The organism is Ensifer sp. 1H6 (assembly GCF_001976035.1).
GTDB lineage: Bacteria > Pseudomonadota > Alphaproteobacteria > Rhizobiales > Rhizobiaceae > Ensifer > Ensifer canadensis.
In genome coordinates, this window is sequence record NZ_MOAI01000004.1 from 169069 (window position 1) to 284411 (window position 115343).

Annotated in this window: 84 protein-coding genes, 1 tRNA gene and 12 pseudogenes (1 of these 97 running past the window's edge); 57 read left to right on the top strand and 40 right to left on the bottom strand. The window is 62.5% G+C overall.

What is annotated here, in order from left to right; translation table 11 throughout:
* Positions 1-117 precede the first annotated feature (117 nt).
* The 4 genes from ykgO to BKP54_RS06800 all read left to right on the top strand — a co-directional run bounded on the left by ykgO (position 118) and on the right by BKP54_RS06800 (position 2512).
* Positions 118-243 carry a type B 50S ribosomal protein L36 gene (gene ykgO, locus BKP54_RS06785; protein WP_025424787.1) on the top strand — a complete coding sequence of 42 codons (126 nt, stop codon included), beginning with the start codon at positions 118-120 and terminating at the stop codon, positions 241-243.
* Between the two features lie 81 nt (positions 244-324).
* Positions 325-939, top strand: coding sequence for a hypothetical protein (locus BKP54_RS06790; RefSeq protein ID WP_025424788.1), 615 nt, complete (start codon positions 325-327; stop codon positions 937-939).
* A 32-nt stretch (positions 940-971) separates the two neighbouring features.
* A complete protein-coding gene (locus BKP54_RS06795; RefSeq protein ID WP_025424789.1) occupies positions 972-1490 on the top strand; it encodes a hypothetical protein in 519 nt (172 codons plus the stop codon).
* Positions 1491-1507: 17 nt separating this feature from the next.
* Positions 1508-2512: an alpha/beta hydrolase gene (locus tag BKP54_RS06800; protein WP_025424790.1), complete on the top strand. Its 1005-nt coding sequence runs from the start codon at positions 1508-1510 to the stop codon at positions 2510-2512.
* A 14-nt stretch (positions 2513-2526) separates the two neighbouring features.
* Here the strand turns inward: BKP54_RS06800 and BKP54_RS06805 are convergent, their stop codons facing one another.
* The 3 genes and pseudogenes from BKP54_RS06805 to BKP54_RS06815 all read right to left on the bottom strand — a co-directional run.
* The gene (locus tag BKP54_RS06805) at positions 2527-3084 is read right to left on the bottom strand and encodes a substrate binding domain-containing protein (RefSeq protein WP_057226578.1); all 558 of its coding nucleotides are present in this window, start codon (positions 3082-3084) and stop codon (positions 2527-2529) included.
* A 244-nt stretch (positions 3085-3328) separates the two neighbouring features.
* Positions 3329-4768 carry a pyruvate kinase gene (pyk, locus tag BKP54_RS06810; protein ID WP_025424792.1) on the bottom strand — a complete coding sequence of 480 codons (1440 nt, stop codon included), beginning with the start codon at positions 4766-4768 and terminating at the stop codon, positions 3329-3331.
* Positions 4768-5139 (bottom strand): annotated as a pseudogene (locus BKP54_RS06815) (DUF1036 domain-containing protein); the annotation flags it as partial. The pseudogene BKP54_RS06815 and the gene pyk, both read right to left, overlap by 1 nt.
* A 297-nt stretch (positions 5140-5436) precedes the next feature.
* On the opposite strand from BKP54_RS06815, the gene BKP54_RS06820 reads away from it, so the two are divergent.
* The 3 genes from BKP54_RS06820 to BKP54_RS06830 all read left to right on the top strand — a co-directional run bounded on the left by BKP54_RS06820 (position 5437) and on the right by BKP54_RS06830 (position 6947).
* Positions 5437-6231 (top strand): N-formylglutamate amidohydrolase, encoded by a 795-nt coding sequence (locus tag BKP54_RS06820; protein ID WP_025424794.1) that lies wholly within the window; start codon positions 5437-5439, stop codon positions 6229-6231.
* A gap of 19 nt (positions 6232-6250) precedes the next feature.
* Positions 6251-6556 carry a DUF1244 domain-containing protein gene (locus tag BKP54_RS06825; RefSeq protein WP_025424795.1) on the top strand — a complete coding sequence of 102 codons (306 nt, stop codon included), beginning with the start codon at positions 6251-6253 and terminating at the stop codon, positions 6554-6556.
* A 124-nt stretch (positions 6557-6680) separates the two neighbouring features.
* A complete protein-coding gene (locus tag BKP54_RS06830) occupies positions 6681-6947 on the top strand; it encodes a DUF2312 domain-containing protein (protein WP_025424796.1) in 267 nt (88 codons plus the stop codon).
* Between the two features lie 80 nt (positions 6948-7027).
* Here the strand turns inward: BKP54_RS06830 and BKP54_RS06835 are convergent, their stop codons facing one another.
* Together BKP54_RS06835 and BKP54_RS06840 are read right to left on the bottom strand one after the other, a co-directional pair.
* On the bottom strand, positions 7028-8914 hold the full coding sequence (locus BKP54_RS06835; protein ID WP_057221576.1) for a DUF882 domain-containing protein: 1887 nt from the start codon (positions 8912-8914) through the stop codon (positions 7028-7030).
* 180 nt (positions 8915-9094) lie between these two features.
* Positions 9095-10635: pseudogene (locus tag BKP54_RS06840) on the bottom strand (sigma-54 dependent transcriptional regulator).
* Positions 10636-10823: 188 nt separating this feature from the next.
* On the opposite strand from BKP54_RS06840, the gene BKP54_RS06845 reads away from it, so the two are divergent.
* The 3 genes and pseudogenes from BKP54_RS06845 to BKP54_RS06855 all read left to right on the top strand — a co-directional run bounded on the left by BKP54_RS06845 (position 10824) and on the right by BKP54_RS06855 (position 14526).
* A complete protein-coding gene (locus BKP54_RS06845) occupies positions 10824-12683 on the top strand; it encodes a M3 family oligoendopeptidase (protein ID WP_057221577.1) in 1860 nt (619 codons plus the stop codon).
* Positions 12684-12743: 60 nt separating this feature from the next.
* Positions 12744-13903: pseudogene (locus BKP54_RS06850) on the top strand (aminodeoxychorismate synthase component I).
* Positions 13900-14526 (top strand): aminotransferase class IV family protein, encoded by a 627-nt coding sequence (locus BKP54_RS06855; protein ID WP_057221578.1) that lies wholly within the window; start codon positions 13900-13902, stop codon positions 14524-14526. The pseudogene BKP54_RS06850 and the gene BKP54_RS06855 overlap by 4 nt, the downstream one beginning before the upstream one ends.
* Here the strand turns inward: BKP54_RS06855 and BKP54_RS06860 are convergent.
* Entirely contained in the window at positions 14491-15441 is a 951-nt protein-coding gene (locus BKP54_RS06860; protein ID WP_025424802.1) for a GGDEF domain-containing protein, read from the bottom strand. The genes BKP54_RS06855 and BKP54_RS06860 overlap by 36 nt on opposite strands.
* A 162-nt stretch (positions 15442-15603) precedes the next feature.
* Between BKP54_RS06860 and BKP54_RS06865 the strand changes: the two are divergent.
* From BKP54_RS06865 to BKP54_RS06900, 8 genes and pseudogenes are all read left to right on the top strand, one after another.
* A pseudogene (locus BKP54_RS06865) lies at positions 15604-16230 on the top strand (DUF3445 domain-containing protein); the annotation flags it as partial.
* Positions 16231-16623: 393 nt separating this feature from the next.
* Positions 16624-18074 (top strand): annotated as a pseudogene (locus tag BKP54_RS06870) (homospermidine synthase).
* A gap of 171 nt (positions 18075-18245) precedes the next feature.
* Positions 18246-18614, top strand: a complete 369-nt coding sequence (gene omp10 / locus BKP54_RS06875) for an outer membrane lipoprotein Omp10 (RefSeq protein ID WP_025424805.1) — start codon at positions 18246-18248, stop codon at positions 18612-18614.
* A gap of 333 nt (positions 18615-18947) precedes the next feature.
* Positions 18948-20794, top strand: a pseudogene (locus tag BKP54_RS06880) (5'-nucleotidase C-terminal domain-containing protein).
* A gap of 115 nt (positions 20795-20909) precedes the next feature.
* Positions 20910-21947, top strand: coding sequence for a ferrochelatase (gene hemH / locus BKP54_RS06885; RefSeq protein WP_025424807.1), 1038 nt, complete (start codon positions 20910-20912; stop codon positions 21945-21947).
* A 101-nt stretch (positions 21948-22048) separates the two neighbouring features.
* Positions 22049-23047 carry an SPFH domain-containing protein gene (locus BKP54_RS06890; RefSeq protein WP_025424808.1) on the top strand — a complete coding sequence of 333 codons (999 nt, stop codon included), beginning with the start codon at positions 22049-22051 and terminating at the stop codon, positions 23045-23047.
* A 3-nt stretch (positions 23048-23050) separates the two neighbouring features.
* Positions 23051-23509: an NfeD family protein gene (locus BKP54_RS06895; protein WP_025424809.1), complete on the top strand. Its 459-nt coding sequence runs from the start codon at positions 23051-23053 to the stop codon at positions 23507-23509.
* A gap of 152 nt (positions 23510-23661) precedes the next feature.
* Positions 23662-25107: an outer membrane beta-barrel protein gene (locus BKP54_RS06900; protein WP_025424810.1), complete on the top strand. Its 1446-nt coding sequence runs from the start codon at positions 23662-23664 to the stop codon at positions 25105-25107.
* Between the two features lie 114 nt (positions 25108-25221).
* Here the strand turns inward: BKP54_RS06900 and galU are convergent, their stop codons facing one another.
* The gene (gene galU, locus BKP54_RS06905; RefSeq protein WP_025424811.1) at positions 25222-26109 is read right to left on the bottom strand and encodes a UTP--glucose-1-phosphate uridylyltransferase GalU; all 888 of its coding nucleotides are present in this window, start codon (positions 26107-26109) and stop codon (positions 25222-25224) included.
* Positions 26110-26503: 394 nt separating this feature from the next.
* On the opposite strand from galU, the gene BKP54_RS06910 reads away from it, so the two are divergent.
* Together BKP54_RS06910 and BKP54_RS06915 are read left to right on the top strand one after the other, a co-directional pair.
* Positions 26504-27724: a lytic murein transglycosylase gene (locus tag BKP54_RS06910; RefSeq protein ID WP_025424812.1), complete on the top strand. Its 1221-nt coding sequence runs from the start codon at positions 26504-26506 to the stop codon at positions 27722-27724.
* 101 nt (positions 27725-27825) lie between these two features.
* The gene (locus BKP54_RS06915) at positions 27826-29046 is read left to right on the top strand and encodes a DUF459 domain-containing protein (protein WP_234907903.1); all 1221 of its coding nucleotides are present in this window, start codon (positions 27826-27828) and stop codon (positions 29044-29046) included.
* Between the two features lie 216 nt (positions 29047-29262).
* Here the strand turns inward: BKP54_RS06915 and BKP54_RS06920 are convergent, their stop codons facing one another.
* Positions 29263-30720 (bottom strand): glutamate synthase subunit beta, encoded by a 1458-nt coding sequence (locus BKP54_RS06920; RefSeq protein ID WP_025424814.1) that lies wholly within the window; start codon positions 30718-30720, stop codon positions 29263-29265.
* A gap of 104 nt (positions 30721-30824) precedes the next feature.
* Positions 30825-35620, bottom strand: a pseudogene (gltB, locus tag BKP54_RS06925) (glutamate synthase large subunit).
* Between the two features lie 484 nt (positions 35621-36104).
* Between gltB and BKP54_RS06930 the strand changes: the two are divergent.
* Positions 36105-37151 carry a low specificity L-threonine aldolase gene (locus BKP54_RS06930; protein WP_057205649.1) on the top strand — a complete coding sequence of 349 codons (1047 nt, stop codon included), beginning with the start codon at positions 36105-36107 and terminating at the stop codon, positions 37149-37151.
* A gap of 100 nt (positions 37152-37251) precedes the next feature.
* Here the strand turns inward: BKP54_RS06930 and BKP54_RS06935 are convergent, their stop codons facing one another.
* A complete protein-coding gene (locus tag BKP54_RS06935; RefSeq protein WP_025424817.1) occupies positions 37252-38109 on the bottom strand; it encodes a LysR substrate-binding domain-containing protein in 858 nt (285 codons plus the stop codon).
* 95 nt (positions 38110-38204) lie between these two features.
* Between BKP54_RS06935 and BKP54_RS06940 the strand changes: the two genes are divergently transcribed.
* Positions 38205-39194, top strand: coding sequence for a bile acid:sodium symporter family protein (locus BKP54_RS06940; RefSeq protein WP_025424818.1), 990 nt, complete (start codon positions 38205-38207; stop codon positions 39192-39194).
* 151 nt (positions 39195-39345) lie between these two features.
* On the opposite strand, the gene BKP54_RS06945 is transcribed toward BKP54_RS06940, so the two are convergent.
* Positions 39346-39807, bottom strand: coding sequence for an Hsp20 family protein (locus BKP54_RS06945; protein ID WP_025424819.1), 462 nt, complete (start codon positions 39805-39807; stop codon positions 39346-39348).
* 394 nt (positions 39808-40201) lie between these two features.
* Between BKP54_RS06945 and BKP54_RS06950 the strand changes: the two genes are divergently transcribed.
* Positions 40202-41167: an alpha/beta hydrolase gene (locus BKP54_RS06950; protein WP_025424820.1), complete on the top strand. Its 966-nt coding sequence runs from the start codon at positions 40202-40204 to the stop codon at positions 41165-41167.
* Between the two features lie 24 nt (positions 41168-41191).
* Here BKP54_RS06950 and hisN read toward each other — a convergent pair whose 3' ends face one another.
* Together hisN and BKP54_RS06960 are read right to left on the bottom strand one after the other, a co-directional pair.
* Complete coding sequence (gene hisN, locus BKP54_RS06955) at positions 41192-41965, bottom strand: histidinol-phosphatase (RefSeq protein ID WP_025424821.1); 774 nt, start codon at positions 41963-41965, stop codon at positions 41192-41194.
* Between the two features lie 419 nt (positions 41966-42384).
* Complete coding sequence (locus BKP54_RS06960) at positions 42385-43266, bottom strand: N-formylglutamate amidohydrolase (protein ID WP_025424822.1); 882 nt, start codon at positions 43264-43266, stop codon at positions 42385-42387.
* A 195-nt stretch (positions 43267-43461) separates the two neighbouring features.
* On the opposite strand from BKP54_RS06960, the gene cpdR1 reads away from it, so the two are divergent.
* The 4 genes from cpdR1 (at position 43462) to BKP54_RS06980 (ending at position 46477) form a co-directional block, all read left to right on the top strand.
* Positions 43462-43824, top strand: a complete 363-nt coding sequence (gene cpdR1 / locus BKP54_RS06965; protein WP_025424823.1) for a response regulator CpdR1 — start codon at positions 43462-43464, stop codon at positions 43822-43824.
* Between the two features lie 272 nt (positions 43825-44096).
* Positions 44097-44171, top strand: a tRNA-Val gene (locus BKP54_RS06970).
* Positions 44172-44883: 712 nt separating this feature from the next.
* Entirely contained in the window at positions 44884-45369 is a 486-nt protein-coding gene (locus tag BKP54_RS06975) for a hypothetical protein (protein ID WP_128090379.1), read from the top strand.
* Positions 45370-45784: 415 nt separating this feature from the next.
* On the top strand, positions 45785-46477 hold the full coding sequence (locus BKP54_RS06980) for an alpha/beta hydrolase (RefSeq protein WP_025424825.1): 693 nt from the start codon (positions 45785-45787) through the stop codon (positions 46475-46477).
* A 121-nt stretch (positions 46478-46598) separates the two neighbouring features.
* Here BKP54_RS06980 and BKP54_RS06985 read toward each other — a convergent pair whose 3' ends face one another.
* The 6 genes from BKP54_RS06985 to BKP54_RS07015 all read right to left on the bottom strand — a co-directional run bounded on the left by BKP54_RS06985 (position 46599) and on the right by BKP54_RS07015 (position 53068).
* Positions 46599-47276, bottom strand: coding sequence for a peroxiredoxin-like family protein (locus BKP54_RS06985; protein WP_025424826.1), 678 nt, complete (start codon positions 47274-47276; stop codon positions 46599-46601).
* Between the two features lie 299 nt (positions 47277-47575).
* Positions 47576-50854, bottom strand: coding sequence for an adenylate/guanylate cyclase domain-containing protein (locus tag BKP54_RS06995; RefSeq protein WP_025424827.1), 3279 nt, complete (start codon positions 50852-50854; stop codon positions 47576-47578).
* Positions 50855-51087: 233 nt separating this feature from the next.
* Entirely contained in the window at positions 51088-51363 is a 276-nt protein-coding gene (locus BKP54_RS07000; RefSeq protein WP_025424828.1) for a hypothetical protein, read from the bottom strand.
* Between the two features lie 36 nt (positions 51364-51399).
* Entirely contained in the window at positions 51400-51582 is a 183-nt protein-coding gene (locus tag BKP54_RS07005; protein ID WP_025424829.1) for a hypothetical protein, read from the bottom strand.
* Positions 51583-51611: 29 nt separating this feature from the next.
* On the bottom strand, positions 51612-52550 hold the full coding sequence (dapA, locus tag BKP54_RS07010) for a 4-hydroxy-tetrahydrodipicolinate synthase (RefSeq protein WP_025424830.1): 939 nt from the start codon (positions 52548-52550) through the stop codon (positions 51612-51614).
* Positions 52551-52561: 11 nt separating this feature from the next.
* Positions 52562-53068, bottom strand: a complete 507-nt coding sequence (locus tag BKP54_RS07015; protein ID WP_025424831.1) for a hypothetical protein — start codon at positions 53066-53068, stop codon at positions 52562-52564.
* A 301-nt stretch (positions 53069-53369) separates the two neighbouring features.
* Here BKP54_RS07015 and ilvD point away from each other — a divergent pair.
* Positions 53370-55207, top strand: a pseudogene (gene ilvD / locus BKP54_RS07020) (dihydroxy-acid dehydratase).
* A gap of 162 nt (positions 55208-55369) precedes the next feature.
* The gene (locus BKP54_RS07025; protein ID WP_025424833.1) at positions 55370-55798 is read left to right on the top strand and encodes a lipocalin-like domain-containing protein; all 429 of its coding nucleotides are present in this window, start codon (positions 55370-55372) and stop codon (positions 55796-55798) included.
* A 59-nt stretch (positions 55799-55857) separates the two neighbouring features.
* Here BKP54_RS07025 and BKP54_RS07030 read toward each other — a convergent pair whose 3' ends face one another.
* Positions 55858-56262, bottom strand: a complete 405-nt coding sequence (locus tag BKP54_RS07030; RefSeq protein WP_025424834.1) for a GFA family protein — start codon at positions 56260-56262, stop codon at positions 55858-55860.
* Positions 56263-56641: 379 nt separating this feature from the next.
* Here BKP54_RS07030 and BKP54_RS07035 point away from each other — a divergent pair, with 379 nt between their 5' ends.
* Positions 56642-57103, top strand: a complete 462-nt coding sequence (locus tag BKP54_RS07035) for a MarR family winged helix-turn-helix transcriptional regulator (protein ID WP_025424835.1) — start codon at positions 56642-56644, stop codon at positions 57101-57103.
* 12 nt (positions 57104-57115) lie between these two features.
* On the opposite strand, the gene BKP54_RS07040 is transcribed toward BKP54_RS07035, so the two are convergent.
* Positions 57116-57562 carry a MarR family transcriptional regulator gene (locus tag BKP54_RS07040; RefSeq protein WP_025424836.1) on the bottom strand — a complete coding sequence of 149 codons (447 nt, stop codon included), beginning with the start codon at positions 57560-57562 and terminating at the stop codon, positions 57116-57118.
* A gap of 61 nt (positions 57563-57623) precedes the next feature.
* Between BKP54_RS07040 and BKP54_RS07045 the strand changes: the two genes are divergently transcribed.
* The 4 genes and pseudogenes from BKP54_RS07045 (at position 57624) to BKP54_RS07060 (ending at position 61842) form a co-directional block, all read left to right on the top strand.
* The gene (locus BKP54_RS07045) at positions 57624-58352 is read left to right on the top strand and encodes a thioredoxin family protein (protein WP_025424837.1); all 729 of its coding nucleotides are present in this window, start codon (positions 57624-57626) and stop codon (positions 58350-58352) included.
* Positions 58353-58475: 123 nt separating this feature from the next.
* A pseudogene (locus tag BKP54_RS07050) lies at positions 58476-58936 on the top strand (DUF1579 domain-containing protein).
* 79 nt (positions 58937-59015) lie between these two features.
* Positions 59016-59786 (top strand): VOC family protein, encoded by a 771-nt coding sequence (locus BKP54_RS07055; RefSeq protein WP_025424838.1) that lies wholly within the window; start codon positions 59016-59018, stop codon positions 59784-59786.
* A gap of 295 nt (positions 59787-60081) precedes the next feature.
* Complete coding sequence (locus BKP54_RS07060) at positions 60082-61842, top strand: GGDEF domain-containing protein (protein WP_025424839.1); 1761 nt, start codon at positions 60082-60084, stop codon at positions 61840-61842.
* A 28-nt stretch (positions 61843-61870) separates the two neighbouring features.
* Here the strand turns inward: BKP54_RS07060 and BKP54_RS07065 are convergent, their stop codons facing one another.
* On the bottom strand, positions 61871-62779 hold the full coding sequence (locus tag BKP54_RS07065; protein WP_025424840.1) for a LysR family transcriptional regulator: 909 nt from the start codon (positions 62777-62779) through the stop codon (positions 61871-61873).
* A gap of 110 nt (positions 62780-62889) precedes the next feature.
* On the opposite strand from BKP54_RS07065, the gene BKP54_RS07070 reads away from it, so the two are divergent.
* The 12 genes and pseudogenes from BKP54_RS07070 (at position 62890) to BKP54_RS07125 (ending at position 84391) form a co-directional block, all read left to right on the top strand.
* Positions 62890-63924, top strand: coding sequence for an aldo/keto reductase (locus BKP54_RS07070; protein ID WP_025424841.1), 1035 nt, complete (start codon positions 62890-62892; stop codon positions 63922-63924).
* Positions 63925-64056: 132 nt separating this feature from the next.
* Positions 64057-67383, top strand: coding sequence for a transglutaminase family protein (locus BKP54_RS07075; RefSeq protein WP_025424842.1), 3327 nt, complete (start codon positions 64057-64059; stop codon positions 67381-67383).
* Positions 67384-69791: pseudogene (locus BKP54_RS07080) on the top strand (circularly permuted type 2 ATP-grasp protein).
* Between the two features lie 16 nt (positions 69792-69807).
* Positions 69808-70686 (top strand): transglutaminase family protein, encoded by an 879-nt coding sequence (locus BKP54_RS07085; protein ID WP_025424844.1) that lies wholly within the window; start codon positions 69808-69810, stop codon positions 70684-70686.
* A gap of 176 nt (positions 70687-70862) precedes the next feature.
* Positions 70863-72116: a TadE/TadG family type IV pilus assembly protein gene (locus BKP54_RS07090; protein WP_081788819.1), complete on the top strand. Its 1254-nt coding sequence runs from the start codon at positions 70863-70865 to the stop codon at positions 72114-72116.
* A 227-nt stretch (positions 72117-72343) separates the two neighbouring features.
* Positions 72344-74806 carry a glycogen/starch/alpha-glucan phosphorylase gene (locus BKP54_RS07095; RefSeq protein WP_025424846.1) on the top strand — a complete coding sequence of 821 codons (2463 nt, stop codon included), beginning with the start codon at positions 72344-72346 and terminating at the stop codon, positions 74804-74806.
* A complete protein-coding gene (gene glgB / locus BKP54_RS07100) occupies positions 74803-77013 on the top strand; it encodes a 1,4-alpha-glucan branching protein GlgB (protein ID WP_025424847.1) in 2211 nt (736 codons plus the stop codon). Before BKP54_RS07095 ends, glgB begins: the two co-directional genes overlap by 4 nt.
* Before the next feature lie 432 nt (positions 77014-77445).
* Positions 77446-78708 carry a glucose-1-phosphate adenylyltransferase gene (gene glgC, locus BKP54_RS07105; RefSeq protein ID WP_025424848.1) on the top strand — a complete coding sequence of 421 codons (1263 nt, stop codon included), beginning with the start codon at positions 77446-77448 and terminating at the stop codon, positions 78706-78708.
* An 11-nt stretch (positions 78709-78719) separates the two neighbouring features.
* The gene (gene glgA, locus BKP54_RS07110) at positions 78720-80162 is read left to right on the top strand and encodes a glycogen synthase GlgA (RefSeq protein ID WP_025424849.1); all 1443 of its coding nucleotides are present in this window, start codon (positions 78720-78722) and stop codon (positions 80160-80162) included.
* A 6-nt stretch (positions 80163-80168) separates the two neighbouring features.
* Positions 80169-81797 carry an alpha-D-glucose phosphate-specific phosphoglucomutase gene (locus tag BKP54_RS07115; RefSeq protein WP_025424850.1) on the top strand — a complete coding sequence of 543 codons (1629 nt, stop codon included), beginning with the start codon at positions 80169-80171 and terminating at the stop codon, positions 81795-81797.
* Between the two features lie 65 nt (positions 81798-81862).
* Positions 81863-83827: a glycogen debranching protein GlgX gene (gene glgX / locus BKP54_RS07120; RefSeq protein ID WP_025424851.1), complete on the top strand. Its 1965-nt coding sequence runs from the start codon at positions 81863-81865 to the stop codon at positions 83825-83827.
* A gap of 75 nt (positions 83828-83902) precedes the next feature.
* Complete coding sequence (locus BKP54_RS07125; RefSeq protein WP_025424852.1) at positions 83903-84391, top strand: MaoC family dehydratase; 489 nt, start codon at positions 83903-83905, stop codon at positions 84389-84391.
* A 46-nt stretch (positions 84392-84437) separates the two neighbouring features.
* Here BKP54_RS07125 and BKP54_RS07130 read toward each other — a convergent pair whose 3' ends face one another.
* The 5 genes from BKP54_RS07130 to BKP54_RS07150 form a co-directional block, all read right to left on the bottom strand.
* A complete protein-coding gene (locus tag BKP54_RS07130) occupies positions 84438-85589 on the bottom strand; it encodes a zinc-dependent alcohol dehydrogenase family protein (RefSeq protein ID WP_051509185.1) in 1152 nt (383 codons plus the stop codon).
* A gap of 200 nt (positions 85590-85789) precedes the next feature.
* Entirely contained in the window at positions 85790-86341 is a 552-nt protein-coding gene (locus tag BKP54_RS07135; protein WP_025424854.1) for a sarcosine oxidase subunit gamma, read from the bottom strand.
* Positions 86334-89327 (bottom strand): sarcosine oxidase subunit alpha, encoded by a 2994-nt coding sequence (locus BKP54_RS07140; RefSeq protein ID WP_025424855.1) that lies wholly within the window; start codon positions 89325-89327, stop codon positions 86334-86336. Before BKP54_RS07140 ends, BKP54_RS07135 begins: the two co-directional genes overlap by 8 nt.
* The gene (locus BKP54_RS07145; RefSeq protein WP_025424856.1) at positions 89324-89644 is read right to left on the bottom strand and encodes a sarcosine oxidase subunit delta; all 321 of its coding nucleotides are present in this window, start codon (positions 89642-89644) and stop codon (positions 89324-89326) included. The genes BKP54_RS07140 and BKP54_RS07145 overlap by 4 nt, the downstream gene beginning before the upstream one ends.
* Before the next feature lie 17 nt (positions 89645-89661).
* Complete coding sequence (locus tag BKP54_RS07150) at positions 89662-90915, bottom strand: sarcosine oxidase subunit beta family protein (RefSeq protein ID WP_025424857.1); 1254 nt, start codon at positions 90913-90915, stop codon at positions 89662-89664.
* 337 nt (positions 90916-91252) lie between these two features.
* Here BKP54_RS07150 and rpsU point away from each other — a divergent pair, with 337 nt between their 5' ends.
* The 3 genes from rpsU to BKP54_RS07165 all read left to right on the top strand — a co-directional run bounded on the left by rpsU (position 91253) and on the right by BKP54_RS07165 (position 93348).
* Positions 91253-91465 (top strand): 30S ribosomal protein S21, encoded by a 213-nt coding sequence (rpsU, locus tag BKP54_RS07155; protein ID WP_025424858.1) that lies wholly within the window; start codon positions 91253-91255, stop codon positions 91463-91465.
* A gap of 263 nt (positions 91466-91728) precedes the next feature.
* Complete coding sequence (locus BKP54_RS07160; protein ID WP_038575705.1) at positions 91729-92613, top strand: tetratricopeptide repeat protein; 885 nt, start codon at positions 91729-91731, stop codon at positions 92611-92613.
* A 258-nt stretch (positions 92614-92871) separates the two neighbouring features.
* Complete coding sequence (locus tag BKP54_RS07165) at positions 92872-93348, top strand: DUF992 domain-containing protein (protein ID WP_025424859.1); 477 nt, start codon at positions 92872-92874, stop codon at positions 93346-93348.
* 153 nt (positions 93349-93501) lie between these two features.
* Here BKP54_RS07165 and BKP54_RS07170 read toward each other — a convergent pair whose 3' ends face one another.
* The 6 genes and pseudogenes from BKP54_RS07170 to BKP54_RS07195 form a co-directional block, all read right to left on the bottom strand.
* Positions 93502-94902 carry an NAD(P)(+) transhydrogenase (Re/Si-specific) subunit beta gene (locus BKP54_RS07170; RefSeq protein ID WP_025424860.1) on the bottom strand — a complete coding sequence of 467 codons (1401 nt, stop codon included), beginning with the start codon at positions 94900-94902 and terminating at the stop codon, positions 93502-93504.
* Positions 94892-95332 carry an NAD(P) transhydrogenase subunit alpha gene (locus tag BKP54_RS07175; RefSeq protein ID WP_084814322.1) on the bottom strand — a complete coding sequence of 147 codons (441 nt, stop codon included), beginning with the start codon at positions 95330-95332 and terminating at the stop codon, positions 94892-94894. Before BKP54_RS07175 ends, BKP54_RS07170 begins: the two co-directional genes overlap by 11 nt.
* A pseudogene (locus BKP54_RS07180) lies at positions 95332-96479 on the bottom strand (Re/Si-specific NAD(P)(+) transhydrogenase subunit alpha). The gene BKP54_RS07175 and the pseudogene BKP54_RS07180 overlap by 1 nt, the downstream one beginning before the upstream one ends.
* Before the next feature lie 341 nt (positions 96480-96820).
* A complete protein-coding gene (locus tag BKP54_RS07185) occupies positions 96821-97045 on the bottom strand; it encodes an aa3-type cytochrome c oxidase subunit IV (protein WP_025424863.1) in 225 nt (74 codons plus the stop codon).
* A gap of 189 nt (positions 97046-97234) precedes the next feature.
* Complete coding sequence (locus BKP54_RS07190) at positions 97235-97957, bottom strand: hypothetical protein (protein ID WP_234907904.1); 723 nt, start codon at positions 97955-97957, stop codon at positions 97235-97237.
* A 172-nt stretch (positions 97958-98129) separates the two neighbouring features.
* Positions 98130-100547: an EAL domain-containing protein gene (locus tag BKP54_RS07195; protein WP_128090380.1), complete on the bottom strand. Its 2418-nt coding sequence runs from the start codon at positions 100545-100547 to the stop codon at positions 98130-98132.
* A 419-nt stretch (positions 100548-100966) separates the two neighbouring features.
* On the opposite strand from BKP54_RS07195, the gene BKP54_RS07200 reads away from it, so the two are divergent.
* Complete coding sequence (locus BKP54_RS07200) at positions 100967-101725, top strand: gamma-glutamyl-gamma-aminobutyrate hydrolase family protein (protein WP_025424867.1); 759 nt, start codon at positions 100967-100969, stop codon at positions 101723-101725.
* Positions 101726-101823: 98 nt separating this feature from the next.
* Here the strand turns inward: BKP54_RS07200 and BKP54_RS07205 are convergent, their stop codons facing one another.
* From BKP54_RS07205 to BKP54_RS07215, 3 genes are all read right to left on the bottom strand, one after another.
* Positions 101824-102792, bottom strand: coding sequence for a 2-hydroxyacid dehydrogenase (locus BKP54_RS07205; RefSeq protein WP_025424868.1), 969 nt, complete (start codon positions 102790-102792; stop codon positions 101824-101826).
* Between the two features lie 130 nt (positions 102793-102922).
* Positions 102923-103945, bottom strand: coding sequence for a LacI family DNA-binding transcriptional regulator (locus BKP54_RS07210; protein ID WP_025424869.1), 1023 nt, complete (start codon positions 103943-103945; stop codon positions 102923-102925).
* A gap of 93 nt (positions 103946-104038) precedes the next feature.
* Positions 104039-104536 carry a MarR family transcriptional regulator gene (locus BKP54_RS07215; RefSeq protein WP_025424870.1) on the bottom strand — a complete coding sequence of 166 codons (498 nt, stop codon included), beginning with the start codon at positions 104534-104536 and terminating at the stop codon, positions 104039-104041.
* Positions 104537-104649: 113 nt separating this feature from the next.
* On the opposite strand from BKP54_RS07215, the gene BKP54_RS07220 reads away from it, so the two are divergent.
* From BKP54_RS07220 to BKP54_RS07230, 3 genes are all read left to right on the top strand, one after another.
* On the top strand, positions 104650-105441 hold the full coding sequence (locus BKP54_RS07220; protein WP_025424871.1) for a creatininase family protein: 792 nt from the start codon (positions 104650-104652) through the stop codon (positions 105439-105441).
* A 100-nt stretch (positions 105442-105541) separates the two neighbouring features.
* Positions 105542-106939: a hypothetical protein gene (locus tag BKP54_RS07225; RefSeq protein ID WP_057207580.1), complete on the top strand. Its 1398-nt coding sequence runs from the start codon at positions 105542-105544 to the stop codon at positions 106937-106939.
* Between the two features lie 88 nt (positions 106940-107027).
* Positions 107028-107906 (top strand): glycosyltransferase, encoded by an 879-nt coding sequence (locus BKP54_RS07230; protein ID WP_025424873.1) that lies wholly within the window; start codon positions 107028-107030, stop codon positions 107904-107906.
* A 31-nt stretch (positions 107907-107937) separates the two neighbouring features.
* On the opposite strand, the gene BKP54_RS07235 is transcribed toward BKP54_RS07230, so the two are convergent.
* Complete coding sequence (locus BKP54_RS07235; protein ID WP_084814323.1) at positions 107938-109029, bottom strand: glycosyltransferase family 1 protein; 1092 nt, start codon at positions 109027-109029, stop codon at positions 107938-107940.
* Between the two features lie 198 nt (positions 109030-109227).
* Between BKP54_RS07235 and BKP54_RS07240 the strand changes: the two genes are divergently transcribed.
* Positions 109228-110316, top strand: coding sequence for a GTP-binding protein (locus BKP54_RS07240; protein ID WP_084814326.1), 1089 nt, complete (start codon positions 109228-109230; stop codon positions 110314-110316).
* A gap of 110 nt (positions 110317-110426) precedes the next feature.
* Positions 110427-111416 (top strand): WD40 repeat domain-containing protein, encoded by a 990-nt coding sequence (locus BKP54_RS07245; RefSeq protein ID WP_025424876.1) that lies wholly within the window; start codon positions 110427-110429, stop codon positions 111414-111416.
* 224 nt (positions 111417-111640) lie between these two features.
* Here the strand turns inward: BKP54_RS07245 and BKP54_RS07250 are convergent.
* The 3 genes and pseudogenes from BKP54_RS07250 to BKP54_RS07260 form a co-directional block, all read right to left on the bottom strand.
* Positions 111641-112827, bottom strand: a pseudogene (locus BKP54_RS07250) (metal transporter).
* Positions 112824-113957, bottom strand: a complete 1134-nt coding sequence (locus BKP54_RS07255; protein ID WP_025424878.1) for a multicopper oxidase domain-containing protein — start codon at positions 113955-113957, stop codon at positions 112824-112826. The pseudogene BKP54_RS07250 and the gene BKP54_RS07255 overlap by 4 nt, the downstream one beginning before the upstream one ends.
* Before the next feature lie 315 nt (positions 113958-114272).
* Positions 114273-114719 carry a glyoxalase superfamily protein gene (locus BKP54_RS07260; RefSeq protein ID WP_082523599.1) on the bottom strand — a complete coding sequence of 149 codons (447 nt, stop codon included), beginning with the start codon at positions 114717-114719 and terminating at the stop codon, positions 114273-114275.
* Between the two features lie 269 nt (positions 114720-114988).
* Here BKP54_RS07260 and BKP54_RS07265 point away from each other — a divergent pair, with 269 nt between their 5' ends.
* Together BKP54_RS07265 and BKP54_RS07270 are read left to right on the top strand one after the other, a co-directional pair.
* A complete protein-coding gene (locus BKP54_RS07265) occupies positions 114989-115198 on the top strand; it encodes a hypothetical protein (protein WP_038575712.1) in 210 nt (69 codons plus the stop codon).
* A 31-nt stretch (positions 115199-115229) separates the two neighbouring features.
* On the top strand, positions 115230-115343 hold the 5' portion of the coding sequence (locus tag BKP54_RS07270) for a LysE family translocator (RefSeq protein ID WP_025424881.1). 516 nt of this gene lie beyond the right edge of the window; 114 of the gene's 630 nt are visible here — the first part of the coding sequence; its start codon is at positions 115230-115232; its stop codon lies off the right edge, out of view.

Below are 115343 nucleotides of genomic sequence, written 5' to 3' on the forward strand. Positions count from 1 at the left end.
CAACAGGGGTGACACGGTATTTGCCATCCCACCTTATGGAGCGCGCTGAATGGCGCGCTTTTGATTGTTAGAAATACCGGGCGAATTTTGTTTCCCCGAAACCTGCGGATCAGGAAAATGAAGATCAAGAATTCGCTCAAGTCGCTGAAGACCCGCCATCGCGAAAACCGTCTGGTTCGTCGCAAGGGCCGTATCTACATCATCAATAAGCAGAACCCGCGCTTCAAGGCACGTCAGGGCTGAGGCCCAGACTGGTTTCTGTTTGGCGTCTCGCTTCGGCGATGTCCCAAAATTGATTTTGATCTTATTCCGTGGCGAGCTAACATGCTCGCCATGCGAGTTTTTGTACCCTTGATTCTGGCGTGTTCCGCCCTTCTCGCCGCCTCAGTTGGAGCCGGCACCCTGACTTTCGCCGCAGAGACGGCACCGGAAACCGAGGCCGCCAGCCTCACCACCCCAAAGCAACGCCTCGACGCCCTGTTCTCCGACCTCAAGAAGGAACGGGACGCCGACAAGGCGCGCGAACTCGCCAACCAGATCCGCCTGGAATGGCAGGATTCCGGCAGCGCGACGGTCAACCTGCTGATGCAGTGGGCCGACAAGTCCATCACCGACAATAAGCCGGCGGCAGCCCTCGATATCCTCGACCAGGTGATCACGCTGGCCCCGAGCTACGTCGAAGGCTGGAACCGCCGCGCGACCCTGCACTACACGATGGGTAACTATCGCAAGTCGATGTCGGACATCAATCATGTCCTGTCGCTCGAGCCTCGGCATTTCGGCGCGCTCGCCGGCATGGCCGCAATCCTCGGCTCCGCCGGCAAGGACGAGCTGGCGCTCAGGGCCTGGGAGCAGTTCCTGGCAATCTATCCAGCCGATCGCAAGGCACAGGAGCAACTGGGCGAGCTGACCGAAAAGCTCGCGGGCAGCAAGACGTAAACCGGACGGATGCCGAAGCCGCAGGCCCCGCGATGACGCCTCCCACGGAACTGGCCGCTATCCGCAACCTTGCCACGGCAGCGCACCTGTTCGTGGAGCCGATCTGGCTGGAATGGAATAGCGCCTGGAACGGCGATGCGCCGGTCACGCCCTCTCAATGGACATGCGGGCGCACAAGTCTGTTTCTGTCGCGTGCCCTGGCGGCTGAAGGTTTCGAGGCTTCATGGGCAAGCGGCACGCCCCGCCTGTCATCTTCCGGGCCGGAATTGGGCGATTTCGGCTTCCTCAGTGACGCCGGCTGGCAAAGCCACGCCTGGGTCGAGTGCGGCAACGTTATCGTCGATATTACGGCCGACCAGTTCGGCGCTCCTCCCGTGCACATCGTCGATCGCTACGATCGCCGCTATAGCAAGGGCGACCGCGACACGGCATTGCCGGAGTTCATTCGGGCCCGTCAGCGCGCGGTGGACGAAATCTGGCCACGATGGCGCTGCAATAGCAGAAAACCATCGACCCTTATCCCTGAGATGTTTGCGTACACTGCAGAGTAAGAGGAGCCGCCGAGACAATGGTTCTAGCCGCCCTGTTCATCGTTGCCCTCACCCTCGCAGGCATCGCCTACAGCCAGCGTAGCGCACGAAACATCAGCGCGCGGTTCCCGAATACGGGCGAGCTGATCGACATCGGCGGCTTCCGCATGAACAGCGTCCACCTGCCGGCGACTTCGGAGGCTGACCTGGTCCCGCTCGTCTTCATTCACGGTGCGAGCGGCAACCTGCTCGATCAGATGCATGCCTTTGCTCCGGCCTTCGAGGGCCGCGCGGAGATGCTTTTCGTCGACCGGCCGGGCCACGGCTACTCCGAGCGCGGCGGGCGGGCGAATGATCGCCCCGATGGCCAGGCGGATGCGATCGCAAAGCTGATGGACATGCGAGGCATGCCTCGGGCGATCATCGTCGGCCACTCCTTCGGCGGGGCGATCGCCGCGAGCTTTGCCCTTCGCCATCCGGAAAGGACGACAGGCCTTATCCTGCTGGCGCCCGCGACCCATCCCTGGCCGGGCGGCATCGACTGGTACTACCGGCTGACGGCACTGCCCTATGTCGGCTGGCTGTTTGCCCATACGCTGGCTGCGCCGATCGGCCTCCGGCGGATCGATAGTGGCACGCGGTCGGTCTTTTCGCCCAATCCGCGACCCGCCGACTACATCGACAAGACGGCGCCGCACCTCGTGCTGCGCCCCCTCGCCTTCCGCAACAACGCCGTCGATGTCGCCAATCTGCACGCCTACGTCACCGAGGTCGCCCCACGATATCAGGAGATCGCCGCACCCACGATCATCGTCAGCGGCGACAGCGACGACATCGTGCTGGCCGATATTCACTCGCGCAGCCTGGCGCGCGACATTGCCGGATCGGAACTGCTGTGGATCGGCAACCTCGGCCACAAGCCCGATTATGTCGTCACCGACGTGGTTGTCGCCGCAGTGGAGAAACTGGTGGGCAAACCCGGCGATCTCCGCGCAGCGGTGAAGCTCGCCGAAGAGAGGCTCACCGACGGCAAGGCGCATTGATAGGAGCGGAAGTTTTATCTCAACCGATCCGAGGCCTGAGCCGTCGACCTTCCCAGCGTCTCGACGAGATAATCGATGAACACGCGAACCTCGGGCGAAAGGTGACGTCGGCTGAGGTAGACGGCATAGAGGTTGAGCGCGCTCATATGCCAGCTTTCCAGCAAGGGGACCAACCGACCGGAGGCGATATCGTCTCCGACGATGAAGTCCGGCTGTACGATGACCCCGCCGCCGGCGAGTGCCAGCGCGCGCAGCAGATCGCCATTGGTGGCATGCACGACCGGATCAATCCGAACCTGCGTCTCGCGCCCCTCGACATCGGAAAACATCCAGCTATCCCCGAGCGAGAGATAGGAATAGCTAAACGTTTCATGGCCGCCGAGATCGGACGGTTGCTGCGGCGTGCCGCTGCGAGCGAGGTAATCTGGCGAAGCACAAACGATCATCCGCACCGGTGCGATTTCACGCGCGATAAGGCTGGCGCTGGGCGCGCGGGCAATGCGCAAGGCGACATCGACACCGGAATAGGCGAGATCGACGAGCATGTCGGTCAAATCGATGTCGAGACGCAAGCCGGACCAGCGCCTCGGCCTCTTGATATCGGCGAGTATCTGCCGGGCACGTTCGTAGAAGAGCTGTCCCGGCTCTGTGAACAGGTCACTGGACCAAGGAAGGCGTGATGGATGAGGAATACCTCTTTTGGGACAATCAGGGCTTCATGAAGCAGATCGGCCTGGCCCAATAGAAAGACAGAGGCCATGGGAGCAGGTTCACTGCTCCCATGGCCTCATGGCATTCTGAAACGAGCGGCGAGCCTCAGATACCGCTCAGGCCGTCCGAGCCGATATAGGCGATGCGCAGCATGTTGGTGGCGCCGGGCGTGCCGAGCGGCACACCGGCCGAGATGATGACGCGTTCGCCGGGCTTGCCGAAACCCTCATGAGCAACGATGCGGCAGGCACGGTTGACCATGTCGTCGAGATCGGTCGCATCCTCGGTGACGACGCAATGCAGGCCCCAGACGACCGAAAGCCGGCGAGCCGTCTGGACGATCGGCGACAGCGCGATGATCGGAACCTGCGGGCGCTCGCGCGCGGCGCGAAGGCCCGTTGTGCCGGACGAGGTGTAGCAGACGATTGCAGACAACCGCAGCGTCTCGGCGATCTGGTGGGCGGCCAGCGAAATCGCGTCGGCACCGGTCGCCTCGGGCGGCGTGCGCTGCGCGTAGATGATGCTGGAATAGTGCGGGTCGCGCTCGACGCTGCTGGCGATCGACGCCATGGTCGAGACGGCTTCCACCGGATACTCGCCGGAGGCGGATTCAGCCGACAGCATGATGGCGTCGGCGCCTTCGAAGACGGCAGTCGCAACGTCGGAGACTTCAGCGCGCGTCGGCACCGGCGCGGAGATCATCGATTCCAGCATCTGCGTGGCCACGACCACCGGTTTGCCGGCGCGGCGACAGGCGCGCGTCAGCTGCTTCTGCAGGCCAGGCACAGATTCGAGCGGCATTTCGACGCCAAGGTCGCCGCGTGCAACCATCAGCGCGTCGGAGAGCTCGATGATCTCGTCGATGCGCTCGAGCGCCTGCGGCTTCTCGATCTTGGACATCAGACCGACGCGGCCGCGGGCGATCTTGCGAACCTCGGCCAGGTCCTCGGGACGCTGGACGAAGGACAGCGCCACCCAGTCGAACTCTCCGGTTGCCAGAATCGCATCGAGGTCCGAGCGGTCCTTGTCGGTCAGGACGCCGACGGCCAGCAGCGTGTCGGGCAGGCTGACGCCCTTGCGGTCGGAAATCTTCGTGCCGGCAACAACCGTTGTGACGATGCTCTTGCCGTCGGTCTTTTCGGCGCGCAGGTGCAATTTGCCGTCATCGATCAGCAGGCGATGGCCAGGCTTGACCGCTTCGAGGATTTCCGGATGGGGCAGAAACACGCGGGTGCTGTCGCCAGGCTCGTCCTTGTTGTCGAGGGTAAAGGTCTGACCGACCTTGAGGTCGACCTTGCCTTCGGCAAACTTGCCGACGCGCAGCTTCGGACCCTGCAGGTCGCCGAGAATGCCGATCGGGCGGCCACAGCGCGCTTCGACCGCGCGGATGCGCTGCACCAGCGTGCGCATCACGTCGTGGCTTGCGTGGCTCATGTTGATACGGAACAGATCAGCCCCCGCCTCGTGCAGCTTCTGGATCATCTGCTCGTCGGCCGACGCCGGTCCGAGCGTGGCGAGGATTTTGACTTTTCTGTTCCGCTTCATCAATTCTGGCTTTCCTGCGTGCCGGGCGTATCGGAGAGCTGAACCATCCAGCTTCCCTGCCGCCCCGTGTCATATTCCTTGAATCCCATCCGCTGGAAGCCGCGGGCAAAGCAGTCCTGCACGCCCGAAACCTTGAATTCGTTTTCGGCGACGCACATGTTGACGTCGCCGGTCCAACGGCCACCCCGGGCCGCGTCTTCAGCGTAGAGATAATAGTATCGCGATTCGAGCTCGCCCTCGATCAGGGTCGCACATGTGGTCGCGGGAACCTGCCACCACCCCTCGGTTACCCAGCCTTCCTTGGCGCGGTAACCGATCGCCACGCCGACCAGATTTTGCGTGCCATTGCAGACGCGAAAATCGGCGCGAGCCTCACCGGCAAATAGAAATGAGCCTGAAATAGCCAGGGAAAACAGGAGGATCCCCCCCAATGTCGACAGCCCCGGCTTCGCTTTGGAAAATGGATATCTGGACACGGTTTCCGATGGAACTCCGTTTTGATTTGCGTGGCCTTTCTTGCGACGACCAGCCCGGAAAGTCAACGTAACTCTAATCGATTACATCGGGCTAATTAGGTGTCGATTGCGCAAAACAGTTGCGTTTTTCTTGTGAATGTCTCCGACGCGTGCAATCAAAAGCATACCCCCCCGAAAGCAGACTGGAACTGCATGCAGCACTATTCGCCCTATGAGATTATCGAAGCCAACCCCACAACCGGCCTCGTACTACTCGCCGACCACGCCATGAACCGCCTACCGGAAGAATATGGCAGCCTCGGCCTGCCGGCAGCCGCGTTTCAACGTCACATCGCCTATGACATCGGCGTCGAACATCTCGTCCGCCGGCTCTCGGCCGCACTCGACGCACCGGCAGTTCTAGGGTGCTTCTCGCGACTTTTGATCGACCCCAATCGCGGCGAGGACGATCCGACCCTGATCATGAAGATTTCCGACGGCGCGATCATTCCGGGAAACCACCCGATCAGCGAGGAGGAATGGGACAACCGGCTGAACCGTTTCCATCGGCCCTATCACCGCGCAGTCGCCGAGACACTGGAGCGCAGTGCCTTGGCCACGGGCAGCGCCCCGCTGGTCATCTCAATCCATTCCTTTACGCCCGCCTGGAAGGGTGCCGTCCGTCCGTGGCACGCGGCCGTGCTCTGGGACAACGACGCGCGCGCGGTGCTGCCGCTGATCGAAAAGCTCGAAGCATCGGGCGATATCGTCGTCGGCAACAACGAGCCCTATGACGGAGCGCTGCGCGGGGATACGATGTTCCGGCACTGCATGGCACCGGGCATTCCCCATGCCCTGATCGAGATCAGGCAGGATCTGATCGCAGACGAGGCGGGCATTGCCGCATGGGCCGATCGGCTCGCCCCGATCCTTGCCGATCTCAATACCCGGCCCGACCTGCATCGCTACGAACGGCACCCGTCGCGCACCGGCGCCTACGACATTTGAGACCAGGAAAGACAACATCATGACCGAGCTCACCCCGGACCAGCAGACCGCCTTCGAAGCCGCCGCCTTCCGGCGTCTGGTCGCGCACTTGCGCGAGCGCAGCGACGTGCAGAACATCGACCTGATGAACCTTGCCGGCTTCTGCCGCAACTGCCTGTCCAACTGGTATCGGGACGCAGCCAACGAGGCCGGCGTGACACTCGACAAGGAGCAATCCCGCGAGATCGTCTACGGCATGCCCTATGAGGAATGGCGGGCGCTGCATCAGAGGGAAGCCTCGAGCGAGCAGAAAGCCGCCTTCGAAACCAACCGCCCCAAGGAATAAACCTCTGCGCCGGGCCACCGCCACGGAAATGCCAGCGTTGTTGCGCAATGGCCCTTGACCTTGGCCGCCGTTCGCGGCACGTCACGGCACCCAAGAATTTCATTCCCCGCAAAAGGAGAAGACCATGTCAGATGCACACGGCGTCGCACGCGACCAACTCCGCGCTTTCATCGAACGGATCGAGCGCCTGGAAGAAGAAAAGAAGACCATCGCCGACGACATCAAGGACGTCTACGGCGAAGCCAAGTCCACCGGCTTCGATGCCAAGATCCTGCGGAAGGTCATCTCCATTCGCAAGCAGGACGCCGATGAGCGCATGGAACAGGAAGCGATCCTCGACACCTACCTGCAGGCGCTCGGCATGATCCCGGCCGCGGCTGAAGAAGAATAATTTCTCCTGCCATAGACAGCAAAAAGCCCGCCGGTATCACCGGCGGGCTTTTTTTGTGTTGAGTCTTATTTGCTCGAAACTCAGTTGGTGCTGAACTTCTTCACTTCCATGAAGTTGACGGCGTTGCCGCTGAAGCGGGCCGTATCGACCGTTGTTCCGGCCGTGCTGTTGAAGCCCGCAGCATAAACAGTCGTCGGGGCCGTGCGCAGCGTCTTGCTGACGAAGCGCGGTGCCTTCACGGGCTTGGAAAGCGTCGCGACGCGGCCGGCAGAAAGGGCCCATTCGGAGATGATCTTCTGCGTCAGCTTCGGCTCGGTGCGAACCGACGAACGGGTCGCGGCGTCGGCATCATGCTTCTTCGGACGACCACCTTTTGCCGGGGCTTCGGCCTGGGTGTCGAAGGCGCCATCAAAGGCATTGGCGCGGCCATTCGTCGAGGCCTGCGGCGCATAGGCGGCCATTTCGACCGGCTGGGCGACTGGCTCGCGCTCTGCCTGTGTCGGCGCGGCAAGCGCGACGCGTGTCGATGCCTGGGCCGTGGTATCACGCGGCGGCTCGGCCGAAGCCAGAACCGGGCGCTCTGCAAAGGCAGGCACGGCAACCTTGGCATCCGCGACAGCGGCAAGAGCCGCATCACCCGCCGGGCGCATGGCCGGCACCGGCACGAAGCCAAGTGCCTGCATGTCCGTTGCCAGCGGATCGACCGATGCCACAAGCGTCTCGCCGGCAGCAGCGTTCACGCCACCCCGATCGAGCATCTGCGGGACCGGCACCTTGACCGAGGTCAGATCGGCAAATTCGCTCGGCATTTCCGGCGTCTGCGGCAGGGCGGCAGCAAGCGCGTCCTGGGCCGCGTTCTTCTGCGGCGCGACCAGGGCCACGGCTACGCCGCCATTTTCAGGCGCATCCTTGAAGGCCGGACGAACGGCCGGAACCGGTGCATTGATGTTCTGATCGGCTGTGGTGGTCTCGGCTGTGGTGGTCTCGGCTGTGGTGGTCTCGGCTGCGACCGAACCGGCAACACCCGGAAGTGCTTCCTGGGCGGCAGGTGCCGACGCCGTCTGGACCTTTGCCGGAGTGGCTTCTTCATCGCCGGGGCCGGCCGCGATTGCCGAGGGTTCTTCATCCTCGTCGCCGCCACCGCCAAAGAGCATGGCGAACAGGTTACCGCGGCGCTTGCCGCCCTCGGCATCGCCCGCACCCTTGGCGCCACCACCGGCAACTTCGATCGCCGAGGCGCCGACGCGACGCTTGTAGTCGGCAACAGCCTGGTTATAGCCCGGCAGCGGCTTGCCGTCGGACGGAACGTGCATGGTCTTGCCGTCGGGGAAGAGACGGGCCAGTTCGTTGCGGGTCATGCGCGGCCAGGCGCGAACGCCGCCGACATCCATGTGAACGAACGGAGAGCCTGAGGTCGGGTAGTAGCCGACGCCACCGACCTGGAATTTCATGCCGATTTCGCGCACCGTCTTCAGCTTCACGTCGGGAATGTAGAAGTCCATCGCCTTGCCGAGCATGTGCTGGCTCTTCTTGGCAACGCCCTTGGAGCGCGAACGCAGCATGCCGTTGGTGGCCGGCGAACGATAGGCCGAAACGACGTGGATATAATCGCGCGAGCCACTCTTGGTGTAGACTTCCCACACGAGGTCGAGCAGGCGCGGATCCATCTTGGTCGGCTCGTTGCGACGCCAGTCGCGCAGGAACCGGTTGATCTGCTGCAGGCCCTTCGGGTCATAGCGGCCGTTGCGCTTGAAGGTGATCTGCGCCTTTTCCTGCGTGTGGATGAAATAGAGCTTCAGCGTACGCGTCTGGCCGGCGGCCTCGACGGGAGGTGCCATGCCAGGCGTAACCAGAGACACCGCAAGGGCGATGGATGTCAGAACCTGCGGCACCTTACGGGTCATCGCCGAGCAGAGTCTGCTAGCTAAGGAGCCGAGAGGCTTCTTAAAACTGAACAAATTTGGCATTCAATCCCCGTCCGACGGACAACCGTGCTTCGCTGTCTCAGATGACTGTCAAATAAGGTGACAGGATGGCATATATGCCACAGTCGTCACCGCCCCTTATAATATAGTGAACACTTCACTAACAAGGTCTAAACGGCGGTGACGGAATCGCACGGCTAGTGAGGCGTGAATGCGTCGATTTTATGCCGCCTCACGCAAGGGATTGTCGGGATCGATGCCGTAATCCTTGAGTTTGCGGTAGAGCGTCGACCGGCCGATACCGAGTTTGCGCGCCACCTGGCTCATCTGGCCCCGATAGAATTTCAGCGCAAAACGAATCAGTTCCTCCTCGACTTCGGCGAGTTTGCGCACGTCTCCGCCCTCATCGACGCTGGCAATTGCATTCTCCATACGGCCATCATGCGTGGCATCGGCCTCCATCGATTTCGCCGTGCTGGCAAAATCGGGATAGACGCTTACGGCCGGATCGGCAGCGGCGGTGCGCTCGGGGCCGGCATCGCCCCAGGAGAAACCGCTGCGGTCGGAAACGACGTAGCCGGGGATCTGCGTGGCGATCTGCGGGAAGTCCTTGACCGTCAGCTCGTTGCCGTCGGCCAGAACGACCGCACGGAAGATCGCGTTCTCCAGCTGGCGGATGTTGCCCGGCCAGTCATAGGCGGTGAGCAGCGCCATCGCACCGCTCGAAACGGTGAGCGGCGTGCTGAGCCTCTGCTCGGACGCAAACCGGTCGACGAACGAGCGCACCAGGACCGGGACGTCCTCCTTGCGCCGCGCAGCGCCGGAATGGTGATCGGGAAGACGTTGAGACGATAGTAGAGATCCTCGCGGAACCGGCCTTCGCGCACCTCGTTGATGAGGTCCTTGTTGGTGGCCGAGATCAGTCGCACGTTGACCCGGTGCGGATGGCGCGCGCCGATCGTCTCGATCTCGCCCTGCTGGACCGCACGCAGCAGCTTCACCTGCACTTCGAGCGGCAGGTCGCCGATCTCGTCGAGGAACAGGGTGCCGCCGTCGGCGTCGACGAACTTGCCGCTGTGCTTTTCGGTGGCACCGGTAAAGGCGCCCTTCTCGTGGCCGAAGAGAATGCTCTCGACCAGATTGTGCGGGATGGCGCCACAGTTGACGGTGATGAACGGCTTGCCCGAACGGTCGCTGGCCGACTGGATCGCCCGCGCCACCATTTCCTTGCCGACGCCGGATTCACCCTCGAGCACGATCGGAATGTTAGACTGCGCAGCCCGGCGAGCGAGATCGATCACCCGGATCATCGCCGGGCTGGCCGAAACGACGTCATCGAAACCGACGGCACCGCCGCGCGGGCGGCGCGAGGTTTTGACCTTGCCGTCGCGGCTCGCCATCTTCAGCGCGTTGCCGAGCGCCACCGACAGCCGCTCCGGAGAAACCGGCTTGACCAGGAAGTCGAAGGCACCGGCCTGCATCGCTTGCACGACGGTTTCGATACCGCCCTGCCCCGTCTGCACGATGACGGGCGTATCGACGCCCCGTTCCGCCAGCGCATCGAGAAAGCCGTGGCCGTTCATTTCGGGCATCAGCAGATCGAGAAGGATGACGTTGATGATGCCGCCCTTGCGCTCGAGCAGCTCCAGGCCACTGCGGCCATTGTCGGCGAGATGCGCGACATGACCGAGACGCTCGATCATGTTCGTCAGCAACCGGCGCTGCACCGGATCGTCATCGATGACAAGAATGTGTGATGTCACGGAAGCCTCCTGCTTTGGACACGCGGTACTTTTTGGCCAACGTCATGTGCCAAATCACGTCAGGCATCTGTGCCATAAAGGGCTGAACATCATCTTTTGAGAAATGCTTGCATTTTATCCATTGGCGGCGATAGCAATGGAACCCATATCGCTTGCCTCTTCCTGCCACGAACGAGAGAAATCCGACGATGACCTTCCGCACCTTCGCCCTCGAGAAAACCATCGTCCGTGCCGCCACCGGCCCCGCCCAAGGAGCTGTGGCCGAGCTCGGCGATCTGCCCTCCTGGCGGCTGGAGGATCTCTATCCGTCCGCAACCTCTGATGCATTCCGTTCCGACATGAAGAAGGCCGAGGCGGACTCGATTGCGTTTGAGGCCAAGTGGAAAGGCAAGCTTGCCACCGCTGCGACGAAAGCCGGCGACGAAGGCATCGGTGCTGCCGTGAAAGAATTCGAAGCGCTGGAAGACATCATGGGGCGCATCGCGTCCTTTGCCGGCCTGACCTATTTCTCCGACACCTCCAAGCCGGAAAACGGCAAGCTCTACGGCGACGTGCAGTCGAAGCTGACCGATATGTCGGCGCATCTCCTGTTCTTCTCGCTCGAACTCAACCGCATCGACGATGCGGTGATCGACGCAGCGCTTACCAACGACAGCCTGGCGGCGCACTACAAGCCCTGGCTACTCGACCTGCGCAAGGACAAGCCCTACCAGCTTGATGACAAGCTCGAGCAGCTGTTCCTCGAGAAATCGATGACCGGGCCAGCCGCCTTCAACCGCCTGTTCGACGAGACCATGACGTCGCTGACCTTCACCGTCGACGGCGAGACGATGCCGCTCGAAATGGCCCTGAACCTGCTGCAGGATCCCTCGACCGAGGTGCGCAAGAAGGCGGCGATGGCGCTTGCCGAAACCTTCAGGGCCAATATCCGCACCTTCACGCTGATCACCAATACGCTCGCCAAGGACAAGGAAATCTCGGATCGCTGGCGCGGTTTCGAGGATATCGCCGACAGCCGGCACCTCGCCAACCGCGTCGAGCGCGAGGTCGTCGATGCGCTCGCGGAAGCGGTGAAGTCAGCTTATCCGCGCCTTTCGCACCGCTACTATGCCATGAAGGCGAAGTGGCTCGGCATGGAACAGATGGAGTTCTGGGATCGCAACGCGCCGCTGCCGGAAACGCCGAATGCGCTGATCTCGTGGAACCAGGCGAAGGATACGGTGCTTTCGGCCTACCATGCCTTCGCCCCAGAGATGGCCGCAATTGCCCGCCGCTTCTTCGATGACCGCTGGATCGATGCGCCGGTGCGCCCCGGCAAGGCCCCCGGCGCCTTCGCCCACCCGACCGTTCCCTCCGCGCACCCCTACGTGCTCGTCAATTATATGGGCAAGCCGCGCGACGTAATGACGCTTGCCCACGAACTCGGTCACGGCGTGCACCAGGTGCTCGCCGGCGAGCAGGGCGCGCTGATGGCCTCGACGCCGCTGACCCTCGCCGAGACGGCATCGGTGTTCGGCGAAATGCTGACCTTCCGTGCGCTTCTCGACCAGACCAAGGACAAGCGCGAGCGCAAGGCCATGCTCGCCCAGAAGGTCGAGGACATGATCAATACGGTCGTGCGCCAGATCGCCTTCTACGAATTCGAGCGCAAGCTGCACACGGCCCGCAAGGAAGGCGAACTGACCGCCGAGGATATCGGCAATCTGTGGCTTTCGGTGCAGGCGGAAAGCCTCGGGCCGGCGATCCGGATTTCCGAGGGCTACGAGACCTACTGGGCCTATATCCCGCACTTCATCCACTCGCCGTTCTATGTCTATGCCTATGCTTTCGGCGATTGCCTGGTGAACTCGCTCTATGCCGTCTACCAGAACGCCGAAAAGGGCTTCCAGGCAAAGTATTTCGAGCTGCTGAAAGCCGGCGGCACCAAGCACCATTCGGAATTGCTCGCTCCCTTCGGCCTCGATGCCACCGATCCGTCGTTCTGGGCACAGGGTCTGTCGATGATCGAGGGGCTGATCGACGAACTCGAGGCGCTTGATAAGGCGTGATCCGGCGCGGGCCGAGCCCGCGCTCCAGAGACTTTCAAGGAAAAGTGCGAAGCGGCATCGATGAACGAAAACGCACCTTTTGTGCTTTTCCGGGACGACAGCGAAAATCGGACCACGGTTTTCACTGATCCGGAGCGCGTCGTCACGGCGCGGACCAAAGCCGAATTCCGCCGCGGCCTCGCCGAGCTTGAGCGTGCACATGCGGCCGGCAAATGGATTGCCGGCTTCATGGCATATGAGGCGGGCCATATCTTCGAAGAGAAGCTGAGCCCCTTTGCCGAGGAGGGGGGGCGCGAAACGCCGCTGATGTCCTTCGGCATCTTCGACGCACCGAGCGACGACCATCCGCTTGGCGAGCCGCAACGTCGGATGGAGAACGAGCCTTTCCTTGCCGAGCCGCGTGCCGCCTGGGATTTTCCCACCTATCGCGAGCGGTTCGACCGCCTGCATCAGCATCTGCGCCAGGGCGATTGTTATCAGGCGAACCTGACGATGCCGATCCGCGCCCGCTGGACGGGCGATCCGCGCGCCGCCTTCTGGTCACTGATCGAACGGCAACCGGTAAAATACGGCGCGCTCGTCGTGCTGGATGGTCCGATCCTCGTCTCGCGCTCGCCCGAGCTCTTCTTCCGGGTCGACGCTGACCGATGGATTGAGACGCATCCGATGAAGGGCACCGCAAAGCGCGGCGCGTCGGCTGAGGAGGACGCCGAGATCATTGCTGCCATGCGCACTGACGAGAAGACCCAGGCCGAAAACCGCATGATCGTCGACCTCTTGCGCAACGACATCTCGCGCATCACCGAGGTCGGAACGCTCGACGTCCCGAAACTGTTCGACATCGAGACCTATCCGACCGTTCACCAGATGGTCAGCCATGTCAGGGCCAAGCTGCGGCCGGATGTCGGCATCACCGATATTTTCGCCGCACTCTTTCCCTGCGGCTCGATCACCGGCGCGCCGAAGATGCGGGCGATGGAAATCCTGCACGATCTCGAAGACGGTCCGCGCGACGCCTATTGCGGCGCAATCGGCTTTATCGCGCCGAACGGCATCATGCGCTTCAGCGTGGCGATCCGCACCATCTCGCTGTTTGCCAATGGCGAGGCCGTCTTCAATGTCGCGGCGGCATCGTCTTTGATTCCGGCGCCCAGTCCGAATATGACGAATGCCTGCTCAAGGCGCGGTTTGCCATCGGCGATGCCGAGATCGCCCGATGACGGATTTTTCCCTGATCGAGACCCTGCGCTACGAACCCGATGTTGAATTCGTTCGCTTGAGGTTACATCTCGCCCGGTTGAAACGATCGGCACGAAGATTGGGATTTGCCGGCGCCGAGCGGGCGCAGGCGGAGCTGCAAGCCGCCGTCCAGGGTGCAACAGGCCCGCTACGGGTCCGCCTGACGCTTGACCGCAACGGCACCGTCGCCGTGACCACGGCAACTTTCACGCCCCTTGCAGAAGACACTGTCTGGCGCGTGCGTTTTGCTCAAACGCGGCTCTCTTCCGAAGACAAGCTGGTGCGGGTGAAGACCACCCGGCGCGACATCTACGAGACGGCACGCACTGAATACCCGGCAACCGAGGTCGACGAAGTTCTTCTCCTCAACGAAAAGGGCGAGGTCTGCGAGGGAACGATCACCTCAATCTTCCTCGACGATGGCAGCGGCACGCTGAAAACGCCGCCGATCGCCTGCGGGCTTCTGGCCGGCGTGCTCCGGACGGAACTCATCTGCCAGCGACGGGCGCGCGTCGCCCGCCTGTCGCTCGACGATCTGGCAAAAGCCGAGCTCTATGTCGGGAATTCGCTACGGGGCCTGATCCGGGCGAAGCTCTGGGTCTGAACCCGGCAAGGTGTACCGCTTTACCCGGTCGCGCCCGTCGCGCTTGGCGAGATAGAGCGCCTCGTCGGCGCGGGCATAAATGTCCTTGACGCCGTCGCCTTCCCGATACTCGGCCAGCCCCACCGAACAGGTGTAGTAGAACTCCGGGATACTCGCGAGCGGCCTGGCGCTGCGCACCTTGTCGAGCAAGCGGTCGAGGATCATGTTGCCTTCGCTGATCGTGGTGTCGGGCAGGATCAGCATGAACTCCTCGCCGCCGATGCGGCCGAAGCAATCGGAGCGGCGCACGAACTCCTGCATCTGGCGGGCGAAGTCGAGCAGAACCTCATCGCCCTGATGGTGGCCGTAGCGATCGTTGATCGCCTTGAAATAGTCGATGTCTATGATGGCGACGCAGCCCCACATATGCGGGTTCTGGGCGCAATTGGCGATGAATTCACCGAGCCGCCCCATGGTATAGCGCCGGTTGGGCACATTGGTGAGTTCATCGACCTGCGAGGCGCGCAGCGCGAAATCGCGATCCTGCCTTAGCGCGCGCTCCTCGACGCGAATGGTAGTGATGTCGACGGCGACGCACAGCATCCACCCCCTGGCATCGACCGTTTCCGTCATCCACAGCCAGCGGCCGTCATGCAGGTCGGTCTCCATCGCCCGAAACGGGATCTTGCCGCGCCGATTGATCGTTGAGGCTATCCAGGCATTGATGTCGCTGGTCGAGAGCACGGTTCCGCGACCGGCGGCATGGTTGCGCCGCATGATTTCCGCCCAGGTCGGCGCCTCGTCGGCCTCGATGAAATAGGCAGCGCGAAAGGCATCATTGGCAAATTGCAGCCGGTCGTGCTGATCGTAGAGCGCCATCAGCACGGGTGTTTGGGCCTGCAGGCCCATCAAGGTCTTTATATGGTCGCCGGTCACGTTCAGTCTGCGACGCCTCCAGGTCGGGGAAGGAAACAACAATCATGGCGCGTAGCGGATGATTGTATCAAAGCTATAGCACGAAGTCCTTGTGACAAGCTTCGGCCCATGCGAAACGAAAGGGAATATGGTTAAATCGCGAGAATGATCCGGTCATCCCGCATGAAACACACGCCCTACGACGGCTCCTCCAAGCCCTTTACGATCGGCCTCACGCAGCTCGATCCCGATCGCTGGATCGAGCCGGACGTCCAGCTGCAGCACTATCTCGACCAGAAAGCCCAGTTGCTCGCACAGTCCCGCGACGTGGTTTTTGCCGCCGACGACCGGACGCAGGACGCGCAGAGCGAACTGCTGCAGATCCTGTCCGACTATCTGCCGACACGGTATCCCGACATCTACTGTCGGCAGGACGAAACAATGATGGTCGGCGGGCGACGGGTGCCCTTGTCCGGCGACGACGCGCTTGTGCTAGCGGGCTCGCTCGTTCAGGACGACCTGGCGATCATGCAGCGCGACGACCGCGGCTGGCGCCTTGGCGCCGCCTACATCGCCTTCCCCTCGTCCTGGTCGCTCGCCGAAAAGTTCGGGCGCACCATGGACGAGATCCACGCCCCGGTCCCCGGCTTCGGAGACGGCACGCGCAACGCCGAACTCATCAGCCGCATGTTCGATAACCTGCCGCCTGGCCGCTTCGTCGAACGCTTCAACTGGGCCGTCAATGTCGACGGCTCCCTGCATCTGCCGAAGCCCAAATCGGAAGGGGTGTCGGCCGGCGCGATCGAGCTGACCGAAGAGCGCACCTTCATCCGCGTCGAGCGCCAGACGTTGCGCAAGTTGCCGCGAAGCGCGCGATCGTCTTCACAATCCGGATCTATTCCGATCCCCTGGCGCTGTTGCGACAGCGGGCGGATGCGGGAACTTTGGCCCTTTCCTTCATCGAGCAATTGCGCTCTCTCGACCTGCCGCAGGCGGCCTACAAGGGCCTCGTCAGCAAGCGGGACGCTCTCATTTCGGCCCTCATTTCCATCGCCGGTTAAACAATATCGCAGATCAGCGTTGACCCGGCGGCCCTTTATTGTGACAGCAAACTATGCTCTAGGCCTATCACACGGCGCGAGCCTCATTTTCAGACACTTTCAACACCGTCACTGGGAAAGTTTCCTCAGGAGTAAGACCAAAATGGCAGACACCACCTATCCGGTTTACGGCGAGATCACCGGCCCGATCGTCATGATCGGCTTCGGTTCGATCGGCCGCGGCACCTTGCCGTTGATCGAGCGCCACTTCAAATACGACAAGAACCGGTTGATCGTGGTCGAGCCGCGCGAGGATGCTGCCGACAACGAGATCTTCGAGCGTCATGGCGTCCGCCACGTTCGCGCCCATGTGACGAAGGACAACTATAAGGAGCTGCTGAAGCCGCTCCTGACCGAAGGCGAAGGCCAAGGCTTCTGCGTCAACCTGTCGGTCGATACCGGCTCGCTCGACCTGATCAAGATGTGCCGCAAGCTCGACGTTCTCTACATCGACACCGTCGTCGAACCGTGGCTCGGCTTCTACTTCGATGCCGAAATGGACAACGCCTCGCGCACCAACTATGCCCTGCGCGAAACCATGCGCAAGGAAAAGGAAAAGAACCCGGGCGGCACCACGGCCGTTTCGACCTGCGGCGCCAACCCGGGCATGGTCTCCTGGTTCGTCAAGCAGGGGCTCCTCAACCTCGCCAACGACCTTGGCGTGAAATACGACGAACCGCATCAGGACGACCGCGAAGGCTGGGCGAAGCTGATGAAGAAGGTCGGCGTCAAGGGCGTGCACATCGCCGAGCGCGACACCCAGCTGACCAAGAAGCCGAAGCCGCTCAACGTCTTCTGGAACACCTGGTCGGTCGAAGGCTTCATCTCCGAAGGTCTGCAGCCGGCTGAACTCGGCTGGGGCACCCACGAAAACTGGATGCCGAAGAACGCCAAGAAGCACAAGAAGGGCTGCAAGGCGGCCATCTATCTGGAGCAGCCGGGTGCCAACACCCGCGTGCGCACCTGGTGCCCGACGCCTGGCCCGCAATACGGCTTCCTCGTCACCCACAACGAGTCGATCTCGATCGCCGACTTCTTCACCGTCCGCGACAAGGACGGCGAAGTTACCTATCGCCCGACCTGCCACTACGCCTACCATCCGGCCAATGACGCCGTCCTTTCGCTGCACGAAATGTTCGGCAACGGCGGCAATTCGCAGCCAGTCCATCATGTTCTTGACGAGAAGGAACTCGTTGAAGGCGTCGACGAACTGGGCGTCCTGCTCTACGGCCATGACAAGAATGCCTACTGGTTCGGTTCGCGCCTGTCGCTGGAAGAGACCCGCCGCATCGCCCCCTACCAGAACGCCACCGGCATGCAGGTCACCTCTGCGGTGCTCGCGGGCATGGTCTGGGCGCTCGAAAACCCGAAGGCCGGCATCGTCGAAGCCGACGAGATGGACTACAAGCGCTGCCTCGAAGTGCAGCTGCCCTATCTCGCCCGGTCGAAGGACACTACACCGACTGGACCCCGCTCGACGGTCGCCCGGGCCTGTTCCCGGAAGACATCGACACCAAGGATCCCTGGCAGTTCAAGAACATCCTCGTTCGCTAAACCGCTGACATTGCGAAGCATCCGGCCCGGGGCATTTCTGCCCCGGGCTTTTTTTGTTCATATGGGAAAAGCCCGGCGCGCCGGCCCGACCACTCTTGCTTTCAACTCTTGATCGCGGCATGGTTCGGCGAAATGAAACGGACGCTCGGCACAAAGCGAGGGAAATCGCCAATGAAGCCATTCGCAATTCTGACCCTTCTCGCGACCGCCGCGACCCTGGCCTCCTGCCAGTCGTCGCCCCGGGAAGCCGGAGGGGCACCGCCCGCTCGCCAGGCAACGGGTGTCGAAGGCTCATGGACGGATCCGAACGGCATCGTTTCGACCTTTGCAGGCGGAACCTTCTCGACCCGCACCACCGACAGCAACCAGCTGCTGGCTTCCGGCAACTACGTGAAGCTCAGCCCGACACTCGTCGAGATCAACATGACCTCGCTGGTGCGCAACACCCAGTCCAAGGTCAATTGCGCGCTGGTCACACAGAGCCAGCTCAATTGCACCACCGATGCCGGCGCCCAGTTCTCGCTGGCGCGACGCGGCTGAGACAAGCTTCGAGCACGGATCAAAGCTCCCGCTAGGGGGCTTTTTTTGTGCATTCGTATGACTTAACCCTACTGCATGTTTCCCTAAATCGAAGCCGATTTAGGGGGAAAAACATGCAGCAATTCAAAGCGCTACAGCGACCTTTGCGCGCCTGAAAAGGCGCGCGGCGCTGTAGTTGCAGATCCGGCAACCGGAGGATGGTTTTAGTGCTTGAAGTCGCCCTGAAGTGATGAAAACATTCGCACCGGCAAAGCCACCCCGGCCGCGGGGACCGGACCCGCTTCGGCGGGTCTGAAAGCGGCCGGCAGACAACAGGCAAAACAGGAGAACATCATGATCAGACACATACGGACCGGCCTGATGACCGCGTCCATTCTTGCCCTCTCCTCGGGCGCAGCCTTCGCCGATTATGAACTGAACATCCTGCACATCAACGATCTCCACTCCCGTATCGAATCGATCAACAAGTTCGATTCGACCTGCTCGGCCGAAGAGGAAGGCAAGAACGAGTGCTTCGGTGGCGTCGCCCGCCTGAAGTCTCTGATCGACCAGAAACGCCAGGATCTGTCCGGCAAGAACGTCTTGCTGTTGAATGCCGGCGACAACTTCCAGGGTTCGCTGTTCTTCACCACCTACAAGGGTCTGGCCGAAGCCGAATTCCTCAACCTGATGAAGTTCGACGCGATGACGGTCGGCAACCATGAATTCGACGAGAGCGAAGATGGCCTTGTCGGCTTCCTCGATAAGATCGAGTTCCCCGTCGTCACCGCCAACGTATTGCCCAGTCACAAGTCGAAGATCGGTGACCGCATCAAGCCGTCGATCGTTCTCGAAGCCGGCGGCCAGAAGATCGGCATCGTCGCGCCGTCGCCAACGATACGCCCGAACTCTCCTCCCCCGGCCCGGACATCCTGATCGGTGACGACGTCGCCACCACGACTGCCGCGGTTGAAGAGCTGAAGAAGCAGGGCGTCGACAAGATCATCGCGCTCACCCATGTCGGCTACCCGCGTGACCTCGCCGCGATCGCAAAGATCCCCGATGTCGACGTCGTCGTCGGCGGCCACTCCCACAGCCTGCTGTCGAACACCGACGCAAAGGCCGAAGGCCCCTACCCGACGATGGTCGACAACCCCGGTGGCTACAAGGTTCCGGTCGTCCAGGCCGCCTCCTATAGCAAGTACCTCGGCGATCTCGTCGTCACCTTCGACGACAACGGCGTGGTGAAGGCTGCCAAGGGCGATCCGATCCTGGTCGATTCTTCCGTCAAGCCGGATCAGTCCGTTTTGACCCGCGTGGCCGAACTCGCCAAGCCGATCGAGGAGCTGCGCTCCAAGATCATCGGCAAGACCGAGGCCCCGATCGACGGTTCGCGTGACAATTGCCGGGCCAGGGAATGCGAAATGGGCAGCCTCGTTGCCGACGCCATGCTCGACCGCGTCAAGGGCCAGGGCGTGACGATCGCCATCACCAATGGCGGTGGCCTGCGCGCCTCCATCGATGCCGGCGACGTTTCGATGGGCGAAGCCATCACCGTGCTGCCGTTCCAGAACACGGTTGCGACCTTCCAGCTCAAGGGTGACGGCATCCGTGCCGCGCTTGAGAACGGCCTCAGCAAGCTTGAAGAACCCGGCGGCCGTTTCCCGCAGGTGGCCGGCATGAAATATTCCTTCGACAAGTCGAAGGAAGTGGGCAGCCGCGTCGTCTCGGTCGAGGTAAAGGAAGGCGAAGGCTTCGTGCCGCTCGATCCGGCAAAGACCTATTCGATCGTCACCAACAACTACATGCGCAATGGCGGCGACGGCTACGCAATCTTCAAGGACAAGGGTGAGAACGCCTACGACTACGGTCCGGGCCTCGAAACCGTTCTGGCCGACTATCTCGCCGCGCACCAGCCGTTCAAGCCCTACACGGATGGCCGCATCACCGAAGTCGCTGCAGCCGCCGGCGCCACGACTGCCGAACCGGCAACGGCAACGCAGCCTGCAGCCGACGCCGCCGCGAGCGCGACGGCCTCCGGTCCGCAGAAGCATGTCATCGCCAAGGGCGACACGCTTTGGGATCTCGCCAAGGCGTTCTACGGCGATGGTGCGCTCTGGGCAAAGATCTCCGCGGCCAACGGCAAGCCCGCTCCGCGCCACCTGCATGTCGGAACCGAACTGGAGATTCCGGCAAAGTAAGACAATTTGCCTCTCCTTCGAGAGCCGGCGCGGGCTTCCCCGCACCGGCTTTTCTTCTTAGAAGGACGTGACGAAAAGTGCATGCACCTGCTTATACGTGACCACGAGGACCGAGATGACCAACGCGCCCGCCGCGACCGCCCAAAGCGATCACCCGACCGTTAAATCCGGAAAGGTCGGCGTTCTGCTGGTCAATCTCGGCACGCCCGATGGCACCGACTACACCTCGATGCGCCGCTATCTCAAGGAGTTCCTCAGCGATCGCCGCGTCATCGAATGGTCGCGGTTGTTCTGGTATCCGATCCTCTACGGCATCGTGCTCAACACCCGCCCCGGCAAGGTCGGCAAGGCCTATGAAATGATCTGGAACAAGGATCTGAACGAAAGCTACCTGCGCACCTATACCCGCAACCAGGCGACCTTGATGGCGGAAGCCTTCGCCAATCAGCCGCACATCGTCGTCGATTGGGGCATGCGCTACGGCCAGCCGTCGATCGCCTCGCGCATGGAAGCCCTGCAGAAGGCCGGATGCGAACGCATCCTCTTGTTCCCGCTCTATCCGCAATACGCCGCGGCAACGACAGCCACCGTCAACGACAAGGCATTCGAAGCCCTGCTCAAGATGCGCTGGCAGCCGGCGCTGCGCACCGTTCCGCCCTATCATGACGATCCCGTCTATATCGACGCGCTGGCAACTTCGATCACGCGGCATCTGGCGACACTCGACTGGGAGCCGGAAGTGGTGCTCACCTCCTTCCACGGCATCCCGAAGAGTTACTTCGAAAAGGGCGATCCCTACTATTGCCAGTGCCAGAAGACCGCGCGTCTGCTGCGCGAAAAGCTCGGGTGGTCCAAGGACAAGCTGCAGGTAACCTTCCAGTCCCGCTTCGGGCCGGAAGAATGGCTGCAGCCCTATACCGACAAGACGGTCGAGAAGCTGGCGCAGGACGGCGTCAAGCGCATCGCCGTGATCAACCCAGGCTTCGTTTCCGACTGTCTGGAAACGCTCGAGGAGATCGCCGAGCAGGCGGCCGAGAGCTTCCATCACAATGGCGGCGAAAAGTTTGCACATATCCCCTGTCTCAACGACAGTGCCGAGGGCATGATGGTTCTCGAGCATGTCGTGCGCCGGGAGCTAAGCGGCTGGCTTTGAAGCCGAAATCTGCGACGACCGCTTGAAATAGACTGACCGATGCCCACGTCTGGGTTAGAGTGTCACTTCAAACTGGGGTTGTGATCATGGGGGACGTGTCTTTGGGCGGATTTGATATTGCGGTCATCGCATTGGTGGTCTTGGTGATCTTTGTGATCATCACCATGGTCAAGACGGTGCCGCAGGGCTATCGCTATACGGTGGAGCGCTTCGGCCGCTACACCAAGACGATGGAACCGGGTCTCAACATCATCATTCCGTTCATCGACCGGATCGGCGCCAGGATGAACGTGATGGAGCAGGTCCTCGACGTTCCGACCCAGGAAGTCATCACCAAGGACAACGCCAGCGTGTCGGCCGATGCCGTCGCGTTCTACCAGGTGCTCAACGCCGCCCAGGCTGCCTACCAGGTGTCCGATCTTCAAAACGCCATTCTCAACCTGACCATGACCAACATCCGCTCGGTCATGGGGTCGATGGACCTCGACGAACTTTTGTCGAACCGCGACACCATCAACGACAAGCTGTTGCGCGTGGTCGATGACGCCGCCAACCCCTGGGGCATCAAGATCACCCGCGTCGAACTCAAGGACATCGCACCGCCGAAGGATCTCGTCGACGCCATGGCTCGGCAGATGAAGGCCGAGCGCGAGAAGCGCGCCCAGGTGCTGGAAGCGGAAGGGTCGAGAAACGCGCAGATCCTGCGTGCCGAAGGTGCCAAGCAGTCGGCCATCCTGCAGGCCGAAGGCCAGCGCGAGGCCGCCTTCCGCGACGCCGAGGCGCGCGAACGTCTGGCCGAGGCCGAGGCCAAAGCGACACAGATGGTGTCGGCGGCGATCGCTGCCGGTGACGTCCAGGCGATCAACTACTTCGTCGCCCAGAAATACACCGAAGCGCTTGCTGCGATCGGCACTGCCAACAACCAGAAGATCATACTGATGCCTATGGAAGCGTCCGCGCTGATCGGCTCGCTCGGCGGCATTGGCGCAATTGCCAGGGAAGTGTTCGGCGACAACCAGGCGCCAGCCCCCCGGCAGCGCCAATCGACGACACCGCGCACCGGCCCGGCGTCCGATCCGTTTGAACCTCAGGGACAATAGGCGATGGTCCAGCGCATCATCCTTGAACTCGGCCCCTGGAGCTGGTGGGTTCTCGGTCTTGCACTGCTGGCGGCCGAAGTCGTCGCACCCGGCGTTTTCCTCGTCTGGATCGCCATTGCCGCGCTCATCACCGGCGTTCTGTCGCTTTTGCTGTGGGACACTGTCGTCTGGGGCTGGCAGGTTCAGTTCGTCGTCTTCGCGCTTCTGTCCATCGTCGCCGTTCTCCTTGGGCGGCACTTCATCTCCTCGTCTTCCAGGGAGACGGACGAACCGCTGCTCAACCAACGGGCCCAAAGCCTCGTCGGCCGAACCGCCGTGCTTGAAAAGCCGATTGCCGAGGGCCACGGCCGCGTGCGTCTGGACGATACGATCTGGATCGTCGAGGGGCCCGATCTGCCCGCCGGTACGCGCGTTCGCATCGTTGCCAGCCACGGGCGCAACCTGACGGTCGAGAGCGCCTAAAGCGCCGCGACCGTTCAGATGCGCGTGCTGCGCTTTAAGCTCTTGTTTTTGCGCATGTCGTTAACGCGTTTTTGCCGTTTGGAAACGATTGGTTAACCACGCGGCTTTACGATTGCGAAAGGATTGCAATCAGGCTCGCGGACAAACGGCAGATGGTGCCAGACAACACTCGCTCGATCGGAAGAGACGCGCGGCGTTTGACGCTGGTGGCGTTGCTGCTGGCCGGCACCGCGATGGCCGCTCCGCTTTCGGCGCATGCCCAAACGGTGACGAACGCCGCCGTGCCGACGACCCCTGGCATCGTTGCCCCCGGCACAGCAACCGCAGCACCGGCGATCGCCGATCCGCAAACGACGGGCGCCGTCAGCACCGACGATCTGTCTCCGGCCTCGGACGAAGACCTCATCCGTCTCAACCGCCGCGAACCAACGATCGATGGATTGCGGACGCGAATAGAGCCGGAAGACGACCGCGCACCCGGCGTTCGCATCGGCACATTCACGCTGCGGCCGGAAATCGGCGAGACGATCAACCATGAATGGCGCAACAACGGCAACAACAACAAGCAGAACCGCGGTTATCTGGAAACCGGCATCCGCGGCACCCTGACGTCGGATTGGTCCCGCCACGAACTGACGGTTATCGGCGCTGGCGTGTTGCAGAACAACATCTCCGGCGAGGGCGAGGAAGAGCCTCGCGCTGACATCGACGCGGAACTGCGCCTCGATCTCTCAGATGAAACCGTTGCGCGTCTTCGGGCAGGCTACAGCTTCGACCGTGAGGACGCCGACGATCCGAACGCGATCTCGAATGCCAAGACACAATCGGGCGTCAACACCTATCGGCTCGGCGCTGCCATCGAGCGCGACTTCGGCCTCATCCGCGGATCGGTCGGGCTCGAATTCGAACGGCAGACCTATGGCGACGTCGAGCTGGAAAACGGCACGACGATGTCGGTCGAAGACCGAAACCGCAACAACGGAACCCTGACGGCGCGCGTCGGCTATGAAATGTCACCGGCACTGATCCCGTTCATCGAGGCCGCGGTCGGCGGGTCGATCTACGATCTTCGCCAGGACACGCTCGGCTTCGAGCGCTCCTACCAGAGCTACGCGACACGTGGCGGTCTGGAGGTCGACCTTGGCGAGAAGCTCTACGGCGAGATCGCCCTTGGCTACGAGACCTATCGTTTCGAAGATGACCGGCTCAGCGACGTCAGCGGCCTGTCCGTCGACGGCCGCCTCAACTGGTCGCCGCAACGCGGTACGGATGTGCTCTTCGGGCTATCGACCGGTCTCGACCCGTCGACGACAGCGGGCGTTTCCGGATCGATGGACTATGCCTTGACCAACATCATCACCCACGAGATGCGCTCCGATCTGGTTGCACGACTGTCCAACACCCTGATCATCCGCAAATATCCGTCAGACTCCAGTTCCCTCGACGAGACAACCTGGCGCACCGGCGCAGGCCTCACCTGGGATATGAACCGTTACCTCGCACTAATCGGCGATGTCAGCTATGAGCGCACCACGCCCGACGTCGGCGATACGACCGACATCACCCGCGTCGGCGTCGGTCTTGTGCTGCGGCGTTGAGTAAAAGCAGAGAGGCCGCCATGCATAAAGGCCGGGCGGCAATGCGCATTTCCACACAAAGAAAAAGGCCGCGCCCGTGGGGGACGCGGCCTTTTCGTTTCGGTTGAACCGGGATTACTTCAAGCTGCTCAAAAGCGCCTTCAGCGGGCCCTCCACGATCGGGCGGATATCGGCGCGCTCCAGCGCGAAGGCGACGTTGGCGAGGATGAAGCCATCCTTGGCGCCACAGTCGTAGGTCTCGCCGCGGAAATGATAGGCGGCGAACTGCTGGACCTCCGAAAGCTTCAGCATCCCGTCGGTCAACTGGATCTCGTTGCCGGCGCCACGCTCCTGTTTCTCCAGGATCGGGAAGATTTCCGGCTGCAGGATGTAGCGGCCGTTGATGAAGAAGTTCGACGGCGCCGTTCCCGGTGCGGGCTTCTCGACCATCTTGGTGATCTTGAAGCCGTCGCCGACCTTGTCGCCGACACCGACGATCCCGTATTTGTGGGCCTGGTCCGGTGCGCATTCCTCGACTGCTATGACGTTGCCGCCGCTCTGTTCGTAGAGCTCGACCATGCCCTTCAGGCAGCCCTTCTCGCCCTTCATGATCATGTCGGGCAGCAACAGCGCGAAAGGCTCGTTGCCGACCAGCTCGCGGGCGCACCACACGGCATGGCCAAGGCCGAGCGGCGCCTGCTGGCGGGTGAAGCTCGTCGTGCCGGCCTTCGGCAGAATGGTGTCGAGAAGCTCGATCTCGATCTTCTTGTTGCGCTCGCGCAGGGTCTGGTCGAGTTCGACCTGGATATCGAAATAGTCCTCGATCACGGCCTTGCTGCGGCCGGTGACAAAGATCAGGTGCTCGATACCAGCTTCCATCGCCTCGTCGACCACATATTGAATGACCGGCTTGTCCACCACCGTCAGCATTTCCTTCGGCACGGCCTTGGTGGCCGGCAGGAAACGCGTGCCCAGACCAGCGACCGGGAACACGGCTTTGCGGACTTTACGCTTGTCGGTCATCGGTACCTCCTTCATTCGGATTTCAATCCTGAGTGTTGCTGTTAAAATCCTTAAATCAAAATCAATTTAAGGAATCGTGCAGCGCTTTGCAGTGCGGCGGCAATCTCTACGCAACGATGTGAACGCACGCTGAACCGGGACGAAAAAAATGCAGATACGGACGGTACTCGCATTTTCTTCCACGGAAGACGCAATGGCCTTTTCATGGTAAAGGGTTTGTTGACCACGTTTCTGTAGATTCGCCTTAATCCGGCGCTGCATCGACTGCGGCCGGATCCGAGAACAGGAACCGCCGGCGGTCGCCGAACCGCAAGGCTGGCTCCAGACTGCCACCATGCGGAAATGTCCCGGCTATGACGGCTGAGGCTCCGCAGAGAAACGGAACCGACAGCTGATGATCAGAAACCGCAGGACGTTTTTCCGTCATATCGCAGCCGCCTTCGTCCTATCCGCCGTCGCGCTTGGCACCTCCCCCGCGCGCGCCGATGCCGGATTCCAGAATTGGATCAACAACTTCTATGCCACGGCTGCAAAGAGCGGCATCACCCAGGCGACCTATCGCAAGGCCTTTGCCGGCGTGAAGACACCCGACGCCACCGTGATCGAAAAGGCCAATTACCAGCCTGAGTTCAAGCACAAGATCTGGGAATACATCGATTCCCGCGTCAACCCCTACACCAAGCGCGTCGGCCAGGAGATGGCCGCCAAGCACGCCCGCACGCTGAATTCGATCGAAAAGCACTTCGGCGTCGACAAGACGATCCTGCTGGCGATCTGGTCGATGGAATCGAACTACGGCGCCGTTCTCGAAAAGGACGACCGCCTGCACTACGTGCCGCGGGCGCTCGCAACCCTTGCCTATGCCGATCCCAAGCGCGCGAAATTCGCCAAGACCCAGCTGATTGCCGCACTCAAGATCCTGCAGAGCGGCGACATCACCCCGCGCGAACTGACCGGCTCCTGGGCCGGCGCCATGGGACACACGCAATTCATCCCGACCAGCTATCTGCTCTACGCGGTCGACGCTGATGGTAACGGCCATCGTGACATCTGGAATTCGGTGCCCGACGCGCTTGCGACCGCCGCCAACCTTTTGAAGAAGAACGGCTGGCAAGCGGGCGAGACCTGGGGCTACGAAGTCGCACCACCGGCCAACGCCGCGAAATATTCCGGACAGACGAAGACGCTTGCCCAGTGGGCAGCACTCGGTTTCCTCCGCCCGAACGGCAAGGGCTTCCGCAACGGCAATTCGCGGGCCGAACTGAAGCTGCCGAGCGGCGGTAACGGTCCAGGCTTCCTGATGACCAAGAACTTCTTCGTCATCAAGCGCTACAACGCGTCGGACAGTTACGCGCTCGGCGTCGGTCTTCTTGCCGACCAGATCGCCGGTTATGCCGGAATGCAGCAGCGCTGGCCGCGACCGGACGGTTCGCTCGATATCAGCGAGAAGTTCGAATTGCAGAACCGCCTGAAGGAACTGGGTTATTACAGCGGCGAAGTCGACGGCAATTTCGGATCCGGCTCCAAGGCTGCGATCCAGGAGTTCCAATCGAAGAACGGCCTGGCGCCGGACGGCGAGCCGACACAACATCTGCTGCGCGCCCTGCGCAACTGACGCGCACGCCCGAAACGCGACGGCGGCCTTGCGGCCGCCGTCCGTTCGATGGATGATCAGATATGCATGCGAAAACCAAGGCCCGGATGACAGGGGGCGCAATGCCCTGGAGGACGGCGACGATGATCATCGCCGCAGCCGCGATGCTGTTCGTCGGCTTTGCCGCAAGTTATGCGGAAGCCCAGCAGAGGGTGCAGCGACGCAATCTCTTCCAGATGCTGTTCGGCGGCCTCACGCGCGAACGCCGCGTAATCGACGAGCGGTACGAGTTTCCGCAACAGCCGCGCCCGAGGCGCGCCCGCCAAAGCCAAACCCCGCAACGACAGAAGGCTCCGGGCCAGCAAAAGGCAAAGCCCGCCATTGCCGATGCGGCGCCGGTGCCGCAGCCGGTTGAAAAGGCGCCGGACTCCAAGAAGGTTCTGGTCGTCGGCGACTTCATGGCCGGCAGCCTCGGCGATGGCCTGAAGACCGCATTCGAGATGACGCCCGGCATCACCATCGAGACGCGCGCAAGCGGCTCGTCCGGGCTGGTGCGCGAGGACTATTTCAACTGGCCGGTGACGCTGCCGAGCTATGTGGGCGAGATCAAGCCTTCCGTCATCATCATCAGCCTCGGCGCCAACGATCGTCAGCAGATGCAGATCGGCAGCACCAAGGAAAAGTACCGCACCGATCTTTGGACCGAGGAATACCGCAAACGTGTCCATGCGCTAGCAGAGTTGGCACACAAGGAAAAACTGCCGGTCCTGTGGGTCGGCATGCCGCCGTTCCAGTCCGCCGCGATGACCGCCGACATGGTGACGTTCAACGGCATCTACCGCGAGGAAGTCGAAAAGGTCGGTGGCCAGTTCGTCGACATTTGGGACGGTTTCGTCGACGAAGGCGGCAAGTTCGTGCTGACCGGCTCCGACATCAACGGCCAGCAGGTTCGATTGCGCGGCGCCGACGGGATCAACCTGACCAAAGCCGGTAAACGCAAGCTCGCCTTCTACGTGGAAAAGGACATTCGCCGCCTGCTCGGGGATGCCGCGGCGACCGACAAGGACGTGCCGGGCGCCGATGGGCTGAAGGACCTTGTGGTTACCGCGCCGCTTGCCAACGAGGACATCGTCAAGACGCAGCCGATCGGCCTCACCGATCCGGATCTCGACGGCGCTGCAGCACTGCTCGGCGATGCCGCACCCAACAAGGGCACAGGCAAGAGCCCGCGCGACCGACTGGTCGACAAGGGGGATGTTGCCGCGGCACCTGCCGGCCGTGTCGACGATTTCCGCCTCGCCAAGCCTAGTACGGTCATCAGCAATCCGGTGATCCGGAACTAACACTTTTTCGAGCGGCTGCGTGCGACAACCATCGTCACGGCGATCGCTTCGCCTAGAGCGTTTCCGATTTGGACGGAAGCGCACAGATGCTCTATCTCTTTGTTTTTACGCATTTCCTGACGGAAAGCCGCTTCGCACTTTTCCTGGAAATTCCCTAAAGCAAAAGGGGCCCCACGATGAACCGGCGGAGCCTTTTTGCACTTGGGAGCAATGATGTCAGCGCGGCAGGATCGACGATCCCATCAGCGCCTCGTCGATCGCGCGGGCCGCCTGGCGGCCTTCGCGGATCGCCCAGACGACGAGCGACTGGCCGCGGCGAACGTCGCCGGCCGTCCAGAACTTGTCGACCGAAGTCTTGTAGTCGCGGTCGTTGGCAACGACGTTGGTCGAGCCACGACGATCGGTGTTGAGCGTCAGCTTGTCGCCGAGATCCTTCAGTACGCTATCGGTGAACGGGCCGCTGAAGCCGATGGCGATGAAGGCGAGATCGGCCTTGATGATGAACTCCGTGCCGGCAATCGGCTTGCGGCGATCGTCCACCTGGCAGCACTTGACGCCGATGAGGTTGCCGTCCTCGTCGCCGACAAACTCCAACGTCGCGACCTGGAACTCGCGGATCGCGCCTTCGGCCTGGCTGGACGAGGTGCGCATCTTGGTCGCCCAGAACGGCCAGACGGCAAGCTTGTCTTCCTTTTCCGGCGGCTGCGGGCGGATGTCGAGCTGGGTGACCTTGACGGCACCCTGGCGGAAGGCCGTGCCGACGCAGTCGGAGGCGGTGTCGCCACCGCCGACGACGACGATGTGCTTGCCGCCGGCAAGGATAGGCGCTGACGGCCAGCCGGTGCTGTCGATGTTCTCACGCCCGACCCGGCGGTTCTGCTGCACGAGATAGGGCATGGCGTCATGCACGCCGGCGAATTCGACACCGGGGATGCCGGCATTGCGCGGCGTTTCGGAGCCGCCGCAATAGAGCACGGCATCGTGGCGATCGATCAGTTGCTCGGCCGGCAGGTCGACGCCGACATTGACGCCGCAATGGAAGGTGACGCCTTCGCCCTTCATCTGCTCGACGCGGCGATCAATGAAGTTCTTCTCCATCTTGAAGTCGGGGATGCCGTAGCGCAGCAGGCCGCCGGGCTTGCTCTCGCGCTCGTAGACGTGAACCTCGTGACCGGCGCGCGCCATCTGCTGGGCGGCGGCCATGCCGGCCGGACCCGAACCAATGACGGCGACCTTCTTGCCGGTCTTGGTAACAGCCGGCTGCGGCACGATGTAACCCATTTCATAGGCCTTGTCGGCGATCGCCTGCTCGACGGTCTTGATCGCGACCGGCGCATCCTCGAGGTTCAGCGTGCACGCTTCCTCGCACGGCGCGGGGCAGACGCGGCCGGTGAATTCCGGGAAGTTGTTGGTCGAATGCAGGTTGCGGATCGCCTCTTCCCAGTTGCCGTTGTAGACCAGATCGTTCCAGTCGGGGATCTGGTTGTGCACCGGACACCCGGTCGGCCCATGGCAGTAGGGGATGCCGCAATCCATGCAGCGTGCCGCCTGCTTCTGCACCTCCGGTTCCGACATCGGAATGGTGAATTCACGGAAATGGCGGATGCGGTCGGACGCCGGCTGGTACTTTGCCACTTGCCGGTCGATCTCGAGAAAACCAGTTACCTTACCCATCGTATCATCCTGATAGCTATGCGTCTGAACAGGCGCTTGAGACAAGCGCGCGTGATGAACCCCCGAACCCTTTTCGGAACCGGGAGCCCTTTTCACCGGGGCCTCTATTCGGCCGCCTCTGCCATTTTCATGCGTTCCATGTCTTCGAGCGCACGACGATATTCGACCGGCATGACCTTGCGGAATTTCGGCCGGTAGTCTGCCCAATGGTCGAGGATCGCCTTTGCCCGGGGCGAGCCCGTGTGGTGCAGGTGGCTGGAGATCAGCTGATAGAGCCGCTCCTCGTCGTGGCGCGTCATATCGCCGGACACGTCGACCATGCCCTTGTGCATGATGTCGCCGCCGTGATGATGCAGCTTCTCGAGCATGTCGTCTTCTTCGGGCACCGGCTGCAGTTCGACCATCGCCATGTTGCAGCGGCGGGCGAAATCGCCTTCCTCGTCCAGCACATAGGCAACACCGCCGGACATGCCGGCCGCGAAGTTGCGGCCCGTCGCGCCGAGAACGACGACGACACCGCCGGTCATGTATTCGCAGCCGTGGTCGCCCACGCCTTCGACGACCGCAATGGCACCGGAATTGCGCACGGCGAAGCGTTCGCCGGCAACACCGTTGAAGTAGCATTCGCCGGAGATCGCGCCGTAAAGCACGGTGTTGCCGACGATGATCGAGTTTTCGGGCACGATTTTGGTGTTTTCAGGCGGCCGGACGATGATACGGCCACCGGAAAGCCCCTTGCCGACATAGTCGTTGCCGTCGCCCACCAGGTCGAAGGTGATGCCGCGCGCCAGGAAGGCGGCGAAGGATTGGCCCGCCGTACCCTTGAGGGTGACGTGGATCGTATCGTCCTTCAGGCCCTTGTGGCCCCAGCGCTTGGCAAGCACACCCGAAAGCATGGCGCCGGCCGACCGGTCGACGTTCTTGATCTTGGCTTCGAAGGCGACGGGCGCCTTGGTTTCCAAGGCGATCTTGGCCTTCTCGATCAGCGTTCGGTCGAGCACGTCGTCGATCGGGTGCTTCTGGCGGCTGGTCCAGTAGGTCTCCGCCTTCGGAGCGTCGACCTTGTGGAAGATCTTCGAGAAATCGAGACCGTTGGCCTTCCAGTGGGCGAGCGCGCCGTCCTTCTCCAAGAGTTCGGAAGCACCGATGATTTCATCGAGCCTGCGCACGCCGAGCGAGGCGAGGATCTCGCGCACTTCCTCTGCAACGAAGAAGAAGTAGTTGATGACGTGCTCGGCCGTGCCCTTGAAGCGCTTGCGCAGCACCGGATCCTGGGTCGCGACACCGACAGGACAGGTGTTGAGGTGGCACTTGCGCATCATGATGCAGCCGGCCGCAATCAGCGGCGCGGTGGCAAAACCGAACTCGTCGGCGCCGAGAAGCGCGCCGATGATCACGTCGCGGCCGGTCTTCAGGCCACCATCGACCTGAAGGGCAACGCGCGACCGAAGGCCGTTCAGCACCAGCGTCTGCTGAGTTTCGGCAAGGCCGATTTCCCAGGGGCTGCCGGCGTGTTTCAACGACGTCAGCGGCGATGCGCCGGTGCCGCCGTCGAAACCGGAAACGGTGATGTGGTCGGCGCGCGCCTTGGCGACACCGGCAGCAACCGTGCCGACGCCCACTTCCGAGACCAGCTTGACCGAAACATCGGCTTCAGGGTTGACGTTCTTCAGGTCGTAGATCAGCTGCGCCAGATCTTCGATCGAGTAGATGTCGTGGTGCGGCGGCGGCGAAATCAGGCCGACGCCCGGCGTCGAATGCCGGGTCTTGGCGACGGTCGCATCCACCTTATGGCCGGGCAGCTGCCCGCCCTCGCCGGGCTTGGCGCCCTGGGCCACCTTGATCTGCAGCATGTCGGCATTAACAAGATACTCGGTGGTCACGCCGAAGCGGCCGGAGGCGATCTGCTTGATCGCCGACCGTTCCGGGTTGGTCGAGCCATCGGGCAGCGGCAGGTAGCGGTCGCTTTCCTCGCCGCCTTCGCCGGTGTTCGACTTGCCGCCGATCCGGTTCATGGCGATTGCCAGCGTCGTATGCGCCTCGCGGCTGATCGAGCCGAAGGACATGGCGCCCGTCGAGAAGCGCTTGACGATGTCGGTGGCCGGCTCGACCTCGTCGACGGAGATCGGCTTGCGGCCGCAGCCTCCGCACTCTTGACGGTGAACAGGCCACGGATCGTGTTCATCCTGAGCGCCGAGTTGTTCACCATCTCGGCAAATTCGCGATAGCGATCCTCTGCATTGCCGCGCACGGCATGCTGCAGCGAGGCGATCGCATCCGGCGTCCAGGCGTGGCTTTCGCCGCGCATGCGGTAGGCATATTCGCCACCGATATCGAGCGTGTTGGCAAGCACCGGATCGGCACCGAAGGCTGCCTTGTGGCGGGCGACGGTTTCGGCCGCGATCTCTTCAAGGCCGATGCCTTCGATCGTCGTCGCAGTCCCGAAGAAGAACTGGTCGACCAGCTTCGACGACAGGCCGACAGCATCGAAGATCTGCGCGCCGCAATAGGACTGGTAGGTCGAGATGCCCATCTTGGACATCACCTTGAGGATGCCCTTACCCACCGCCTTGATATAGCGGTAGACCACTTCGCTGCCGTCGACTTCCTTGGGGAAATCGCCGCGCTTGTGCATGTCGGTCAGCGTATCGAAGGCAAGATACGGGTTGATCGCTTCGGCGCCGTAGCCGGCGAGCAGGCAGAAGTGATGCACTTCACGCGGTTCGCCGGATTCCAGCACGATGCCGACCGAGGTGCGCAGGCCCTTGCGGATCAGGTGGTGGTGCACGGCGGCCGTTGCCAGCAGCGCCGGGATCGCGACGCGGTCCGGACCGACCTGGCGGTCGGAAAGCACGATGATGTTGTAGCCACCCTTGACCGCCGCTTCCGCACGTTCGCAGAGGCGATCGAGCATTTCCGGCATGCCTTCGGCATCGCGCGAAATGTCGTAGGTGAAGTCGAGCGTCTTGGTGTCGAACCGGTCCTCGGTATGGCCGATCGAGCGGATCTTTTCCAGATCGCCGTTGGTCAGGATCGGCTGGCGCACTTCCAGCCGCTTGGCATGCGCCATGCCGGCATGATCGAGCAGGTTCGGGCGCGGGCCGATGAACGAGACGAGGCTCATCACCAGCTCTTCGCGGATCGGGTCGATCGGCGGGTTGGTGACCTGCGCGAAGTTCTGCTTGAAGTAGGTATAGAGCAGCTTGCGCTTGTCGGACATTGCCGAGATCGGCGTGTCGGTGCCCATCGAGCCGATGGCTTCCTGGCCGGTGGTGGCCATTGGCGACATCAGGATCTTGGTGTCTTCGAGCGTGTAGCCGAAGGCCTGCTGGCGGTCGATCAGGGAAACGTCGCGGCGCAGCGCACGCGGCTCGACCGGCTTCAACTCTTCGAGGATGAGCTGGGTATCGTCGAGCCACTTGCGGTAAGGATGCTTGTCGGCGAGCGAAGACTTCACCTCCTCGTCGGAGATGATGCGACCCTGCTCCATGTCGATGAGCAGCATCTTGCCCGGCTGCAGGCGCCACTTCTTGACGATCTTTTCTTCGTCGACCGGAAGCACGCCGGCTTCAGACGCGAGGATGACGCGATCATCAGATGTGACGATATAGCGGGCCGGACGCAGACCGTTGCGGTCGAGCGTCGCGCCGATCTGGCGGCCGTCGGTGAAGGCCACGGCTGCCGGTCCGTCCCACGGCTCCATCAGCGCTGCGTGGTATTCGTAGAACGCCTTGCGCTCGGGCGACATCAGCTGGTTGCCGGCCCAGGCTTCGGGGATCAGCATCATCACCGCATGCGAAAGCGAGTAACCGCCCTGCACCAGGAATTCGAGCGCGTTGTCGAAACAGGCGGTGTCCGACTGACCCTCGTAGGAGATCGGCCAGAGCTTGGAGATGTCGTCGCCGAAGAGCGGCGAGGACACGGAAGCCTGGCGCGCCGCCATCCAGTTGACGTTGCCGCGCAGCGTGTTGATTTCGCCGTTGTGGGCGACCATGCGATAGGGGTGCGCGAGCTTCCAGGACGGAAACGTGTTGGTCGAGAAGCGCTGGTGAACCAGGGCGACGGCCGACTGGAAGCGCTCGTCCTCCAGGTCCTTGTAGTAGGCGCCGACCTGATAGGCCAGGAACATGCCCTTGTAGACGATCGTCTGCGTCGACAGCGACACGACGTAGAAGCCGAGATCGCCGCCTTCCGCTTCCGCATAGATGCGGTTGGAGATCACCTTGCGCAGCGTGAACAGGCGACGCTCGAATTCGGCGTTGGTCGCGGCATCGCGGCCGGCACCGATGAACACCTGCACATGGTGCGGTTCGGTCGCAGCGATATCAGGAGCCTTGGAAAGCGACGAATTGTCGACCGGCACGTCGCGGAAGCCAAGCACGTGCTGGCCTTCCTCGGCGACCACTTCGCTGATCACGTCCTTGAAATGGGCAATCAGCTTTTCGTCGCGCGGCATGAAGAGGTAGCCGACGCCATATTCGCCGGCCTTCGGCAGGGTAACGCCCTGCTTGGCCATTTCCTCGCGGAAGAAGCGGTCGGGGATCTGCACGAGGATGCCAGCGCCGTCACCCATCAGCGGGTCGGCGCCGACGGCACCGCGGTGCGTCAGGTTTTCGAGCATGAAGAGGCCGTCGCGCACGATCTGGTGCGACTTCTCACCCTTCAGATGCGCGACGAAGCCGACGCCGCAGGCATCGTGTTCGTTGCGCGGATCATAGAGACCCTGTTTTCGCGGCAGGCCGGACGGGAATGTGGGCGTTTTTTCAGCCGTCGCAACAGTGTGTGCGAGGTTGAGCCCAGATTGCTGTGATGGCGTGTGATCCGTCATCGTCTTCCCTCCTGTTGAACCCGGCATGTCCGGGCATACCTGCGCCCGCGCATGGCTTCTCGTCGCACGCATTCACGTGCCGCAAAGCCGGGGCATTCATCGTCTCATGATCCTGATCAGGTCGCAAATAATGCACGGCATCATCAGGCATTGATGTCAGTGACCATCCTGATGGCAGGCGTTAACAACCGGATGAAATCCGGCGGATCCCCCTGCGCCACACGCCGATTGCCGATTTTTTGGGCACTTGCGGCGATTGTTCCGGTCCCTAGACCGAAATAGGACAGCAAGACTGTCCTATTTCATGCGCTCTATGCCAGAAACCGCCCCCCTCCGCAAGGGGCATATGAGCAAATAATAGAAGGGATTTTGCCGAACATTGCCGAAAATTTCCCGGTTTTATAATTTAATTACGACAAACGGACGTTTTCTTCATTTTGGTTTCAAACTGGTATCCTGTTGGCCTCCATAGCAGCGACCGTGATTGATCCGGCCGGCAGGTGGGTTATGGTCGCCCGAACGACGTCGATATGACCGTGAAACAGGACGATATGTGATGATTTTTTCCTCTGACAACTGGGCTGGCGCCCACCCTGCCATCGCCCAGAGCCTCGTGACCCATGCCGACGGCTACGCCTCCGCCTACGGCACCAGTGAGCTCGACCGGAAGGTGGAGAGGAAACTGTCGGAGGTTTTCGAGCGCGATGTCGCAGTCTTCTTCGTCGGCACGGGAACGGCCGCCAATTCGCTGGCGCTCGCCAGCACCAGCCGCGCCGGCGGCGTCGCGTTCTGCCACCGCGAAGCGCACGTGACGGCCGACGAGTGCGGCGCTCCGGAATTCTTCACCCATGGATCGAGGTTGAAGCCCGTCGACGGCAAACATGGCAAGATGGACGCATCGCGCCTTGAGGCGGAAATTCGCCGCTACCCGCTCGACAATGTCCATGGCGGTCAGCCGATGGCGGTCACGCTGACGCAAGCGACCGAAAGCGGCACCGTCTACGCACTCGATGAGATCGAGGCGATTGCCGCGGTCGCCAATGCACACAAGCTGCCGCTGCACATGGACGGCGCCCGCTTTGCCAATGCGCTGGTCAGCCTCGATGCCACACCGGCCGAGATGACCTGGAAGCGTGGCGTCGATCTCGTTTCCTTCGGCGGCACGAAGAACGGCTGCTGGTGCGCCGAGGCCCTTGTCCTCTTTGATCTTTCGAAGGCGCACGAGATGCATTTCCTGCGCAAGCGCTCGGCTCAGTTGTTCTCGAAATCGCGCTTCGTCTCGGCCCAGTTCGACGCCTACCTCGAAGGCGGTCTCTGGCTCGACCTCGCCCGGCATTCCAACGCCATGGCCCGGCGTCTTGCCAACGGCATCGCCGCTTCGCGCAACAGCCGGCTCGGTTGGCCGGTCGAAGCCAACGAGGTCTTCGTCATCCTGAAAAAGGACGTGGCGACGAAACTGCAGGAGCAAGGCGCCGTTTTCTACGACTGGCCGGTTCCGCACGAACTCGCCGGAAGCCTCGCGGCCGACGAGGGCCTCTATCGCCTGGTGACGAGCTTTGCGACCAAGATGGACGACGTCGATCGCTTCGTCGCAGCCTGCTGAGGCGACTGCATAATTCCTTGGATCAGGATAGATCCGAGGAGAAAATTATGCAGCAAATTCAAAGAGCCACAATACCGCGTGCCACGCGCGGTGTTGTGGCTCACGCCTGGCCCTGTAACGTCCTCACCTTCGACAAAATCTCGGTCGAGAGCGCCGCGATCAGCTTCTGGTCGGCGCCCTTGCTGGGAACCAGTACGAACTCGACATCCTCCAGCGGCGGCAAGGTGCCGGTGGGTATTTCCCGCAGGCCCTGCGGCGCCATACTGCGCGGCTGGACGAGCACGCCCATGCCCGCTTGGGCGGCGGCCGTCAGCCCGCTGAGGCTGCCGCAGGTGCAGACGATCCGCCATGGCAGCCGATGCCGGTCGAGCACCTCGAGCGCCACGCTGCGCGTGATGCTCGGCGGCGGAAAGGCGATCAACGGCAGCACCCTGTCACGCTTCACACGCTCGGGATCACGCGCCAACCAGACCAGCGGCTCGCGATAGACCAGTTCGCCGCGCGGATCGCCCAGCCGCCGCTTTGCCAGCACCAGATCGATCTCGCCACCATCCTGCATATGGTAGAGCACGCCGCTGAGTGCTACCGTCAATTCGAGCTCCACCGACGGATGGGCGCGAACGAAATCTTCGAGCACGCCCGGCAACCGGCTGGTGACGAAATCCTCCGACATGCCCAGCCGTAATCGTCCGCGCAGACTGCTTTCGGCAAGCAGCGCCTTGACCTCGTCGTCGATCGCCAGCATCGAACGCGCATGGGCAAGCAGGGCCTGACCATCCGTCGTCAACGAGACCCGGTGCGTGTCGCGGGCAACGAGCTTGCGCCCGAGCGACGCCTCAAGCCTTTGAATATGTTGACTGACCGTCGACTGGCCAAGCGCCAGTCTCTCGGCCGCGAGGGTGAAGCTGCCCATCTGTTCGAGCGCAACGAAGCTGCGCAGTTGCACGAGGTCGAGCATGCATTATCCAATTTCGCGATAACTGTTATTCCTTGCATCCTGCTTCATAATGACATTTCTCGGCAAGACGTTTCTCAATCGAGCCAGTGACAGACATGGGCCGCTATCTTCCCGACACCTTCACCCTGCTCCTGCTTCTCACCGTGCTTCTGGCATCGATGCTGCCGATCCATGGCGAGGCGACGGCCTGGTTCGCCATGGCAACGAAGGTGGCGGTCGGCCTGGTCTTCTTCCTGCATGGCGCAAGATTGTCGCGCGATGTCGTCGTCGCCGGCTTCCTGCATTGGCGGCTGCATCTGGCGATCCTGGCATCGACCTTCGTGCTGTTCCCGCTGATCGGCCTCGTCGTCGGCTTCGTACCGTCATCGGTCCTGCCGCCGGCGCTCTATACCGGCATCCTCTTCCTCTGCGTCCTGCCCTCGACCGTGCAATCGTCGATCGCCTTCACGTCGGTTGCCGGCGGCAATGTCCCGGCAGCAATCTGCTCAGCGTCCGCCTCCAACATCTTCGGCATGTTCCTGACGCCGCTTCTCGTCGGTCTCCTATTTTCCGCCGGCGGCCATGGCGGTGTGTCGCTGGATGCCCTTGAGCAGATCCTGCTGCAGCTGCTGGCACCGTTCATCGCCGGTCAATTGTTGCAGCCGTGGATCGGCGGCTGGATCCGGGCGCGCAAGGGCCTGCTTGCGCCCGTCGACCGCGGTTCGATCCTCATGGTCGTCTATCTGGCCTTCAGCCAGGCCGTCACATCGGGGCTATGGCAGACCTTTTCGCTTGCCGATCTCGGGGTGCTGGTCGCGATCGAGATCGTCATGCTGGCGCTGGTACTCGCCGTCACCATGTTCGGCAGCCGCCTCTTCGGTTTCAACCGCGCCGACGAGATCGCCATTACCTTCTGCGGCTCGAAGAAGAGCCTTGCGAGCGGCATCCCGATGGCAAGCGCCATCTTCGCCGGCCAGAACATCGGTGCGATCGTGCTGCCGGTCATGCTCTTCCACCAGATCCAGCTGATGGCCTGCGCGGTGATTGCCCAGCGTTACGCCGCCCGCAAAGAGCTGGACGCCATCGCCGAACCCGTCCGCCCCTAAAGCAATTCCAGGAAAAGTGTGAAACGGTTTTCCGTCCGGCATTGCGTTATTTCAATGATCTAGAACCTGTCCGGGAAGACGCGAAAACAACGATCCCAAAAAAAGGCGGCGTCCTTTCGGGCGCCGCCTCTTCAAGCTTGGGAGGGAGGGATTAGAGGTTCTGGGCCTCGATCTGCTTCGGCTGCGATGCGACCGACGTAATGTCGATCCGGCGCGGCTTGGCTGCTTCCGGGATCTCGCGGGTGAGGTCGATGTGCAGCAGGCCATTCTTCAGCGAAGCGGACTTGATCTCCACATGGTCGGCAAGCTGGAAGCGACGCTCGAAGGCGCGCTTGGCAATACCGCGATGCAGGAACTGGTTTTCTTCGGCCTTGTCCTCGCTCTTTTCGCCCTTGATTGTCAGCGTATGTTCGCGCGCTTCGATCGACAGTTCGGTTTCGTCGAAGCCGGCAACCGCCATGGTGATGCGGTAGGCGTTTTCGCCGGTGCGCTCGATGTTATAGGGCGGATAGGTCTGAGCCTGGTCAGGCTGGCCGAGGCTGTCGAGCATCGTGAAGAGGCGGTCGAAGCCGACGGTGGAGCGATAGAGGGGGGAAAAATCAACGTGACGCATGGTGTCCTCCTGGGAGCAACTGTTTGCGATGTCTGGTCTGCCACCCCATCCAGGCAGCGGCGCGACCGGTGAACGGACCCGTTATCGGCGTCCGTGAGCAAGAGATGGGAATGCGATTTCGTCAGTTCAAGGCATGCCGCCTCAAGATTCCCAAGAGGTGAATGGCGGATGAATGACAGGTTCGGCCGTGGTTCAGATCAGGGGCGTTACAAAGGCCACACTGGGAGGAAATCTCCTGGGGCTGAAGTGACATGTCCCTTCCCCTTCAGCGGCCGGAAACGGTGATCGTCCGGATTTCACCCACCGTTTCCGGCTTTTTTCTTTGACGGCGCCAAGCCCGCCGCCTATCCCTGATGATACCGATCAACGCGTCTTCAGCCTGGTTTCGTCCGTCATGACCACGATCCTCCGCTCCACACCGGATAATCCGATACCGGACAATCACGTGGCGGGCTTCTTCGATGGAGCCGGTGGCCGCAAGATCCGCTACGCCATCTTCAAGACCAGGACGCCGGTTGCGCGCGGCACCGTGGTGCTGCTGCAGGGCCGCAACGAATCGATCGAGAAATACTTCGAGACCATCGCCGAACTCAACGCCGCCGGCCTCTGGGTCGCAACCTTCGACTGGCGCGGCCAGGCGGGCTCGGAGCGGCTCTTGCCCGAGGCCGGGCGCGGCCATGTCGAGCGCTTCTCCTATTACGAGCGCGATCTGACCACCTTCCTCGAACAGATCGTGCTGCCGGATACCCGGCTGCCGTTTTCGATTGTCGCCCACTCCATGGGCGCGCTGGTCGCGCTGTCGCTCGCGCCCACGCTTTCGAGCCGCATTGATCGCCTGGTGGTGCTTGCCCCCTTTGTCGGCCTCGGTGGCCAGATAATTGGCGAACGCAGCATCGCCAGCATGGCAACGGTGATGCGCTGGGTCGGTCTCGGGCGGCTGCCATTGCATGCCGACAAAGGCAATCGCCCCTTTGAAAACAACGTGCTGACCGCCGACCGCCGGCGCTTTGCGCGCAACCTGGCCTTGACCGAAGCCTATCCGGAATTGCGACTTGGGCCGCCGTCGGCGCGCTGGTTGACCGAAGCGTTTCGTGCAATGCGCCGCGTCGCCCGACGGGAACATCTGACCCGCATCACCCTGCCGACGATCATCCTGGCGCCGACAGCCGACCGGCTGGTGCCGCATGTCGCCGTCGAGTGGCTGGCGCGCAATTTCCGCGCCGCCCACATGATCCCGATCGACGGTGCGCGCCACGAACTGCTGCACGAGGCCGATCGTTATCGCGCCCAGGCCATGGCGGCCATTCTTGCTTTCGTCATTCCCGATAAGGACGACAAGGACGAAGGCGAAGCGGCCTGAGACAATTCAGTCTTTTGAGAAAATTCAGCCTTTGAGAATTTCCAGCGTCTGCGCATGCAGTTCGGCGCTGCCGGCAGCGATGACTTCGCCACCCATTTCCGCCGGGCCGCCCTGCCAGTTGGTGACGATGCCGCCAGCCTGCTCGATCAACGGGATAAGGCCGCCGACGTCATAGGGCTTGAGCCCGCACTCGATGACCAGGTCGACATGACCGGCCGCAAGCAGCGCGAAGGCATAGCAATCACAACCGTAGCGGAACAGCCGCACCTTGTCCTGCAGCGCCTCGAAGCGGGTCTTGTTGTCGCCGGTGTAGAGATGCGGCGAGGTCGTAAACAGCACGGCATCTGAAAGCGCGTCGCAAGTGCGGGTCGACAGCACCTTGTCGCCGTCGGGTCCACGGTAGAGCGCCTGCTTGCCGTCGGCAAAGAAGCGTTCGCCGGTAAATGGCTGATCCATCAGGCCCATCACCGCATCGCCGTTGCGATAAAGACCGATCAGCGTGCCCCAGACCGGCAGGCCGGAGATGAAGGCGCGCGTGCCATCGATCGGATCGATCACCCAGACATATTCGCGATCGAGCCCGACATTGCCATGCTCCTCGCCGAGGATACCGTGACCGGGGAAATTCTCCTCGATCAGAGCGCGGATCGCGGCCTCAGCCGACTGATCGGCCTCGGTCACCGGATCGAAACCGCCCTCGAGCTTGTTGACGACGCTCGTGCCGATGCGAAAGCGCGGCAAGGTTTCCGCCTTGGCGGCATCGGCGAGACGATCGAAAAAGGAGCGGTCGGGCAGCATGTCACTCTCTTTAGGGAAAGAAGCAGGAAGGTCCAATCTGCATAGACGAAATCTGCAGAAAGGCAAACGGCCAAGCGACCGGCTGTCAGCGATCCAAGACGGTGGGCCGTTCCGATCGTTTCAGCGCCGTCGATCCGGTGAAATTCCTTTGCCGCACTGCAAAAGTTTTCACTCTCTCAACTTGACAATTGTGCAGTGCAATATTAGGGTTTTTGTGCAGTCACTTGTGACTGTAAATACCCTCCTTGGGTGTTTCCTCCCTAGACTTAACCGCGCCACCGGCGCGGTTCTTTTTGAGGTCTACTACAGCGCCGCGCGGCTTATTGGACGCGCAAAGGTCGCTGTAGCGCTTTGAATTGCTGCATGTTTTTATCCTTAAATCGAATAGGATTTAAGGAACATGCCATAGGGAACCGACGCTACTCCGCAGCAAGCGGCAGATAGGCGCCATAATCCTCGACATGACGCGCGAGCGACGCGATGAAGCTGGTGAGATCGGCGACCAGCGCGCCGAAACCGGGCTTGCGGACCAGCGTCGTCTCATCGACATAGAGCCCGCGATTGATCTCGATCTGCAGCGCATGCAGGCCGCGGCTCGGTCGGCCGTAATGTTCGGTGATGAAACCGCCGGCATAGGGCTTGTTGCGCGCGACGGTATAGCCGAGCTCAGCCAACAGATCGACGGCCATCCTCGACAGTTCCGCCGCGGCACTGGTGCCGTAACGATCGCCGATGATGAAGTCCGGCCGCTGGGCGCTGCCCGGCAGATGCACATTGCCGGGCATCGAGTGGCAATCGATCAAGACCGACAGGCCGAACTGGACATGCGTGCGGGCGATGAGCTTGCGCAAGGTGGCGTGGTAGGGCTTGTAGATCGTCTCGATGCGCGCCAGCGCGTCTTCGACGGGGAAGCGGCCGCGATAGATTTCCATGTTCTCGGCGACAAGCCGCGGCACGGTTCCAAGGCCGCCTGCCACCCGCATCGAACTGATATTGGCATGCGGCGGCACCGGCCCGTCGAACATGCGCGGGTCGAGTTCGTAAGGCTCGCGGTTGACGTCGAGGAAGGCCCGCGGGAAATGCGCCAGCAGCATCGGCGCGCCGAGGAACGTCGCGTTCTGGAACAGCTCGTCGACATAGTGATCTTCGGAACGACGGATCGCCAGCGCATCGAGGCGGGACTGATCGAGAAAGGCCTGTGGATAAGAGCGGCCGCTATGCGGCGAGTTGAATACGAAGGGAATCCGCTGACTTGCAGGTTCCAGAACCTCAAACAGCTCCCTCTCCGTCATCTCCCCCATCGGAACCCTTTTTACCATGTGCGGTTCTTGCTGTTGCCATCATGTTGCCAGTTGGTCGGCTCTGTGTCCATAGTGCGCCCACTCCGGTTTCTGGGGAGTTGACGCGTCGCGTTCACGAGATATTTACCCCGTTGCGGTTTGGATAGAACGCCGCAATCCATACGCAATGAATAAAGAGAAGCAACGGCCGAGTTCATGACTGTGAAAATCCTTCTTGCCGAAGACGACAACGATATGCGCCGCTTCCTTGTGAAGGCGCTCGAAAAGGCTGGCTACAAGGTCATGTCCTATGACAACGGCGCCAGCGCCTACGACCGCCTTCGCGAAGAGCCCTTCTCGCTTCTCCTGACCGATATCGTCATGCCCGAGATGGACGGCATCGAGCTTGCCCGTCGGGCGACCGAACTCGATCCGGATCTCAAGGTGATGTTTATCACCGGCTTTGCCGCGGTCGCGCTGAACCCGGATTCGAAAGCTCCGAAGGACGCCAAGGTCCTGTCGAAGCCCTTCCACCTTCGCGACCTGGTCGACGAGGTCAACAAGATGCTGGCCGCCTGAGGCCAGACATTTTTTCCACAGCTGCCGCCGCCGTCCGTGACACTTGGACCGGATCGGCGCAGACTTCAGATCGACCGCCGCGATCCACAGGGATCTCCGGCGGTCTTTTTATTTCAGTGACTTACGCGCAAAGCCCGGAAATCCGGACTTCCGGCAAGCCGCCACAGGCGGCAGACGATGACGGAAAACCGCCAGCAAAATTTCAGTCAAAAAACCTTCGAAAACCCTATTGACGCGAGAGCGGGTTCTATGGTCTATGCGCCTCATCGGATGGGCGTGTAGCTCAGCGGGAGAGCACTACGTTGACATCGTAGGGGTCACAGGTTCAATCCCTGTCACGCCCACCATCCAAGTTTCTGATAAAAAGGGCTTTCGGGAAACCGGAAGCCCTTTTTACGTTTTGCTTCCAAGGTTCATCGAACCTGCGGCCGATGACGCCTAAGCGCGATATTGGAGAGGATCAGAACAGCATGGGACGATCCGTGCCGGATCATCGGCACACTGCGGATTGCGCTAAATGGAAAGCGGCATGAATCGCTACTCGTTTACCTTGACGCAAAATCGCAAAGATTGCAGTATTCAATAGGATACAACTTAATTTCAAGCAGCGTTACGTTGTTGCACACACACTACAGCGGCAGGATATACACCAACATTTTCAAATCCTTCCGACGCAGCCACGCGCAAAATCGGCCTCGCCCTTCGTGATCAGGACTATGGGCAGTCTGATCGAAAACAGTGCTCGACAAGACCTTCGGGTCTTGCCTTGCGCCTGTTTCCTTCCATCCGATCCCATGGTCCTGAACAGAGTGGATGAATTTAACAGGCCCTGACCCTTGCCATCGAATTTGTGAAACCAACGGCACGCACAGTTCTCACGGGCTGTCCAACGCCACACGAGGAGACGGTACAATGAACAGATTTTTCGTTTTCGGTCTTGGTCTTTTCTCAATGTCGACTGCACCATCTCTGGTCCAGGCGCAGGAGGAGCCGAGCTTTGATTGTTCAAAGGCCAAGAGCCAGGTCGAAAAAGTTCTTTGCTCCGGCGGAGATTCCGGAATGGGGTGGATCGATCAGACCATGGCCGACCTGTACAAGGCCGTCCGCGCTGCGCCAGGCGCGGATGCCGCCACACTGGAATCGAGCCAGCGCGCCTGGCTTGCAAAGCGAGACCATTGCCTGATCGACAGCTATCGTGGCCGCTATGCCGAACTCAGCTCCGCCTATGACCAAAAACATCTCACAGGCACGTACGGGAACGCGCGCGGCGTGCTCGACAGCGTGTTGTTTCCCGATGGCAACCTCTTGGTCAACATCTCGACCGATGTCGGCGCTCCCTCCTACGACTCCTGCTCGGTAACCTTCCGTGCCCCGCTTGAAGGGGAGGCGGTGCAGCACGTTTTCACGCCTGAGGAAATCGGCGCCGACGGTCAGTGCACGGTCGACTTGAAGATCACAGGTTCCCAGATCGATGTCACTCCCAAGGATTGCCGCGTTTTCTGCGGCAACTCTGCCTCGTTCGACGGCGCCTACAAGAAACAGTAAGGCACGATCGAGAACTTGATCGATAGATGAGAGGAACGGCGATCGTGCTTCGATGAAGCCGATCGTCTGCCTACCTGTGATCTGATCAACCGGCCCACCGTGACGGCATTGCCGTGCAAGCCACCGAGTGACGGCATCGACCGCAGCGGCCGCCACTGCGCGGAATATTCGGGGTAGCTCATGGATCGGCCAGCCTCGCCGCCCTACTTTGCTCTCGCGACCTGAACGCATCCGCCCGGCAGGAGGCACGCGCCATGTCGACGGCAAAGTGCCGAGGATTCGAGAGCCCTACCGCATGTTTCGTTAGACTGTATTCGATCTAAGGATAAAACATACAGCAATTCAAAGTGTTACAGCGACCTTTGCGCGTCTAATAAGACGCGCGGCGCTGAAGTGGGAAGGAAAGGAACGGACAATGCCAGCCATCAAGAACATCGTCCTGGTCCATGGCGCCTGGGGTGACGCCTCGCATTGGCGCCACGTGATACCGCCGCTGCACGCCAAGGGCTACAATGTCGCAGCGGTCCAGAACCCGCTGACGTCACTTGCCGACGACATCGACCGGACATCGAAACTTGTGGCCGCACAGGACGGGCCGACATTGCTGGTCGGCCATTCCTATGGCGGTGCCGTGATCACCGGCGCCGGCCACGCGCCGAACGTTGCCGGCTTGGTCTATATCGCCGCTTTCGCGCCCGACGAAGGTGACAGTCTCGGCAGCATCTTCGCCCGCCGCGACGCCCCTTCCGGTGCCGGCAGTATCCGGCCTGATAAGGATGGTTTCCTCTGGCTCGACCAGGCGACGTTCCGCCAGAGCTTCGGCCAGGATCTCGGCGAGACCGAAGCGCTGGTCATGGCCGTCGTGCAGAAGCCGATTGCAGGACGCTGCTTTGAAGACAAGTCCGGCCCGCCGGCCTGGAAGGTGAAGCCCAGTTGGTATCAGGTGTCGAGCCGCGACAACATGATTCCGCCGGAAACCGAACAGTGGATGGCGGAGCGCATCAAGGCGAAGAAGACGATCACGCTTGACGCGAGCCACGCGTCGCTGGCCTCGCGTGCCCCGGAGGTCGTCGCGCTGATCGAAGAAGCGGTCGCCTCGCTCGCCTGACGTCGGGCGTCGCGCCACCGGCTGCCCCGAACGACATTTTCATTTCGGGGCAGCATCGTCTTCGCGGGACGAACACCGGCGCCGGCCAAACGTGCCGCCGTCTATCGTCCACGGGCGGCGGTCAATGGGCGACGTTCGACGCGGCCGACATCAGCTCCTCTCGGCGAGGCACGCCGAACATGTTGTGTCCGTCAGCCGTGGCCTCGGTAAAGCTCCATCGCACGATGCCATCCCGATCGAGCAGGAACTCGCCGACGAGTTGCCCTTCGCCCGTCGCGATCATGCGTTCGTCGTCATGTGTGATTTCATAGCCGTCCGCCTTGTCGAGAAACGACGAGGCCGCCCAAGGATCCATAGCGGCCGGCAGCTCGCCCGGCATGTCAACCAGCATTGCCATGACGGTTTTCTTGGCAAGTTTGTGAGGCCAATCGTCCTCATCCTCGGTGAACTGAAGATTGGGTAAGCCGAACGCGCGGTGAGAAACCCGTTCCGGATCGGACGCCGCCAGCAGATGTGGCAGCGGATGGTAGCGGAAATAAAGGCGCGCCCGGTCGATCGGCGTGTTGACGACCGTCAGGCTCTCGACACCTTTTTCGCGCAGTGCCTCGTCGAGCTGCGCCATCGCCGCGATCTGGCGTCGGCAGAAGGGGCAGTGCAGACCGCGGAACAGGCCGACCAGCACCGGCTTGCGACCGCGAAAATCGTCGATGGAAATCTGACCGTCCTGGGTGATGGCGTCGAGAACCACGTTCGGTGCCCGGTCACCGGGTTGCAACGGTCCATTGTGCTGTTCAACCATAATCTTTTCTCCTTATGCCGATCGTGGGTCACGGAGATGTGGGGAGCGCGTCTCGCGCGGTGCGCTAAACGCGACCATCGCGTCGAACGCAGAGCCGGTTTGGCGACACAAGCCTACATTTCGGGCGCCCTTTCGCGGCCAATCCTACAGCGCCGCGCGTCTTGTTAGACGCGCAAAGGTCGCTGTAGCACTTTGAATGGCTGCATGTTTTTATCCTTAAATCGAATAGGATCTAAGGAAACATGCAGTAGAACCCGAATCGTCGTGTTTACCTTCGACGGACCTGCCCTGCAGCGCCCCTAGTCGAGGAATGGCAGTATCATCAACGCTTCGGGATCAAGACCGTGCCGTGTGCATATGTCGCGAGCCGAAGCGAAGTGCCTTTCCGCACCATCGAGGTCACCAGCATCAAGGCAGAGCGTCGCCAAGCCATCATAGCACGGAAACAACAGCTGTGCCTCTCGCGTTTCGAAAGCGAGTTCGAGAGCCTCCTCATACAGACGGCGCGCGACATCCGGGCGACCGTGGCACTGATCGATCTGTCCCAGCACCAGCAACGACACCGGCAGATGATCGCGCTGATCGAGCTCGCGGTCGATCGCGATCGCCCGTTCGGCAGCCGGAATGCCGTCGGCAGCACAGCGGTCGGTGAAGGTGCAGTAGGCCACCGCCAGATTGGAAAGCAGCCGCGCCTGGAAGCTGAGGTCGCCGATACGGTGGGCCATGCCGAAGCCGAACTTGCAGACCTCGATGGCCCGCCGTGGCTCGATGATCGTGTAGAGGACGGCAAGATTGGTGTACCCCCGGCAGGCCGCATTGAGCAGGTCGGCAGCCTCCGCGACCGAGACGCTGCGCTCGATCGTTGCGATCGCCTCAGTGCCGCGGTTGAGGCGCGCCAGCGCCACCCCTTTGGTATTGAGGGCTTCCGCCGTCACCCGATCCATTTCGCGCCGAGCGTCCGGTGCTTGCGGCACCAGCGCCCCGACACGCTTCAGGGCATCGTCGGCCCAGACGATAGCGTCGGCATAGTTGCCCATGCGAAAGGCAAGGTGGCCCCGTTCCTGGGAGAGATGGGCGCTTTCGATCGGCGCATCCGCGTCTTCCAGAAGCTGGGCCGCGTTCGCGAATGCCACCAGCGCCTCGTCGCGCCGGGCCGCCTCCCACAGGAGATGTCCGTACTTGCGCTGGATGCGGGCCGCTGAGACCCGGTCGTCAGTGGCATGATAGACGTCGAGCAGGGAAGCGTAGTGCCCAGCAGCCGCGTCGCGCCGCCCGGAAGGGCCGAGCAGATCGGCAACGCGCTCGCGGGCAGCAAGCCATTCGGTCCCCTCCTCGCCAGCGGCCGCCCAGGCGGCCATGGCCTGCTTGTAGAACCGTATGGCATCATCATTCGCATAGATCGCCTGCGCGCGTTCTCCTGCCGCCATGAGATAGCGCGCGCCCTTCGACCTATCCTCCGACTGGCTGAAATGGTGGCCAAGCAACGCCATCTCCTCCAGCCTTGTCGTCTGTGCTCCATAGCGGCGCTCAAGCTGGTCGGCGACAACGGCATGTATCTCCGCACGCCGACGCAGGAGCAGGTTGTTGTAGACCACCTCCTGCAGCAGCGTCTGGGTGAAGCGGTAGGTCTGCGCGCCCTGTAAGCGTCCCTCCCGCGTCTCCTCGATAATTTCGGCATCACACAGATTGTCCAGCGCCGCATCGATCGTGGCTTCATCGCCGGCAACGACACGCAGCAAGTCGACATCAAACCGCGGGCCGATGACTGCCGCATGGTGAAGCAGTCTGCGCGACCGCGGTTGCAGTCGGTCGATCCTGCCCAAAAGCATGGCTTCGATGGTTACGGGAATATCGACGGTGGCCTCGCGCTCGACCACGCGCCAGGCGGCCCCGAAATGCTTCAGCGCATCGACTTCGATCAGGCCACGTACGATTTCCTCGATGAACAGCGGATTTCCGCTGGCGCGCGCCAGTATTCGGCCCGCCAGCCCCCGATGCAGGCCATCGGTACCGAAGAAGGCCGAAAGCAGCCTGCGCCCTTCGGTCTCGGTGAGCGGCGCGAGCCGCAACGCCGTGAGGCTCGTTCGGCCAGGCTTCAGCCGATCGACCGCCGCGTCCGGGCGCTGCGTCGTCAGCATCATCAATGGACTGCCCTCCATCCGGTCGAGGATAAAGGCGATGGCATCGAGGGACGCGGCATCGGCCCAATGCAGATCCTCGATCACCAGCAGCAGCGGCGTTCGCGACAGGCGCCGCTCGAAGATGGCTCGCACGGCCGCAAAGAGCTGGCGACGCATCTGTTCCGGCTCGACATGGCGCAAGGTTTCGTCGTGCGTTCCCATCCCCAGGATGCGAAGGAAAAGCGGCACGAGCTGTTCAAGCTTTTCGGGCGCAAAGCCGATCTCGGCAAGCCCCGCTGTGAGCAACTCTGTCGTCCGCTCCAATGTATCGAAGGTCGAGATGCCATAGGCGCCGCGCAAAACAGATGCCAGAACACCGTAGGAAGGTTCTCCGAGCGGAGAAGAGCTAGCGCGACGAACGACAACGTGCCCGAAGCGCGGATCGACGGCGACCAGCGCAAGAAATGTATCGACGAGGCGCGATTTTCCCATCCCCGCCTCCCCGGACAGACGCACCAGTTGCGCCGCCCCGTTACAGGCGAGTTCCAGGCAATCGAGCAGTCGCTTCATTTCCGCATCGCGCCCGACCAATGGTGAAGTCAGACCCAACGCCTCCAGACCTCGTGCGGCACTAGGGGCGTCAAGAACCTTGATCAGACGGTAAACCTCGATGATGCCGGCCTTGCCGCGCAATGCGGTTGCACCCAGCGCCTCGTAGGCGAAGGCATGCCGGGTCACGCGGTGTGTCACCGGTCCAACGAGAATTTCGCCGGGTCCTGCCATGGACTGCAGGCGCTGCGCGGTGTTCACGGCATCGCCAGTGACCGAATAGGATCTGCTGTCTCCAGCGCCCAGGGCGCCGGCAACCACGGTTCCGGTATTCAAGCCGATATGCAGGCTGACCGGCGCACCGATGCGATCCTGCCAGCGCTCACCGACAAGGCTGCCGCGCGCGATCATGTCGATCGCTGCACGCAGGGCCCGCTCGGCATCATCCTCATGCGCCACCGGGGCGCCAAACAGCGCGAGCAGCGCATCGCCGATGAATTTGTCGACGAAGCCGCCATAGGTTTCGACCGCCGCGGTGAGCTCTGCAAAAAGTTCGTTCTGAAACGTTTGCAGGATCTCCGGATCCATATGTTCGCCAAGGCTGGTAAACCCGCACAGATCGGCAAAAAGAATGGTTGCCGTACGGCGGTCGGCATTTTCGTTGTCGCTCGATACCGTCAGGGATGAGTCCCGCACCGCTCTAGGCTGGGGCATCACGGCAGCCTGCCCGGACGCCAGGACCTTTGCCGCCGTCGGCTTTTCCACCGGCGTCCCACAATTCGGGCAGAAGGCGAAACCTGGCAGACAGTCCGCGCCACAGCCCGGACACAGGCTCTGCTGTTTGGCTCCGCAGCTCGGGCAAAACGAAAAACGCCCCTCGATCTCGCAACCGCACTCACGACAATTCATCAATGGCGAACCTTCGAAGAGGCTCCGTGCTCCGCATGCTATCCAGAGCCGTTTGGACAAAATATGCACAAAACAATGAACCCGCCGGCAAGGCTTTGCAAGCAATCGCTAATTAAGATTTCAAAGACTGACAGGCTACGAACAGGACGCGCCATGGCGCCCTTGGGAGGCATTCTGCATTCCTCTCCGTCGACCAAGCGAGCCCTTGGCCGACGGAAACAAAGACCTCGAAATCAGGGGTGGGCGCGGCGGCGGGACGGCCTGCGCACGCTCGACCTGCCTGCAAAGGTACCGAGATCGATGGCGGCGCCGTCCGGCGCCCGGCAAACCTCTTCGGGGTGGCGATCACTTGCTTCGATGGCGAAGTGGATCGCCGCCGCCTCATTGGTGAAGAGCCCTCCGACCAGTCCCTTGCGGTCGGAGACAACCCACCATCCATGACTATCGCGCCCGACGACGAAACGCGCGCGCGCCAGGAAGCCACGCCGTACCTGCTGCATACTGCCCATGATCGAATGGTCCTCGTTGATGAAGAGTGCGGCTACTCAGCCGACAAACCAGGGGATGACCATCTGGATGGCATAGGCGAGCCCAAGCACGATACCGAGGCGGATGCCGATGCCGAGAAAGGCGTCGCGAACCACACTGTTGGAGGTGGCATAGTTATCGCTGCCCTCCGACCGGCGTCTTTGTTCCGCCTGCGCGGCAAGATGGGGAAAGCGTGACATGGTCTGTCTCCTTTGATGTCGACGCGGCCTCAGCTCGCAAGCGCCAGTGGCAAGCTCGGGCTGGCATGGGAGGCGCTGCGAACCTCGGCCAGCGGTTCGAGCGCTGAACGGATCTCGGCTGCCGTCTCCGGCGACACCGTCGTCAGCGGCAGCCGCACGTCGGGGCTTAAGCCTCGTGCCAGATGCAAGGCGTATTTGATCGGCCCCGGGTTGGTTTCGCGCTCGAGCGCGATAAACAGAGGTTGGAGCCGCTGATGGATGGCGACAGCCGCTTGGGCGTTGCCCGTTGTGATCGCATGATGCAGCGACACCATCAGCCTCGGCACGACATTTGCGGCGACCGAAATCGTGCCATGCCCGCCACAAAGGTTGAACGGCAGCGCCGTCTGGTCGTTGCCCGAGAAGTGGCAGAGCTGCGCCTTGATCGATGGCGACGATGCGAGAAAGCGGCCGACGTCTCCCGTCGCGTCCTTGATGCCGACGACCCCAGGCAGCTGCGCCAATCTCTCGAGCGTGCGCGGCGCAATATCGACGCCGCTGCGTGAGGGCACATTGTAAACGATGACAGGCAGATCGACCGCCCGGACCACTGCCTCGTAGTGGCGATAGATCCCCTCCTGGGAGGGCTTGTTGTAATAGGGTGCAACGATGAGCGCGGCATCGGAGCCGAGCGTCTTGGCCTCCGTGGTCAGTTCGACCGTCGTTTCGGTGCAGTTCGTGCCCGTGCCGGCGATGACAGGGACGTTCTTCTCGGCGACCTCGACGCACCGTTCGATGACCATCCTACGCTCGGCGCGGGAAAGCGTCGCGGATTCGCCCGTCGTTCCGCAGGCGACGATGGCGGAAATGCCGTGGCGGATCTGGCATTCGACGAGCGACATCAGGCCGACGGTATCGACCTTGCCGTCCTTGAATGGCGTGACCAACGCCGTGATCGCCCCTTCGAGGCGAAGCCAATGATCGCTCATGGAAATGTCCTTCAGGTTGGAAGATGGCCGCGGCGAATTCTGTCGCCTTCGATGGAAAGCCGGTGGACGCGGCAGCATTGCAGGAAGGCCGTCAGCAGGGCCGTCGCCAGATCGGCGTGGCGCGCCTTGAATGTCACGCGGCCGGCACCCGCCGGAGCGTAACGAAGCGTACAGGTCCACACGCTGCATTCGTGGCTGAGCGTGCGCAGGCAGAGCTTGGCTTTGGTCGAAGTCGTCAGCTGGATCACGGCATCGACCAGCGCGTCGGCGGCCATGAGCTCGCGGAAGCGGCGCGACGGCCAGTCTTCGGCAACCAGATCAGGCATGTCTTGGACCAGTCGTACGGCCTCCCAGACGTGATGTTCACGTAGGCGGCGCACCGCCTCGATGCGCAGGAGCAGGAGCTTCAAGGCATCCGGCCCGCCGTCGGCGCGATCCGCTCCCTCAAAGGGGCTGATGCCGGGCTGGCGATCCGGCGTATCGGAACGATGGCGAAGGCTGAAATCGTAAAGGGTCATGATGCTCACCCGTTGTCGATGAGTGGAGGCTACCCCTGCCCCGCGTCCGGTTTCGATTGCGACTTGCATCGGCCGGCATAAGATTTTCATAAGGGGATCACGTGGCGGGTGTCCAAGCCGCGGACACGACGCTAGATTGGCGCAAGGGGTCGATATCCGGCCGAAATGCGGGCAGTGTCGCGTCGAAATAATCTGACGCAAAAGATGACGTGCACGCAATTTTGCGCTAGGTAGCCCCTGCACTGGCGGTCGGTGATCGCCACATCAGCCAATGACATTTCGTCCTTGAAGGAAAACGTCCATGCCTGCCTATCGCTCCCGCACCACCACCCACGGCCGCAACATGGCCGGCGCCCGCGGCCTTTGGCGCGCGACGGGCATGAAGGATGGCGACTTCGGCAAGCCGATTATCGCGGTGGTCAACTCCTTCACGCAGTTCGTGCCGGGCCACGTCCACCTCAAGGACCTCGGCCAGCTCGTCGCCCGCGAAATCGAAGCGGCCGGCGGCGTCGCCAAGGAATTCAACACCATCGCCGTCGATGACGGCATCGCCATGGGCCATGACGGCATGCTCTATTCGCTGCCGTCGCGCGAGATCATCGCCGACAGCGTCGAATACATGGTCAACGCCCACTGTGCCGACGCCATGGTCTGCATCTCCAACTGCGACAAGATCACGCCCGGCATGCTGATGGCGGCACTGCGCCTCAACATCCCGGCCGTCTTCGTGTCCGGCGGCCCGATGGAGGCCGGCAAGGTCGTCCTGCACGGCAAGACGCATGCGCTCGACCTGGTCGACGCCATGGTCGCTGCCGCCGACGACAACATCTCCGACGAGGACGTCAAGGTCATCGAGCGCTCGGCCTGCCCGACCTGCGGTTCCTGTTCCGGCATGTTCACCGCCAATTCGATGAACTGTCTGACGGAAGCGCTCGGCCTGTCGTTGCCGGGCAACGGCTCGACGCTCGCAACGCATGCCGACCGCAAGCGCCTGTTCGTCGAGGCTGGCCACCTGATCGTCGACATCGCCCGCCGCCATTACGAGCAGGATGACGACAGTGTGCTGCCGCGCAACGTCGCCTCGAAGCAGGCCTTTGAAAACGCCATGGCGCTCGATATCGCCATGGGTGGCTCGACCAACACCGTTCTGCACATTCTCGCCGCCGCCCATGAAGGCGAGGTCGATTTCACCATGGCCGACATCGACCGGCTGTCGCGCAAGGTTCCCTGCCTGTCCAAGGTGGCTCCGGCCAAGAGCGACGTGCACATGGAAGACGTGCACCGTGCCGGCGGCATCATGTCGATCCTCGGCGAACTAGAAAAAGGCGGGCTGATCAACCGCGATTGCCCGACGGTGCACAGCGAGACCCTCGGCCACGCCATCGACCGCTGGGACATCACGCGCACGACGAGCGAAACCGTGCGCAACTTCTTCCGCGCGCCCCCGGTGGCATTCCGACCCAGGTCGCCTTCAGCCAGGAAGCCCGCTGGGATGAGCTCGACACCGACCGCGAAAAGGGCGTCATCCGCTCGGTCGAACATCCCTTCTCCAAGGACGGCGGCCTTGCCGTGCTCAAGGGCAACATTGCGCTCGACGGCTGCATCGTGAAGACCGCCGGCGTCGATGAGAGCATCCTGAAGTTCTCCGGTCCGGCACGGGTGTTCGAAAGCCAGGACGCATCGGTCAAGGCCATTCTCGCCAACGAGATCAAGGCCGGCGACGTCGTCGTCATCCGCTACGAAGGTCCGAAGGGCGGCCCGGGCATGCAGGAAATGCTCTATCCGACGAGCTATCTGAAGTCGAAGGGCCTTGGCAAAGCCTGCGCGCTGATCACCGACGGCCGCTTCTCCGGCGGCACCTCGGGCCTTTCGATCGGCCACGTCTCGCCGGAAGCGGCGAACGGCGGCATGATCGGCCTGGTGCGCGAAGGCGACATGATCGACATCGACATCCCCAACCGCACGATCAGCCTGCGCGTCGACGAGGCGGAACTCGCCAGCCGCCGCGCCGAACAGGACGCCAAGGGCTGGAAGCCGACCGAGGTGCGCAAGCGCAAGGTGACGACGGCCCTCAAGGCCTACGCCGCCTTTGCCACCTCCGCAGACCGCGGTGCTGTTCGCGACCTCGGCGATCTCTGAGCCGACGACGGTTAACGAGACGGAAGGCTCCCGCTCGCGGGGGCCTTTTTCATGCGCGTCGCGACCTTGCGACCACACGCGCCGCTACCAGGCTCAGCCGGCCTGTTACGCACACAATTCACCTGCTATTTTAGATTGATCTAATTTTTGTAGGGGTGGACGATGACAAACGCGGCGAACCTGCTCGGCACCTGGAAAATGCTCTCCTGGACCCGCAAGGCGGTGGTATCGGGCGAAATCAGCGATGCCATGGGTCCGGACCCCATCGGCTATCTCTCCTACCAGCCGGATGGCCGCATGACCGCGGTCGTGGTCAAGCGCAATCGACCCGTGCCGAACGGCGCAACCCCCACCGACGAGGAAAAGGTCGCACTGTTCGATTCGATGCTTGCCTATGCCGGCTCCTATACGCTCGAGGACGGCAAGGTCATCCATCATGTCGAGGCGAGCTGGAACCCGGCCTGGGGCGTTTCGGACCTGATCCGGCCGTTCATGCTGGACGGCGACCGGCTAGTGATCCACAGCGCGCCGGGCGTCGACCCAACAACCGGCGAAGAGGTCACCTATCACCTTGAGTTCCGCAAGGTTTGAAGACCGTTCCACCAGGGCCCATCGATGCAGGAGCATTGCATGACGCCCGATGCAGCAGCCTAGAGGTGGCGTGTCTCGGCCGGCGGGTGGAACCAGTTGTTGTTGCGGCCGTCCATGTACTTCACCGGCGCTTCGGCAAGCACGGCGGGATCGAGATCATCGAGCGTTGCAACATTGACGGAATAGTAGGCGCCGCCGATTTCCTCGATATAGCCATGCCCGTAGGCAGCAATGCCGCAGGTCTTGCAGAAGCGGTGATGCACGCTGTCGCTGCCGAACTGGTAGTCGGCGATATCGACTTCTTCGGCCTGCAGCCGGAACGCATCCGGCTTCACGATCGCGCCCCAGTAACGCTTCTTCCAGCAGATCGAGCAGTTGCACTTGCCCGTACCGGCGTCGAGATCGATGTCGGCCTCATAGCGGATCTTTCCGCAATGGCAGCTTCCCCGATAGGTCATTTTCATTGACTATACTCCCAGACCAAAACAGCGCCTTCTCAAGGCGCCAACATGACAACTTACTGTCATTTACCCCTCTCACAATGACAACATATTGTCAATTGCGCTCTACGATGGAATGCTGAAAGTAGGGAAAGCAGACGGACCGAGCACGATACTCAAACGATGCACCGAATTTAGAGACGCCGGATCCCCGAAGGGGCACTGGCCCAGTTGTCGTTGCGTCCGTCCGTATAGACGACGGGAGCCCCCGCCGGCGCCGAAGGGTCGAGGTCGTCAGGGCAGGCAAGATTCCCTTCGTACTATCAAAACGCTTGCGACGAGGACGCCTCCATGACAACATGCTGTCATTATTCACCATCGCGCAATGGTAGTCTCTTCCAACATGAATGACCCTGTTCGCACCCCTGCCGGCGACGCCTTCGCCCAGTTCGCCATCTCGGTGCTTCGCCTGGCCGGTCCGTTGACGGCGGCGGGCGACACGCTCGCCAAACCCTCGGGCCAGACCAGTGCGCGTTGGCAGGTGTTGGCGGCTGCAAGCCACGCACCGATGTCAGTTGCCGATGCCGCCCGCGCGCTTGGCCTTGCGCGACAGGGCGTACAGCGCATCGCCGACCTGCTCGAAGAAGAGGGCTTGATCGCCTATGGCGACAATCCGGCACACCAGCGGGCAAAGCTGATGGTACCGACGCCGCGCGGCGAGGAGGTGTTGGATGAAATCAAGGCCAGGCAGGCCGTCTGGGCGAATGCCGTTGGCGCGGAACTCGGAGAGGAGCAGTTGCAGCGAGCAACCGCATTGATCGGTGAAGCCATCGGCCTGCTGCGGGATCGCCAGGCGACGGGCTAGAAGCAGGATCGATCAGGCAAACTGCAGGAGATCGGAGCGCAGACGCTCCGGCCCGCCCTCACCGAGCCTCACGCCCACGATCGCGTGGGTCGCCTTCCAGATCGGGACAGCCCGTGCCAGCAGGCGCTCGCCCTCCGGCGTCAACCGCAGCCGACGCGACCGTCGGTCCTCTTCGTCAGCGAAAATCTCGACGAGCCTGCGCCGCTCCAGCGGCTTCAGCGCTGCCGTCAGCGTCGTGCGATCCATGGCAAGCAGCGACGCTACCGCGCCCATGTTCGGCGGCGCCGGACGATTGAGCGACATCAGCAGGGAAAACTGGCCGTTGGTAATGTCGAGCGGCCGCAAGGCATCGTCGAACTGGCGGGCGATCGCACGGGCCGCGCGCTGGACATGCAGGCACAGGCAGGTGTCCTTCACGAACAATGTGGTCTCGAACGGAATGACGGGTACTTTTGACATGACTGATTAATGTTGATATCAACGTAATTAGTCAAGTGCAACGTTGGAAGGAGGAGCGGGCATGAGACAGGATCATGCAGTCGTATCGTCGCAGGAATGGCTGAAAGCGCGAAAAGCGCTTCTGGATCTGGAAAAAGAACACACCCACCTCAGAGACAAGGTCAACGCGGCACGCCTCGCCTTGCCCTGGGTGAAGATGGAAAAATCCTACGTCTTCGACACGCCTGATGGCCAGAAGTCCCTGGCTGAACTCTTCGACGGGCGCAGCCAGCTCGTCGTCTATCACTTCATGTTCGGCCCGACCTGGGAGGCCGGCTGCCCCGGCTGCTCGTTCCTCGTCGACCATTTCGACGGCATGCTGCCGCACCTCAATCACCACGACGTGACGTTGACCGCCGTCTCCAACGCGCCCCTCTCGAAGCTCGAAGCCTACAAGAAACGCATGGGCTGGCGTTTCCCCTGGGCTTCGGCCGAGGGCAACGGCTTCAACAGCGACTTTCACGTCGCCTTCACGCCGGCCGAACTCGCTCAGGGCAAGGTCGTCTACAACTTCACCGAGACGGAAAGTGCCAACGCACACGAGGAACTGCCCGGCCTCAGCGCCTTTCAGAAGACCGACGACGGCACCGTCTACCACACCTATTCCACCTATGCCCGCGGGCTTGAGGAAATGGTCGGCACGCTGATGCTTCTCGACCGCGCGCCGAAGGGACGAAACGAGGAGGGCACACAGGGTTTCGTGCGCCGCCATGACGAATATGGCGATATGCCCAGACGCAAAGCCGGCTAAGCCTCCCGGCAACTGCGCCCGGAACGGAACCTTTCGGCACCGGGCGCGTTTCTTTTCGCTTGTATCTCTGATCCACTCGTATCTCTGATCGATTTTCACGCGTCCCGGGGAGAGGAAGCTTCGGTGAAGGCAGAACCGGAAGAAGCGCATCGCTGGCTCGAGCAACTGCTCGGCGATTGGCAGGTGCGCACATCCGGCGCGCCGGAAACAGGCACCCCATGGACAGAGCATGTTCGCAGCCTTCAGGGGCTCTGGGCGGTCTGCGAAGGCCAGGGCACGATGCCAGACGGCAGCTTCGGCCAGACCTTGATGACACTTGGCTACAGCCCCGAAACCGGACGCTTCGTTGGAACCTGGGTCGGCTCGATGATGACCCACATGTGGATCTATGACGGCGAACTCGAACCTGACGGGCTGACGCTGTCGCTCTATTGCGATGGCCCGGACTTCGACGCTCCAGGAAGGAAGGCCAGGTATCGCGACGCCATAACCATGGCCAATCCCGGCGCCTGTTGACGGCCCATGTCAGGACGGTTGAGGGGGCCTGGAAGGAACTGATGACGGCGGAGTACAGCCGCCTCTGACGGGGATTTAAAACACATCGCTTGGCCTCGCCGGCCTCGTTCGGCGCCGGCTTCCAACATCGCAACCGGAGGACATAAGATGGCAGGCCATCACGGCAAATTCGTCTGGTACGAACTGATGACGACGGACACCAAGGCGGCAGAAACCTTCTACAAGGACGTCGTGGGGTGGGACGCCCGCGACGCCGGCATGCCCGGCGTCAGCTATACCCTGTTTACGAAAGGTGAGCGGCAAGTCGCGGGCCTGATGACCATGCCCGAAGGCGCGCTCGAGATGAACGTGCCCCCCGCATGGCTCGGCTATATCGGTGTCGAAGATGTCGATGCGGCGGCGGCAACGGTTGCTGCCAAGGGCGGCAAGATCCACCGTGCGCCCGACGACATCCCCGGCATCGGCCGCTTCGCCATCGCCACCGACCCGCATGGCGCGGTTTTCGCCCTGTTTACCGGCATCGGCGACCCGCCGCCCGCCGTTGACCCAATGATGCCGGGCCAGATCGGCTGGCATGAACTGATGTCCGGCGACCTCGACACGGCCTTCCCCTTCTATGCCGAGGTCTTCGGCTGGACCAAGGATCACGCCATGGATATGGGGGAAATGGGCACCTATCAGATCTTTGCAATCGACGGCGTGCAGGCCGGGGGCATGATGACCAAGCCGAAGGACATCCCGTCCCCCTATTGGCTCTATTACATCAACGTCGCAGCGCTCGACACGGCCATAGAGCGTATCAAATCCGGTGGTGGCAAGATCGTCCTTGAGCCCTTGGAAGTACCGGGCGGAGCCTGGATCATCCAGGCGCTCGACCCGCAAGGCGCACTCTTCGCTCTTGCCGGCCAGAGAGGCTGAACGCAATCGCGATCGAAACGGACCTGCCTGACGTCCATCGATGGGCTCCAGGCAGGCCATGATCACCGCTCATCTGGCAGGCGCCCTGCAATCGGCGCCCGGCGTGCGCCGCACGCATCCCTCAGTTGCGGTTTAACCCATGGTATTTTAGGGTATTTCAGGGATATTTAACACCTTATGCGATAGTACATGCGGCATGTATCACTGATCGCGGAAAGCATTCCTTCTCCGCGACAAGAAATTGTCGCGACTCCGGCACGATAGCCGGTAGCATTGGTGGACCAACTTCGCGCAAATGACCAATCACACCAACAATGAGCTCCAGCGCGGCGAGAACGGTCGCAACCTTCGCTCAGCGAAGATGCTGCGCCGCAAACTGCAGTGGCTGATCGCCATCGTGGTCGCCTGTACGGGTGTGCTTGCCACCGAAATCATCGCCGCGTCCTATTCCGACTTCGTTGTTGCTCGACGCAACCTTGCGGAAGTCATCGCGTTCTGTCGTGTTCTGAACACGGCAACCTATCTCTCGGCCGAGCGTGGGCCGTCGAATGGGGTGATGGGCATCGGCGTCGGCCCGGGTTCTCCGGTTCAGGCGCGCCTTGTCGAGTTTCGGGCGCGCAGCGACGCAGCCCTTGCCGAGATCGTCGCCGGCGCGACCGATGGCAGCCGGTCGGAGCCGGCGACGGCACTTTCTCCCATTCTTGCCGAAGTCCAGCGTCGCCTTCAGCTCGGCCGTGCCGAGATCGATCGCATCGCCGCCCTGCCGCCGGAACGCCGCGACCTCAAGGAAATCCAGATGGCGATCGAAGGCATGTTTGCGGTGATCGACGCAATGCGCCCCGCCTTCGACTGGAACATCCAGCGCTTGACCAACACCGATCCTGATCTGGCGGGCATCGCCATCGCCGCCCATATGCTCGCCAATCTGCGCGAGGATGGCGGTCGGCTCGCGTCCCAGGTCATGGCTCCGGTCGCGGTCGGAAGACCGCTGGAAGCCAAGAACATCGCCGACAGCGAGCGAACCCGCGGTCGCCTGCAGGAAATCTGGTCCGTCGTCGGCAAGCCGGGCGCATTGCCCGGGCTGAAGCCGAAGAACATCGCCGATATCGCTGCGATCGAGCACCAGTTCTTCGGCGAAGGTTTTGCCATCGTCGACAGCGTCGTTTCGGTCGGCAGGCATACCGGGCATTACCCGATGACAGCGGAGCAATTCACCGACCGCTACGTTCCGAAGATGAAGCCACTCGAGATCCTTCGCCGCGATTTCATGGATGCCACGGTCGAGAGGCTCGCCAGCAGCAAGACGCAGGCTTCGGTCAAGCTGGCGATCGCCACCACCGCAACCTTCGCCCTGTTCATCGTTCTTCTCGTTCTCATGCGCCGCGCGCGATCGCTGGTCTTCGAGCCGCTGCTGCTTGCGCGCCACAGCATCATCGAGCTTGCCCATGACCGCCCGATCGCCCGATTGAGCGGCAAGGGCGGCGAAGGCGAAATGGGACGGCTGTTCGATGCGATCGACGTGCTGCGTCAGAGGCTCGACGAGCGCACGCTCCTGATGAAGCACCTCGAACGCCAGGCCGAGACCGACGAACTGACCGGTCTGCTCAACCGTCGCGCGCTGGAACTCATCGGCGGCGCCGAGGATGCGGCGGGTAACGACAAGAACGCCTGCCTGATCCTCATGGACATCGATCACTTCAAGCAGATCAACGACACCCACGGCCATCTTGTCGGCGACATCGTGCTGAAGGAAACCGCCCGCATCATCCGCTATTCCGTGCGCTCGTCCGATCTCGTCGCGCGTTTCGGCGGCGAGGAATTCGCCGTCATTACCCCAGGCGACGATCTCGAGGCAGCGCGCGCCCTTGCCGAACGCATCAGGTCCAATCTTGCGCGCGCGCCAATCACCTTTGCCGACGGCAAGGAGCTGAACGTCACCGCAAGCTTCGGCGTCGCCGGGGCCGACGCCAATCCGGGCTGGAAAGGCCTGATCGAAAGCGCCGACACCGAGCTCTACCGCGCGAAATCCGAAGGACGCAATCGCGTCTGCGGCTGACCCGACAGCCGGACACCCCGTCTCCTCGTCACCCGGACAACCGTGCTCGCGCTGCCAGAAAATCGAGCATCACCCTGACGCGGGACGGAAGCGCCCCGCCCTGGCCCTGAAACACGGCGTGAAAGGTCTCGCGGTCCCCCGGATTGAGATGCTCGACCAGCGGCACCAGCCGGCCGGCATCGATGTCATCCCTAACGGTAAAGGTCGCCATCCGTGCCAGTCCAACGCCGGCAAGCACCAGCCGGCGCAACCCCTCCCCGTCGCTCACGCGCAGCTTCTCGCTCGGCGGCAGCAATATCGCTTCGCCATTGGACAATAGCGGCCAGCCGTCGACGGACCTGATATAGCTGAGGCTTAGGCGATTGTGCGCCATCAGCGCGTCAAGGCTCTCGGGCCTGCCGCAGCGCTCGAGATAGGACGGCGCCCCAACGATGGTCATCGACGTGCTGCCGAGCTTGCGTGCAATCAGCCTCGAGGCTTTGAGCGGACCGGCGCGGATTGCGATGTCGACGCGCTCCGCCATGAGGTCGACGACGGCATCGGTCTGGATGATGTCAACCGAAAGCTCCGGATAGGCGCTCAGAAATTCCGGCAGCAGCGGCATCAGCACATGCGTGGCAAACGATGCGCTGGCGTTGAGACGAACGCGGCCCGCCGGTGCATCGCCAGCAGCCGCCTGTCTCTCCGCGTCATCGATATCGGCGAGAATGCGGGCCGCTCGCTCGTGGAAGGCGCAGCCCTCCGGCGTCAATTGCAGTTGCCGCGTCGACCGGTTGATCAGCCGAACGCCGAGCCTTTCTTCCAGCCGCTGCACCAGCTTGCTCACCGCCGATGGCGTCATGCAGCATTCGCGTGCCGCCGCCGAGAAGCCGCCGAGCTCGACAGCCCTGACGAAGACGGCCATTTCGCCGGATCGGTTGATCGAATTTCGCGACATGTGACTTCAACTCACAAATGATGTTCCTGCAGACGGTCTACCTCTCAAATGCCAGAGACACCACCTTCCTCCTGCCAATGCAGGCACGAACGCAACGAGGAGTTAGAATGATGGAATACAGACGGCTTGGCTCATCAGGATTGAAGGTTCCAGCGCTCAGTTTCGGCGCCGGCACCTTCGGCGGCAAGGGCCCGCTTTTCAGCGCCTGGGGCAACAGCGACAATGCCGAGGCACGCCGTCTTGTCGACATCTGCATCGAGGCCGGCGTCAATCTTTTCGACACGGCAGACGTCTATTCCGACGGTGCCTCCGAAGAGGTGCTCGGCGCAGCCATCAAGGGACGGCGCAACGACGTGCTGATCTCCACCAAGATGTCACTGCCGATGGGCGACGGTCCGAACGATGCCGGTTCGTCGCGCTCGCGGTTGATCAAGGGGATCGACGATGCCCTGCGCCGCCTCGGCACCGACACCATCGACCTGATGCAATTGCACGCCTTCGATGCCGGCACGCCGGTCGAAGAGGTGCTTTCGACGCTCGATACCTTGGTGCGCGCCGGCAAGCTGCGCTACGTCGGCGTTTCCAATTTCGCCGGGTGGCAGCTTATGAAGTCGCTCGCCGCGGCGGAAAAACAAGGATATCCGCGCTACGTCGCCCATCAGGTCTATTACTCGCTGGTCGGACGCGACTATGAATGGGAACTGATGCCGCTTGGGCTCGACCAGGGCGTCGGCGCACTCGTCTGGAGCCCGCTCGGTTGGGGCCGCCTGACCGGCAAGATCAGACGTGGCCAGCCCTGGCCGGAAGGAAGCCGCCTGCACGATACCGCCTCCTTCGGCCCGCCGGTCGATGACGACAAGCTCTACGATATCGTCGACGTGCTCGACGAGCTGGCGGCTGAGACCGGCAAGACCATCCCGCAGATCGCCATCAACTGGCTGCTGCAGCGCCCGACGGTGTCGAGCGTCATCATCGGCGCCCGCAATGAAGAGCAGTTGCGCCAGAACCTGGGTGCCGTCGGCTGGTCGCTGACACCTGACCAGATTGCACGGCTCGACAAGGCCAGTCAGAAGACGCCCACCTACCCGCACTTCCCCTATCACCTCCAGGAAGGCTTCGCCCGCCTGAACCCGCCGGCAGTGTGAACGCCTCCGCCCGCCGATCGACGCGCCGGAGAAATCCGGCGCTGTCTTTCGCGCTTGCTTTCTCCCTTCGCATTGCACAAACTTCCTTTGAATGGCGGCGCTAGACTTGCCATCAAGGGGACAAAATCCGGTATGTCGATCAAGGCAAGTATCTACCACCTGACCCACTATACCTATGACCGCCCGATCAGGCTTTCACCGCAGATCATCCGGTTGAAACCGGCGGCCCACTCCAAGACCAAGGTCATCAGCCACTCGCTGAAAGTCTCGCCTGCCAACCACTTCGTCAATCTGCAGCAGGACCCCTACGGCAACTACCTCGCCCGTTACGTCTTCCCGGATCCGGTGACCGAACTGAAGGTCGAAGTCGATCTCGTCGCCGACATGACCGTCTACAACCCCTTCGACTTCTTCATCGAGGAAGAGTCCGAGCATTGGCCCTTCGCCTATCCTGAGGACCTAATCGACGACCTGAAGATCTACATGACGCCGGAACCGATGGGGCCGGCGCTGTCTTCGTTCATGGCGACCGTCGATCGCTCCCGGCAACGGACCATCGACATGGTCGTCGGCCTCAATGCCCGGCTCCAGCAGGACGTCGGCTACGTCATCCGCATGGAGCCGGGTGTCCAGCCGCCGGAGGAAACGCTGACGTCGGCCAGAGGGTCGTGCCGCGATTCGAGCTGGCTGTTCGTCCAGATCCTGCGCAATCTGGGTTATGCCGCCCGCTTCGTCTCGGGCTACCTCATCCAGCTGGCGCCCGATCTCAAGGCGCTCGACGGCCCGTCCGGCACCGAACACGATTTTACCGACCTGCATGCCTGGGCCGAGGTTTATCTGCCCGGCGCCGGCTGGGTCGGGCTTGACCCGACCTCCGGCCTTCTGACCGGCGAAAGCCATATTCCGCTCGCCGCCACGCCGCATTACCGCAACGCCGCCCCGATTTCCGGCGGCTTCTTCGGCGATCTTGAAACTCGTACCGACTTTGCCTTCGACATGAAGGTCTCGCGCGTCGCCGAGCATCCGCGCATCACCAAGCCGTTCTCCGATGAAAGCTGGCAGGCCCTCAACGCGCTCGGCGAGCAAGTCGACCAGGTGCTGTCCGAAAACGACGTGCGCCTGACGATGGGCGGCGAGCCGACCTTCGTATCGATCGACGATTTCGAAGCAGAGGAATGGAACACCGAAGCTGTCGGGCCGACCAAGCGCGAGAAGGCGGATATCCTCATCCGTCGGCTGCGCGAACGCTTCGCGCCCGGCGGTTTTCTGCATTACGGCCAGGGCAAGTGGTATCCGGGCGAAAGCCTGCCGCGCTGGACCTTCTCGCTCTACTGGCGAAAGGACGGCGTGCCGATCTGGCGTCAGGCCGATCTCATTGCCGAGGAGAACGGCCAGCATGACGTGACGGCAGAAGATGCCGAACGCCTGCTGCATGTGGTGGCAGCCGAATTGAGCGTGCCGACTGAGATGGTCGTGCCGGCTTTCGAAGACCCGGCCGATTGGCTGCTCAAGGAAGCAAACCTTCCCGACAACGTCGATCCGGCCAATTCCAAGCTGAAGGATCCAGAGGAACGCAGCCGCATGGCCCGCGTGTTCGAGCGCGGCCTGACGGCACCGACCGGCTACGTGCTGCCGGTGCAGGCCTGGAATGCGCGTGCCACCGGCGTGCGGTGGATGAGCGAGAAGTGGCAGACCCGCCGCGGCCGCATCTTCCTCGTTCCAGGCGACAGCCCCGTCGGCTATCGCCTGCCGCTCGGCGCCCTGCCCTATGTCGCTCCGTCCGCCTATCCCTATATCCATCCGGTCGACCCGACCGTTCCGCGCGACGATCTGCCCGATTTCGCCGAAACCAGCGCCCGCCCGCAGCATTCGCGCTTCCAGGCCTCGGAAGCGCCTGAAACCCCGCAACCCCAGCCACGCGACGAGATCGCCGGGCTGGTGCGCACGGCGATCAGTGTCGAGCCGCGCGACGGCAGGCTCTGCGTCTTCATGCCGCCGACGACGAGCATCGAGGAATATCTCGACCTGATCGCTTCGACCGAACGGGCCGCCGCCGCACTCGGCCTGCCGCTTCACATAGAAGGTTACGCGCCGCCACACGACGAGCGCATCAATGTCATCCGCGTGGCACCCGATCCCGGTGTCATCGAGGTCAACATCCATCCGGCCGCCAGCTGGCAGGAGTGCGTCGATATCACCACCGCGATCTACGAAGAGGCACGTCAAAGCCGGCTCGGCGCCGACAAGTTCATGATCGACGGCCGCCACACCGGCACTGGCGGCGGCAATCACGTCGTCGTCGGCGGCGCCAATCCCAATGACAGCCCGTTCCTGCGCCGGCCCGACCTGTTGAAGAGCATTGTCCTCTATTGGCAGCGCCATCCGTCGCTCTCCTACCTGTTCTCCGGCATGTTCATTGGGCCGACCAGTCAGGCCCCGCGCATCGACGAGGCTCGGCACGATCAGCTCTACGAGCTGGAGATTGCGCTCGCGCAGGTCCCGCTGCCGGGTTCCGCAACACCGCCGCCCCTGCCCTGGCTGGTCGACCGGCTGTTCCGCAACCTGCTCGTAGACGTCACCGGCAACACCCACCGTGCCGAAATCTGCATCGACAAATTGTTTTCGCCCGACGGGCCGACCGGCCGCCTCGGCCTCGTCGAATTCCGCGGCTTCGAGATGCCGCCCAATGCCCGCATGTCGCTTGCGCAGCAGCTGTTGGTGCGCGCGCTCATCGCCCGTTTCTGGAAACACCCGCTCGACGGCCGCTTCGTGCGCTGGGGAACCGCCCTTCATGACCGCTTCATGCTGCCGCATGACGTCTGGCAGGATTTCCTCGAAGTGCTCGCCGATCTGCGCGCCCATGGGTTCGATCTTCGGCCGGAATGGTTCGAGGCCCAGCTCGAATTCCGCTTCCCCTTCTGCGGAGAGGTCGAATACGAAGGCGGCAGGCTGGAAATTCGTCAGGCACTGGAGCCTTGGCATGTCATGGGCGAACAGGGCGCAATCGGTGGCACCGTGCGCTATGTCGACAGCTCCGTCGAGCGGCTGCAGGTCAGGCTCGACACGCCAAATCCCGAGCGCTACACCGTCACCTGCAACGGCCGTCCCGTGCCTCTCGCCAAGACGGGTGTCAATGGCAGCGCCGTTGCCGGCGTTCGCTACAAGGCCTGGCAACCGGCCGCCGGCCTTCACCCGGTTTTGCCCGTGAACACTCCCCTTACATTCGATATCTATGATACATGGTCGAATCGGGCGATTGGCGGATGCGTCTACCACGTCGCCCATCCGGGCGGGCGCAGTTACGAGACATTTCCGGTCAACGGCAACGAGGCAGAAGCGCGGCGACTGGCGCGGTTCGAGCCCTGGGGCCACACTCCGGGAGGCTACCTGCTTCATCCGGAAAGCCCGTCGATGGAATTTCCGATGACGCTTGATCTCAGGCGTCCGCCAGGAGCGTAAATGGCGAAGAAGCAGACAGCAGCGGCAGGCCGGCTGGGCATCGATGACGATCCGGTTTTCGGCTACCGTGCACTTCCAGGCATTGCCGACGAGATGCTCGACGCGCACGGCAATGTCCGGCCCGTCTGGCAGCGGCTGCTTTCGACGCTCGGCCGCCTCGACGAAACGGACCTTGTCAATCGCTTCGCACGCGCCGACCGCTATCTGCGCGACGCCGGCGTCTTCTATCGGGTCTATGGCGGCAAGGACAGCTCGGAGAGAAGCTGGCCGCTGTCGCATATCCCGGTCCTGATCGACGAGCACGAATGGGCGACGGTCTCGCAAGGCCTCATCCAGCGCGCCGAACTTCTGGAGAAGGTCGTCGCCGACGTCTACGGCGAAAACCGCCTGGTGCGCGAAGGCCTGCTGCCGCCGGCATTGATCGCCTCCAACCCCGATTTTCTCCGACCGCTCGTCAGCGTCAAACCGGCCGATGGCCATTTCCTGCAATTCATCTCCTTCGAGATCGGCCGTGGGCCTGATGGTAACTGGTGGGTCCTCTCGGATCGCACAGAGGCGCCGTCCGGTGCCGGCTTCGCGCTGGAAAACCGGGTCGCCACCACGCGTGCCTTCTCCAATCTCTATGCCGAAACGCATGTGCATCGCCTCGCCGGCTTCTTCGGCGCCTTCCGCGACACGCTGCAGGCGCGCAAGCTGCATCCGGACGATCGCATCGCCGTGCTCTCGCCCGGGATCGCCAACGAGACCTATTTCGAGCACGCCTATATCGCCCGCTATCTCGGCTTCATGCTTCTGGAAGGCGAAGACCTGACTGTTGTCGGCGGACGGGTGATGGTGCGCACGGTCGCCGGGCTGAAGCCGGTCGGCGTGCTCTGGCGCCGCCTCGACGCCGCCTTCGCCGATCCGCTGGAATTGAACCAGTCGTCGCACATCGGCACCCCCGGCATCGTCGAGGCTCTGCGGGCCGGTTCCGTCGCGATCGTCAACGCGCTCGGCTCCGGCATCGTCGAAACGCGCGCCTTCCTCGCCTTCCTGCCGGCCATCTGCCGGCATCTACTCGGCGAGGAACAGAAGCTGCCATCGATCGCCACCTGGTGGTGCGGCCAGACATCCGAGCGTGCGCAGGTCGCCGCCAATATCGAGCGCATGGTCATCGGCCCGGCCTATGCGACGCGCCCGTTCTTCGACGACAACGGCCAGTCGGTGCTCGGAGCGTCACTGGGCGAAAAGGACAAGGCGTCGATCTCCGATTGGCTCGATGCCGAGGCCGGAAAACTTGTCGGCCAGGAGGCGGTCACGCTGTCGACCACGCCGGCCTGGGTGCGCGGCCGCCTGACGCCGCGCCCGATGAGCCTGCGCGTTTTTGCCGCCCGCACCCGCGATGGCTGGCAGATCATGCCCGGCGGCTTTGCCCGCATCGGATCCGGCGACGATGTTGCCGCGATCGCCATGCAGGCCGGCGGCACGGCGGCCGACGTCTGGATCGTCAGCGACCGGCCGGTCGAACGCACCACCTTGCTGCCGGCCGAGGAAAGCTTCACCCGCAACATGCCGGGAAGCCTGCCGAGCCGGGCGGCCGACAACCTGTTCTGGCTTGGCCGCTATATCGAGCGCGCGGAAGGGGCGTTGCGCATCCTGCGCGCCTGGCACGGCCGGTTTGCCGAGACTGCGACCCGAGCCTGCCGCTGCTTCAGGACGTCACCGATTATCTTGCCGCCCTCGATATCGATACCCGCCAGGCGGTGCCCGACAGCCTGCTGGCCAATATCGCAAGCGCGCTCTTCAGCGCCGGCAACATCCGCGACCGCTTCTCGCCGGACGGCTGGCTGGCGCTCAACGATCTGTCGCAGACGGCACGAAAGTTTCATGCGACCGTGCAGTCGGGCGACGATGCCACCCGCGCCATGACCGTGCTTTTGCGCAAGCTCGCTGGGTTTGCCGGTCTCGTGCACGAAAACATGTATCGCTTTACCGGCTGGCGCTTTCTGTCGATCGGCCGCTACATCGAACGTGGGCTGCACATGACGCGGCTGCTTGGTCATATGTCCGGCCCCGACGCCCCCGATGGCGCCTACGACATGCTGCTTGAGATCGGCGACAGCGTCATGACCCACCGCCGGCGCTACAACGTCAACACCGCGGCACTCACCGTGACCGACCTGCTGGCGCTCGACCCGCTCAACCCACGCTCGGTGCTCTACCAGCTGAACGAGATCAAGACCGAGGTGGAGCTTCTGCCGAACGCCTATGTCAACGGCCAGATGTCGCCCTTCTACCGCGAGGCGATGCGCCTGCATTCCGGCCTTGCGGTCATGACGCCGGAGGCGATGAACCTCGGCGTCTACAACAGGCTGGAGCGGGACCTGGAAGCGCTCTCCAATATTCTCGCCAACACCTATCTCGGCTGACCGGCAGGATACACCCATGCTCTATGATATCAGCCTGAAGATCACCTACGGCTACGAAGTGCCGGTGTCCGGCGGGCGCCACCTCGTGCGCGTCATGCCGGCGACGCTGCCCGGCCGGCAGCGGCTCGTCGTCGGCTCGCTCAGTTGTCACCCGATGCCGGCGGAACGCTCCGAAAGCGTCGATTTCTTCGCCAATCCCTTCACCGCGATCCTGTTTCGCTCCGCCCATGACGACCTCGTGATCCGCATGCAGGCGCGGGTGCAGGTGGAGCCGTTGCCGCTGACGGCCGACTTTTCGGCCGATCTGTCGCGCCTGCCGACGGAGCTCGCCGCCTCGTGGTCCGTCGACCCGGAAGCGCCGCATCATTTCATCGGCCCCAGTCCGCTTCTGACGGAGGTCCCGGAGATTGCGGCCTACGCACAAGCCGTGGTCACTCCCGGGATGACGATCCGCCAGATCGCAACGGCAATCTGCGCCCGCATCCACCGGGACTTCGTCTACGACGCCGAGGCGACGACGGTAAGCACCACACCGGCGGAAGCATTCGAACTCAAACGCGGTGTCTGCCAGGATTTCACCCATGTGATGATCGTGGCGCTCAGGAGCCTCGGCATTCCCGCTGGGTATGTTAGCGGATTCTTGAGAACGATTCCTCCCGCCGGCAAGGAGCGCCTGGAAGGGGCTGACGCCATGCACGCATGGGTTCGTATCTGGTGTGGCACCACCGCTGGTTGGCTTGAACTCGATCCGACCAACAATATCCCTGCTGGAACCGACCATATCGTCGTCGGTCATGGTCGCGACTACGGCGACGTTGCACCCGTCATCGGCGTGCTGAAGAGCTATGGCGGGCAGAAGACCGAACAGGCCGTTGACGTCATTCCGGTCACCTGACCCGATTTGAGACACGACGTTCCCGTTTTCGCACGCCTCCGTGTCGCGTGAACCCGCTGTAACCACTGGTTTTCCTGCATTCCGCTAAAATTGAATCGATCGCCTGAACGATATCGTAAGTCACCCCCGCTAATGTCCCCCTCAAGCTTGCAACGCGTTCCTTGGGGTGTGCAGAGATGGGAAAACGATCCACGATCAACCGGTCCTTCATGGCTATGCTGAAGGACCGCGGCGGCAATTTCGGCATGATGGCGGCTTTGGCAACGCCATTGATACTTGCGGCCGGTGGCGTCGCCATCGACCTGGCGAACATGGTGACGATGAAGAACCAGATGCAAGATGCGGCCGACGCCGCAGCGTTGGCCGCAGCGTCTGCACTGGTGTCGAAAACTCCGCCTACGCCGGAAGAGGCCAAGGAAATCGCATTGAACTTCCTGAAGGCTCAGTCCACGGCCGCAGGCAGTGCCACTGACGGCTGGGGCGAGAATGGCGGAACTGCGGCATCGTTCAAATCCGCCGCCGATCCGGCCGCAGAAGACAAGCCGCCCGTCGATGAGGCAACCGTCGACATCATCGAGGGCAGCAACGGCGCGACGGGCAAGACCTTCAAAGTCTCGATCGTCAACAAGCACACGATCGAATTCAACGCGATGACCCGCCTGCTCGGGCGGAAATGGACCCAGCTCGAAACCCGGGCCACCGCGGACAGCGCAACCGAAACCAAGAACGCGCTGTCGATGTATCTCGTGCTCGATCGCTCCGGCTCGATGGCCTGGAAGACCAACGCGTTGGACACGACGAAAACGTCGTGCGCCAACTACACCGAGGACAACTGGAGCAAGTATCCGAACCTGAAGGCGACCAAGCCCTGCTACGTCACCAAGGTCGATGCGCTCAAGACCGCGGTCAAGGATCTGCTCGCGCAGTTGAAGATTGCCGACCCGAAGGATCTCTATGTCCGCACGGCAGCCGTTTCCTACAATTCGGCGCAGGATACGGCCGGTAATCTCGATTGGGGCACGACGGGAACGGCAACCTATGTCAACGCCCTCGTTGCAACCGGCGGCACAGCATCGGGCAATGCCTTTAAGACCGCATACAACAAGGTCACTGCCGCGACGGAAAATACCGCGCACAAGGCCAAGAACGGTCAGGTACCGACAAAATACATCGTGTTCATGACCGACGGCGACAACAACAACACGAGCGACGACACGACGACACTGACGTGGTGCGATACGGCACGCAAGAACAACATCCAGGTCTATACCGTCGCCTTCATGGCACCGGACCGCGGCAAAGCACTGCTCAAGTCCTGCGCCACCACCACCGCCAACTACTTCCAGGCGGAAGAAGCCGCCGACCTGATCGCGGCCTTCAAGGCGATCGGCGAGAAGGCTTCGGCCATGGCGACCCGCCTGACCAAGTAAACAACAAAAGCGCGCACCACTGTGCCGCCCGGTCCCGCCGGGCGGCATTTTTCGTTCGCGCAATCGTCAAGCCCATGGCTCTTCGTCGCGTATCCCTTCTATTCAGGCAATTCTAATCCTTTTAAAAACAGCTGTTGCAAGCGCTTCGGATCGATGCATAAATTGCCCATCCCCGGTCGGTTCCGGCCTGCGACCTCCCAACGCAAAAGGGTAAGACAGTTCTGATGATGAACAAGATTTCCGCCAACGAACTGCCGCAGCCCGCACTTCGTTCTTCCGAACCCGATCAGCTTGCCGTCGAAATTCTCGAACGCCTGAAGTATCGTATCGGTAAGGATCCGAAGGTCGCCAAGCCGCATGACTGGCTGACCGCGGCTATCCTCGTGGTGCGCGACCGCATCACCGACAAGTGGATGGATTCGACCCGCCAGACCTACGCGACCGGTGCCAAGCGCGTCTATTATCTGTCGCTGGAGTTCCTTATCGGCCGCCTGATGCGCGATGCCATGACCAATATCGGCCTGATGGAGGAGATGCGCGATGCGCTCGCCTCGCTCGGTGTCGATATCGATGTCATCGCCCTGCTCGAGCCCGACGCAGCACTCGGCAATGGTGGTCTCGGCCGTCTTGCAGCCTGTTTCATGGAATCGATGGCGACGGTGGACGTTCCAGCCTATGGCTACGGCATCCGCTACATGCACGGCCTGTTCCGCCAGCAGATGGCCGATGGCTGGCAGGTAGAGCTGCCGGAGACCTGGCTTGCCCATGGCAATCCCTGGGAGTTCGAGCGGCGCGAAAGCTCCTATGAGATCGGCTTCGGCGGCGTTGTCGAAACCGCCAATGTCGACGAGGAGATCCAGCGCTTCGTGTGGAAGCCGGCCGAGCGTGTGATCGCCACCGCTTTCGACACGCCTGCCGTCGGCTGGCGCGCCAAGCGCGTCAATACGCTCAGGCTCTGGACGGCGCAGCCGATCGACCCGATCCTGCTCGATGCCTTCAATGCCGGCGACCACATCGGCGCGCTGCGCGAAAGCAACAAGGCCGAAAGCCTGACCCGCGTGCTCTACCCCGCCGACGCGACGCCCGCCGGCCAGGAGCTTCGCCTGCGCCAGGAATATTTCTTCTCGTCCGCGTCTCTGCAGGACATCCTGCGCCGCCACCTGCAGCAGTATCCCGACTTCACCTCGCTGCCCGATGCCGTCGCGATCCAGCTCAACGATACGCATCCGGCGGTCTCGATTGCCGAACTGATCCGGCTGCTGACGGATCTGCACGGCCTAGATTTCGAACAGGCCTGGGAGATCACCCGCCGGACCATTTCCTACACTAACCACACGCTTTTGCCCGAAGCGCTCGAAAGCTGGCCCGTGCCGCTCTTCGAACGTCTGCTACCGCGCCACATGCAGATCGTCTATGCGATCAACGCCAAGATCCTGATCGAGGCGCGCAAGCAGAAGGGCGCCACCGACCAGGAAATCCGCAACATCTCGCTGATCGACGAAAGCGGCGACCGCCGGGTGCGCATGGGCAACCTTGCGTTTGTCGGCTCCCATTCGATCAACGGCGTGTCGGCGCTGCACACCGAGCTGATGAAGGAAACGGTCTTTGCCGACCTGCACAGGCTCTATCCAGATCGCATCAACAACAAGACCAACGGCATCACCCCCCGCCGCTGGCTGATGCAGTGCAATCCCGGCCTGTTCAGCCTGATCCGCGAGGCGATCGGCGACGAATTCATGGACAATACCGAGGCGCTGCAGGCACTCGATGCCTTCGCCGACAAACCGGATTTCCAGGAGCGTTTTGCCGCGGTCAAGCGCGCCAACAAGGTGAAGCTGGCGCAGCTTGTGCAAAGCCGCCTCGGCCTCAGGCTCGACCCGTCGGCGATGTTCGACATCCAGATCAAGCGCATCCATGAGTACAAGCGCCAGCTCCTCAATATCATCGAGGCGGTGGCGCTCTACGACCAGATCCGCTCGCATCCCGAGCTCGACTGGGTGCCGCGCGTCAAGCTGTTCGCGGGCAAGGCGGCGCCGAGCTACCACAACGCCAAGCTGATCATCAAACTGGCCAACGACGTCGCCCGCGTGGTCAACAACGACCCGGCGGTGCGCGGTCTTCTGAAGATCGTCTTCGTACCGAACTACAACGTCTCGCTGGCCGAGATCATGGTCCCCGCAGCCGACCTGTCCGAGCAGATCTCGACGGCCGGCATGGAGGCCTCCGGCACCGGCAACATGAAGTTTGCGCTGAACGGTGCGCTGACGATCGGCACGCTCGACGGCGCCAATGTCGAAATGCGCGACTGGGTCGGCGAGGAAAACATCAAGATCTTCGGCCTGACGGCCGAGGAAGTCACCAACGCCCGCGCCGAAGGCCACAATCCGCGCGCCATCATCGAAGGGTCGCGCGAGCTGTCGCAGGCGTTGCAGGCGATCGCTTCGGGTGTGTTTTCGCCCGATGACCGCAACCGCTTCACCAGCCTCGTCGATGGCCTCTACAATCACGACTGGTTCATGGTCGCGGCCGACTTCGAAGCCTATGCCCGGGCGCAGCGTGAAATCGACCAGCTGTGGACGACGCCGTCGGCGTGGTATTCGCAGGCCGTACGCAACACCGCGCGCATGGGCTGGTTCTCGTCCGATCGGACCATCCGGCAATATGCCGGGGAAATTTGGAGAGCCGGATGACCCCTTCGGCCGGCAAGGACCCGGAACCCGCAGCCGCAGCCCTGCTGTCAATGCCGGCCATTGCGGCCATTCTTTCGGGCACGCACGACGATCCCTTTGCCGTTCTTGGCGTGCATCCGGCGGGAAGAAACTACGTCGCCCGCTGCTTCATCCCGGATGCCGCTAGCGTCGTTGCGGAAACGCTGGCGGGCAAGGAACTCGGAACCCTCGAGCGGCGCGACGACGCCGGCTTCTTCGAGGGACCGGTCTCGCTGCGCAAGATCCAGCCGGTGCGTTATCGCGCCCGCAACGATGGCGGCGAGTGGATCGTCGTCGATCCCTACAGCTTCGGCCCCGTACTCGGACCGATGGACGACTACTACATCCGCGAGGGCTCGCATCTCCGGCTGTTCGACAAGATGGGCGCCCATCCGACCGACCATGAAGGCGCTCAAGGCTACCATTTCGCCGTCTGGGCCCCGAACGCCAAGCGCGTGTCGGTGGTCGGCCAGTTCAACGGCTGGGACGGGCGGCGCCATGTCATGCGGCTGCGGACCGACACCGGCATCTGGGAAATCTTCATCCCCGGTGTCGAGGCGGGCCTTGCCTACAAATACGAAATCCTTGACCGCCAAGGTACGCTGCTGCCGCTGAAGGCGGATCCCTTCGCACGCCGTTCGGAGCTTCGGCCCAACACCGCCTCGGTGACGACGCCTGAGATCGCACAGGTGTGGGAAGACGAGGCGCACCGCGCCCATTGGGCATCGACTGACGCCCGCCGCCAGCCGATCTCGATCTACGAGGTCCACGCCGGCTCGTGGCAGCGCCGCGACAATGGCGACATGCTGTCCTGGGATGAGCTCGCCGACCGGCTGATCCCCTACTGCGTCGACATGGGTTTCACCCATATCGAATTCCTGCCGATCTCCGAATTCCCCTACGATCCCTCCTGGGGCTACCAGACGACAGGCCTCTATGCGCCGACGGCACGCTTCGGCGAGCCGGAAGGGTTTGCGCGTTTCGTCAACGGCTGCCACAAAGTCGGCCTCGGCGTCATCCTCGACTGGGTGCCCGCGCATTTCCCGACCGACGAGCACGGGCTGCGCTGGTTCGACGGCACCGCGCTCTACGAGCATGAGGATCCGCGCCAGGGTTTCCACCCCGACTGGAATACGGCGATCTACAATTTCGGTCGGCAGGAAGTGCTGTCGTTCCTCGTCAACAACGCGCTCTATTGGGCGGAGAAATTCCACGTCGACGGGCTGCGCGTCGATGCCGTCGCCTCGATGCTTTACCTCGACTATTCGCGCAAACACGGCGAATGGGTGCCGAACGAATACGGCGGCAACGAGAACCTGGAGGCGGTCCGCTTCCTTCAGACGATGAACACCGAAATCTACGGCGTCCACAAAGGCATCCTGACGATCGCCGAGGAATCGACGTCCTGGCCCAAGGTGTCCCATCCGGTCCATGCCGGCGGTCTCGGCTTCGGCTTCAAGTGGAACATGGGCTTCATGCACGACACGCTGCAATACATGTCGCGCGAGCCGATCCACCGTCGCCACCACCACAACGACCTGACGTTCGGGCTGCTCTACGCCTTCAGCGAAAACTTCGTGCTGCCGCTGTCCCATGACGAGGTCGTGCACGGCAAAGGTTCGCTCATTGCCAAGATGACCGGCGACGATTGGCAGAAGTTCGCCAACCTGCGCGCCTACTACGGCTTCATGTGGGGCTACCCCGGCAAGAAGCTCCTGTTCATGGGGCAGGAGTTTGCGCAGTGGCGCGAATGGTCGGAGGAGCGCGCGCTCGACTGGAACCTGCTGGAATATCACCTGCATGAGGGCATGCGCCGACTGGTGCGCGATCTCAACGGCACCTATCGCTCGAAGCCGGCGCTGCATGCGCGCGACTGCGAAGGCGACGGATTCGAATGGCTGCTCGCAGACGACCGGGACAACTCGGTCTTTGCGTGGCTGCGCAAGGCGCCGGGTGAAAAGCTCGTCGCCGTCATCACCAATTTCACGCCCGTCTATCGGGAAAACTACACGATCCCGCTTCCGGTCGCGGGTCGCTGGAAGGAAATATTGAACACCGATGCGGAAATCTATGGGGGGAGTGGCAAGGGCAACGGCGGCGCCGTTCAGGCACAAAAGGATCAGACAGGAGCAATAGCAGCCACCATCACCTTGCCGCCTTTGGCAACGCTGATGCTGGAGCAGGACTAGAGCATCCCGCTTTCAAGTGGAATCACTGAAAGCGGATAAGATGCTCTAGAATCAAAGTGCTAGAGCGTCCTTTGTGCGTTCATCTGAACGCACGGCGCTCTAGAGCATTTCCAGGAAGTGCGAAGCGGTTTTCCGTCAGGAAATGCGCAAAAACAAAGGGATAGAGCGTTTCTTCGACTTGGTTCAAATCGGAAATGCTGCTGCATGTTTCCTTAAATCCTATTCGATTTAAGGATAAAAACATGCAGCAATTCAAAGTGCTACAGCGACCTTTGCGCGTCTAAGTCTAATAAGACGCGCGGCGCTGCAGAGTGTTCCAGCCCGACGGGGTGAACCGGACGGCGGGAGTGCAAGAAGAAATTTCGAGGGCCGCAAGGCGTCGCCAAAGGTCGCCGTGACGATCCCGAAGAACAATGATTTTGGGGAGGACAAATGGTGGAAAAGCGTACGCAACCCTTGGCCCGTGATGCCATGGCCTATGTTCTCGCTGGCGGCCGCGGCAGCCGCCTGAAGGAATTGACCGACCGACGGGCAAAGCCGGCCGTCTATTTCGGCGGCAAGGCCCGCATCATCGACTTCGCACTCTCGAACGCCCTCAACTCCGGCATCCGTCGCATCGGCGTCGCCACGCAGTACAAGGCCCATTCGCTGATCCGCCACCTGCAGCGCGGCTGGAACTTCTTCCGCCCCGAGCGAAACGAAAGTTTCGATATCCTGCCGGCAAGCCAGCGCGTTTCCGAAACGCAGTGGTACGAAGGCACCGCCGACGCGGTCTACCAGAACATCGACATCATCGAGGATCACGGCGTCGAATACATGGTCATCCTGGCGGGCGACCACATCTACAAGATGGACTACGAACTGATGCTGCAGCAGCACGTCGATTCCGGCGCCGACGTCACCATCGGCTGCCTCGAAGTGCCGCGCATGGAAGCGACCGGCTTCGGTGTGATGCATGTCGACGACAAGGATCGCATTATCGCCTTTGTCGAGAAGCCGGCCGATCCGCCGGGCATTCCCGGCAATCCCGAGATGGCGCTCGCCTCGATGGGCATCTACGTGTTCCACACCAAGTTCCTGATGGATCTGTTGCGCCGCGACGCGGCCGATCCGAAGTCGAGCCGCGACTTCGGCAAGGACATCATCCCGTATATCGTCGACAACGGTAAGGCGGTCGCCCACCGCTTCAACCAGTCCTGTGTGCGCTCGGACTTCGAACGCGAAGCCTACTGGCGCGACGTCGGCACGATCGATGCCTATTGGCAGGCCAATATCGACCTGACGCATGTAACGCCCGAACTCGACATCTACGACAGCACCTGGCCGATCTGGACCTTCGCCGAGATCAAGCCGCCGGCAAAGTTCGTGCATGACGACGAGAACCGCCGCGGCTCCGCGACCTCGTCGCTGGTGTCGGGCGACTGCATCATCTCGGGCGCTGCCCTCAATCGCAGCCTGCTTTTCACCGGCGTCAGAGTAAATTCATATTCGCGACTGGAAAATGCCGTCATACTGCCCGATGTGAAGATCGGTCGCCGCGCGCTGCTCAGCAACGTGGTGATCGACAGCCGCGTGGTCATTCCGGAGGGCCTCGTCGTCGGTGAAGACCCGGAACTGGATGCGAAGCGCTTCCGCCGTTCGGAAAACGGCGTTTGCCTGATCACCCAGACAATGATCGACAAACTGGGAATGTAGGTCCGCCGCTGATGAACATCCTCTCCGTTGCGTCCGAAGTGTATCCGCTGGTCAAGACCGGGGGGCTCGCCGATGTCGTCGGCGCCCTGCCGGCCGCACTGTCGCCGCACGGCATCCGCACCCGCACCCTGGTGCCCGGCTATCCCGCGGTGCTGCAGAAACTGAAGAAGAAAAAGAAGGTCGGCAGTTTTGCCAATCTGTTCGGCAGCCCGGCCTCGGTTCTCGCGGCCGATCTTGACGGCCTCGACCTGCTGGTGCTCGATCTGCCTGCCCTCTACGAGCGCGACGGCGGCCCCTATGTCGACGCCACCGGCCGCGATTATGTCGACAACTTTCGCCGCTTCGCCGCCCTGTCGCTGGCTGCGGCCGAAATCGCCGCCGGCGATGTCGTGTCCGGCTGGAAGCCCGATATCGTCCATGTGCACGACTGGCAGACGGCACTGACGCCGGTCTATATGCGCTTTGGCCGCGCCGCCTCGACGCCGACAGTGTTGACGATCCACAACATCGCCTTCCAGGGGCAATTTGGGCCGGAAATCTTCGCCGAGTTGGCACTTCCGCCCGAAGCCTTCTCGACGCAGTTCGTCGAATATTACGGCGATGTCGGCTTCCTCAAAGGTGGCCTGCAGACCGCAAATGCGATCACCACCGTCAGCCCATCCTATGCGCAGGAGATCCTGACTCCGGACTTCGGCATGGGTTTTGAAGGCCTGCTCAAGAGCAGGGTTTCCGACCTCTCCGGCATCGTCAACGGCATCGACGCCGACGTCTGGGATCCGGCCAGCGACCCCTTTATCGCCCAGCATTTCAGCGCGACGACATTGAAGCAGCGCGCCGCCAACCGCCGGGCGCTGGAGGAACGCTTCGGGCTCGAACAGGGTAACGGCCCGATCTTCTGCGTCATCAGCCGGCTGACCTGGCAAAAGGGTATGGACCTTCTCGCCGAAGTCACCGACGAGATCGTCGCGATGGGCGGCAAGCTCATCGTTCTCGGCTCCGGTGACACGGCGCTCGAAGGCGCGCTTCTCGCCGCCGCCTCGCGCCATCGCGGCCATGTCGGCATGGTTACCGGCTATAACGAACCGCTGTCGCACCTGATGCAGGCGGGATCCGACGCAATCCTCATTCCGTCGCGCTTCGAGCCCTGCGGGCTGACCCAACTCTACGGCCTGCGCTACGGTTGCGTGCCGGTGGTTGCCCGTACCGGCGGCCTCGCCGACACCATCATCGACGCGAACGAAGCCGGGTTGTCAGCCAAGGTGGCGACCGGATTCCAGTTCACGCCGGTCACCGCCGACGGGTTGCGTCTTGCGATCCGGCGCGTCTTCCGTGCATACAACGAACCGAAAGTCTGGGCGCGTCTGCAGACCCAGGGCATGAAATCGGACGTTTCCTGGGCCAGAAGTGCCGAGCGTTACGTCTCACTATATTCCGGTCTTCTCGGGAAAGGCTAAGTCAGAATGATAAGAACAGTCACCACCACACCCTATGGCGATCAGAAACCCGGCACGTCGGGCCTGCGCAAGAAGGTTCCGGTGTTCCAGCAGAAGAACTATGCCGAGAACTTCATCCAGTCGATCTTCGACGCGCTCGAAGGCTTTGCCGGTCAGACCCTGGTGATCGGCGGCGACGGCCGCTTCTACAACCGCGAAGTCATTCAGATCGCCATCAAGATGGCGGCCGCCAACGGCTTCGGCCGCGTACTCGTCGGCCGCGGCGGCATTCTGTCGACGCCGGCCGCCTCCAACGTCATCCGCAAATACGAAGCCTTCGGCGGCATCGTGCTCTCCGCCAGCCACAACCCCGGCGGCCCGACCGAAGACTTCGGCATCAAGTACAATATCGGCAATGGCGGTCCGGCACCGGAGAAGGTCACCGACGCGATCTATGCCTGCAGCCAGGTGATCGACACCTACAAGATCTCGGATGTCGCCGACGTCAACCTCGATGCCGAGAGCTCGCAGGAGATCGACGGCATGACTGTGACCGTCATCGACCCGGTGGCCGACTACGCCGCGCTGATGGAAAGCCTGTTCGACTTCGGCGCTATCCGCAAGCTGATCTCGGGCGGCTTCCGCGTCGTCTTCGATGCAATGAGCGCGGTCACCGGGCCTTACGCCAAGGAGATCATCGAGAAGCGTCTGGGCGCGCCGAAGGGCTCGGTCATGAACTTCATTCCGCTGCCGGACTTCGGCGGCCATCACCCGGACCCGAACCTCGTACACGCCCGCGCGCTCTACGAGACAATGATGGCGCCCAACGCCCCCGATTTCGGCGCAGCCTCCGACGGCGACGGCGACCGCAACCTCGTCATCGGCCGCGGCATCTTCATCACCCCGTCCGACAGTCTGGCGATGCTGGCCGCCAACGCCCATCTGGCGCCGGGCTATGCCAAGGGACTTGCCGGTATCGCCCGTTCGATGCCGACAAGCGGCGCCGCCGACCGTGTCGCCGAAAAACTCGGCATCGGCCTCTACGAAACGCCGACCGGCTGGAAGTTCTTCGGCAACCTTCTCGATGAAGGCATGGCAACGATCTGCGGCGAGGAAAGTGCCGGCACCGGCTCCAACCACGTCCGCGAAAAAGACGGCCTCTGGGCGGTCCTCCTGTGGCTCAACATCCTTGCCGTGCGCAAGGAAAGCGCGCTCGACATCGCCCGCAAGCACTGGGCGACCTACGGCCGCAACTACTACTCGCGCCACGACTACGAAGAAGTGGACAGCGATGCCGCCAACGGCCTAGTGGCAGCGCTCCGCGACCAGCTCGCGACCCTGCCCGGGAAATCCTTCGGCGCGCTCAAGGTCGCGACATCAGACGACTTTTCCTATCACGATCCGGTCGACCATTCCGTCAGCAAGAACCAGGGTATCCGCATCCTGTTCGAGGGCGGATCGCGCGTCGTCTTCCGCCTGTCGGGCACCGGCACATCAGGCGCAACGCTGCGTGTCTACATCGAGCGTTTCGAGCCGAATCCGGCCCGCCATGATATCGACACCCAGGAGGCGCTCGCCGACCTGATCCTCGTTGCCGATGAGATCGCCGGCATCAAGACCCGCACCGGCCGCACCGAGCCGAGCGTGATCACCTGACGGAGCGCCCATCAGGGGCGCGCAAGAGACTGATATAGCAAGAAAACCCGAGGGGTGACTGATTAATGCCGACCGATGCATTGTTACCCCTCGGCGCCACGCTTACCCCTGACGGTACACGGTTTGCCGTCTGGTCGCGCAATGCTGCGTGCATCGACCTCTGCCTGTTCGACAAGGCGGGCGCCAAGGCATTGCGTCAGCTGCCGATGTTGCGCGACGGCGATGTGCATAGCCTGATGGTTGCCGATGCGCCGAAGGGAACCCGCTACGGTTTTCGCGCTGATGGGGTCTATTCGCCCGACCACGGCCTCTGGTTCGATCCAGCGAAGCTGCTCGTCGACCCCTACGCCATCGAACTCGACCGGCCTTTCCGGCACGATCCGAGGCTCACCATCTTCGGCGAGGACACCGCCGATCTGGTGCCTAAGGCAATCGTCAGGGACGTCAAGACAGCCAAGCCGAAGCCGCCGATCTTCAGGGCGGGCGGGTTGATCTACGAGATCGCCGTCAAACCCTTCACAGCGCTGCATCAAGGCATTCCCGAGGCGAAACGCGGCACTGTCGCAGCGCTCGCCGAGCCCGTCATCATCGACCATTTGAAGCGGCTCGGCGTTTCCGCCGTCGAACTGATGCCGATCGTCGCCTGGATCGACGAACGTCACCTGCCGCTACTGGGGCTCAGCAATGGCTGGGGCTACAATCCGATCGCGCCGATGGCGCTCGATCCACGGCTGGTGCCGGGCGGGTTGAAGGAACTTCGCCAGACTGTCGAGGCACTGCGCAAGGCCGGCATCGGCGTCATCCTCGATCTGGTCTTCAACCATTCCGGGGAAAGCGATCGGCTCGGCACGACGCTGTCGATGCGAGGGCTCGACAACCTCGCCTATTATCGCCACGTCACCGACAGGCCGGGCGATCTCATCAACGACACCGGCTGCGGCAACACGATCGCCTGCGACCACCCTGTCGTCCAGGCGCTGATCCTCGACAGCCTGCGCCACTTCGTGCTGGCCGCCGGCGTCGATGGCTTCCGTTTCGATCTCGCCTCTGTCCTCGGCCGCGACATGACCGGTTTCCATCGGAACGCTCCCCTGTTTGAGGCAATCCAAGCCGATCCGGTGCTTGCCGACCGCGTGCTGATCGCCGAGCCCTGGGATGTCGGCCCCGGCGGTTACCAGCTCGGCAATTTTCCCGCTCCGTTTCTGGAATGGAACGACCGGGCGCGCGACGACGTCAGGCTCTACTGGCGCGGCGACCGGCACGTGATCGGTGCGCTTGCGACAGCGCTTGCGGGCTCTTCGGATACGTTTTCCCGCTGGGGCGACACCGGCACCCGAACGGTCAACTTCATCGCCGCCCATGACGGTTTTGCGCTTGCCGACATCGTTGCCTATGCCGGCAAGCATAACGAGGCCAACGGCGAAGAGAACCGTGACGGCCACAACGAGAACCATTCCTGGAACAACGGCGCCGAGGGCGCGACAACCGACCCCGAGATCACGGTTGCGCGCCGGCATGACGTGGCGGCGCTTCTCGGCACCCTGTTTGCGTCCCGCGGCACGATCATGCTGACCGCCGGCGACGAAGGCGGACGCAGCCAACGTGGCAACAACAATGCCTATTGCCAGGACAACGCCATCACCTGGATCGACTGGAGCGCGATGGATGAGACGCTGGTCGCCCATACGGCAGCGCTTTCGTCGCTGAGGAAGCGCTTCGGTGTGTTCGGCGAGACGACATTCTTTACCGGCAAGGACGATGTCGAATGGCTGCGCCTCGATGGTCGCCCGATGGCGGTGACCGATTGGGAGCACCCGGCAACGGACAACCTGACGATGGTGCTTGCCACACGCGACGGCAAGAAGACGCGATCGACGCGGCTTGCCGTCGTCGTCAATCGCAGCCACGCGCCGCACCCGATCCATCTGCCCGAAAGCCTCGACGGCCAGTGGCAAGATGCGCTTTCTGCAGAACTCCCACCCACCTTTGTCCCTCCTCGCTCCGTTTCCTTCTTCGTCGAAAATTTCTGAACTATTCCCACCACTTGCTAGAACTCACCCGACCGTCCTATAGATTCGTTGGGGGGCCACTTTCAGGACAGCCATATGCTGAAGGATATTTCACTTTCCGAAATCAGACCGCTGGTCGGCACCGAGATCGGCGTCTCCGACTGGATCACGGTCACGCAGGACACGATCGACAAGTTCGCCGAGGCAACCGGCGATTATCAGTATATCCATGTCGACCCGGTGCGCGCCGCCGCCGAGACGCCGTTCGGCGGCACGATCGCCCACGGCTTCCTGTCGCTGTCGCTGTTGTCGGCGATGAATTACAGCTGCCTGCCCAAAATCCGCGAACAGACGATGGGCATCAACTACGGCTTCGAGAAGGTGCGCTTCATCGCACCGGTGAAGAGCGGCACCCGCGTGCGCGGGCACTTCACCATCGCAGACGCGCGCTTCCGTGGCAGCAGCATGTTGATGATCACCTATGAGGTCACGGTCGAAATCGAGGGTGAACGCAAACCGGCACTGACGGCCACCTGGCAGACGATCATCCAGTTCGATCCGAAGGACCGCCCTGCCGATGCCTAAATCCTGCGATGGCAGCCCAAGCTCACCCTCTACGGCGCGGCTCTGATCAAAACGCAATCACGTGCCGGATGACCTTGCCCTGGTCGAGCAGGTCGAAGGCCTCGTTGATCTCCTCGAGCGGACCGGTGCTCGATAGCAGCCTGTCGACCGGCAGCTTGCCACGCCGATAAAGCCCGATGAAGCGCGGAATATCGCGGCTCGGCACGCAGCTTCCCATGTAGCTGCCGCGAAGCGTGCGTTCTTCGGCGACCAGGCTGACGGCTGGGATGGCAATCTGGCTTGAGGGATGGGCAAGGCCGGCCGACGCGGTCGCTCCGCCGCGGCGGGTGATGCGATAGGCAAGCTCGAACGCCTTGACCGAACCGGCCGCCTCCAGCGCATGATCGACACCGCCTGACGTCGCCTCGCGGATCGCATCCCCCACATCCGGATCGGTGGCGACAAAAGTGTCGGTCGCGCCAAGCGAGCGTGCCAGCGCCAGCTTGTCCTTTGAGAGATCGATCGCGACGACCCGCTCCGCGCCCGACGCGACCGCTCCGAGCACCGCGGCAAGCCCGACGCCACCGAGACCGACGACGGCGGCCGACTGGCCCGCCTGGACGCGGCAGGTATTGACGATCGCACCGACGCCGGTCAGCACCGCGCAGCCGAAGAGTGCCGCCTCGACCAGCGGCAGGTCCGCCTCGATCTTCACTGCCGAATGGCGCGAGACGACCGCATAGTCGGCAAAGCCGGAAACGCCGAGGTGATGATGGACTGGAACAGCGTCGCAACGAATCCGGCGCTCGCCGGAAAGCAGCGTTCCCCTGCCATTCGCCTCGGCACCTGGAATGCAGAGCGCCGGACGCCCTTCCGCACAAGGCTGGCAGTCGCCGCAGCTCGGCATGAAGCTCATCACCACCCGATCGCCGGGCTTGAGATCGCGCACTGCGCTGCCGACGGCCTCCACCGTGCCTGCCGCCTCATGCCCGAGCGCCATCGGCACGGGCCGTGGCCTGTCGCCGTTGATCACCGAAAGATCGGAGTGGCAGAGACCGGCAGCGCCGATGCGAACCAGCAGTTCGTCGGGTCCCGGTGTGTCGAGGTCGACGGTCTCGATCGAGAGCGGTCGCGACCTGGCATAGGGCCGCTCGACCGGTGCGTGCCTGAGCACTGCTGCCCTGCTGCCCGTGTCTTCAAGATGTCCTCCCGCTTGCAAACGGGGGCAGCTTAGCCGCCGGAGAAGGCCGGCGGCAAGGTCGGATTGCGGACCCGGCCACAGGGCGTTGCGCATCCCGAAGATCGCGCAGCAATTTGCCGGCCCGAGAGCGTTTCCAGCTTAACGCCTGAAAACGCTATATTTCTTTGTTGTACGCATTTCCTGACGAAAGAGCGCTTCGCAGTTTTCCTGGAAAAGCTTTAGTGGCCAGCGTCCGCCGCTCCTTCGGACAGCATGCCGAAGACATAGGGGGAAAACGACCGCCAGCATTCGACGCGGAACGTGTCCTCGGCGAGGCGCAGCAATACGATCTCGACCTTTCCGAGGATGGTGCGCGAGCAGGCGCCTACCGGGAAGATCGGCAGCGACAGGTCCTGCGGGCAGCCGCTGTTGATCGCGACTTCGGCGCCCGGACCGCTGACGATGACGGCGACGTTGCGATGGGAGACATCGACCGCCGAGTGCAGCGTGCCGCTCGATGCGGCCGCGGCCATCAGGTCACCTTCGCTCTCGTCGATCACCAGCCACTCGTCCGGCCCGAGCCAGAGCGCATGGCGTTTGCCGCTCAAAGCCGAGGTCTTCGGCCGTGCCGGCAAGGTCACGCCGAGTGCCGCCGAAAGACCGGAGAGCGCATCGGCACCGGCGCGCAGCGACAGGCGCGAAGCGGCGGGTGCCGGCGTCAGGACCACCTCGGCGAAACCGCCGCGGGCAGTAAGAGCAGCCTTGCGGGTTGCAGTTGCCAGATCAGCCATGGAGGCGACCCCCTTCCTTGTCAAAGAACACCATGTCGCTCACCTCGACGGCGATCGTCCTGTCGGCCATCGGCACGTACAGCGTCTGACCGAGGCGTGCGCGGCCACCAGCAACGACGGCGAGCGCGATCGAACGGCCGCAATTTTCCGACCAGTAGGACGACGTCACATGGCCAAGCATCGTCATCGGCTTCGGCTGGTTCGGATCGGCGACGATCTGTGCGCCCTCCTCCAGCACCACCTTCGGATCCTTGGTCAGGAGCCCGACCAGCTGCTTACGACCATCCTTGACGAGGTCAGGGCGCTTGAGACCGCGGATGCCGACAAAATCGGCCTTCTTCTTCGAGACTGCCCAGGACAGGGCAGCATCGTCGGGCGTCAGCGTCCCGTCGGTATCCTGGCCGACGATGATGTAGCCTTTCTCGGCGCGCAGCACGTGCATGGTCTCGGTTCCGTAGGCGCAGGCGCCCATGGGTTCGGCCCGCTCCCAGATCGCTTCCCAGACCGCCTGGCCATAATCGGCCGGCACGTTGACTTCGAAGCCGAGCTCGCCGGTAAACGACATGCGGAACAGCCGGGTCGGCACGCCGCAGATCTTGCCCTCGGTCACGCTCATATGCGGGAAAGCCTCGTTGGAAAGATCGATGCCTTCGACGAGCGGAGCGATGATCTCGCGCGCCTTCGGACCCTGCACGGCGATAACGGCCCATTGTTCCGTCGTCGACGTCAGCCAGACCTTCAAGTGCGGGAACTCCGTCTGCAGGTAGTCTTCCATATGGTGCATCACCCGCGGCGCACCGCCGGTGGTGGTCGTCACGTGGAAGCGGTCCTCGGCAAGCCTGCCGACCACGCCGTCGTCATAAACGAAGCCGTCGTCGCGCAGCATGATGCCGTAGCGGCAGCGGCCGGGCTTCAGCGTGTCCCAGGCGTTGGTGTACATCAGGTTGAGGAACTGGGCCGCATCCGGGCCGACCACCTCGATCTTGCCGAGCGTCGAGGCGTCGAACAGGCCGGCGACCTCGCGTACTGTCTTGCATTCGCGCGCGACCGCCTCATGCATGCTCTCGCCCGCCTTCGGGTAGAACCAGGCACGTTTCCAGTTGCCGACATCCTCGAACTCGGCGCCATGCGCCTCTTCCCAGGCATGAACAGGCGTCTTGCGGGCAGGATCGAACAGGCTTCCACGCGAATGGTTGACGATCGTGCCGAAGGTTACCGGCGTGTAGGGCTGGCGGAAGGTCGTCAGACCCACCTGCGGAATGTCCTTGCCAAGCGCTTCGGCGGCAATGGCAAGGCCATGCATGTTGGACAGCTTGCCCTGGTCTGACGCCATGCCGTTGGTGGTGAAGCGCTTGATATGCTCGATCGAATGCATGCCTTCGCGCACCGCAAGCCGGATATCCTTGGCGCAGACATCATGCTGGAAGTCGATGAAGGCCTTGACGGTGGTGTCGGGTCCGGCCCCTTCGGCAGCGCCGATCATGCCGCCGGTCCAGCTGAAGGCATTGTCGCCGTGGAGCGTCACCTGGGCGCCACCTTCGGCGCCTGCCGCGCGTGCGGTCAGTTCGCCGGCTGCCAACGCCTCGTCGATCGTTGCCTGCAGGTCGTCGGTGCCGTTGCAGGCGCCGATCGACAGGCAATCCTGCAGATAGGTGCCCGGCAGGAAGCGCTGCGTTGCCGCATCGAACTTCACCTTGCCGCGTGACTGCGAGAACAGGTGCACCGACGGCGTCCAGCCGGATGAAACCAGCAGCGCATCGACCGCGATCTTGCGCGCCGACCCGCCGCCATTGCGGGCAACGCTGATCGAGGAGACGCGCAGCTTGCCGCCGGCATTGACGACGAAGTGGCCGGTCAGCACCTCGATACCGAGGCGACGGGCTTCCGCAAGCACCGCTTCGCCGGGATTGTCGCGGCAGTCGACGATGGCAGGAACGGCAACGCCGGCGCGCTTGAGATCGAAGGCCGCCTCATAGGCGGAATCATGCGCGGTGTAGACGCCGACCTTGGAGCCGACGGCAACGCCGTAATGGTTGAGATAGGTACGTCCGGCCGAAGCGAGCATGATGCCCGGGCGGTCGTTGTTGGCAAACACCATGTGGCGTTCGATCGAGCCGTTGGCGAGGATCACCTTCTTCGCCCGCACCTGCCAGAGGCGCTCGCGCGGCAATGCCTTGTCGAGCACGGACAGATGGTCCGTCACCCTTTCGACGAGGCCGACGAAATTGTGGTTGTAGTAGCCAAAGCCGGTGGTGCGCGTGAGCACCGTGACGTTGTCCATCGCGGCAAGCGCCCTGGCTGTCGCCTGCGCCCAGTCCCAGCCGTCCTTGCCGTCGATCGTCGTGCCGCCTTCATAGCGCAGCGCGCCACCGACTTCCGGCTGCTCGTCGCAGACGATCACCTTGGCACCGGCCTTGGCTGCTGCAAGCGCTGCGGAGAGGCCGGCAGCACCGGCGCCGATCACCAGCACGTCGCAATGGGCATAGCGACTGGCATAATGGTCCGGGTCGGCTTCCGTCGGCGCGACGCCGAGACCGGCCGCACGGCGGATGAAGGGTTCGTAGATCGCGTGCCAGGCAGCCTTCGGCCACATGAAGGTCTTATAGTAGAAGCCGGCGGCAAAGAACGGCGACAGCAGGTCGTTGAACCCGCCGACGTCGAAGGCGAGCGACGGCCAGCGGTTCTGCGATTCCACCTTCATGCCATCGAAGACTTCCTGCACCGTCGCGCGCACGTTCGGCTGGCGGCGGGCCGCATCGCGCGAAATATCGAGCAGCGCGTTCGGCTCCTCGGCTCCGGCGGAAAGAATGCCGCGCGGACGGTGATACTTGAACGAGCGGCCGACGAGATGGATGCCGTTGGCAAGCAATGCCGAGGCGACGGTATCGCCTTCGAGCGCCGTCAGCGTGCGTCCGTCGAAGGTGAAGCGGGCGGTACGCGCCGGCGTCAGACGGCCGGCACCTGCAATACGGTTGGTGCCGCTCATCGTGCCGCTCCCTTGTCCTGCTCGCTGTTCAGAATGGCGGCAACATCGGGCTTTGGTTCGCCCGCCTTGTAGGTGGTGTAGAACCGGTCGCTGACCGTATCGCGCGCGGCATTGAAGAAGCGGCCGCAGCCGTGGATATGGCGCCAGCGTTCGAAGATCAGGCCCTTGGGGTTCTGCCGGAGGAAGAAGAATTCCTCGAACTCCTCGTCGCTGATCTCGGCAATGTTGGCAGGGCGGACGATGTGGGCGTCACCGGCATTGCGGAATTCGAGCTCGGAGCGCTCTTCTTCGCAATAGGGGCAATAGATCAAAAGCATCTCGAAATCCTTGGCAATCAGTGCGCAACGGCGGCAGCTGCCGCCTCGTCGATCAGTCGGCCGGTGCGGAAACGGTCGAGCGTCAGCCCGGCAGCCAGCCGATGCGGCTCGCCCCTCGCAATGAGGTGCGCAAAGAGGTTGGCCGAACCCGGCGTCGCCTTGAAGCCACCCGTACCCCAGCCGGCATTGAGGAACAGGCCCGGAACCGGGGTGACACCCTGGATCGGCGAACGGTCCTGTGTCACGTCGACGATGCCGCCCCACTGCCGCATCATCTTGACGCGGCGGAACATCGGGAAGAGTTCACAGATCGCATCCAGCGTATGGGTGATGATCTGCAGGCCGCCCGTCTGGGAGTAGGAATTGTACTGGTCGGTGCCGGCGCCGATGACGAGCTCGCCCTTGTCGGACTGCGAGATATAGGCATGCACCGAGTTCGACATGACGACGCAGGGGAACATCGGCTTCAGCGGCTCGGAGACCAGCGCCTGCAGCGGCTGGCTCTGCAGCGGCACGCGCACGTCGGCCATTTCCATCAGCACCGACGAGTGGCCGGCGGCAGAAACGCCGATCTTCTTGGCGCCGATGAAACCGCGACTGGTGTCGACGCCGGTCACCCGGCCGTTCTCGTCACGGCGGATGCCGGTCACTTCGCAATTCTGGATGATGTGCACGCCACGGTCGGACGCGCCGCGGGCATAGCCCCAGGCAACCGCGTCATGCCGAGCCGTACCGCCGCGACGCTGCAGCGCTGCGCCGTTGATCGGGTAGCGGGCGTTCTTGGCGATATCGAGCGGCGGGCAGTAGGCCTTGGCCTGTTCCGGCGTCAGCCACTCATTGTCGATGCCATAGAGGCGGTTGGCGTTGATATGGCGCTTGAACGACTGCTGGTCGTGGATGTTGTGCGAGAGCATCATGACGCCGCGCGGCGAATACATGACGTTGTAGTTGAGGTCCTGCGACAGGTTTTCCCAGAGCTTCAGCGAATGCTCGTAGATGTCCATGCTCTCTTCATAGAGATAGTTGGACCGGATGATCGTCGTGTTGCGGCCGGTGTTGCCGCCGCCGATCCAACCCTTTTCGAGCACCGCGACATTGGTGATGCCATGCTCCTTGGCAAGATAGTAGGCAGCGCCCAGCCCATGGCCACCACCGCCAATGATGATCACATCATAGTCCTTGCGGGGCTCGGGCGAGGCCCATTGCGGACCCCATCCCTTGTGGCCGCGCAAAGCCTCGCGCGCCACGGCAAAAACTGAATATTTGCGCATCCGCCTGTTACTCCATGAACCCCGGTGATCATTCTCGTTGGCGTTAGAAATCGCAAATCCGACGCCTGCGCAACGTTTCTTTTGCGACGCAAACGGGCGGACTTGCGCGGAGTTGCGACATCGCTGCATCACACCATCTGCGGCGCGATGATACACATAGCGTGGCGTCATTGCGGATTTTTCAGCACAGCCTCATGTCCTCGCTGGACTTTCCGCTGACGATCTGGTATCCGCACCTTCAATCGTCGAGCTTTCGGCTCAGCGAACGTAGCTTTTTTTGCCTCCGACACCTGACGTGAGGCAACAACTCGAAACAACCAAAGGAACGGGATTTCACGTGCAGGTACTTGTCCGCGATAACAATGTTGACCAGGCGCTCCGCGCTCTCAAGAAGAAGATGCAGCGCGAAGGCATTTTCCGCGAAATGAAGATGCGTGATTTCTACGAAAAGCCGTCCCAGAAGCGCGCCCGCGAAAAGGCTGAAGCCGTTCGCCGCGTTCGCAAGCTGGCGCGCAAGCGTGCACAGCGCGAAGGCCTCGTGGCCCGTTAATTTGTCGATTTTTCGACACTTTTCGATCTAAGTCGTGGCGGGGGCGAAATATCGCCGCCGCCTTTCTTTTGGTATGGACATCTTTTCCGTCGTCGGGCTAGCGTGACAATGCAGCCGGCAACGGTAGCCGGTCGCGGCGCTTGACGCCGGACGGTTTGCCGCAGGCCCTGGTAGCCTCGGCTGTGGGGCCCCGCGAAATTCGCCGGCCTCCTTGAACGGGAAGCCGTTGGCTTTCGGACCTAGTCGCATTGAGGGATCGACCTTTGACACTTGCTGCCATGACTGCGGACGTCGCCGGTTTCACCACCCAAGAGGCGCGCCGCCGCCACCAGCGCAAGCCGAAGCTTGCGGCCCTGTTCCTCCTCGGATCGGCTCTGCTTCTGTCGGCATGCCAGACCGAAGGGCCGGAATCGATGGCCAAGGTCGAGCGCGAACAGGGCTCCCAGGGAAATATCGCATCGCTGTCGAGCGTGATCGCCTCCAACCCGAGCGACCCCGAGGGCTATAACGTCCGCGGCTCCGCCTATGGCCGTGCAGGCGAATACCGCCGCGCCCTGGCCGATTTCGATCAGGCGATCCAGCTCAACCCGCGCTTCTACCAGGCATATGCCAACCGCGCGCTCGTTCACCGCAACATGGGCAACACCCAGGCCGCACTTGCCGACTACAACATGGCGCTGCAGCTGAACCCCAACTACGACGTCGCCTATATCGGCCGCGGCAATCTCTATCGCCAGGCCGGCCAGCTCGATTCCGCCTTCAACGATTTCAACAAGGCGATCCAGCTCGACACCACCGACCCGCGCGCCTACCACAATCGCGGCCTGATCTACCAGGCCCGCAACCAGCACGGCCAGGCGATCGAAGACTTCTCGACGGCGATCTCGCTGTCGCCGAGCTCGCCGGAGCCCTATAACGGCCGCGGCATCTCCTACGTCGCCCAGGGCGATGACGACAATGCCTTCTCCGACTTCAACACCGCGATCACGCTCGACGGCAAGGTTGCCGAATCCTGGGCAAACCAGGCGCTGGTCTACGAGCGCAAGGGCGACAAGGCCAAGGCAGCGAAGTCCTACTCGCACGCACTGCAGCTCGACCCGAAATACGAGCCGGCGCGCGCAGGTCTCGCCCGCGTGAAAGCCGCTTAGCCTCTTAGGAGAGAAAAGCACTTCTCCCGTTTCAACGCCCGCGACCGGTTCGCGGCCGTTTTCGTTTTTTCGTCACGTCGTTGCGCCGCGCGTCCGGCATGACGCGTAAAGGACGCCGTAACGCCCTGAACCTGCTGCGTAATTTTGTCCATAAATCGATGTCGATTTAAGGAATTAGCCATTTGCTCCTCCAATGACGAACGGAACCTTCCCGGCCACCATCCGTTTGCCCAGGAACGAAAAACGGAGACTGAGCCAATGATCAAGAAAACCTTCATCGCGACACTGGCCCTGGCAGCCCTTTGCGCCGGCCCGTCCGCAGCGCAGAATTATGTCGCGCTCGGCCGCCTTGTCTGCGGCTCCGACGGCGGCACGGGGCAGATTCTGACCTCGACAAAGAACCTGCTGTGCACCTTCAGGCCCGCCAACGGCGCGCCGGCCGCAAGCTATGCCGGCACCATTCGCAAGATCGGCATCGACATCGGCAAGACCGGCAAGAGCACGATGGTCTGGGATGTCCTGGCCAAGACAGGTACTCCGATCACCAAATACGCGCTTGCCGGTGAATATTACGGCATCGGCGCCGACGCGAGCCTTGCCGTTGGCGGCGGCGCCAAGGTGATCGGCGGCGGTACCAACAAGGCCTTCATGCTGCAGCCAGTTAACGTGCAGGTCCAGGAAGGACTGAACATCGCGATCGGCGTCGACGAACTGACGCTCGCCCCGGCTAGCTGATAAGGCGAGATGACGAAAAGTCGGCAAGACGACCTTCGCCGGCAGTTCGACGCATCAAACGAAAACGCCCGCCATGTGGCGGGCGTTTTCTTTTCCAACATTTGACCCAACGGATAGACGCCTTTGTGTCGCTCACCCGAATGGCAAGGAACCTCAGTGGTTCATGGCCTTGACGATGTCTTCCGTCACCTTCTTGGCGTCGCCGAGCAGCATCATGGTGCCGTCCTTGTAGAACAGCGTGTTGTCGATGCCGGCGTAACCGGAGCCGAGCGAGCGCTTGACGAACAGGCAGGTCTTGGCCTTGTCGACGTCGAGGATCGGCATGCCGTAGATCGGCGACGACGGGTCGTCGCGGGCTGCCGGGTTGGTCACGTCGTTGGCGCCGATGACATAGGCGACATCCGCCTGGGCGAATTCCGAGTTGATGTCTTCGAGCTCGAACACCTCGTCATAGGGCACGTTTGCTTCCGCGAGCAGCACGTTCATATGACCGGGCATGCGGCCGGCAACCGGATGGATGGCGTATTTCACGTCGACGCCCGCCGCCTTCAGCTGATCACCGAGTTCACGCAGCGCATGCTGCGCCTGGGCGACGGCCATGCCGTAGCCCGGGACGATGATCACCTTGGAGGCATTGGCCATCAGGAATGCCGCGTCGTCGGCCGCGCCCTGCTTGACGGTGCGCTGGACGCCATCGTCAACAGCGGCTGCCGCCGCCTCGCCGCCGAAGCCGCCGAGGATGACCGAGATGAACGAGCGGTTCATGCCCTTGCACATGATATAGGACAGGATCGCACCCGACGAGCCGACGAGCGCGCCGGTGATGATCAGCGCCAGGTTGCCGAGCGTGAAGCCGATGCCGGCCGCGGCCCAACCCGAATAGGAGTTGAGCATCGAGACGACCACCGGCATGTCGGCGCCGCCGATCGGGATGATGATCAGCACGCCGAGCGCCAGCGACAGGGCGACGATCAGCCAGAACACGGTCGTGCTCTGGGTGAAGACCAGCATGATCACCAGGACGACGAGCGCGATCGCCAGGCCAGCGTTGACGAAGTGACGGCCGGTCAACAGGATCGGCTTGCCGGACATGCGTCCGTCGAGCTTGAGGAAGGCGATGACCGAACCGGTAAAGGTGACCGCGCCGATGGCGACACCGAGCGACATTTCGACCAGCGCCTGGGCGTGGATGTCACCGAGCGTGCCGATGCCGAAGCTCTCGGGCGCATACATCGCCGCGGCCGCGACCATCACCGCCGCCAGACCGACGAGCGAATGGAAGGCGGCGACAAGCTGCGGCATCGACGTCATGGCGATGCGGCGGGCGATGACCGCGCCGGCACCGCCGCCGATGGCAAGGCCGAGCACGATCAAGAGGAAGCCGCCGAAGGTGGGCTTGGCCAGCAGCAGCGTGGTGACGATGGCAATGCCCATGCCGACCATGCCGTAGGTGTTGCCCTTGCGGCTGGTGGCCGGGTGCGACAGGCCGCGGAGCGCCGTGATGAAGAGCACGCCCGAGACGAGATAGAGGAAGGCTGCGAAGTTAGCGTTCATCGGCCGGCCTCACTTGTCTTTTTTTCTTGTACATGGCGAGCATGCGCTGGGTGACCAGGAAGCCGCCAAAGATGTTGACCGAGGCGAGCACGAGCGCGATGAAACCGAAACCGGTCGCAAGCCCGGAGGCCGAGATGCCGACGGCGAGCAGTGCACCAACGACGATGACCGAAGAGATCGCGTTGGTGACCGCCATCAACGGCGTGTGCAGGGCCGGCGTCACCGACCAGACGACATAGTAGCCGACGAAAATCGACAGGACGAAGATCGCCAGTCGGAAGACGAACGGATCAATTGCGCCGCCGGTGGCGCCGTGCGCGAGCGCGCCGGCAGCTTCCGCGGCATCGGGAAGGTTCAGCGCTGCCTGCTGGACAGCGGCAACCGCCTTGTCGAGCGCATCGAGCGCTTTTTCCAATGCTTCGTTCGCCATCAAAGATCCCCCTTCTTCTTCGGCTCGAAATTCGCATTGACGATGGCGCCGCCATGGGTGAGCGCCGTCGCCTTGACGAGCTCGTCCTCCATGTTGAGCGCCAGCGCCTTCGTTTCCTTGGAGACCATGGTCTCGAGGAAGGTCACGAGGTTCTTGGCGTAGAGACCGGAAGCCGATGCGGCGATCCGACCGGGCACGTTGAGGTGGCCGATGACCTTGACGCCCTCGACATCGGCGACCCTGCCGGCCTCGGCGCCTTCGACGTTGCCGCCGCGCTCGACAGCGAGGTCGACCGCAATGGAACCAGGCTTCATCGCCTTCAACATTTCGCGCGTGACGAGGCGCGGCGCCGGCCGGCCCGGGATCAGCGCCGTGGTGATGACGATGTCCTGCTTGGCGATGTGCTCGGCGACGAGTGCCGCCTGTTTCGCCTGATACTCTTTGGACATTTCCTTGGCGTAGCCGCCGGCGGTTTCGGCCGCCTTGAATTCCTCGTCCTCGACGGCGATGAACTTGGCGCCGAGCGAGGCCACCTGCTCCTTGGCGGCGGGACGCACGTCGGTCGCCGAAACCATGGCGCCGAGACGGCGGGCCGTCGCGATTGCCTGCAAGCCGGCAACGCCGGCACCCATGACGAAGACCTTCGCCGCGGGAACCGTGCCGGCCGCCGTCATCATCATCGGCAGCGCCCGGTCATATTCGCAGGCCGCATCGATCACCGCCTGGTAGCCGGCAAGGTTTGCCTGGCTCGACAGCACGTCCATCGACTGCGCGCGGGTGATGCGCGGCATCAGCTCCATCGCAAAGGCGCTAAGGCCGGCCTTGGCCATTTCGGCGACCGCATCCTCGTTGCCGTAGGGATCCATGATGGCGATGACGATGGCGCCGGACTTATAGCCGGCGATTTCGGCGCTGTTCGGCCGGCGAACCCGAAGGACGACATCCGCCGTCTTCGCATCGGCAACAGCACCGATCCTGGCACCAGCCTTCTCATATTCTGTATCCGGAATACGCGACAGAAACCCGGCGCCGTCTCGACGACGACGTCGAAGCCCAGCCCTTTCAGTTTCTTCACGCTATCCGGCGATGCCGCAACGCGACCCTCGTTCGGATCCGTTTCCTTGGCAATAAAGACAATTTCGCTCACAAGTCCCCTCCCTGGCCGCAATCGAGCCAAGGCTGGAATGCGGGCATCCTGTCCGACTGCAAAGCGGCCGCTCATGCGAGCAGGCGCCCTCCCATGTGCAAAGCACACATTCCCCTGGAGACAGGCTCAGCCTGTCCTCCACTCTCCCCCTCACGCAGTGAGGATAAGCGCCGCGCGTTCTCCAACGAACGCTTCAAGGCGCTGCGAACTTTCATCAGCCGAAGCAAGACCATCGACGCTCCCGGTCGATGTCATGCGGCTTCAATCCGGACCTTGAGTCCGGCAGCCAAGGGCAAGCCTCCACCCGGCCTGTCCCTGGCAAGTCGTGTCAGTAGTGCCGATTAACGAAGGAAGAAGAAACCAGCGACGTTGATAAGGATGAACAGCACCAGCGAGCTGAAGAAGCCCATCGTGGTGAAGAAGGCGGCAGCCATGGCGATCAGCAGAGCCACGCAGAACAGCGTGAGGTATTTCGTTGCACTGAGGAAGAAATTGTAGGTCTTCTCGTGTTCCGCATAATCCATCGGAGCGCCCATTTCGACCGGTCCAGAATGATGCTCAGCCATCGTCCAATTCTCCCAGAATGCTGCGGCCCGACCCTTGGCCCTCGCCGCCCTTCAACCTTGATCCACGAAACGGCTTTGGCGGAAAACCGCACGGAAGCCCTTTAGCTGCCCATACACAATGCCAGGCCCGGGCGCAACGAAAACCCGCCGCTGCGCCCGGTCACCTGGGGCGATATGCCGCGTGCGTCTCTAGCGGAATACGGATGTGCGATAGGAACGGCCGGAACCGTTCTGTGCGATCCGCGCCGTCGGCAGAATCGTCAAAGGCGCGAACGGCACTTCCTGTCGGCCCGCGAACATCAGGCGACGCTCGAACGGCTCCGAATCGAAGATCGGATAGCGATCGAGGATCGAGGGCCGCTGCCCCCTCACCTGCGCAACCAGCAGCGCACCGTCGGCATTGTAGACGCCGAGGTTCTCGCGCTTGGCGACAACGGTCTCCGACGCAAAAATGCGCTTGTAGAACGCCGCATGCCGCGGCCGGCAGGCGGTCAGGCACCGGTCGGCGGTGAAGTATTCGCATGCCATCGCCACCGGGCGCAGCGTCAGGTAGGGAAGCGCGCGCATCTCGTCGCCGGTGACATCGGGGTCGACAGCCAACCGGCCGGGGTCGACCAGCACCATGCCCGCGTCGAGAAAGACGTCGATCTCGGGCCCGAAGATCAGCCCAGACGTGCTCGCCCTGTGCTCAGGCGTCACGTGATGAACACGCACCGTGCTGACCAGGTTCTCGTCGAGATAGATACCGAAGACATAGGCGTGACTGTCGAAATCGAGATCGTCGATCAAGGTCGAGCCGGTGAGTTCCATCAGATTGACGGCCTTGTAGGCCTTGTAGCGGAGCCGGGCGATATCCTCCATGTCCTCGCCCGTCTCGACCCGCCGGTATTCGACGCGATCGAGAAGAAGCATCAGCTTCTCAGAAAAACTCCCAGGCTCCGCCCGGTGAAGACCTTCACCCATTTCCTGACCCTCATGGTTAACAGATCGTTAACCTATTGACGGTCGGCACAGCAGCAACAACAAAATGGCACACATTACGATTAACCTATTGTTAACCTTAATATTTCGTAAAGTTTTATGGTTAACGATTGGTTAAGCCCGCCACCTCACCATCTTGGACAAGCGGCGGAGCAAGGAAGAGGATGGAGGACGCGGATCGCGGAGGAAATGACGGGCGACGTGGCGAGTTGTCAGGCGATACGCTTGCTTGACGGCGTGGTGACCGGTTTCTGGACACCATTCTTGCAGAAGCCGCGATGGCGGACGCCGGCATCGGGGCCGCGAACACAAAACCCTGTATCAGATCGGCGCAGTGGTAGTCGTTGATCAGCTGCAATTGATCCGCCGTCTCCACACCCTCGACGACGATCTTCAGGCCGAGAGCACGACCGAGGTTGGCTGTGCCGCGCAGCAGCTTGAAGCGGCGCGAGTCCTCGCGGATGTTGCGCACGAAAGAGCGATCGATCTTGATGATGTTGACCGGCAGCGCATCCAGGTAGCTGAGGCTGGAATAGCCTGTGCCGAAATCGTCGATGGCGATCGTTATGCCGCTGTCACGCAGCTCGCCGAGAATGGCCTGCACCTTGGCCGGCTCATCCATCAGGCAGCTCTCTGTGACTTCGAGATGCAGCCGCGAAGCATCGAGCCCGGTGGCCCGCAGCGTATCCGCCACCACCGTGACGATGTCGTTGCTGCGCAGGTCGAGCACCGACAGATTGACCGAAACGGAAACCTCGCCGGGCCAGCCCATGCAATCCTTGCACGCCTGCTCCAGCACGAAGCGGGTGATCTCGGTGACGAGCCCCAGTTCCTCGGCAAGCTGGATGAAGACATTCGGCGGTACCGGGCCGCGCTCGGGATGCGTCCAGCGCGCCAAAGCCTCGCAGCATTCGAGACGCGCGCCGTTCGGCGTGAACATCGGCTGGTAGGAAAGCGTCAGGGCACCAGCATTGATCGCATCGCGCAGATCGCTCTTCAGTTTCTGGCGGTCGAGATAGCGGGCATCCATCTCTTCTTCGAATACGGTGCAGCCGCCCTTGTTGCGTGCCTTGGTTTCCGACAGCGCAAGATCGGCCTTGATCTGGAGTTCTTCCAGCCGGAAGGCGCTGCTCGGCACGAGAACGACGCCGGCGCTCATGGTCACGTTGAAGGTAAAGCCATTCGCCATATAGGCACCGCGCAACCCGGCGTGAACCGCGCGCATCTGCTCTTCGAGATCCGGCCGATGCATCCTGTTGGGGAAGAAGACGACGAATTCGTCGCCCATCAGGCGCGCGGCGATCGCCGTATTGCCGACCAGTGTCTTCAGCCGCCCGGCAATCGCCTGCAATAGCCTGTCGCCGACGATGTGGCCGCGCATGTCGTTGACATGCTTGAACTCGGCAACGTCGAGCACCATCAGCCCGACCTCGACGTCCTCCTTGCCTTCGAGCGCCACAGCGCTGTGGGCAAGTTCGGCGAAGTAATCGCGGCTCGGCAAGCCGGTCAGCGTGTCGAAGCGCACCATCTGAAGGATCTGTCTGTCGGCCTGGACGCGTGCGGTCACGTCCTCGAATATCAGCACGACCTCACCGTTCTCGTGTCGCCCAGCGGAAAACTCGAGAAAGAGGTTGTCGGTGACCGGCACCAGAACCTGAGTCTTCTTGCCCTTGATCAGAAGGTCGAGCTGCCGCGAGATCGCGCGCGTCTCTTCGACACTGAGCGACATGCGCCGGACGCCGCGGCGCACGACGTCATCCAGCAGCCGATCCCTCAGGTCGGCCTTGTCGCCCAGCATCAGCAGCGCGCAGGCGCGCTCGTTGGCAACGACGATCCGGTTGTCGCGGTCGAGCATCAGCAGCCCGTGCGTCATGTTGTTGAGTGCTGCGTCGAACTGGCCGGCGATCGTTGCGATTTCTCGGGCGGCCAGCACGTTCTCGTAGAGAAACGCGCGCACATTGTTGGCCATCATCCAGGTCGAAAAGATGAATGGCAGGATCAGAACCGCCAGGATGAGCATGAAACCATCCTGAAGCGTGATCAGCCCGATCACGATCGGCAGGCAGGCGGACGAGGACAGAAGCAGCACCGCCCGTTCGGAGCCGTAGTTTCGCCCGACCAGCGAGATCATCGACGCGAGCGTGACGGAGATGCAGGCCAGTTCCGAGAAGGAATCCCGGCTGACGGCGATCGCGTAGCCGCAGGCAATACCACAGGTGAGCGTCACGCTGACGCCGCCGAGAATGTAGCGATTCTCCCATTTCCGGACCATCGCTCGGTCGGCGTTGGAGAAATCCTGGCGATCAAAGCGCGCCATGTCGAGGTTGCGCAGCCCCCAGAGCACAACGATGGCGGCCGTGCAGAAGAGATAGAGCGGGTCGGTGGTCTTGAAATAGACGAGCACGAAAGTCACGACATGCGAAAGCATGCCGATCAGCAGAGTCCTGCGATGTTCGTAGAGCGAGCTCACGGACGACAGATAGACATCCGTCGGGAGAGCGCCCCGTTCATTGCGCGTCATGAACCCATAGCTCCGGTTTTCCGGATTTTTAGAGGCGATGATTTAACGAAAGATTTCGTGAAAACACCGCCTCCAAGCCTTGTATTGCAACATTCAAACGGTGCCCCATGGGAGTTTTTCCCAAACTCAACCTAGTATTGCGAAACCAACGGCCGGCGGATGCCTTCTACAACCATGCATAGACAAAATCACGTTTTGCTTTCTGACATTGTATTTAAGGCAATTCTGCTTGGCAAACATCATATCCACCGATTCACTCAGGATGTGGTTACCCAAAGCTGAAGAAAACGCATCAATTCCTGCCATGCACATACGAGCCTAGTTGCGGCCGGTATCACCATCACATCTGCGCGCTTCGCAGTTGACTTTCAGCCACATCTGGCGGCAAGGCTTTGCAAAGCGAGATACGGAGCCTGATGATGTCGAAACCTGTCGTTGCCATCCCCTGCGATTTCCGCGAATTCGACGGCAATGTTTGGCATGTCGTTGCCAACCAGTATGTCCGTGCCGCCGTCGAAGGCGCCGGCGTCATGCCCTTCCTCATTCCGGCGCTTGAGACCGGCAACGATATCGACGAGATCCTCGATCGCGTCGACGGCGTGCTGGCAAGCGGCGCCCGATCCAACGTTCATCCCTCGCTCTACGGCCGCGAGGCCAAGGACACCGACGGCCCCTTCGATCCTGGCCGCGATGCCACCAGCCTGCCGTTGATCCGGCGCGCGCTCGAGCGCGGCGTTCCGCTGTTTGCCATCTGCCGCGGCATCCAGGAGCTCAACGTTGCCCTCGGTGGCACGCTCGCAAGCGAAATCCAGGAGCAGCCGGGTGTCTGGGATCACCGCAAGCCCGACGTTTCCGAGCTGGATGTCGCCTACGGCATCCGCCAGGACGTGATCGTCAAGGAAGGCAGCTGTCTTGCGCCGGTGCTGGGTGCCGGTCGCGTTCGCGTCAATTCCCTGCATCGCCAGGCCATCGGCGCAACGGCGCCGCGCCTCGCCGTCGAAGCCGTTGCCGACGATGGCACCATCGAGGCGGTCTCGGTGATTGGCGCCAAGGCGTTCGCCGTCGGCGTGCAATGGCATCCGGAATACTGGGTGCGGACGGACGCACCGTCGGCGAGCCTGTTCAGGGCTTTCGGCGATGCCGTGCGCGCCTACGCGGCGCGGCGCATGGCCGCCTAGGGCATTTCCAGGAAAAGTGCGAAGCGGTTTTCCATCAGCAAATGCGCAAAAACAAAGAGATGGAGCGTTTCTGCACCTCCGTCTGAACCGGCAACGCTTTAACCGGCTCGGCGCGTGAACGGCGTTTCCGGCACTGGCGTCAGTGCCTTGCCGGTCGAAAACCAGGCCATGAGGTTATCGACCACCAGATCCGCCATGGCGTTGCGGGTAACAACCGAAGCCGACGCCACATGCGGCAACAGCGAAACATTCGGCAACCCCAGCAGCGCATCGGGCACATGCGGTTCGTTGTCGAAAACGTCGAGCCCCGCCCCCGCAATCACACCGGCCTGAAGTGCTGAGACCAGCACTGCCTCGTCAACCGTCGAGCCGCGCCCGACATTGATCAGGACGCCATTGCTTCCCAGTGCCGAAAGCACCGCGGCGTTGACCGTCTTTCGTGTCGCCTCCGTTCCCGGAACAATGACAACAAGCGTATCGACGGCGGCGGCAAGCCGTTCGAGCGTCGGGTGATAGGCATAGGCAAGCCCATCGCGTGGGCTGCGCGTATGGTAGGCGACCGAGACGCCGAAGGCTTCGAGCCGCTTGGCAATGGCAAGCCCGATGCGTCCGAGGCCGTAAAGCCCGACCGTGCGACCCCGCAATGACAAGGGCGAAAGCGCAAAGGCGCCATCCCGCACCCAACGCCCCTGGCGCAGCCACTGTTCCGCCTGCGGCAGCAGGCGCAGCGTGTTGATGAGCAGGCCGATGGCGGTATCGGCGACCTCTTCGCTCAGAACGTCAGGCGTGTTGGTGACGACGATGCCCTTGGAGGCGGCATGTTTCACGTCGACCCCGTCATAACCGACACCGAAATTGGCAACGATCTCAAGACCGGGCAGCGCATCCATCAGACCGGCGGGAACGCGGCCAGAGACGGCGATACCCCTGATATCGGCCATGTCTGCCGTCACAAGGTCAGGGTCCGCACGGTCCAGCCGCACGATCTCGAACATCTCGGGCAACCGCAGCAGCACCTGTTCGTTGATTTTTCCGGGCACGAGGATGCGGGGAAGGCTCGCGGACATGGGCACTCCTGGTATTAAAGCGCGTCGCGATCTCCAGGATTCGCTTGCCGCACTTTAGGTTCTTGCTTTTGTGCATGTCGCCTTCGCAAAACCGCTGCACACTTTTGCGCGACATGCATTAGGGATTTCTTCAGGCGGTGACGCGCAACGGGCCTGTCGACTGGCGGATGCGCATTTCCGGCTTGATCAGGTGGATGCCGTCGGGTTCGTGGCTGCCGGAAAGCTTGTCGAGAAGTGCGCGTGCCGCACTGCGGCCGACATCGGCCTGGCCGTTCCAGACGGTGGTCAGCGCCGGTGTCGCGATCGAGGCCTCCTCGAGGTCGTCATAGCCGGTGACGGAGATATCGACGCCTGGAACAAGGCCCGCACGCGCGATGCCGTTCATCATGCCGATCGCCACCAGATCGTTCCAGCAGACGACTGCGGTCGGCTTCTGCGGCAGCGACAGCAGATGCACAGCCGCCTCGAAGCCGCCCTGCTTGGAGCGCGGGCCGGGAATGCGCAATTCCGGATCGACCTCGATGTTGGCCTTGCGCAGCGCGTTGACATAACCCTGATAGCGGTCGCGACCGGTCGAGGTCTGGTCGGTGCCGCCGACCATGGCGATGCAGCGATGGCCAAGGCCGATCAGATGGTTGGTCGCCAGCGAGATGCCATAGGCGTCGTCGCCGCGGAAGATCGGCACGTCGAGCCCCTCAATCGAACGGGCGATCAGGATCGCCGGCATGCCGTTGTCCTCGGCAAGCTGGATATCTTCCGGCGGCGTGCCGATCGCCGGCGACATGATGACGCCGTCGCCGCCGAGCTGCAGCAGCGTTTCGATAAAATCGCGCTGCTTGTCGACCGAATCGTAATGGTTGGAGAGGATGAAGGTCTGCTTGTCGCGGTCGAGCTCCGCTTCGATCGCCTTCAGGATTTCCCCGTAGAACGGGTTCATGATGTCGTGCACGACGACGCCGATGATGCCGGACCGGGAGGTTCTGAGGCTGGCAGCGCGGCGGTTATAGATATAACCGAGTGCGCGGGCCTGCTCCTTGATCTTATCGCGTGTGAGGGTCGCCACCAATGGGCTGTCACGCAATGCCAGGGATACTGTTGCCGTCGAAAGACCGAGTGTTTCCGCGATCGTCGAAAGCTTGACTTTTTGCGCCACGATGCCCCCTGTTTAAGCCTAGTTGCCTACCCTCAAATTTAAATCCTATTTAAACTGTTTAAATCGCCGCCGCAATATGCCGCGAAACAAGGCTCAGTCGGCTGCGCGTGCCGCCTGCAGGTTGCTGTCGACAGCCCGCAAAAGCTTCATCAGCGTGCGCACCTGCTTGTCGGTCAGTCCGCGCGTCGCAAGGTTTTCCGAATGCTGGCCGGCCTCGGCGATCGTCTGCAGCCGGTTGCGCCCCGGTTCGGTGAGATAGACCTTGGTCAGCCGCGCATCGTCATCATCAGGGCGCCGCTCGAGGAAACCTTGCGCTTCCATGCGACCGATCGTGCGCGTCATCGTCGGCGCCTTGACGCCGAGCTTGGCGGCAAGCCCGCCCGCCGTCAGCCCGTCCATTTCGGCAAGCGCCAGCATCACACCGTCCTGGCCGGCATAGAGACCGCTTTCGAGCAGATTGCGCGACATCACCGTGCGCATCGAACGCGCCGCCTGGACAAGGATCGAGGCAAGATCGTGCGGTTCGGCGAGAAGATCGTCCTTCTTCTTGCCGTTCTTGCCCTTCTTTTCGGCCTTGTTCTTCTTGCCCATTGGACCTCCTGCCGAATCCCGCCTCAGACATTTATAGCAATACAGCTTGCGATTACGAACTGTATGACTCAAATAACATTTTTACGACAATTGACGTGAAGGATCGAAGAGAGATGTCGATGCCCCAAGCCCGATGGCAGGACAATCCGACCGATCTTCCGCAACAGGCCCGCCGCGACTGGATCGCCGTGCTGCCGCTCGGCGCCCATGAGCAGCATGGACCGCATCTGCCCTTCGATACGGACACGCTGATTGCCGAGGGTATTGTCGAACGCTGCATCGCCGCCCTGCCCGCGAACTTGCCCGTTACTTTCCTGCCGACCGAACCCGTCGGCTATTCGATCGAGCATATGGATGTGGCCGGCAGCCGGTCGCTCGGCTACGACGAAGCCGTGCGTCGCTGGCTTGGGATCGCCGAAAACCTGCACGGTCTCGGCCTCAGCAAATTCGTGATGCTGAACGCCCATGGCGGCAATTCGCCGCTGATGACGATCGTTGCGACTGAGGCGCGAGTGCGTTTCGGCATGCTGGCGGTGGCGACCAGCTGGACCCGTTTCGGCCAGCCAGATGGCTGGATCGCGCCCGAAGACAAGGCGATCGACATTCACGGCGGCGAGATCGAGACGTCGGTGATGCTGGCGCTCCATCCCGAAAAGGTCGAGATGGCGAAAGCCCGCGCCTTCCCCTCGCGCCAGAGCGACTACGCCGGACGCTTCCGGCATTTGCGCGCCTATGGCCCGCATGCCTTCGGCTGGAAGATGTCCGACCTCAACCGTGACGGTGTTGCCGGCAATGCCTCGGTGGCAACCGCGGCGCGCGGCGAACAGTTGCTGGCCCACGCGGTTACGGGCGTGATCGAGCTTTTGACCGATGTCGCCGACTTCGACATGACCGAATTCGCCTGAAGGACCGGCAGGGCGCGCCGACAAAACACTTTGTTTGTGCTTTTGCGCTATCAGCATGGACAGCAGCAAACGACGACAGGCGGCGCTAGGCCGGAACCCCATGGCGAAGATCATCGCGCTCGGCGCCTATTTCTACCAGGCCCTGATCGCCTTCGGCCTGCTGATCGTCGTCGCCCACTGGCTGGCCCCAGTCGACTATGCCGCCTATTCGCTGTTCATCTCGCTCAGCCAATTCGGCGCGATCGCCGCTTTCGAATGGGTGCGTTTCTCCTGCATGCGCTTCTATCCCGGCCAGACGGCGGAAATCGAAGCGGCGGAGCGGCGAACGATCGTTGCGGAGGCAGCGGCCTGCGCGCTTTTCTGCCTTGTCGCTGCGGCCGCGTCGCTCGCCTTCGGCGTCTCGCCGCTGGTGGCGCTGGTCGGCGGCCTCGTTGCCGTTGCGCAAGGCGGCAGCGACCTGCACCTGACCATGCTGCGCTTCCGCCAGGATTTTCGCGCCTTCTCGGTACTCCAGGGATCTCGCGCCACCATCCTGGCGGCGGGAACGTTGATCGGCGCGCTCGTATCGCCAACCTTCCTGTCGACGGTCACCGGCCTGCTTGGCGGTTATGCTCTCTACGCTCTGCTCGCAACCCTACTTTCGCGCAGATCAGGTCCGCGGCCTTCCGCCTCGCTCGACATGGCGCGCGTGCGAAAGCACCTCGTCTATGGCAGCGTTTCGGCGGGTGCCGCCAGCGCCTCGATGTTTGCACCGCTTGCGCTGAAGGCGATATTCACCTCGGTCCTCGGCCCCGGCGGCGCTGCCGGTGCGCTGCTGGCGCTCGATCTGCTGCAGCGCCCGTTCGTGCTGATCGTCTCCGCCCTCCAGGCGATCCAGTATCCCGAAATCGTCGCTGCTCACGACAAGGGCGGCGATACCCTGGCGCTTCGCCGTGAGCTCGGACAATACTACGCGCTGCTCACCAGCTTCGCGCTGATGATGGCGGCAGGCATCTTCGCCGTTCTGGTGCCGGCGACATGGCTGGTCATCAGCCCTGACCTGCAGGCCGGCTTCCTCGCGACGGCCCCGTTCGTCATTATCCTTTCGCTCGCGCGCGTTCTGACCCAGATCATGCTGCCGACACCGCTGCACTTGAAGCAGCGCCTGACCGCGATCTTCGCGCTCGCGGCCATCGACTGCGCGCTTCTCAATCTCTTCGCGCTTGCCAGCGCGTTCCTTTTGGCGCCAAGCGCCGCCACACTGATGGCAGGCGGCGCGCTCGGCGCCATATTCGCATCCTTGATCGGCCTGCGCCTGATGGCGACCTTGCCCTTCGACTTCACCTGGTCGCCGGTTCTCCTCGCCGCTGCCGGCCTTGGAGTCACCATTGTCGCCTTCGTGCTGTCTTACCGGTCCGCCACCGTCGCTACTGCCGCCGGGATTGTCATTGGTGGGGTCTGCTGCCTCTTGGCGCTCAATCGCCTGCGGCTCGGCATGCGCGCGTCAACCGCCGCGTGATCTCGGGCGCGATAGTGAACCGGGCGCGATAAGGAAAACTGAACCTCTTTCGGTTTAGATCTGGGCAAACCGAGAGGCGAAGAACACCATGAAGATCATTGTCGGAATAGCCACGGCGGGTCGCCGCGAAGTGCTGTCCGAAACACTGCTGCACCTGAGCCGGCAGGATCGCCAGGCGGACGCGATCCTCGTCTGCCCCTCGTCGCCGCAGGACGTCGATCTCGACTTTGTCAGCACGCTCGCATCGGAGATCACCCTGGTCACGGGCAGCAAGGGCTCCTGTGCGCAGCGCAACGCCATCCTCGACCACACGGGGACCGCCGATATCATCGTGTTTTTCGACGATGATTTCCTGCCCCAGTGCGATTTTCTGGCTGAAGTCGAAACCCTCTTCGAGAAGAGGGCCGACATTGCCGTGGCGACCGGCCTGGTGCTGGCCGATGGCATTCATGGCCCGGGCATCCCGGTCAAGGAAGGGTTGGAAATCCTTGCGCGCGATCGGGCAACGGGCAGACAGGCCACCCTCGAACCCGTTTACAACGCCTATGGCTGCAATATGGTTTTTCGCGTGTCGGCCATTGAAGCCGACGCCACCCGCTTCGACGAAAACCTGCCGCTTTACGGCTGGCAGGAGGATGTCGACTTCTGCCGCCGCCTCGCCCGCCACGGCCGCATTGTGCGCAGCGCCACCCTGCGCGGCGTCCATCTCGGCAACAAACGGGGACGTACTTCGGGTTTGCGCTTCGGTTACTCACAGGTGGCAAACCCGCTCTACCTTTTCCGCAAAGGCACGGTCGGTCTGGGCTGGGCATTGAAGCTTTTGAGCTCCAACATCGCCGCAAACATCGTCGGCAGTCTGAAATCTCAGGGGCTTGTCGACAGACGGGGCCGCCTTAAGGGAAACCTTATCGCCCTCGTAGATCTCCTACGCGGCAGGATAGATCCGCTGCGCACACTCGAACTCTAATCGCGCGTTCAGTTCCGAATAAGCAAGCTAGTCAGCCCTGCCCTGCGACCAGCAGGTTGAGCAGAATGACCGCGCTTGCGTTCCATGAGAACCGCATTGCATTTTCATGCCCCGAACGCCCCAGCTGTCGCCGAAGCGCATCATCGGCGGATATCTTCCGCATAACCTCGACGAGGGTTTCCGCCTTCGCCGGATCGAAATAGAGAGCCGCCTCGCCGCAGGCTTCCCTGACCGGGGGTATGTCAGCGGCCAGCACCGGGCACCCTTGTGTCATCGCCTCGAGCGGCGGGATACCGAACCCTTCATAGAGGCTCGGGAACAGGAAGGCGGTGGCGTGGCGCTGCAGCCCGGCGATCTCGGCGTCCGTCAGCCGCCCGGGAAAGATCAGGTTGCCCCGCGACGTCGGGGCGATGTCGCGAAAAACGCTGGGATCCGTACCGCCGACGACCACGAGCTTGCTGCCGGTAGCACCCAGGGCTTCGAAGGCACGCACCGCAAACTCGACGTTCTTGTTGGGCTTCAGTGTGCCGACGAGAAGGAAGAATGGGGTCTCGGCAAGCCCCAGCTTCGCAACGATCTCCCGGTCCGGCTGAAGGTCGGAAAAGTGATCTGTGGCGTTGTAGATCACGTCAATACCCGATGCTGGAACGCGAAAGACATCCGCCAGTTCACCGCGCGAAAAATAGGAAACGGTGCCGATCTTCGCGCGACGCGTCAGGATGTAGCCGAGCGCGCCGTGGAACAGCCGGTAGCCGCGCCCGAAGGAAGCCGGATGACGGAAGAGCGTGACGTCGTGGATCACCACCACTTGGTCGGAATGCAGCACCGGTCCGCTGCCCCCGAGGCCGACCAGCGTATCGCGCCGCGTCCGCCAATAGAGCGGCCCCTGCTCCCAGAGATGGCCCGGGCCTGAGCCGAAACGCTCGATCGATATCGCCGACAGTGCCAGATCATCCGGCGCGGACGCTGGAGCCAGCAACCGCCAGCGCACATCCTTCAGCGCCGGCGGCACGTCGCCCGCGGCAATGCGGGCATCGAGCGCGCGGGTGATCTCGCGGGCAAAGCGCTGCACGCCGGTGAGCGGCTGAGTCAGGAACCGGCCGTTGATGGAAATCGTCTTCACGCATGCACCCCTTCGGTAGGACGCGAACTCTCCCTGATTTTGATGAAAGGAGCGTTATCGCTGCCCGGTTCGCCCGTCCCGGAGGCGGCAAAGGCGTGGCCAAAATCGGCTTCGCCATTTGCGCATCGCCGCCGCATCTCCTATATGAAACGCGACATGGATGCCCGCTCCCCGCATCCCGAGATCCCAGAGGTTCCCATGACCGAAACATCCCCGCAGAAGCCGATTCCCGTCACCGTGCTCACCGGATATCTCGGCGCCGGCAAGACGACGCTGTTGAACCGCATCCTCAGCGAGAACCACGGGCGCAAATACGCCGTCATCGTCAACGAATTCGGCGAGATCGGCATCGACAACGACCTGATCGTCGAATCCGACGAGGAAATCTACGAGATGAACAACGGCTGCGTCTGCTGCACCGTGCGCGGCGACCTGATCCGCGTGGTGGAAGGCCTGATGCGCCGGCCCGGTCGCTTCGATGCGATCATCGTGGAAACCACCGGTCTTGCCGATCCGGTTCCGGTCGCCCAGACCTTCTTCATGGACGACGATGTGCGCGCCAAGACCGAGCTTGATGCCGTCGTCGCGCTGGTAGACGCCAAGCACCTGCCGCTCCGGCTGAAGGACAGCCGCGAGGCCGAAGACCAGATCGCCTTTGCCGACGTCGTGCTCCTCAACAAGACCGACCTCGTCAGCCCGGAAGAGCTGGAGCGGATCGAGGCGACGGTTCGCGTCATAAATCCGTCGGCCCGCATCTACAGAACGCAGCGCTCCGAGATCGACCTCACCAAGGTTCTCGACCAGGGCGCGTTCAACCTTGAGAGAGCGCTGGAAAACGACCCGCATTTCCTCGACCAGGACGATCACGAGCACGATCACACCTGCGGCCCGGATTGCGGCCACGATCACCACGATCATCATGACCATGATCATCACCACCATCATGATCACGACCATCACCACCATGACCACGCCCCCTCGCCGATCCATGATGTGACGGTGCAATCGATCTCGCTGCGCGGCGGCGAGATGAACGCTGATCGCTTCTTCCCCTGGATCCAGAAGATCACCCAGACGGACGGCCCGAACATCCTGCGCCTGAAGGGCATCATCGCCTTTGCCGGCGACGCCGAGCGTTATGTCGTGCAGGGCGTGCACATGATCATCGAGGGCGACCATCAGCGTGCCTGGAAGGAAGGCGAAAAGCGCGAAAGCCGCCTGGTCTTCATCGGCCGCGACCTCGACCGCGAAAAGCTGGAGCGCACGTTCAAGGCCTGCGAAGCCTGATTCCGGAAGCCGCGATGCGGCTCTAAGATCAAATTAAGGAGAGCATGGCGTCGGTCCTTTTCGGCATCATGCTCCAACAGCATGCCGAACCAGGGGACCATGACAATCTGATGCCGACAGTCGCTCCGCTCGATCTCGAAGGCCACGTCGTTGGCGTGGCCTTTCTCAAGGGCATACCTTTCTTCGCCGAAGCCACCGGCGCCATCCACCGCCTCGACCACGGCCACAAGACGACGGAAGTCCACGAGGGCCTGCTGTCTCTGGTTCTCGACGAGGCGAACGAAACGCTTCTGACCGGCGGCGAGGACGGCAAGGTGATGCGCACGGCTGCCGACGGCACCGCGACGCTGGTTGCCGAAGCGCCGCGCAAGTGGATCGCCCAAGTCGCAGCCGGCCCGCAGGGCGCCGTCGGCTATGCCTATGGCAAGACCACCCATGTGCGGCTGGCCGACGGCACGACGAAAGAATTTGCCGAGGAGCGCACGGTCGAGGGCGTCGCCTTTGCGCCGAAGGGCTTGCGTGTTGCCGCCGCCCGCTACAACGGCGTGTCGATGCACTGGGTCGCGACCGCGGGCCAGCCGATTGATCTCGACTGGAAGGGCGCCCATACCGGCGTCACCTTCTCGCCCGACGGCCGTTTCCTCGTGACCACGATGCAGGAAAATGCCCTGCACGGCTGGAAGCTCGACGCAAAGCCCGGCGGCGAGGCACGCCACATGCGCATGACCGGCTACCCGGCCAAGGTGAAGTCGCTCTCCTGGTCCGCGAAGGGCAAGTGGCTCGCATCTTCGGGCGCGCCGGCCGCCATCGTCTGGCCCTTCCAGGGCAAAGACGGACCGATGGGCAAGGCGCCGCTGGAACTCGGCACCCGCGCCGACATCATGGTGACTTCCGTCGCCTGTCATCCGGCCGAAGACATCGTCGCCATCGGCTATCAGGACGGCATGATCCTCGCCGCCCGTTTCGCCGACAGCAAGGAAGTGCTGTTGCGCCGTCCCGGCAAGGGTGCGGTCACCGCCATGGCCTGGAGCAAGGACGGGCGCCAGCTCGTTTTCGGCTCGGCCGAGGGCGACTGCGGCATCGTCGATATCGCCGGATAACATTCGCTCGACGCTCTTCGACGGCGTTAGCGCAGTTGCCCCTCACCCTAACCCTCTCCCCGCAAGCGGGGCGAGGGGACGTGGCATACGCTCTGTCAAAGAATGCCGAAATATCTGGCCGGACGAAACCGCGCCACGAGTCCCTTCTCCCCGCCTGCGGGGAGAAGGTCGCGGCAGCGGGATGAGGGGCCGCCAAATCGCTCATGACAGCGATCCACAAACAATCAGATTTTCACCACTGCCGCGGTCACGTACATGAAGGCGACGCCGGCAACGAGCCCGCTCATGACGGGCGGCGTCAGGAGGACCTCGATCCGCTTTCCGCTCTGGCGCATCAGGTAAGCGCTGACCTCGACGATCACCTGCAGGATCGCGCCGGCCCCGATCGCCAGCGCCAGCGCCGACCATTGCGCCGACGTTGCCAGGCTGCCGAGCCACATGCCGATCACCGCCGCCCGCCGGCAAGCAGCGTCAGGCCGACAAAGACCCATAGCGAGGGCCGCTGTTTCAGGATCGGCGCGGCGATGCCGATGCCTTCGGTCACATTGTGCAGGGCGAAGCCGAGCACCAGGAAGGTACCGAGCCCGGCCGATCCTGCGGCAAAGGCAGCACCGATCGCCAGCCCCTCGCCGAGATTGTGCAGCCCGATGCCAAGCGCGATATAGGTGGAAAGCGCCAGCCCGGTCGGCACGCCGCCGCGCCGGCCGATCGCCATCAGCAACAGGAAGCTGCCAAGCCCCGCAAGCACCACCATGACCGGCCCCTGGAAAATTGCCGCGGCCTGCGACGCCAGTTCCAGGGCTTCCGCACTTGCATCGATCAGCAGGAAGGCGAGCAGGCCGATCGTCAGCGACAATAGAAACGCCATGCCCGCCTGGCCGACGCCACGCAGCAGCGGGTAGAACATCAGGCCGACGGCGACCGGCACGATGCCGACGATGATGCCAACCAGCGCCTGCAGTCGCAATTGACCTGCCGTCGCCTGCGGCGTCGGCACGGCAACGGCAATGTCGTGGGCGAAGGTGGCGCCAGTGTTGGTCACCACCTTCAGCGCATGCGCCTCGCCCAGCATCCATGGGAAGGGCAGGCTCAGCCATGCCGCCTTGCCCCGCGCGATCGGACCAGGCGGATCCTGGGTGAATTGCCAGTAGGCGTCATCCACCTGAACCTGCGCCACCGTCATCGGCTCCGATCCACCGGCGCGAACCAAGAGGCGAAGGCCGCTGTCGTCGAGCACGGTTCGTTCGAAGGTCAGGTTTTCCACCGGCGGCGCGCCGTTGCGAAAGCCCGACAGCGGATCGGCCGACAGGATCCAGGCGACGGCGATGGCCAACGCGATGAGCGGCAGCGCCAGCCAAACCAGATTGGTTTTCGCCGCACGGATAGCGGCCCTCGGCAGGGTTTCGTTCATGCCAGCGCCTCCACGACGTCGAACATGCCGACCCAACCCAGTTCGGTAAACTCGGTCTGGTGCGGATGGAACATGTAGAGGCCGGGTTCATGCTCGGCGAAGGTGAACTCCAGAATGCCGCGCTGTGCCTGGCACTGGGTGATGAGGTCGACAGTTCTAAGCGTCGGCGTCAACGTCGTTCCCTGGTCGTAATAATCGAAGAAGTTCGCGTGCAGATGGAACGAATTGATCGGATCGAACTCGATGACATTGATGAGGTAGATGCGCACCGGCTTGCTTTTCACGATCCGGATGGGCCGCTTCATGAAGGCATGGGCGACGGTGTTGACCGCGTAAAATTCGTTTTCGGCATCGAAGTTGGTGTCGAAGGCGTTCATCACCATCACCAGTTCCTGCCAGCCGGCGTTCTCCGGCGTGCCGATGAGCCGCGAGCGGGCGACGTCGATCTGATCCGGATGGCGCTCCGGGTCCGGGTCGATGACGAAGGCGCCGTACATGCCCTTGTGGATATGCCGACGCAGCGGCATCGCATGGCAATGATAGAGATGGCAGCCGAAAGGCTTGGCGTCGAATTCATAGACGAACTCATCGCCGGGATCGACCATGCCGGCCCCCGGTACGCCATCCATCCGCGCCGCGTGAATGCCGTGAAAGTGGATCGAATGCGGGTGTGAGGCGTAGTTGCGAAAGACGATGCGCAGGCGCTCGCCCTCCTTGGCCCGAAGCGCCGGGCCAGGCACGCGGCCGTTATAGGTCCAGGCCGGAAAGGTGATGCCCGGCGCGATTTCGATGTCGCGATCCTCGGCAGCCATCTCGAAGGTCCGGAGCGTTCGCCCATCCGGCAGTACCGAGACGGTGCCGGTGTCCCAGTCGGTCAGCATGTCGGTCGGATCGAAACCGTTGGCGGTGTTATCGACGTCGCCGACCGTCATCATGGCGCCGTGCCCCATCGCCGGCATCGGTGCCGCCATGCCTTCGGACGCCCGCGCGGCCATCTGGTGGCCGCCACCGTGGGACGCGATCTGCGCCGGCGCCGCGCCGGCGCAGATCGCGGTGCCGCCGGCGGCCGCCAGCCCACCCATCAGCAGGCTGCGCCGTTTCAGCAGATCTTGCCTCACCGAATTGTCCATAGAAGTCGCCCCTCGCCCGATACGGCTCCACGTGTCCGCTCCGGATTGCAGAGGCGATGCCACAAGGCCCGATTTGATCGGCTCGCCTTATTGCGAACCGTTCGCAACTACATTGATAATGCAAATGCAACTCATTCGCAACTAATGATGATGCCAACGGATGCGATGAACGGATTGGTGCATCAGTGGGGTATCGTCGCGCGAAAAGCTACGGTGATTAAGTCCCCGAAGCACTTGGCTTCGGGGAAGTCTGCTGAAAAGCCAACAGCCGGCAAGTCGCAACCGTGATGATCGCACGGCAGCAGCAAGGGCCGCTCACCATTCCAGCTCCAACTGTGGGCGGCCGTTGGACGTCTTCTCGATCGTGCGCCCGGTCTCGTCGACCGTCGCGGTCACCCGCTGGCGAAACGCGGAGAAACTCTCGAAGGTAACGACATCGACCGGCTCGTCGAATTTCATCGTCAACCGGTAGCGCCCCGGCTGGGCCGTCAGCGCCTGCACTGAAAGGATTTCGCCTTCGAAGGGCTGACCGAGATAAAGGCCCTTCACCCGCGAGCCGAGCATCCAGGGATTGAACGGCGGCCGATTGCCGGCGGCAGCGTGAAGCGTGTTCCAATCGCGGTAGCCATATTGGGCGGCGACCAGTTCGAGGGAACGGGAGTGGTTGATATTCTCGCCTTCGCAGGATAGCCGCGATCGCAGGCGTTTCGCCTGGTCCTTGAGGGCATCGAGCGATGGTAGCGTGTTTGATCCGCGCATCATGACAGGGTCTCCTGCTGCGGCATGCATTATCAGAGATGGGAGCCCGCATTGCCACCGGTTCGCATGCCGTTTCGGCTGACCGTGTCTGAAAGAAGGGCTTCACCAAAGCATGACGCTCGCGGACGGCAGGGGCCCTTGCCCTCCGCGTCCATTAGGGCCAGCGACCTGAACTGTCAAATCCGGCGTTTTGCCTTGCCGACGAAGAAAAAGAGCGGATAACATGTCTGGGGGTCATCAGCTCATCGTCTCAAGACGAGACGCAGCACCTATTGCGCCTATCTCTACCGCGCAAAACGCAGGCGCTGACGGCATCGCTGCTGCTCGGGCCGGAGAGGAAGCCTCAACTCGAAGTCGATTACCCCCACTCCCTCCAGCGCGAGACCGATCCCGAGAAGGACCATCGCGTCGATCTCGTCGTCGCGCGCTCGGTGGATCTTTCTGAACGCATTCTGGCGGTTGCTCCGACGCCAAAGGTGTGAGACAGATTCGCCCTGCACACCGGAGTGTCCCATGGGCGGTACAACCATCCTCGCATTCGCCTTTGTCGCTTTCATCGGTATCGCCACGCCGGGCCCGACCGTGCTGTTGGCGCTGACCAACGGTTCGCGCTACGGCATCAAGCGT

What these genes read in the sequence shown, in the direction of transcription:
- BKP54_RS07230 (WP_025424873.1), top strand. Translation starts at nt 107,028, where the DNA reads ATGAAGATCATTGTCGGAATAGCCACGGCGGGTCGCCGCGAAGTGCTG.
- hemH (WP_025424807.1), top strand. Translation starts at nt 20,910, where the DNA reads ATGACCAACGCGCCCGCCGCGACCGCCCAAAGCGATCACCCGACCGTT.
- BKP54_RS06830 (WP_025424796.1), top strand. Translation starts at nt 6,681, where the DNA reads ATGTCAGATGCACACGGCGTCGCACGCGACCAACTCCGCGCTTTCATC.
- glgA (WP_025424849.1), top strand. Translation starts at nt 78,720, where the DNA reads ATGAACATCCTCTCCGTTGCGTCCGAAGTGTATCCGCTGGTCAAGACC.
- BKP54_RS06985 (WP_025424826.1), bottom strand. Translation starts at nt 47,276, where the DNA reads ATGGTTGAACAGCACAATGGACCGTTGCAACCCGGTGACCGGGCACCG.
- BKP54_RS07225 (WP_057207580.1), top strand. Translation starts at nt 105,542, where the DNA reads ATGGCGAAGATCATCGCGCTCGGCGCCTATTTCTACCAGGCCCTGATC.
- BKP54_RS06895 (WP_025424809.1), top strand. Translation starts at nt 23,051, where the DNA reads ATGGTCCAGCGCATCATCCTTGAACTCGGCCCCTGGAGCTGGTGGGTT.
- BKP54_RS06855 (WP_057221578.1), top strand. Translation starts at nt 13,900, where the DNA reads ATGACGGATTTTTCCCTGATCGAGACCCTGCGCTACGAACCCGATGTT.
- BKP54_RS07135 (WP_025424854.1), bottom strand. Translation starts at nt 86,341, where the DNA reads ATGGCTGATCTGGCAACTGCAACCCGCAAGGCTGCTCTTACTGCCCGC.
- BKP54_RS07185 (WP_025424863.1), bottom strand. Translation starts at nt 97,045, where the DNA reads ATGGCTGAGCATCATTCTGGACCGGTCGAAATGGGCGCTCCGATGGAT.
- BKP54_RS07145 (WP_025424856.1), bottom strand. Translation starts at nt 89,644, where the DNA reads ATGCTTTTGATCTATTGCCCCTATTGCGAAGAAGAGCGCTCCGAGCTC.
- BKP54_RS07090 (WP_081788819.1), top strand. Translation starts at nt 70,863, where the DNA reads ATGGGAAAACGATCCACGATCAACCGGTCCTTCATGGCTATGCTGAAG.
- BKP54_RS06900 (WP_025424810.1), top strand. Translation starts at nt 23,662, where the DNA reads ATGGTGCCAGACAACACTCGCTCGATCGGAAGAGACGCGCGGCGTTTG.
- BKP54_RS06945 (WP_025424819.1), bottom strand. Translation starts at nt 39,807, where the DNA reads ATGCGTCACGTTGATTTTTCCCCCCTCTATCGCTCCACCGTCGGCTTC.
- BKP54_RS06800 (WP_025424790.1), top strand. Translation starts at nt 1,508, where the DNA reads ATGGTTCTAGCCGCCCTGTTCATCGTTGCCCTCACCCTCGCAGGCATC.
- BKP54_RS06975 (WP_128090379.1), top strand. Translation starts at nt 44,884, where the DNA reads ATGGGGTGGATCGATCAGACCATGGCCGACCTGTACAAGGCCGTCCGC.
- BKP54_RS07190 (WP_234907904.1), bottom strand. Translation starts at nt 97,957, where the DNA reads ATGCTTCTTCTCGATCGCGTCGAATACCGGCGGGTCGAGACGGGCGAG.
- BKP54_RS07115 (WP_025424850.1), top strand. Translation starts at nt 80,169, where the DNA reads ATGATAAGAACAGTCACCACCACACCCTATGGCGATCAGAAACCCGGC.
- BKP54_RS06950 (WP_025424820.1), top strand. Translation starts at nt 40,202, where the DNA reads ATGACCACGATCCTCCGCTCCACACCGGATAATCCGATACCGGACAAT.
- BKP54_RS07070 (WP_025424841.1), top strand. Translation starts at nt 62,890, where the DNA reads ATGGAATACAGACGGCTTGGCTCATCAGGATTGAAGGTTCCAGCGCTC.
- BKP54_RS07170 (WP_025424860.1), bottom strand. Translation starts at nt 94,902, where the DNA reads ATGAACGCTAACTTCGCAGCCTTCCTCTATCTCGTCTCGGGCGTGCTC.
- BKP54_RS07075 (WP_025424842.1), top strand. Translation starts at nt 64,057, where the DNA reads ATGTCGATCAAGGCAAGTATCTACCACCTGACCCACTATACCTATGAC.
- BKP54_RS07055 (WP_025424838.1), top strand. Translation starts at nt 59,016, where the DNA reads ATGGCAGGCCATCACGGCAAATTCGTCTGGTACGAACTGATGACGACG.
- BKP54_RS07240 (WP_084814326.1), top strand. Translation starts at nt 109,228, where the DNA reads ATGACCGAAACATCCCCGCAGAAGCCGATTCCCGTCACCGTGCTCACC.
- BKP54_RS06795 (WP_025424789.1), top strand. Translation starts at nt 972, where the DNA reads ATGACGCCTCCCACGGAACTGGCCGCTATCCGCAACCTTGCCACGGCA.
- galU (WP_025424811.1), bottom strand. Translation starts at nt 26,109, where the DNA reads ATGACCGACAAGCGTAAAGTCCGCAAAGCCGTGTTCCCGGTCGCTGGT.
- BKP54_RS07165 (WP_025424859.1), top strand. Translation starts at nt 92,872, where the DNA reads ATGATCAAGAAAACCTTCATCGCGACACTGGCCCTGGCAGCCCTTTGC.
- BKP54_RS07175 (WP_084814322.1), bottom strand. Translation starts at nt 95,332, where the DNA reads ATGGCGAACGAAGCATTGGAAAAAGCGCTCGATGCGCTCGACAAGGCG.
- BKP54_RS07085 (WP_025424844.1), top strand. Translation starts at nt 69,808, where the DNA reads ATGCTCTATGATATCAGCCTGAAGATCACCTACGGCTACGAAGTGCCG.
- BKP54_RS06935 (WP_025424817.1), bottom strand. Translation starts at nt 38,109, where the DNA reads ATGCTCGACCTCGTGCAACTGCGCAGCTTCGTTGCGCTCGAACAGATG.
- BKP54_RS07060 (WP_025424839.1), top strand. Translation starts at nt 60,082, where the DNA reads ATGACCAATCACACCAACAATGAGCTCCAGCGCGGCGAGAACGGTCGC.
- BKP54_RS07065 (WP_025424840.1), bottom strand. Translation starts at nt 62,779, where the DNA reads ATGTCGCGAAATTCGATCAACCGATCCGGCGAAATGGCCGTCTTCGTC.
- hisN (WP_025424821.1), bottom strand. Translation starts at nt 41,965, where the DNA reads ATGCTGCCCGACCGCTCCTTTTTCGATCGTCTCGCCGATGCCGCCAAG.
- BKP54_RS07025 (WP_025424833.1), top strand. Translation starts at nt 55,370, where the DNA reads ATGACAAACGCGGCGAACCTGCTCGGCACCTGGAAAATGCTCTCCTGG.
- BKP54_RS06825 (WP_025424795.1), top strand. Translation starts at nt 6,251, where the DNA reads ATGACCGAGCTCACCCCGGACCAGCAGACCGCCTTCGAAGCCGCCGCC.
- ykgO (WP_025424787.1), top strand. Translation starts at nt 118, where the DNA reads ATGAAGATCAAGAATTCGCTCAAGTCGCTGAAGACCCGCCATCGCGAA.
- BKP54_RS06835 (WP_057221576.1), bottom strand. Translation starts at nt 8,914, where the DNA reads ATGCCAAATTTGTTCAGTTTTAAGAAGCCTCTCGGCTCCTTAGCTAGC.
- BKP54_RS07255 (WP_025424878.1), bottom strand. Translation starts at nt 113,957, where the DNA reads ATGGACAATTCGGTGAGGCAAGATCTGCTGAAACGGCGCAGCCTGCTG.
- BKP54_RS07150 (WP_025424857.1), bottom strand. Translation starts at nt 90,915, where the DNA reads ATGCGCAAATATTCAGTTTTTGCCGTGGCGCGCGAGGCTTTGCGCGGC.
- BKP54_RS06910 (WP_025424812.1), top strand. Translation starts at nt 26,504, where the DNA reads ATGATCAGAAACCGCAGGACGTTTTTCCGTCATATCGCAGCCGCCTTC.
- glgC (WP_025424848.1), top strand. Translation starts at nt 77,446, where the DNA reads ATGGTGGAAAAGCGTACGCAACCCTTGGCCCGTGATGCCATGGCCTAT.
- BKP54_RS06820 (WP_025424794.1), top strand. Translation starts at nt 5,437, where the DNA reads ATGCAGCACTATTCGCCCTATGAGATTATCGAAGCCAACCCCACAACC.
- BKP54_RS07000 (WP_025424828.1), bottom strand. Translation starts at nt 51,363, where the DNA reads ATGGGCAGTATGCAGCAGGTACGGCGTGGCTTCCTGGCGCGCGCGCGT.
- pyk (WP_025424792.1), bottom strand. Translation starts at nt 4,768, where the DNA reads ATGAAGCGGAACAGAAAAGTCAAAATCCTCGCCACGCTCGGACCGGCG.
- BKP54_RS06995 (WP_025424827.1), bottom strand. Translation starts at nt 50,854, where the DNA reads ATGAATTGTCGTGAGTGCGGTTGCGAGATCGAGGGGCGTTTTTCGTTT.
- BKP54_RS07140 (WP_025424855.1), bottom strand. Translation starts at nt 89,327, where the DNA reads ATGAGCGGCACCAACCGTATTGCAGGTGCCGGCCGTCTGACGCCGGCG.
- BKP54_RS07200 (WP_025424867.1), top strand. Translation starts at nt 100,967, where the DNA reads ATGTCGAAACCTGTCGTTGCCATCCCCTGCGATTTCCGCGAATTCGAC.
- dapA (WP_025424830.1), bottom strand. Translation starts at nt 52,550, where the DNA reads ATGAGCGATCATTGGCTTCGCCTCGAAGGGGCGATCACGGCGTTGGTC.
- BKP54_RS07260 (WP_082523599.1), bottom strand. Translation starts at nt 114,719, where the DNA reads ATGATGCGCGGATCAAACACGCTACCATCGCTCGATGCCCTCAAGGAC.
- BKP54_RS07045 (WP_025424837.1), top strand. Translation starts at nt 57,624, where the DNA reads ATGAGACAGGATCATGCAGTCGTATCGTCGCAGGAATGGCTGAAAGCG.
- BKP54_RS06930 (WP_057205649.1), top strand. Translation starts at nt 36,105, where the DNA reads ATGATTTTTTCCTCTGACAACTGGGCTGGCGCCCACCCTGCCATCGCC.
- cpdR1 (WP_025424823.1), top strand. Translation starts at nt 43,462, where the DNA reads ATGACTGTGAAAATCCTTCTTGCCGAAGACGACAACGATATGCGCCGC.
- BKP54_RS07030 (WP_025424834.1), bottom strand. Translation starts at nt 56,262, where the DNA reads ATGAAAATGACCTATCGGGGAAGCTGCCATTGCGGAAAGATCCGCTAT.
- BKP54_RS07205 (WP_025424868.1), bottom strand. Translation starts at nt 102,792, where the DNA reads ATGTCCGCGAGCCTTCCCCGCATCCTCGTGCCCGGAAAAATCAACGAA.
- BKP54_RS07220 (WP_025424871.1), top strand. Translation starts at nt 104,650, where the DNA reads ATGTCGATGCCCCAAGCCCGATGGCAGGACAATCCGACCGATCTTCCG.
- BKP54_RS06980 (WP_025424825.1), top strand. Translation starts at nt 45,785, where the DNA reads ATGCCAGCCATCAAGAACATCGTCCTGGTCCATGGCGCCTGGGGTGAC.
- BKP54_RS07005 (WP_025424829.1), bottom strand. Translation starts at nt 51,582, where the DNA reads ATGTCACGCTTTCCCCATCTTGCCGCGCAGGCGGAACAAAGACGCCGG.
- BKP54_RS07245 (WP_025424876.1), top strand. Translation starts at nt 110,427, where the DNA reads ATGCCGACAGTCGCTCCGCTCGATCTCGAAGGCCACGTCGTTGGCGTG.
- BKP54_RS06920 (WP_025424814.1), bottom strand. Translation starts at nt 30,720, where the DNA reads ATGGGTAAGGTAACTGGTTTTCTCGAGATCGACCGGCAAGTGGCAAAG.
- BKP54_RS07125 (WP_025424852.1), top strand. Translation starts at nt 83,903, where the DNA reads ATGCTGAAGGATATTTCACTTTCCGAAATCAGACCGCTGGTCGGCACC.
- BKP54_RS06845 (WP_057221577.1), top strand. Translation starts at nt 10,824, where the DNA reads ATGACCTTCCGCACCTTCGCCCTCGAGAAAACCATCGTCCGTGCCGCC.
- omp10 (WP_025424805.1), top strand. Translation starts at nt 18,246, where the DNA reads ATGAAGCCATTCGCAATTCTGACCCTTCTCGCGACCGCCGCGACCCTG.
- BKP54_RS06960 (WP_025424822.1), bottom strand. Translation starts at nt 43,266, where the DNA reads ATGGGGGAGATGACGGAGAGGGAGCTGTTTGAGGTTCTGGAACCTGCA.
- BKP54_RS07015 (WP_025424831.1), bottom strand. Translation starts at nt 53,068, where the DNA reads ATGACCCTTTACGATTTCAGCCTTCGCCATCGTTCCGATACGCCGGAT.
- BKP54_RS06940 (WP_025424818.1), top strand. Translation starts at nt 38,205, where the DNA reads ATGGGCCGCTATCTTCCCGACACCTTCACCCTGCTCCTGCTTCTCACC.
- BKP54_RS07035 (WP_025424835.1), top strand. Translation starts at nt 56,642, where the DNA reads ATGAATGACCCTGTTCGCACCCCTGCCGGCGACGCCTTCGCCCAGTTC.
- BKP54_RS06790 (WP_025424788.1), top strand. Translation starts at nt 325, where the DNA reads ATGCTCGCCATGCGAGTTTTTGTACCCTTGATTCTGGCGTGTTCCGCC.
- BKP54_RS06915 (WP_234907903.1), top strand. Translation starts at nt 27,826, where the DNA reads ATGCCCTGGAGGACGGCGACGATGATCATCGCCGCAGCCGCGATGCTG.
- BKP54_RS07040 (WP_025424836.1), bottom strand. Translation starts at nt 57,562, where the DNA reads ATGTCAAAAGTACCCGTCATTCCGTTCGAGACCACATTGTTCGTGAAG.
- glgX (WP_025424851.1), top strand. Translation starts at nt 81,863, where the DNA reads ATGCCGACCGATGCATTGTTACCCCTCGGCGCCACGCTTACCCCTGAC.
- BKP54_RS07215 (WP_025424870.1), bottom strand. Translation starts at nt 104,536, where the DNA reads ATGGGCAAGAAGAACAAGGCCGAAAAGAAGGGCAAGAACGGCAAGAAG.
- glgB (WP_025424847.1), top strand. Translation starts at nt 74,803, where the DNA reads ATGACCCCTTCGGCCGGCAAGGACCCGGAACCCGCAGCCGCAGCCCTG.
- BKP54_RS07095 (WP_025424846.1), top strand. Translation starts at nt 72,344, where the DNA reads ATGAACAAGATTTCCGCCAACGAACTGCCGCAGCCCGCACTTCGTTCT.
- BKP54_RS07195 (WP_128090380.1), bottom strand. Translation starts at nt 100,547, where the DNA reads ATGACGCGCAATGAACGGGGCGCTCTCCCGACGGATGTCTATCTGTCG.